Raw genomic sequence first — 95,785 nt, forward strand, 5'->3', positions numbered from 1 at the left:
GTCTTCTAGCACTCAAGTAGCAACTATGTCAGTTGATTGCTGCCATGTTCGCTCATACCAGCAATCATTCACTCTTATTTATGATGCAAAGGCAAAGGCACGTTCAATAGCCGCACTGGTCTGATCAGATTTAATCTGGAGCAAATTTTCCGCCAACAGAACAGCGCCATTGTTGCTATCAAAAAATAGCATTAACATTTTCTCCATTGATCGACGAGACAACTTTAGTCGATTAACGTCACCATGAAGATGTCTGGTAAAGTAGATTTCACTGTAAGCCACAGGATCCCCAAACTCGTCGAGATGAGCCTTTGCAGCCTTTGTGTCTTGCCACTGATAAGGTGCAAAAAAAACATTAAATAGTTTGAAGTGCTTCCAAAACTCATCGTCAGTGTAATAACTATGCTCGATCATCAAAGGCCTCAAAGGTCACATCGCGAATATCTTACCCATACATAAATCTCTTGTTTACGACATAGCCTTGTCCAGCGACAGCATGCGCTCGACATAGCGGGCGATCAGGTCGATTTCCAGGTTGACCTTGCCATCGACCGTCAAGTGTTTCAAGGTCGTCATGGTGATCGTGTGCGGAATCAGGTTGATCGAGAAGCGGCAGCCGTTGACGGCGCCCGCGCCCAGGTCTTCCACTCTGTTGACGGTCAGGGACACGCCATTGACGACGACGGAACCTTTGAAGGCCAGGTATTTCGCCAGTTCGTGCGGCGCCTCAATGACCAGTTCCCACGATTCGCCCACGGCTTCGAACTTGCGCACGATACCCAGGCCGTCGACGTGGCCGGAAACCAGGTGGCCGCCCAAGCGCTCGGCCAGGGTCAGGGCTTTTTCCAGATTCACTTCCGTGGTGGTATCGAGGCCCACGGTGCAATTGAGACTTTCGCGCGAGACATCGACGGCAAAGCCCGTGTCCGATTTTTCCACCACCGTCATGCAGGCGCCATTGATGGCGATCGAGTCACCCAGGGCCACGTCGGCCAGCGGCAAGCCGCCCGCATGGATGTTCAGACGCACGCCTGCGTCGAGGCCGCCGTCGAGTGCTTGCACGGTTTCAATCTTGCCGATGGCGGCAACAATTCCTGTAAACATGAACTAACCCTATAAAAGTGTGAAGTATTAATTGCGCTGGGCGAATCTTGCAAGGATACGCACATCTTCGCCCACTTGCTGAATCTGGTGAAATTGCAAAGTGCGCTGTTGCTTGATATCCGTCAAGGCGGGCAAGGCAAACATGCCTTGCGCGTCGCCCAGCAAGGTGGGCGCCAGGTAGACCAGCAGCTCGTCGACGCAGCCTTCGCGGATCAGCGAGCCGTTCAGTTTGGCGCCGGCCTCGACGTGGACTTCATTGCATTGCCGGCGTCCCAGTTCCAGCATCAGCGCGGCCAGATCGACCTTGCCGTCCCCATTCGGCAGCAGGATGACTTCCGCGCCCAGGGCGCGCAGCTGCGCTTCCTTTTCCGGATTGGCAACGGCCGCCACGATCCACGTGCCGCCGCCCTGCAAGATGCGCGCATCGAGGCTGATGTCGAGCCGGCTGTCGACGACGATGCGGCGCGGCTGGCGCGGCGTCTCGACGGCGCGCACGTTCAGTTGCGGATCGTCCGCCTTGACCGTGCCGATACCCGTCAGGATGGCGCAGGCGCGCGCGCGCCACGCGTGGCCATCGGCGCGCGCTGCGGGCCCCGTGATCCACTGGCTTTGGCCATTGTGCAAGGCCGTCATGCCGTCCAGGCTGGCCGCCGTTTTCAGGCGCACCCACGGCTTGCCGCGCTGCATGCGCGAAAAGAAGCCGATATTCATTTCATAGGCCTCGTCGGCCAGCACATCCGTGGTGACGGCGATGCCGGCCGCTTGCAGCTTGGCCAGCCCCTGCCCCGCCACCAGCGGGTTCGGATCCGTCATGGCGGCCACGACGCGGCCCAGCCCCGCGCGCACGAGCGCATCGGAGCATGGCGGCGTGCGGCCGTGATGGTTGCACGGCTCCAGGGTGACATAGGCGGTGGCGCCGCGCGCGTCGTTGCCGCGCGCCGCCGCATTGGCCAGCGCTTGCACCTCGGCATGATCCTGCCCGGCCGCCTGCGTCACGCCGGCGCCGATCACCTGGCCATCCTTGACGATGACGCAGCCGATGCGGGGATTGGGCGAGGTCGTGTACAAACCGCGCGCCGCCCATTCCAGCGCCAGGCGCATGCCATCGATATCGTTGAGTATTTCCACGGGCTTCTTTGCTTGAAGGTGAGTAATTGATAAGTCGTGCTACGAACTGTCGGCCACGCCGCTGCAATTGGCCGCCTGCTGCTGCGGATCGCACACGCGCACCCTGCCCAGCATATTGATTTTAATATGCCGCACCTGCTTTCCCAAAGCCAGGGACAAGGTACCCCAACGTGCCGCCAGGCTATTGGTCGCGCTGCAACTGCGTCCTGCGCCATTGTAGGCGATATAAAACGGCGCCGTGGCCGACGAAAACACGAACTGGGCCGTGATGCCCTCCGGCAGCGGCCCCTGGCGGAACAGCAATTCGTCATCGCCATCGAACACGAGGTTGGCATTGCGGTCGATGAATATCTGCCAGCCCGTGCGCCAGTCCGCGCCACCGGGCCCGGCCGGCATCAGCAGCACGCGCTGCCCGCGCGCCATCGCCTGCGCCCGCGTCAATTCGATGGCCGTGAACAAGTCCGTGGCCGCCGCGCGCACCTGCTGGCGCGCCAGCACCTGCTGCAAGCTGGGCATGGCAGCGGCCGCCAGCAGCGCGGCAATCGCCAGCACGGCCAGCAATTCGAGCATGGTGTGCCCGAGGGTGCGTACAGTCCACGGTGACCGCTTGCGCATGGCCATGGCCTAGGGCCAGCAATGGCTGGCGGGGCCGCTGCTGCCGCGCTGGCCCGTGCTGCTGAACGACAGGACACCGCAATCGGCATCCTGGAACTGCGCATCAACCTTGGACGTGCCCGGCATGGCGCGCAACAGCACGCATTGCCCGATCGCTAGGCCGGGACAGGCCAGCGCCTCGATTTCATATGCACTACCAGCCGCGCCCCCTTCGCCCGACCACCATGGGAATTGCTGCGACTGCTGCGCCGGCGATGCCGAGGAAAAGGCCAGATAATGATTGTTCTGCGAGTAATAGCGCTCCTGCTGTTGCATCAGGCGCAGCAGGGCCGCCTGTCCCTGCACCCGTTTGGCACGCACGACATGGCTGTGATAAGCGGGCACGGCCAGCGCCAGCAGCAAGCTCATGATCGCCAGCGCGGACAGCAATTCGATCAGGCTGAAGCCCTGCGGGTTGGCAGCAGGAGTTCCACCGTTTGCAGCGAACCAGTTCCGCCTTGCCAGCGTCCCCATGCGACTTCCCCTTTCCAAAAAGCGCCAGCCGAGACGCTGCAGCAGCCTTGCCGGCCTATTTTTTCTTGGCCGCCTCGTGCAATTCGCGCCAGTTCGCCACTTCGCGCCAGCTCAGGCGCCGGGCCGGCAGCGGCGCGCTGACGACCTTGAGCACCGCACCGCTGGCCGCGCCGGGCAAACCAGGCTGCAGCACGGCCAGTTCCTTGCGCCCATCGGCCCGCCCTGTCGCCGTCGCGGCGCCCACTGTGCTGTTCAGTTCCAGTGCCAGCGGCGGCGCGCGCGCCAGGCCATCGAACAAGCGTCCCGTCTGCTCGCCCGCCTGCACGACACCGGCGCCATCGGCGGCAAAGCCGCTCAGCACATCGAGCACGTACAGGCGCGTGGCCGGCCTGGCGCAAGAGTCGCGCCCCGGCAGGACGGTATTGAACAGTACTTTGCCGGCCGCCAGTACGGGGTTGCTGATGCTGCGTTCGCCCGTCTGCGCGGTATCCATAAAATCGAGGTACCAGCCGCGCATGGCGTCGCTGCCCGTATAGCGCAGTTCGGCGCCGTCGACGCGCACGCCACCGGCCGCCGCACCCAGGCTGCGCGGTTCCAGGTCGGCCCGGCTGCGCGTGGGCGAACTTGCCCGCACATCGTCGTGAACGGCGTAAAACGACTGCGACAGGAAGGCGTCGGGCCAGGTATCGGCCGCTTCGACCAGCTTGCCCGTGCCGAACAGCAGCAGATAGCCGCCACCGGGCGCGTACGCCACGCTCAACTGCTGCGTCACGGGCTGGCGCCGGCCCTGGGTATCGCGCGCAACAAAGACGAGTTTGCGTCCCTGTCCGTCCTTCCACGGCGGTCCGCCAGTCATGTCGAGGCGCCAGATATTGCCCTGCAAATCGCCCACATACAGATAAGCCAGCGCGCCATCGCTGCCGGGCACCACGGCCGGCGGACCCAGCGCGTGAGGGACGGCATCGGTGCCCGCATCCGTATCATGGCCGCCATCACCACCGCCGCTGGCCACAGGCACCTTGAGGCGAAAGTAATTACTTCCCAACGTCCATGGCGTGCCGGGCGCCTTGTCCAGCGCCAGCAGGAAGATGGCGGCGGCCACGGCGGGCGCCGTCGTGTCCTTGCCATCGTTGACATGGTTGTTGTAGCCGCTGGCGACGATGGCAAAGTCGCGGTAGGCCGGCGCCCCCTCCTTGCCACCCATGTTGATGCGGGCAAACGCAGGCGGCGCGCGCACATTGCCCATCAGCCTGTCGTCGCGGTCCGTAAACTCCCACAGTGCCCCGTCTTGCGCGAAGCGGGCCGGATCGGTGATGTCGAGCGCAAACACGCCTTGCGCCCCGCCGCCCATGCCCGATACCAGCACCGTCTTCCAATGTCCCAGCGCCAGCACTTCCGCCGTGGCTGCCGCGCCGTCGAGCAGCGGGCCAGGGCTGTAGTGAGTGCTCGCAGCGGCGGGAGCAAGGTGCAGCAGGGCTTGCGGCAGATAGGCAAACACTTCGCTACCCGTGCGCGCATCGAAGGCATGCAGCAAACCGTCGTTGGCGCCCAGGTAGAGCATTTTGCGCCGCGGCAGCAGCGCCTGGCGGTGCAAGCCATAGCCGGCGCCCGGCATGCCCAGCCCGGGCGCGCCCACGTACAGCAGATTGCCGTAGGGTGCCGCGCCCAGGCTGCCTGACCTGCGCCGCAGAAATCCGCCCGGCTGGCCCACCTCGTGCGTGCGCTGGCCCAGCAGGTACGCCAGGCGTACTTCCCCTTGACCATCACCGCCGTCGAATGCGCCGCGCTGTTCAGCATCGAGCCGCTTCCAGGCCAGCGGCATCAGGGCACCCTTGGCGTCGGGCGTATAGACGGGACGCAAGGATGCGGGCGTGCCATCCGGCACGGGCTTCTCTTGTCCGCCAGCGGTCCACGATGGCTTGCCGGGAAGCAGTGCCCCATCGGCGCCCACGGCAAACGCGGTGCGCGACAAGGTCATGCCGCCATCGGCCAGGCGCAGCTGCGTCTGGAACCAGTATGCCTCTTCCGTCCCGCTGGCCAGCGCCATCAGGGCCGGTCCAGCAAGCGTCGCTGGCAAGGCAGCCTTGTCGGCGGCCGCAAAAGCCGCGCGCAGTCCCGCGATCAAGGCGGCCGGATCGCTGCCGGGCAAATAATGGGCTGGCCAGCGGCCGTCCAGGCTCCATTCATCGAACGCGCTGCCCGTTGCGCTCATGAAGGGATTCGCGTCGCCGTTCGCATCGAGAAAACCGCCATATTTGGCCGCCAATAACAAGGGCGTAGCGGCGGGAGTGGCGGCAGATTCGCCCGCCGGATCGCCCTGGCGCAAGTCGCCCGCATAGTGCTCGACCTTGGCAAGGCCGTCGCTCTTGCCAGGACGCAGGGCCTGCACGTGCGACCAGTAGGCAAGGCCTGCCGCATGGTAGCTTGCGCCGCCCGCTCCGTCGGCCAGCCATTCCAGCGCCGCCAGTTCGGGCCGTGGCGCGGGATTGCCTTGCGCGCCGCCGCTTTCCAGGCTGCCCACCGCATGTGTCCAGGCCATCGCATTGAACGGGGGCGGCGCAAAGCCATCGGCGGCGCGGGCGCGGTCGCCGCTTGATGCGGGAGTGTGCGGGGCATTGCCTGGCACGTAACGGTCGTCCGCCATGCCCGCATCGCCGAGACTGACGACGACATGGCGCTGGCAACTGGCCGTTTGCGGGTCGCTCCATTGGGTCACGACCGGCAAGCCGTCATCGATGGCAGGCGGGGCCGTGGCAGGTGGCACGACGGCGCTTGCTTGCCGCCCCTGCAGGTAACGCAGCGATTCGTACAGCAATTCGGCCAGTGGCGCCGCCCTGGCGTACGTGCCGGGATGCCCGGCATTGCCGCGGCCCAGGCCATTGATGTAAGCGGTCACCCCGCCGCCAGGGCCGGAGCTCTGGAACACATACACACCGGTGGCGGGATTCCATTCGGCACCGGCATTGTCTTGCGGCATAAAGTCGGGCGCCGTCCAGCGCTGCGTGCCCACGTGGCCCAATGGCGCGCGCAGCACGCCGCCATACACGGGGCCGGCGCCGGAGCTCACGCCGTTCAAATGGCCAAACACGCCCACGCGCACCCTGCCGCCATGGCGCTGCACGGCGCCGACCGGCTTGTAGTTCTTGCCGTACGCGAGGCATAAATCGTCGCGCAGCGGCCCTTCTTCCACGCCGCAGACGCGCACGCGCGCGAGGAACACGCCGTGCGTGGCAGCAACGCCGGGCGCGTCGCAATTGCCGCCCGGAGACAAGCTGGCGTCGCCGAACAGCAGGCGGTTACGGCAGGAAACGATGGCCAGTTGCGCCAGCGCAAACGGTGTCGCTGCCGCCACGCCTGTCTGCAGAACCTTGCGGGGGAAAAAGACGGGGTGGGCAAAGAAGTCGATGGGACCATCCGCATCGGGCAGATAGGCGCGCTGCAGCACGGTCTTGCGCACTTCGTCGATGACGCGGTCGCCACCCGTCAGCGCATAGCGGACGAGGTCGAGCATGCTGGTACTGGCCCAATTGAGAAAGTTGCCGCTGAAACTGTCGCCGCCGCAGCCGTGCAGCGCATCGGCCGGCTTCAGCACGGAGAAGTAAGCGGTCGCTACGCGCAAATCCGGCAGCATGGCGCCGTCCTTGCTGCGGTACGGATAGCTGTAGCACATGCGCGCATGGAAGTACCCTGCGTACTCGCGCTGCGGTGCATAGTCGCCGCCATGCGCGGCAGCGGCCGCCGCATGCGTAAAGGACAGGTTGAGCAGCAGATTCGGCGGGACCCTGGCGCCGTGCAAACCCGCGTCGGCCCGCGCCAGCACCACAGGAGGTGCGGCCGCGGCAAAGGCGCCGCCGCAAACGAGGAAAAACCAGCCGAGAAATAGCCAGGCAAACGACAAAGCCCTCATGGCCCCGCTCCCGCCGCCTGCTTGCGGTAATAACTTTGCAGCACGACTTGCGTGCTTTCCTGCGCGCCAAAACCAATGGCCGTGATGCGGTACACATAGCTTTCCGTCGCCAGGCCGCCAGCTACCGCCGTGGCCTGCGCGCCGGGCGGGTGAAACGGCAGCAGTTCGATCAGGTAGCGGGGCTGGCGCGACGGCAGGAAACCCTGCCCCGTCTGCATGACGGCGCCCGTGAACTGGCCATAGGGCACGGTGCGGCTGCCAGCGTCGGCGCCATCGAGGTCCGTACTTAACCAGAGTGCCGGCGCGTCCGGCGCGGCGGGCAGGCACAGGCCCAGTGCGCCGCCCTCGCCGCAGCCGTCCGCGAACCCGGCCGCGCTGCCTGGCTCGAAGAGGCTGCTGCGCCCGGGCGCGCCGGGCAAGCCTTCGATATCGTTCTGCGCATCCACCAATGCCTCCTCCGCCGCCTGAAACGCGATCTGCCGGTCGCGCTCGCCCCGTGCAGCTTTTTCGCCCTGCAAGGCCATCTGCGCCGCCGATATGCCCAGCAGCAAGATGATCACCAACAGGCACAGCACATACACGAGGATTGCGCCACCGTGACGTACACGAGGTGCGCACCAAGATTCGTAACAGCGCACGCCCGCGCCAGCCATCGCGCCGCCCGCCTAGGCTGGCCCGTTGCGCAGCATGATGCTCGTCTGCACCAGTTGCCGCAGCCGCGAGCGCGTCGCGGCAGGCAGGGACGCGCGCGCGATGCGCACGCCCGTGTCGCCGGCGCCGTGCGCCTCGGCATACGCCTGGCCGAACAGGTCGAACTGCGCCGGCCCCAGTTCCGCCATCTTGTCCGCCTGGCCCGCCTCGCCATGCAGCAACAAGGCCACGCGCACGCTGGCCACGCGCTTCCAGTGCGTGCGACGGTGAAAATCGCGCTGGCGCGCGGCCGCATCCGCCCCCTCCAGCACCAGCGCCGCATCGTCGGCGTCAAGCGCGCTGGCATTGACATAACGGTTCGCCACGCCGTCGGGCGGCGTATCCGTGTCGAGGCCATACAGCACCTGGAAAGCGTCGACGCCACGGATGATGGCGTCCGCGCCCCAGCCGTTCGCGCCCCGGTATTTGCAGCGCAGCTCGCCATCGCCATCGGCGCCTTGCGCTACATAGAAAATGCTCCAGCCCCGCTGCGCCTGCGTTTGCGCGGCGCCCACGCCAAAGCCCGCGCAGTTGAGCACGGAGCCGTCGCCGCCCTCTTCCTTGCCGGCGCCGTAATAGCGCAGGGCCAGCACGTCGCTGCCATGCAGGGCGCCGGGCAAAGCGCCACTGATGCCCTCGCTGTTCTTGCCCAGGCTGCGCGCGTCGAGTCCGGCGACGTTGGCGCTGTCGAAATCGGCATGGGCGACGGGCGCGGCGCTGCTGTCCCAGTTCACGTACGCCGTCTGGCGCACGGCGCGGGCGATGGTGTCGAGCGCATAGCGGCCGTTGTCGTCGAGGCGCGCGCTGGCGGACTGGTCGCCATAACTGCCGCTGGCCGCCAGCAGCACGCTACTGGCGGCCAGCATCAGCAGCGCGCCCAGCGACAGGGACACCAGCAATTCGACCAGGCTCATGCCACGATGCCGGTGCAGGACAGTATTCATGCGCCGCCTCCGCCCAGCTGGAATGCCAGTCTGGGCAGCGACTCGCCTGCTGCATTCTCGGCGGGCGAGCCATCGGGCAGGCGGGCGCGCCAATCCAACTTGATGACGATGGGTGCGCCCTTGCCGCCGCTGCAGGCCCACTGCAAGCCTTGGGCGGCGGCATCCCACGCGGAAGTGTCACGGCAAATGCGCAGGCGCGCGCCGGGCAAGGCCGCATGCAGCCGCTGCTGCCATTCGGCGATGTCGAATTGCGCCAGTTCGGCCGCGCTGCAGACGGCAACGCCAAAGCAGTCGGGCGCACCGCCGCCCGCTTCCGCGCCGTCCGCCGCCGCGTAGGCCACGTTCAGGTAGGGGTTGCCCGTATCCGGGCCATGCATGAGCACGCTGTTTGCGCGCATGCGCTCGGCCATGCCGGCCGCCAGTTGCACCCCTGCCGACAACAGCGCCGACTCATGGCGCGCGCGCAGGGAGTTCAGTTGCAGGATGCTGGCACCGAGCAGGCCCAGCGCCAACAGCAGCAGCGACACCAGCACCTCGACGAGGCTGCTGCCACCCGCAGGAAACATAGTGCGACCGCCCTTGCCCATGCGCTACTCCCTTCCGCAGACAGAGTCGCAGGAACAGGCGGCCCAGCTACAAGATAGGCGTGCGCAAAAAGCCGGGTCTGCGCTAGCGCAAACAGCACGGCGATAAGGTGAGAAGAACAGCGTTGGTGTTGATCAGGCCGCTTGCCAGGCGAACCTGGGCGTGGTGAGCAAGAAGGCGAGCAAGAAGCCGAAGGTCAGGGCTTGCGCGCCTGCCCCACTTCGGCGATGGCATCCTGGAATTCGGCCAGGTCTTCGAAGTTCTTGTAGACGGAGGCGAAGCGGATGTAGGCGATCTTGTCCAGGCGCTTCAGTTCCTGCATGACGAGTTCGCCGATATAGCCGGAATCGACTTCGCGCAAGCCGCTGGTGAGCAGTTTTTCCTGGATGGACGCGATGGCCGTATCCACGGAGGCGGCCGCGACGGGACGCTTGCGCAAGGCCAGCATCAAACTGCCGCGCAACTTATCCGCAGCGAACTCCGTCCGGCTGCCATTCTTTTTGACGACGGCCGGCATGATAAGTTCAATGCGCTCGTAAGTCGTAAAACGCTTGTCGCATTTGCCGCAGCGGCGGCGGCGCCGAATGGCATCCCCTTCCTCCGATACGCGCGTATCGAGAACCTGGGTGTCGCCGTGCTGGCAAAATGGACATTTCATGGGCTGGCTACAACTTTATAGTAATAATTACGGGAAATCGCCGCTCTTGTACAAAGGGCGCCCGAATCACTCCGGGCGCCCTTGGGCACGAAGGAATGTGTCATACAGAATCTTACTCCGTATGACACATTCTGGACAAATAATTATGCAGCGTACACAGGGTGCGCGTCGGCCAGCACTTTCACGGCCGCTTTCACGCGCTCGATGGTGGCGGCGTCATGCGGATTGTCCAGCACGTCGGCGATCAGGTTGCCCACTTCTTCCGCTTGCGCTTCCTTGAAACCACGCGTCGTCATCGCCGGGCTGCCCAGGCGGATGCCCGAGGTGACGAAAGGTTTTTGCGGGTCGTTCGGGATGCCGTTCTTGTTGCAGGTGATGTGCGCGGAACCGAGGATGGCTTCGGCTTCCTTGCCCGTCAGGTTCTTGGCACGCAGGTCGACCAGCATGACGTGCGATTCGGTGCCGCCGGAAACAATGCGCAGGCCGCGCTTGATCAGGGTTTTCGCCAGCACGTCGGCGTTCTTGATCACTTGCTTCTGGTATTCGACGAATTCAGGGCTCAGCGCTTCCTTGAAGGCAACAGCCTTGCCGGCGATCACGTGCATCAGCGGGCCGCCCTGGATGCCAGGGAAGATGGCCGAGTTGATGGCTTTTTCGTGTTCGGCCTTCATCAGGATGATGCCGCCGCGCGGGCCGCGCAACGATTTGTGCGTGGTCGAGGTGACGAAGTCGGCGAACGGCACCGGGTTCGGGTACAGGCCAGCGGCGATCAGACCGGCGTAGTGGGCCATGTCGACCATGAAATAGGCGCCAACTTCCTTGGCGATCTTGCCGAAGCGTTCGAAGTCGATCTTTTTCGAGAACGCGGACGCGCCGGCGATGATCAGTTTTGGCTTGCGTTCGCGGGCCAGGCGTTCCATCGCCTCGTAGTCAATGTCTTCTTCCGCCGTCAAGCCGTAGGAGACGACGTCAAACCATTTGCCGGACATGTTCAGCGGCATGCCGTGGGTCAGGTGGCCGCCTTCGGCCAGCGACATACCCATGATCAGGTCGCCTGGTTTCAACATGGCGAAGAACACGCCCTGGTTCGCCTGCGAGCCGGAGTTCGGCTGCACATTCGCGCATTCGGCGCCGAACAGCTGTTTCACGCGGTCGATGGCCAGTTGCTCGGCCACGTCGACGTATTCGCAGCCACCGTAGTAGCGCTTGCCTGGGTAGCCTTCGGCGTATTTGTTCGTCAGCTGCGAGCCTTGCGCTTCCATTACGGCTGGCGACGTGTAGTTCTCCGACGCGATCAGTTCGATATGGTCGTGCTGGCGCGTATTCTCTTTTTGAATGACGGCGAACAATTCAGGATCGACGTTGGCGAGGTTGTGATCTTTTGCAAACATGTAAAAACTCCAAGTATGAGGGTGCTTGTACTGGCAGGTTGGATCGAATGAGGGGAGCCGGCGTTAAGTGAATAACAACATTGGACAGGCAGCCTCTTCGTGCTTTTCCATAGTGGCTACCCAGGCGAACGGCTGATGAAAAATCTCACGTTTCCCGGTGGATGCCCACCTTTCGCCGGTTTGCCGATCGCCATTCATGGAGATCGCCCGACTTTTCGCCAGTCACGTGAGACGTAATGGAAGCCAAATTGTAAGTTAAGTGCCCAAATTGAGCAAGGAATGCAACCGTGCGGCTATAATCGCCGCGCGCCACCTCAGCCAGGGTGTGGCCACAAGCTGCCCCGGGGCATGACTGCGGCTTTTAAGCTGGACTTAAACCTGGCCATGGCATGTAAGCGTATGTTACGAAGCTTGCCATTGCACACGCCGGATTTACAATGCTGCGGTGCAACTTATATGCAGCTTTTGCATGGCTTTCCAGCAAGCGCCCACAGTCACAAGAAGAAAAATCGCGTAAAATGTTGCTCAATCTCACTACTGGCGCAATAAACATGCCTTCAGTCTTTACCTGGAACGTACGTGTCTACTATGAAGACACCGACGCCGGCGGCATCGTCTATTACGCTAACTACCTGAAATTCTTCGAACGCGCGCGTACCGAATGGCTGCGCGCCATCGACGTGGGCCAGCAGGAATTGCTGGAGCAGCACGATGCAATGTTCGTTGTCAAAAGCGTCAACGCCGACTATCATGCGCCAGCCAGGCTCGATGACACGGTAAGATTAACCTTAAGTATAGAAAAAATGGGGCGCGCCTCCATCGTTTTCCTGCAACAAGCCTGGTGCGGCGACCGCCTGCTCAACACGGCCCGCGTCAAGATCGGCTGCGTCGATTCGGTACTGCGCCCGCGCGCCGTGCCTGATGCAGTCGCGGCCCGCATGCGCGCCGCCTGAGCCCTACCCGCCACCCCCGGACAATTCACCCAACAGACTGCCAGCCAATGAACGTTACACAAGATCTTTCTTTCCTCGCGCTCATCTCCAATGCCCATTTGATCGTGCAACTGATCATGGCCCTGCTGCTGCTGATTTCCCTGACCAGCTGGACCTACATTTTCCGCAAGATGTTTGCCGTGCGCCAGGCGCGCAAGCAAACCATCGAATTCGAACGCAGCTTCTGGGCTGGCGGCAACCTGCATGCGCTGCACCAGAACGCCAGCGGCAACCGCGACCAGAGCGGCGCGCTGGCCCGCATCTTCGATGCCGGCATGGGCGAATTCATCAAGGGCAAGGCTTCCTACGGTTCGCGTGAAGCGCTGGACGTGGGCGCCGTGCTCGACGGCGCACGCCGCGCCATGCGCGCCGCCTTCCAGCGTGAAATGGACGTGCTCGAATCGCACCTGGCCTTCCTCGCTTCCGTCGGCTCCGTCTCGCCGTACATCGGCCTGCTCGGCACCGTGTGGGGCATCATGAACGCCTTCCGCGGCCTGGCCAACGTGCAGCAAGCCACCCTGGCCGCCGTCGCGCCCGGCATTGCCGAAGCGCTGATCGCCACCGCCATCGGCCTGTTCGCCGCGATTCCCGCCGTCGTCGCCTACAACCGTTTTTCGCATGACATCGACCGCCTGGCGATCCGCTTCGAAAGCTTCGTCGAGGAATTCTCCAACATCTTGCAGCGCCAGTCGCGCTAAGAGGGAGCAGCGTTCATGGGTTCCTCATTCAATAGCGGCGGCATGCGCGGCGGTCGTGGCCGCAAGTTCAAGTCCGAGATCAACGTCGTGCCGTACATCGACGTGATGCTGGTGCTGCTGATCATTTTCATGGTGATGCCGTCGTCGAACAATCCCAGCGTGGTGAACTTGCCCAACGCGGAAAAGTCGGCGAAACCGCCCGATGACTATATTCAGATCGTGCTGAAGCCGAATGGTTCGCTGTCGATCGGCGTCATCGGCAAAGAACAGCTGTCGCCGGAAACGGAACCGAACCGCGACGCCCTGCTGCGCAAGCTGCGCGGTTTGCATGAAAGCAATCCTGACTATCCCGTGATGATCGCGGGCGACAAGGAAAGCAAGTACGACGACGTGATCCAGCTCATTTCGGAAGCGAAAAAGATGGGCATTACCAGAGTCGGCCTGGCCACCAAGTAAGCGCAGCACCCTGTTTCCAGACTTGACCGTTTTTAGATAGACTAGACTTTGCAGAACAAACAATTCGACCATGTACTCGGCAAGCCCTACAGCGTGCCGCGCGAACGCAGCCGCTGGCCCTCGCTGGGCCTGGCGCTGGCGATGCACCTTGGGCTGCTGTTTTTCCTGTGGGTGGGCGTACACTGGCAAAATACGGAACCTGTCGCCGTCGAAGCGGAAGTGTGGGACATGAAGGTGCAGACGGCCGCGCCGCCACCCGAAGTGGCGACGGAACCGGAGCCGACACCAACGCCGCCGCAACCGCAAGTGGAACAGCCGGCCCCGCCGCCACCGCCGCCCGTGGCCGCGCCCGAGCCGAAGGTTGACCTGCGCGAAGCGGAGATCGCCCTGGAACGCAAGAAGGCCAAGCTGAAAGAAGAAAAAGACAAAGCGGCAGCGGAAGAACGCCGCAAGCAGGAATTGAAGGAACGCGAGGAAGAAAAGCGCGAACTGGAAAAACAGAAGCAGAAAGAAAAAGACAAGGCTGAAAAGCTGGAGAAAGAAAAGGCCGACAAGCTGGAGAAAGCCAAGGAAGCCAAAGAGAAAGCGGCGGAAGAAAAAGCCGAGAAAGAACTGTCCGATAAAAAAGCGGCGGCCGAAAAAGCGGCCAAGGCGAAAAAAGCGGCGGCGGAAAAAGCCGCAGCCGACAAATTGCGTGCCGATGACATGAAGCGGATGATGGCGCAGGCAGGCAATGGCACAACGGGCACGGCCGCGAAAGCGACCGCGCCACGCAAGGACAGCGGCTATGTCGCTGCCCTGACGAGCAAGATCAAGAGCAATATCGCGTACAGCGGTAGCACGGACGTGCCGGGCAACCCGCGCGCCGTGTTCAAGATCGAGCAACTGCCAACTGGGGAAATTATTTCGGTCCGAAAGATTAAAAGTAGCGGCCTGCCGGCGTATGACAGCTCGGTGGAAAACGCCATTAATAAATCGTCGCCACTGCCGAAGAAAAAAGACGGCACCGTGGAACGCGAGATTGAACTCATATTCGAGATGAAGGATTTGCCTAAATGATGACCATGAAAAAAATGAGCTATGTCGTGCTCTGCGCCGGCCTGATGCTGGGAGCGTCAAGCGCCCAGGCACAGCTGCGCGTGGAGATTACGGGGATCGGCAGCAACCAGATCCCGGTGGCTGTCGCCAGCTTCGTCAATGAATCGGCGGCGCCGCAATCGCTGTCGGGCATTATCAAGGCCGACCTGGCGCGCAGCGGCGTATTCAAGCTGATCGACGCCGATGCACCCGTATCGGAAACGGCGCCCGTCAGCTACGAGCAGTGGAAATCGCGCGGCGCCGACGCGCTGGCGGCCGGCACCGTGCAAAGCATGGCCGATGGCCGCCTGGACGTGCGCTACAAGCTGTTCGATACCATCAAGGGCGCGCAGATTTCCAGCATGAACAATGCGGCCGCGCCGCAGTTCAACCGCTTGCTGGCGCACAAGATCGCCGATGACATCTATGAGAAGCTGACGGGCGTCAAGGGCGCGTTCGCCACGCGCATCGCCTACGTCACGCAATCGGGCCGCGAATACCGGCTGGAAATCGCCGACGCCGATGGCGAAGGCATCCAGGTCGCCCTGCGCTCGAACGAGCCGATCATTTCGCCGTCATGGTCGCCGGACGGCACCAAGGTCGCGTATGTGTCGTTTGAAAAGAAAAAGCCGATCGTCTACGTACAGAATCTGGTGACGCGCCAGCGCACCATCGTGTCGAATGAAAAAGGCAGCAATTCCGCGCCGAGCTGGAGCCCGGACGGTTCGCGCCTGGCCGTGGCCCTGTCGCGCGACGGCCATACCCAGGTCTACACCGTTAATGCCGACGGCAGCGGCTTGCGCCGCGTCAGCACCAGCAGCGGCATCGATACGGAACCCCAATTCTCGGCCGATGGCCAAAGCATTTACTTCACCAGCGATCGCAGCGGCGGACCACAAATCTACCGCATGTCGAGCAGCGGTGGCGAAGCCAAGCGCGTGACGTTTGGCGGCTCCTACAACATCAGCCCGCGGATTTCGTCCGACGGGAAGACACTTGCTTATATTTCCCGTCGCGACGGCAATTTCCAGCTCTACGCGCTCGACCTGGCTAGTGGCCAGGAACTGCGCCTGTCGGACACCGCCAACGACGAATCACCGAGCTTTTCGCCCAACGGGAAATATATCATGTACGCGACCGAATCCGGACGACGCAAGTCGCTGGCAGTGGTATCGGTGGATGGCCGCGTCAAACAGCGTTTGACTACGCAAGCTGGCAATATCAAGGAGCCCACCTGGGGTCCTTTTATGAAGTAAATGCTGTACAGTTTCACCTTTAACCATGACCCGGAGAATAAAAATGAGTAACTTTAAAAGTTTGGCTTTCATCGCCGCTACCGCAGCTCTGCTGTCCGCCTGCAGCACCCCAGTCAAAGTAGCCGAGACCCCAGTGGTTGAGCGCGCTCCTGAAAAAGTCGTTGCACCAGTTGACACCCGTCAAGTTCAGCCAGTGACGACCGCATCGGTCGATCCACTGGACGATCCAAAAGGCGTGCTGGCTAACCGCAGCATCTACTTCGACTTCGACAAATACGTCGTGCGCGAAGCGGACACCCCAGTCGTGCAAAACCACGCTGGCTACCTGGTGAAAACGCCTAGCCGCAAGATCCTGATCCAAGGTAACACCGATGAACGCGGTGGCGCTGAGTACAACCTGGCCCTGGGCCAGAAACGTGCTGAAGCCGTGCGCAAGTCGATGGCAGCTCTGGGCGTACCAGAAGGCCAAATGGAAGCCGTGTCGCTGGGCAAAGAAAAGCCTAAAGCACAAGGCAGCAACGAAGCAGCATGGGCAGAAAACCGCCGCGCTGACATCGTTTATTGATGTTGACAGGTGAGCGCGGCAGCATTGACGCTTACCTAACTGGCCAGTCATAGGCATAATAATGGGGCGCAGCGCGGTGATTCACCGCCCGGCGCCCCGTTTGCATGTTTGCGTAACCTTAGAAAGCCCGACCCATGATGACATTCTCGAAAGCCGGCGTCGCCGCCGCCTTGATGGCCGCGTTTGCCTACCTGCCCCTGCACGCCAACGCCGCCCTGTTCGATGACGACGAAGCACGCAAGGCCATCCTCGAGCTGCGCGCCAAGGTCGACGCCATGGCGCGTGACCTGAACAGCCGCGTCGACGCCAAGGCGGACAAGACCAGCACCTTGAGCCTGATCAACCAGCACGACCAGACCATGCAAGAGATCGCCCGCCTGCGCGGCCAGATCGAAGTGCTGGGCAACGATCTGGCGAACACGCAAAAGCGCCAGAAGGATTTCTACACCGACATCGACGCGCGCCTGCGCAAGCTCGAACCGCGCCAGGTCACCATCGACGGCCAAGAAGCGGCCGTGGGCGTATCCGAGCAAAGCGCATACGAATCCGCGTTCGGCCTGTTCAAGTCGGGCGACTACAAGGGCGCCGTGACGGCCCTGGACGGCTTCGTCAAGCGCTATCCGGAATCGGCCTATGCGGCCAACGCGCAATACTGGCTCGGTAACGCTTATTACGCCCAGCGCGACTGCAAGAGCGCCATCACGGCCCAGCAGGCCGTGCTGAAGAACTACCCGGACAGCCCGAAGGCGCCCGACGCCATGCTCAACATCGCCAGCTGCTACACGGAGCTGAAAGACAAGCCGAACGCGACCAAGACGCTGAACGCCCTGATCTCGCGCTACCCGGACTCCAGCGCGGCCCAGGCCGCCAAGGAACGGGCCGGCAAAAAGTAAAAGCGGGGAAAAAGTTGCCCGTTAGGTTTGACAGAATCCCGGGTACCCCCTATAATCTTTCTTCTTCGGGTCGTTAGCTCAGCTGGTAGAGCAGCGGACTTTTAATCCGTTGGTCGCAGGTTCGAATCCCGCACGGCCTACCACGAATACGCAGTACTGATCTGCTTGCGAGTTGTTATAGCAAGCATTTTTTTACGGCACAGTGTTACCGAAGTTGTTGTAAAAAGTTTTTGGGTCGTTAGCTCAGCTGGTAGAGCAGCGGACTTTTAATCCGTTGGTCGCAGGTTCGAATCCCGCACGGCCTACCAAATACGTCAGAGAAGCCAACCGTTCGCGGTTGGCTTTTTTGTTTTCAGCAGCATCACTTGCACGCGATGCCATCGCTGACACAAATCAAACGCCTTGTCACCCGCGCTACATCTCTGTCGGACTGTCGTATAATCAGACCATCATGAACGACACCTCATCCTCGACCACGTCCGAAGTTGCGACAACGGAAGCAGCCGAAACATATGACCACTGGTTTCGCGCAAAGGTGCTGACGTCACTCAATGATGATCGCCCCACCGCCTCGCACGAGACAGTCATGGCGCAACTGAGGAAAATCGTCACGCCACAGACTGACGGCCATGCTGCCGATTCAATGGAAGATTGAAGCGCAGGAAGACTTGACCGCGATCCTCACTTACATCGCGCAGCGCAACCAGCCGGCAGCACTGCAGCTTTACAACGACATCGACAACGCCGTTTCCCGACTTCCCTGCCACCCACACCTATACCGATCTGGAAGAGTTTCAGGCACACGTGAACTGGTTGCCCATCCAAACTATGTCGTCGTATATCGTGTTGAAGCAAGTGCGATAGAAATTCTTGCCGTCATGCATACACGGCAACTATATCCCTGAGCAACAATCCTCTCTGCCATACGAAACACCGCTTTTAACGCGGCGCCGGCGGCCAGGCTGGCAGCGGAAGCAGTGGCAGTTCCGCCATTCGTACACGCCCCGCCCCCTGACCTTGCGAGCACCAAAGTTAAGCCACTACACCCGCCGCGCCCGCAGCCACTCCTTCAGCGCATCATTCATGCGCGTTTGCCATCCATCACCGGTGGCCTTGAACGCGTCGAGAATTTCCGCGTCGAAGCGTATGGTCGTGCTGACTTTGCCGCCGCTACCAGCAGGCCTGCCGCGACGACGCGCCATTTCTTGCTGCGCCTCGGGACGGGAAACGGGCTTGTCGCCCACTTGCCAGACGCCCTGCTCAAAAAAACCGTCCGTCAATTCAGGCGCATCGTCGGGGTCAACCCAGGCCTTGCTTGTATTTGTCGATTTCGCGTTCATTTGCCTTCCTCATGCTGATGATTCTGCGCGCCAGGCCACGCGGCGTCCAGACCAATACAATCAGGCGCTCGTCGAGCCAGCCTGCAGTGATAAAGCGGGGTTCTCCATAGTCCTGGCGCTGGTCCGGCAGCGTAATGGTGAGCCCGTCAAACACTTCGTGCGCACGGGCAAAGTCGAGACCACGCTCCCTGAGCGTCTTTTCACGCTTGGCAGCATCAAAAGTGATTCTCATTATTTATTGTAGTAACAAATAATAGAAACAGCCAGCCCTATTTCCGGGCAAGGGCAGCATTAGGACAACTACGTTGTCGCCCCTAACGCGACACCAGCGCCGGCCGCCCGGCCAGATGCACCACCACGCCACCCATCACCCGCCCCAGCGGCACCTCCACCCAGCGGTAAAACGCGGCACCGGCCGCCAGGCTGGCGCCCCAGGCCGTCAGCATGCCCAGCGCCTGCCACTCGGGCTCGAGCGGGACATAGCTGATAAACAGCGCATTCACCAGCAGGCTAACGGGGAAGTGCACGAGGAAGACAGCATATGAAATACGCCCCAGGGCGTTGATGACGTTCCAGGCGCCGCCCTGGGACGGCGTGCGGGCGCGGCCGAACAGGAACAGGGCGCAGGCGGCGATCAGGGCCAGGGCGATGCGGCTGCGGTAGTCGACGGCCAGGGCCAGCAGGACGGGCACGGCGGCCATGGCCATGAGCACGGTCATGGCGCCCGGTTTGCGGGCCGGATCGCTGGCCCACCAGGCCAGCATGCCGAGGCCGTAGCTGCCGAAGAAATACGGCGCCCAGTTGTCCCAGTCCGCGTCGAGATTGAAATACAGCAAGGAAAAAGTGATGCCCACGGTGACGGCCAGCGGCATCAGCCAGTGCCGGCGCCGATGGCCCGCCACGCGGCCGCCCAGCCACAGCAGCGATACCGTCAGCAGGTAGAGCTGGAAATCGATGGCCACGTACCACGCGCCAGCCGACAGCGATTCATAGCCCAGCACGCCATGCAGCAGCAAGGCATGGGCGCTCAGCTGGCCCAGGGTGACGGCGGCCGACATGGAATCGTGCTGCATCCAGATGCTGGCCACGGGCGTAATGATGGCAGCGAGCAAGGTGGCGGCCAGGAAAGGCGGCGCCAGCTTGGCATAGCGGCGCCAGATCGCTTGCAGCGGGGAAGCAATACCGGGACGGCCGGCGGGAGAGAGCGATTTGGCGACGAGAAAGCCGCCGATGACGAGAAACACTTGCACGGCGATACGCGCGCTGCCGCCCAGCCAGCCCAGCAACTCGGGCCACAGCGGCTGCACGTAGTCGGACATGGGTCCGTAAAACGCCAGGTGGTGCAACACGATCAACTGCGCCGCGCCCGCCTTCAAACCATTGATCCAGCCAAACTGCGGACGATGTGCCAGGTCCGCCTGTGATACCACTGCTGCTGCCGTCATTCCCTATCCTTGCCGTGCCAGGTAGTATCGCCAGCCCATCGCGCAACAGGCGCGCGGCTGAGGATTTACCGAAAGGCCGACATCATAGCCGAGCCTGGCAAATGACGGGGCACGGCAGGCGGCTAGACTGCCTGTCCGCCCGCGTCCGGCGCCTCGGGCGCCACTGGCTGCTGCGCCAGGATGGCGTCGAGCAAACCGGGAAAACGGCTCTCGATATCGGCGCGGCGCAGGGTGTTCATGTGCGTCGTGCCCGCGTTTTCCGTGTAGACGAGGCCCGCTTCGCGCAAGACCTTGAAATGGTGGGAGACGGTCGACTTCGGCCGCCCGCCGTCGAGGTCGCCGCAAGCGGCCGCGTCGACTCTGGCCAGGTGGCGCACGATGTCGAGGCGGATGGAATCGCTCAAGGCGTACAGCACTCTTTCAAGGACGAATTCGCTGGCGGGAGGATGTTTGTGTGGGCGCATGAGCAGAATCATACAGCATGCGCTATACTAATTCCATTATTCGAATATTTACGAACTACCGAATCAGTATTTCCATACACCACCATCAACAAAGGCCACCATGTCCGCCCTCTTCCAGCCCTACACCCTCAAAAACGTCACCCTGCGCAACCGCATCGCCGTACCACCCATGTGCCAGTACATGGCCATCGATGGCGTCGCCAACGACTGGCATCTGTCGCATTACGCGGGCATGGCCCGTGGCGGCGCCGGCCTGGTGATCGTCGAAGCGACGGCCGTGGCGCCGGAAGGCCGCATCACGCCCGGTTGCACGGGCATCTGGAACGATGCCCTGGCGCAAGCCTTCGTGCCCGTCGTCAAAGCCATCAAGGCGGCCGGCTCCGTGCCCGGCATCCAGATCGCCCACGCGGGCCGCAAGGCCAGCGCCAACCGCCCATGGGAAGGCGACGACCATATCGCTGACGGCGACGCGCGCGGCTGGCAAACCATCGCCCCGTCCGCCATCGCCTTTGGCGGCGGCCTGCCGAAAGTGCCGCGCGCCATGGACCTCGACGATATCGCCCGCGTGAAACAGAACTTCGTCGACGCGGCCGTGCGCGCCCGCGAAGTGGGCTTCGAATGGCTGGAACTGCACTTCGCCCACGGCTACCTGGCGCAAAGCTTTTTCTCGGCCCACTCGAACCAGCGCGACGATATCTATGGCGGCAGCCTGGAAAACCGCAGCCGCTTCCTGCTGGAAACCTTGAAAGCCGTGCGCGCAGTGTGGCCCGAACACCTGCCGTTGACGATCCGCTTTGGCGTGCTGGAATTCGACGGCCGCGACGAGCAAACCCTGCTTGAATCCATCGGCCTCGTGCGCCAGTTCAAGGATGCCGGCATGGATATGATCAGCGTCAGCATGGGTTTTACCATTCCCGACGTATCGATTCCGTGGGGCCCGGCCTTCATGGGCCCGATTGCCGAGCGCGTCCGCCGCGAAGCGGGCGTTCCCGTCTCGTCCGCCTGGGGCTTCGGCACGCCAGCCATTGCCGAGCGCGTCGTCAAGGAAGAACAGCTCGACGTGGTGATGGTCGGCAAGGCACACCTGGCCAATCCGCACTGGGCATATTTTGCCGCCAAGGAACTCGGCGTGGAACGCGCTTCGTGGACCCTGCCGGCGCCGTACGCGCACTGGCTGGAACGCTACTGATCGTCCTTGACCGTTGCCGGATGCCCCTCCAGGGGCAGTTCCGGCAGGAACAACAGGAAGACCAGTCCCAATAGCAGCAGCACGGCGCCGGCGCCAAACACGCTGGCGATCGCATGGCGGTACACGTCCACCGTCTGCGTCGCCGCCTGCGCACCCAGCGCCGAGACGGCTTCCACGCCGTGCTTGTGCAACTGATGTGCAAGGATGGCGCCGGACGCCGTCACGCCCAGCAAGCCGCCCAGCGAGCGGAAAAAGGCCAGCATGGCCGTACCCACGCCGCGGCGCGCCAGCGGCAAGGCATTTTGCACGGCAATCGTCATGTTCGGCATCACCAGTCCCAGCCCCGTGCCGAGCAAGAAGATGGCCGGCTCAATGACCCAGTAACCGCGCGACGTTTCCATGCCCCAGGCCAGCACGGCAAACGCCAGCAGCGCCACGGCTAATCCCATCACCTGCACCATTTTGTACTTGCCCGAGCGCGACAGCACGCGGCCGTTGAAGATCGACGACGCCACCAGCCCCACCATCATCGGCACCGTCATCACGCCGGACTCCGCCGGACTGGTGCCCATCACCAGCTGGAAAAACAGGGGAAAGAAGACGCTGGCGCCCATCAGGCCCATGAAGGTCACGGCCATCACCAGGCTGGCGATATTGAAGGTGCGGTTCTCGAACAGGTCAGGCGGCAGCACGGGCTCATCCACCCGCCCCACGTGCACGGCCAGCCAGAGGCCCAGCAGCACGGCAATGCCGCCGCACACCTTGATGGCCAGCGCATCCCACGGCCACTCGGTGCCGCCCAGCGCCAGCACCAGCAGGGCCGCCGTGACGGCACCCGTCAGCAATGCCGAGCCAAGATAGTCGATCTGGTGCGCATGCGTGCGCACGGGCTTGCGCATGGCGCGCGCGATGATGACAAAGGCAGCCGCGCCGATGGGCAGGTTGACATAGAAAATCCAGTGCCACGACCAGGCATCCGTGATGACGCCGCCCAGTACGGGACCGAGCACGCTGGTGACGGCATACACGATGGGCACCATGCCTTGCCGCTTGCCCCGCTCGGCCGGCGGCACGATGTCGCCAATGATGATTTGCGCCAGCGGCATGAAGCCGCCCGCACCGAGACCCTGGATGGCGCGGAAGATGATCAGTTCCGTCATGTTCTGCGCCAGCCCGCACAGCACGGAACCGAGCAAAAAGGTCAGCAGGGCCGTGAAGATCATGGGACGGCGGCCGTACTGGTCGGCCAGTTTGCCGTACAGGGGCATGGTGGCCGTCGAGGCCAGCACATACGCCGTCACCACCCACGACAGATGCGCCATGCCGCCCAGGTCATCGACGATGCGCGGCAGGGCCGTGGCGACGATGCTCTGATCCAGCGCACCGAGGCCCAGCACGGCCATCAGGCCCAGGTAGATGGCGCGCACTTCGCGTTCGGTGACGGGCTTGGCCGCGACTTTTTCTGCGCCGGCGGCGTGATCGTGGCCGCTCATGCCTGGCCTATCTCAAGCAGCGGCTGCATGGCCGCTTCCAGTGCATCGATCTGCTGCGGCGTCAGACGGGCGATGCGCTGCGCCAGCGCATCGCGGCGGCGCGCACGCAGGGTTTCGAGGATCGCCAAGCCTTGCGCGGACACCTGTAGCCCCGAGCGGCGCCGGTCTTGCGGATCGGGCGCGCCGCGCTCGACCAGCCCCACCTCTTCCAGCGACTTGACCTGCGCGCTGACGGTCGGCCCGCGCACATTCTGCAGGCGCGCCAGCGCGGCCACGCCGATGCCGGGCTGCTCGTGGATCAGGGCCAGCAGCATGTATTGCATCATCGATACACTACCCTCCAGCTCGCCCCCTTCGCGCTGCATGGAGCGCAGCAGGCGCTTGAACGCCGTACGCAATTCATCGGACAGCGCCAGCGCGCGCTCGGGGATGGGAAGGTCTTCGGTAGTGGGCATGGGAATATATAAGTAGGTAGGCTATCTACCTATATTAATGCACCCCCGAGCGCTGCGCAAGGTTTTTTCCATCCCCGCCCTTCCCAAAACCGCCGCTGGCCGTCATAATAGCCGCCCTTGGGTCGTTAGCTCAGCTGGTAGAGCAGCGGACTTTTAATCCGTTGGTCGCAGGTTCGAATCCCGCACGGCCTACCAAGATTCAGTCGTCATCATGCAAGCATGCTGATACGGCACAGTGTTACCGCAGTTCAGTTGTAAAAGTTTTGGGTCGTTAGCTCAGCTGGTAGAGCAGCGGACTTTTAATCCGTTGGTCGCAGGTTCGAATCCCGCACGGCCTACCAAATACTTCAGAGAAGCCCACGAATTTCGGTTCGTGGGCTTTTTTGTTTTTGGGCGCTCTCTGGTCGCCTCAAAAACCCTCCCGACTCGCACCTAGACCCGCATGGCGCTGTCAAATAAACCACAATCGCAATGCCTTCCTGCTGCAGATGCTCAGTTCAATGGAACCGGTATAAAATCGAGCTTTGGCACAACTGGGAGGTTATATGTCGAAGGACGAAGAAGGCGCGACTGCGAACCGTCAAACTGCTAAAGCTGCGCTCGACAACATTCGCCGCATGCTAAAAGGTGAGGTAGGGTTTCCCGCCCCAGGGGACGCTACAGCTGAGATGATTAAGGCTGCCGTTCCAGTTGTGCAGTCACCTCCTGAAGATCTTCCATTCCATGGCACCTCAGAGCAAGTAATCGCAGGCTTCGAAGATGCGGCGAAAACGACTGATGAGAACATCCAATATTGGAGTGCACTTGAACTGATGAAACTGTTGGGCTATGGAGTCTGGCAAAACTTTGAAGGTGTCATACAGCGTGCATATATCGCCTGTAATCAAAGTGGGTTCACCATCAATGAGCATTTTTCGGAAATACGCGAGAACGTTAAAACTCAAGCAGGAGTGGAGTCGCGAATTCGCGATATCAACGTTACCAGATACGGCGCATATTTGATTGCGCAAAATGCCGACTCCAAGAAGAAACAGGTGGCGTTTGCTCAAACATATTTTGCGGTGCAAACGCGCCGACAAGAATTACAAAGAGATTATGATGAGCAGCTAGTTGAGCAACATCGCCGCCTGTCATTGCGCAGTGACATTGCTGTGCACAATAAGGACTTGGCAGATGCAGCGAAAGACGCTGGTGTAGTTCAGCCAATGGAGTATGCAGCGTTCCAAAACGCTGGCTACCGAGGTCTCTACAACGGACTGGATGCGGCGGGCATCAAAACCACCAAGAGACTCACCGGAAATGCGAAGATTTTAGATCACATGGGCAGCACGGAACTAGCTGCGAATCTTTTTCGTCTTACACAAGCTGAGGAAAAACTACGCCGCGAGGGGATAAAGGGCAAGTCTAACGCCAACGCTGCGCACTACGATGTGGGCCAAAAGGTGCGCAAGGCTATTGCGGACATTGGAGGTACTATGCCCGAGATGTTAGAAGTAGCAGAAGATATCAAGAAAGTTCAGCAACGTTTAGAAAATAAGAAAGCCGTGAAAGAATTAAAATAACATAGGGTCCGGTAGGAACCGGGTCAAGTCCGACATTCGCGGTAGGAACCGGGTCAAGTCCGACATTCGTACACGATTTCAGCCTTGACCATCTCTATCTGCAGCAAGTTGCGCCTTATCAAATACCGATATTGCTCATTCATTGTCATGCCCTTCCCCATACCTCCCCGGCGTCACCCCCATCACCCGCTTGAACATGGCGATGAAGGCGCTGACATTATCGTAGCCCAGGTCCAGCGCAATCGTCGTGACGGGCTGGCCACTAGCCAATAATTCCAGGGCGCGCAGGATGCGGGCGCGCTGGCGCCAGGCCGAGGGGGTAAAGCCGGTCTCCTGAGTAAAACGGCGCGCCAGGGTGCGCGGCGACACGCCGGCCCAGGCGGCCAGCGCTTCCACGCCCCGCTCGTCGGCCAGGTCATCGAGGATGGCGCGCGCCACGCGCAGCAGGCGCGGGTCCGTGGGCAGGGGCAAGCCGAAGGATTCGTGCGGCGAGGAGGCGATTTCATCGAGGATGACGCCCGATATCCGTTCTTGCCGAGCATCGAGCGCGCCATCGTCCCAGGCGCTGGCGCGGTTCACCGCTTCGCGCAGCAGGCCCGAGACGCGCATCACGCAAGGCGCGGCGGGCAAGCTGGCGCAACTGGCTTCGTCCACATACACGCTCCAGCCCGCAAACGGTCCATGCGAACGCAGGCCATGGACGTGATGGGGCGGCATCCACACGCAGTGGCTGGCCGGCACCACCCATTGCCCGCTGTCGGCGGCAACGGAGAGCAAGCCCCGCATTGCGCCGAACAGCTGGCCGCTGGCGTGGCGGTGCGCCGCCGTCACCCGCTGCTGCGGCTGGGTAATGCGCATGGCGCGCAGCGGCAGCGATGGCGACAAGATTGGCGGATTTGACGTATTGAATGACATAAACAATGCAGGCAAGACAATCCAGCCATCATACAGTGGAGTCTCTTACTATTTCAGGAGTTCACCATGCGCGCAGAAGACGTATTGCCGGATCAACAAAACCAGGGCCAGTTCAATGGCGTCACCGTACGCAAGGGAACGGTGGGCGCCTTCCTGGCCAATGCCCGTGTATGGCTGGATGAGTCCAGCGGCGTCGCCGAACGGACCATGGCCGAGCGCGACATTGTCGACGCCTTGCCCGCTCTGCACGCGCTGGGACTGTTCGATATTGTGCAAGTGCGCGATGCGGCGCTGCGCGAACTGGTGGCTGCCCCTGCAGCGTGAGCAGGCTGACTCGTCCACGGCGCGCATTTCCTCTATCATGCTGCTTTGCCCGCCTTCGCACCCGCCATGCCGTTTACCATTGCCACCCCCGTCCACAGCGAACTGATCATCAAGAAAAGCCGTTTCATCGGTTGCGTGCAGCCGATGACGGACCGCGCAAGCGCGCAGCAGGTGGTCAATGACTTGAAGGCGCAGCATCCGGGCGCCTGCCATGTGTGCTGGGCCTTGCTGGCGGGCGGGCAGTCGGCGGCCGTCGATGATGGCGAACCGAGCGGCACCGCCGGGCGGCCCATGCTCGACGTGCTGCGCCACCAGGACCTGGAAGGCGTGCTGGCGACCGTCGTGCGCTACTTTGGCGGGATCAAGCTGGGCGCGGGCGGCCTGGTGCGCGCCTACACGGATAGCGTGGCGCAAGCGCTGCTGCAGGCGGAAAAGACGGCCATCGTGCGCCAGCGCACCCTGCGCTGCACGGTGCCGTATGCGATGGAAGGCATGCTGCGCCGCGAACTCGATGGCGCCGGCGCCACCTTGCTGAACGTGGAGCACGGCGAGCATGTGCTGTTCGACTTCAGCCTGGCGGAAGCGGCGGCTACCACCCTGCTGGCCCACCTGCATGAGGCGGGCAATGGGCGGATAGCCTGGCTGAAAGTGGAAGCCGAAGAGGAAGAATAAAACTTACAAGTTGGGCGGGCGCTTAATCTGCAGCAAGATGAAATGCGTCCACGCCAGCGCCGGCAGCACCATCAGCAACAGCATCAGTCCGGCCGGCATGTCTGGCACGAAACGCACGAAGCAGCCGAGGAAACCGGCGATGGCCAGCCAGAAGCGCCAGTTGAACGCGTATGCCTTGCGCGCCACGGTGGCCAGCGCGATGCGCCAGAATTCCAGCAAGGCCCACACGCCGCCCGTCAGCAGCAGCGCGGCCAGGGCATTGGCGCCGGGGGCGTCGGCCCAGGTACGCACCAGGTTGTACAACAGCACAGGATAGCCGGCCGTGATGGCCAGGGTGGCCGGGCCGGCGGCGATGACAGCTTCAAACAGCTGCCCTTTGGAACGATGATCCACTGATACCCCTCAAGCCACGACGCCCGAATGGGCGGCGATCACTTGCAGCGCGCCGGCCGCATCCTGCGCCCATACGCGCGTAAAACGGAAGTCGCCATGCGTTTCCACGTCGTGATAGCTGCCCGTCAGTTGCATGCGCACGGAGACGACGGCCACGTTGCCGCTGATGCGCACATGGCGCTCGGACGCGCGCAGATCCGTGATGGCCAGCAGGCGCTGCTCGTGCGCGGCCAGGTCCGCATGTTTGCTCAGCAAGTGGCCCAGGTGATTGGTAAACAACAAGTCGTCGGCCAGCAAGACATTCAACGCGGCCACGTCGGAGGCCATCATGGCCAGGCGCAAGCGCTCTTCCGCATCGAGCACTTGTACTTCAGTTAATGCATTCATCTTCTTCCTATCAAATAGTCTGGCGCATATTAGCAAACGGGAAAAGCATGCTTGCACGAAATAGCTAAATTCACAATCAGCCACAAGGCTTATACCTGTGAAGCATATTTATATAGCGTAATATTCGCAGCGGTATTGCGCAAAACGCCACCATAGTACTGTACAGTGCTTGCCCTTCCGCCCCGGGCTGGGGCAACTGTCAGTTGTAGTACTGTTTTATGTGCTCCGTGCAGTCTCGAATAAAACCAAGATAAGGCCCCTTCATGGCAATTAACATCATCCTCAACCTGCTCGTTGCGTTGCTCGTCTTCGCTTTCATGTTCCACCAGCAACGCAAACACGCGACGTTTACCGTGCGCGTCTTCACGGGCCTGGGCCTGGGCGTGCTGCTCGGCGCGGCCGTGCAGTGGCTGTACGGCGCCGGCTCGCCCATCATCGCGGGCACCAACGAATACATCGACATCGTCGGCAGCGGCTACGTCAAACTGCTGCAGATGATTATCATGCCGCTGATCATGGTCTCCATCATCTCCGCCATCCTGAAACTCAAGGACGCAAGTTCGCTGGGCAAGATCAGCGCGCTGACCATCGGCACCCTGCTCATCACCACGACCGTCGCCGCCGCGCTGGGCATTTTGATGGCCAAGCTGTTCGGCCTGACGGCTGTCGGCCTGACGTCGAGCGCGGCTGAAGTGGCGCGCGGCGTGCAGCTGCAAGGCTCGCTGGAAACGGCGAAAGCCCTGTCCCTGCCGAAACTGCTGGTCAGCTTCGTGCCGACCAACCCCTTCCTCGACATGACGGGCGCGCGCAAGACGTCGACCATCGCCGTGGTGGTGTTCTCCATCTTCATCGGCATCTCGGCCACCGGCATCGCCGCGAAAAAGCCGGAAATCTTCGCCTCGTTCGAGAACTTCATGAAAGTGGCGCACGCCATCGTCATGCGCATGGTTACCCTGGTGCTGCGCCTGACGCCGTACGGCGTGTTCGCGCTGATGTTTGAAGTGGTGGCCTCGTCGAGCTACACGGACATCTTGAAATTGATCAACTTCGTCGTCGCCTCGTACAGCGCGCTGATATTGATGTTCCTCGTGCATCTGGCCATCATCGCCGGCGTGGGCCTGAACCCGCTGCGCTTCGTGAAAAAAGTCTTCCCCGTGCTGGCCTTCGCGTTCACGTCGCGCACCAGCGCAGGCTCCATTCCGATGAGCGTGCAGACACAAACCCAGCGCCTGGGCACGCCGGAAGGCATCGCCAACTTCGCCGCCTCGTTCGGTTCGACCATCGGCCAGAACGGTTGCGCCGGCATCTATCCGGCCATGCTGGCCGTCATGATCGCCCCGACAGTCGGCGTCGATCCCTTCACGATCAGCTTCCTGCTGCCACTGCTGGCCATCATCACCATCGGTTCCGTCGGCGTGGCCGGCGTGGGCGGCGGCGCCACGTTTGCCGCCCTGATCGTACTGTCGGCGATGGACTTGCCCGTCGCGCTGGCCGGCTTGCTGATCTCGGTCGAACCGCTGATCGACATGGGCCGTACGGCCCTGAACGTGAGCGGCTCGATCACGGCCGGCACCGTCACCAGCCGGGTCATGGGACAGACCGACCTGGCCGTCTACAACAGCGACGACGCGCCGGACCTGGACGAAGCGGAGCACGCAGCCTAAGAACGTATCCAGCGGCGCGCCGCGCCTTGCCGCTTTCCTCTATATTGATTCACAATAAATGCAGAGGAAGGCGCAAGGCGATGGAACAGAAATGGCCGCAGCAAATCTGGATCGTGCGTCACGGCCAAAGTGCCGGCAACGTGGCGCGCGATGCCGCCGAAGCGGAAAAGCAGTTGTTGATCGCCATCGCCGAGCGCGATGTCGATGTCCCCCTCTCCGAGCTGGGCACGCGCCAGGCGCAAGCCCTGGGCGACTGGTTCGCTACACTTCCCCCTGAACAACAACCGACCGTCGTGCTGTATTCGCCGTACGTGCGGGCGCAGCAGACGGCGCAAGCCGTGCTGGCGCGCATCGATGCGGACAGCTTGAACTCCGTGGTGGCCGACGAGCGCCTGCGCGAAAAGGAATTCGGCATCCTCGACCGGCTGACCGTGCACGGCATCGCCAGCAAATACCCGGAATTGCACGAGCAGCGCCAGCACGTGGGCAAGTTTTATTTCCGTCCACCAGGCGGCGAAAGCTGGTGCGACGTTATCTTGCGCCTGCGCAGCGTGCTCGACACCATCACCCGCGAATACCGGGGCGAACGGGTGCTGATCGTGGGCCACCAGGTCATCGTCAATTGCTTCCGCTACCTGCTGGAACGCTGCGACGAGGAAGCCATCCTGGCCATCGACAAGGCGGCCGACGTGCCCAACTGCGGCGTCACTTCGTACGCCTTCAACCCCGCCCTGGGCAAGCACGGCAAGCTGCAGCTGGACCTGTGCAACTTCGTCGCGCCTTTGGTCGAATCGGGCACACCCGTCACGGCCCAGCCCGACATGCCGGCCGCGCCCAAATCCTAGTTTTTCGGAGGCATGCATGGACACTACCGACATCACCGCTACCCTGCTGCGCTCATGGCCCCTGCCCATGCCCCAGCCCGACGGCGACAAGGAAGTGCGCGGCCATTTGCTGATCGTTGCCGGCTCGGCCGAGATGCCGGGCGCCATCCTGCTGGCCGCCACGGCCGCCCTGCGCGCGGGCGCGGGCAAGCTGACCCTGGCGACGGGTGCATCGGTGGCGGCGCAAGTGGCCGTCGCCATGCCCGAGGCTCGGGTCATCGGCCTGGACGAAACGGCGCTGGGCGGCTTTCGCCATGAAGCGCAACATCAGCTGGCGCCGCTGGCCGGCAAGGTGGATGCCGTGCTCGTCGGGCCAGGCATGTGCGACACGGCCGCCAGCTGCGAACTGATGCGCCATCTGCTGCCCCTGTTTGCGGACAGCCGGCTGATCCTTGACGCCTGCGCCATGCAGGTCGTACGCAAGCCCGCGCACTTCCGTTTTGATCAGCCCGTGCTGCTGACGCCGCACGCGGGCGAACTGGCCCAGCTGATGGGCCTGTCGAAAGACGCCGTGCTGGCCGACCCGCATGCCTGCGCCATGGACGCGGCGCGGCGCTGGAACGCCATCGTCGCCCTGAAAGGCGCGCTGACCGTCCTCGCCATGCCCGATGGCACCAGCTGGACACATGCGGGCGGCAACATCGGCCTGGCCATTTCCGGTTCCGGCGACACCCTGGCCGGCATCATCACGGGCCTGGCCGCGCGCGGCGCGCCGTTGGAACAAGCTTGCGCCTGGGGCATCGCCCTGCATGCGCTGGCGGGCGAACAGCTAGCCCTGCGCTTCGGCATCCTCGGCTACCTGGCGCGCGAAATCCCGGCCGAGATTCCCGCCCTGCTGCGCAATCTGGCGGCATAAAAACAACAGCATAAGCATATCCAGAAAGAATCGTTAGCGCCGGCGCGTGCCTCCCTTAAGCTCATTGCAACTGTTTCCACACGAACACTAATCGAGCCCAAAGGACACCGCCTTGTATCCGCGCAATTCGACCACCACGCCTTCCCTTCCCGCCACGCCGCTGCGCGCCATCGTTCTGGCCTGCGCCATGCTGGGCACCGCGCCCGCCTGGGCCCAGGACGCGCAGACCACCACCGGCGGCGCCGCTGAAACGGCCGGCGCCAGCATCGACCAGGTCACCGTCGTCGGTTCGCGCGCGCGCAACCGCACGGTGTTCGACAGCAGCGTGCCCATCGACCGCTTCGGCGCGCGCGAAGTGAGCAATGCGCTGTCGACGGGCGACGTGGGCGCGGCCCTGCAAAACCTGTCGCCGTCGATCAACTTCCCCCGTATCGAGTCGAGCGGCGCGTCGGACTCGGTGCGCGGCATCCAGTTGCGGGGACTGGCGCCCGACCAGGTGCTGGTGCTGATCAACGGCAAGCGCCGCCACACGAGCGCCGTGCTCGACACGGAAAGCAGCTTCGCCGGCACCGTGCCGGTCGACATCAACGCCATTCCGCCCAACGCCATCGACCACATCGAAATCCTGCGCGACGGCGCCGGCGCCCAGTACGGCAGCGATGCCGTGGCGGGCGTCATCAACATCGTGCTGAAAAAAGCGCGCACAGGCGGCGCCGCTTCCATCAGCTATGGCGCCAACCACACGCATTTCGAGCCGACCGATCAAACCCTGACGGATGGCCAGACCGTCATCGTCAACGCCGACTATGGCGTGCCGCTGGGCGAAGCGGGCTTCTTTCGCTTCGGCGCGGAAACGCGGCGCCGCTCGCCCACGGAACGGGCCGGCCCCAGCGACGCGGGCTGGACGTCCTACAACTTCACGCCAGCCGACCAGGCGCTCGACGGCAAGGTCGTGTTCAAGTCCGGCGACTCGCGCCAGCGCAACAACTATTTGTTCTACAACACCCAGCTCACCCTGGCCAACGGCCTGGACCTGTACTCGTTTGCCACCCTCAACGAACGCAAATCCGACGGCAGCGCCTACTTCCGCTATCCGGGCGACCCGTCGAATGTACTGGCCCTGTATCCGAACGGCTACCGCCCCGTCACCAACGGCGACAAGCGCGACCTCAGCATCGTGGCCGGCGTGCGCGGCAGCGCGGGCGAGTGGAACTGGGACGCCAGCGCGCGCCACGGCAGCGACCGCTTTGACTACGGCGTGAGCCACTCTGTCAACGCCTCGCTGGGCGCGGCCAGCCCCACGCGTTTCAAGCTGGCCGGTTTCGACTTCCGCCAGAACGCCTTGAACATCGATGCCACACGCAGCATCGACATCGGCTTGCCCGCCCCCTTGAGCGTGGCGGTGGGCGCCGAATGGATGCGCGAAACCTACACCAGCTCGGCCGGCGACCCTGCCTCGTACGCGGCCGGCAGCTTCACGGATGCGCCACCGGGCGCGCAGGCGGGACCGGGCCTGCGTCCATCGGACGCCTACGACGGCAGCCGGCAAATCCGCTCCGTGTATGTGGACGTGGAAAGCGACCTCACGCCGCGCCTGCTGGTGGGCGCCGCCGCACGCTATTCCGACTACAGCGACTTCGGCAGCGCCAGCACGGGCAAGTTGTCCACGCGCTATAAAGTAACGAATAATTTCCTCGTGCGCGGCTCGCTGTCGAACAGCTTCCGCGCGCCGGCCCTCGTGCAGACGGGCTTCCGCTTCGCCACACTGAACTTCAACGCCGATGGCACGGCCCTGCAAACGGCGGCATTGCTGCCGGCCAGCGACCCGCTGGCGCGCAGCTTCGGCGCGCAACAGCTGAAACCTGAAAAATCGACCAACGTCTCGCTGGGCCTGGCCTGGAAACCGGCCGCCGCCACCAGCGTGACGGTCGACGCCTACGTGATCCGCATCCGCGACCGCATCACGCGCTCGAGCGACTTGCAAAGCGACGCCGTCACGGCCTACCTGGCTGCGAATGGCCGCAGCGACATCCAGTCCGTGGCCTACCTGGCCAACCTGCTCGACACGCGCACAAAGGGGCTGGACGTGGTGCTGAACCATGACCTGTCGTTCACGTCAGGCAAGCTGAACCTGAACGCGGCGCTGAACCTGAACAAGACCAGCCTCGACAAGGTACGCCAGAGTGCCGCCGCGCTGTCCAATATCGATCCAAGTCTGACCCTGCTGACGGAGACGAGTTTGTTCCGCATCAAACATGCGTCCCCCAACAGCAAATTGATACTCGGCGCCGACTGGCAGGCGGCCGGCTGGGGCGTGCAGGCGCGCGCCACGCGCTTTGGCGAGCTGAAAGATTTTTCGTACGACAGCGATGCGCCCCTGATCGACGGCATCCCCGCACAGCGCTTCGGCGCCGTCTGGTCGCTGGACCTGGAAGGCCAATTGAAACTGAGCAAGCAGCTGACCTTGAGCGTGGGCGGCAACAATATCCTCGACCGCTATCCGCAGCGCGTGCGTGAAACAAATAACGCCACGTATGGCGGCGCCCTGCCCTACAATTTCATCAACCCCATCGGCGTGAACGGCGCGTATTTCTACGCCAAGCTCAGCTACACGTTTTAACGTTACGGAAAGAACCCATGATCATCAAGAAAATTTCCCACCTCGTCGCCGGCGCCTGCCTGAGCACCCTTCTGCTGTCCGCCGCGCAAGCCGCATCTCCGCTGGTGCTGATGACGGACTTCGGCACGGCCGATGGCGCCGTGTCGGCCATGCATGGCGTCGCCTATGGCGTCGATCCCCAGTTGACCATCTCGGACCTGACGCACCAGATTCCCGACTACGACATCTGGCTGGGCGCCTACCGCTTGTATCAGACGGCCAATTACTGGCCGCAAGGCACGGTGTTTGTGTCCGTTATCGACCCGGGCGTGGGGACCAATCGCAAGTCGGTGGTGCTGAAAACCAAGGGTGGACGCTTTTTCGTGGGGCCGGACAATGGCCTGTTCACCCTGATCGCCGAGCGCGACGGCGTGGCCGAACTGCGCGAAATCGATGAAAAGGTCAACCGCCTGGCCGGCTCCGCCGAGTCGTACACCTTCCATGGCCGCGATGTGTACGCGTATGTCGGTGCGCGCCTGGCGTCGGGCGCCATCACGTATGAACAGGTGGGCCCGCAATTGCCGAGTGAATCCGTGGTGAAAATCGCGTATCAAAAGCCTGTGCGCGACGGCAACACCATCCGCGGCATCGTGCCCGTGCTCGACGTCAAGTATGGCAATGTGTGGACGAATATCCCGAAATCGCTGCTCGACGAATTGCAGGTAAAGCTGCACGATCCGCTGCAAGTGCGCATCTTGCACAAGGGTAAGCAAGTGGCCAAGGTGACGGCGCCATTCGAGCACACGTTTGGCGGCGTCGCCAAGGGCAAGCCGCTGGTCTACCTGAACAGCCTGCTCGACGTGGCCGTCGCCATCAGCCAGGGTGACTTTGCTGCCAAGCATCACATCGAATCGGGCGTGGATTGGGAAGTGGAAGTGAGCAAGGCCCCTGCCGCCAAATAAACCACCCGAAAACGGCCAGGGCATCCTGCCCTGGCCGTTTTCGTATCCCATGCGGGTTTGCGCTACATCAAACGCAGCGCTGTCCCCGCCTCCGCCAGCACCCAGCACGGGCAACTCCGGTGAACCTGTGCCATCCCACCTACTCTAATTCTTGCAAGCGATGCCAGCCTTGTTCCAGATACGCAATCTGGCGAGGCATGCGTTTCCACGACAGTCTTTCACTGAAAAGGAATCATCATGACGGCTACACTCCTGACCACCAGCAAGCTCGTCTTCGGCAGCGCCATCGTCTGTGCGCTGCTGGGCGGTTGCAACAAACGCAACGACACCAATACCACCGCTACGCCGGCCACCACCGCGCTGGCGACGCCGCCCGCCACCAGCGGCACATCCGGCACCACGGGCACGACCAATCCGGACACCACCACGCCGGCCACGCCAGGCACCACGCCGGGCATGACACGGGGCACCACCACCAATCCCGATGGCACTACCACGCCCAATAACGGCACGGGAACTGGCACCGGCACAGGAACGACGCCCGGCACGGGAACTGGGACTGGTACGGGAACTGGCACGGGGACCGGGACTGGGACCGGCACCACGCCACCACCGCGCAACAGCTAGCGCGCCCTGGCTGGCTGGCCTGGCAAAAAAAGAGCCTTCCGAGGAAGGCTCTTGAAATACCACGGCACAGCGTAAGCTGCGCCTTGGCCCGGTATTACTTTTGCAGGCTGACCGATGTCGCCTTCGGCGTGCGGCGTCCCATCAGGAACAGCACGGCCTTTTTCAGCATGCGGTAGACGAAGCGCACCAGCAGCAAGGTCAGCACGCATTCGAGCAAGGTCAATATCATGGCCACGGCGACCGGCATGCGCGCGGCGCGGCGGTGGAACTTGGCCACGGCGCCATCGCGGGCGATCTCGATGCTGTCGTAAAAGGTCGGCACGACCAGCAGGGTCAGTATCGTCGACGTGATGGTGCCGCCGATGATGGCGATCGCCAATGGACGATAGAACTCGCCGCCCTCGCCCAGGCCCAGCGCCACGGGGAACATGCCGGCGATCAGCGCAAACGTCGTCATCAGGATGGGGCGCAGACGCATGCGGCCCGCATACATCAATGCGTCTTCGCGGCCATGGCCCTCTTCCTCGCGCTTGCGCGCCGCGTCGAGCAGCAGGATGGCGTTCTTGGCGACCAGGCCCATCAGCATGATGATGCCGATAAAGCTCATCAGGTTGAGGGTGTTGTTCGTGATCACCAGCGCCACTACCACGCCAATCAAACTGAGCGGCAAGGACATCATCACGGCCACCGGCGCCGTGAAGGAACCGAACTGCATCACCAGGATCAAATACATCAGGCCGATACCCATCACCAGCGCGATCAGCATTTCCGTGAACAGCTCTTGCTGGTCCTGGCCGGCGCCGCCCAGCGCCAGGCCGTAGCCGGGCGGGAAGTCGATGGAGTTGGCCAGCTTCATGGCGTCGCTCGTCACTTCGCCATTTGAGCGGCCCTGCGCATTGGCCGACACGGTGATCGTGCGCTTGCCATTCTTGTGCTCGATGCCGGACGGACCCTTGCCCATGGTGATGGTGGCGATCTGGTCGAGCGGCACCATTTGCGACGTGCCCGTCACGCTGATCGGCAGGCGCTCGATGTTTTCCGACGCCACGCGGTCATCGGGATGCAGGCGCACGGCCACGTCGCGCGTTTCGCCCGTCGGATCGACCCAGTCGCCCACTTCCACACCGGCAAACGCCACGCGCAACGATTGCGCCGCGTCATTGACGGAAATGCCCATCGAGTTGGCCAGGCCACGGTTCAGTTCGATCTGCAGTTCGTTCTTCGGATCCTGCTCGGACAAGCCCACGTCGACGGCACCAGGAATGGCGCGCAGCTTGTCCATGTAGGCATTCGTGATTTCCATGAGTTTACGCGAATCCGGGCCCGTGAATTCCACCTGGATCGGCTTTTGCGAACCGTTGCTCAAGTCATCCTGCACCACGTATTCGGCGCCCACCAGGCGCGACATCTTCTCGCGCAACTCGACCGCGATTTCCTTGGCCGAACGCTTGCGGGTATTGCGCTTGCCGATGTCGACATACACGCGTCCGCCACCCGCATTGATGGAGCTGTTGGTATCCTTGGTTTCAGGCAAGGTGCGCGCCAGTACGGCCGCCGCTTCCAGTTTCAGACGCGAATACTCGATGCTGCTCGACGATGGCGTGCGCACATTAATCATCAAGTTGCCCGAATCGGATGCCGGCAAGAAACTCGTGCCGCCATGCGTGGAGTGCAGGACGATGGCGCCCACCAGGCTGCCGAAGGCGATGACGGCCATCCAGCGGCGGTGATGCAGGGCCCAGGCGATCACGCGGCCATAGCGGTCGGCTTGATGGTCGAACCAGTGGTTGAATTTTTCCAGCACGCGGCCAATACCCTTTTTCGGCGCCGAGTGTTCCTCGACCGGGTCGCCCCAGTAGGCCGACAGCATCGGGTCGAGCGTAAACGAGATGCCCAGGCTGACGAGCACCGAGCACGTCACCGTCAAGGCAAACGGACGGAACCATTCGCCGGAGATACCAGGCATGAAGGCCACAGGAATGAAGACGGCGATGATGGAGAAAGTCGTGGCGGCCACGGCCATCCCGATCTCGGCCGTGCCTTCCAGCGCGGCCGTGCGGCGATCCTTGCCCATCTGCATGTGGCGCACGATGTTTTCGCGCACCACGATGGCGTCATCGATCAGCACGCCAATGGCCAGCGACAGGCCCAGCAGAGTCATGAAGTTCAGGGTGAAGCCGCACAGCCACACGGCAATGAAGGCGGCAATCACGGACGTCGGCAGGCTCAGCGCCGTGATCAGGGTCGAACGCCACGAGTTCAGGAAGGCGTAGACGACGAAAATCGTCAGCACGGCGCCCAGCACCAGCGATTCGATCACATTGTTCAAGCTATGCTGGGCGTTTTCGCCGCCGTCGCGCGTCACTTGCAGGATCGTGCCTTTCGGCAAGGTCTTGTTGATTTCCGCCACCATGTCGCGGATCTTGTTGGCCACGCTGACGGTGGAGGCGTCGCGCACGCGGGTGATGGAAATGCCCACGTTGGGCTTGCCGCTGCGCATGCTCAGGCTGTTGACTTCGGCAAAGCCATCCTCGATGGTGGCCACTTGCGCCAGGCGCACGATTTCCTCGCCGCGGCGCTTGATCACCACTTTCTCGAAGTCGCTTGGCGACTCGATGCGGCCGACCAGGCGGATGCTTTTCTCGTCCAGGGTGCCGCGCACCTTGCCCACCGGGGCATTCGTGTTCTGGTTGCGCAAGGCGGTCACGACGTCGCTGACGGACACATTATATTCACGCAATTTTTCCGCCCGCAGCAGCACGGACAGTTCGCGTTTCAGCGAGCCGCCCACGTTGACCAGCGCCACGCCATCGACGGTGCGGAAGCGGTCCGACAGCACGTCTTCGGCCAGGCGCGAAATTTCCGCATGGCTTTGCGCATTCGACGACAGCGCCAGCTGCATGATCGGTTCGGCGGCCGGGTCGATGCGCTGCAGGATAGGCTCGCGCATTTCCGTCGGCAACTTGTAGCGGACGGCGGCAATCGCATTGCGGATATTGTCGGACGCTTCGATCAAATTGGTATTGAAGGAAAACTTCAGGAAGATGCTGGCCGAACCTTCATTCGAATCGCTGTTGACCTCGGTCACGCCGGAAATGCTTTGCAAGGATTTTTCCAGGCGGTTCACCACTTCGCGCTCGACCGTGTCGGGCGATGCGCCCGGGTAAGGAATGCTGACGACGATGAACGGCACTTCGACGTCCGGATTCTGGTTGACGCGCAATTTCTTGAGCGCCAGCAAGCCGACGCACATCATGGCCAGGATCAGGACGATGGTGGCGGTGGGCCGCTTGATACTGAAATCGGAAAGGAACATGGCTTAGTTTCCTTTACCGGCAACGGCGGTGCTGCTGCTGGCCACGGCGGCGGCTGGCACGGCCTTGGCTGCCGTCAATTCCACTTTCTGTCCATCCTTGAAGGTCGAGCCCGGCGTGCGCAGCACGGTGTCGCCGCTGGCCAGACCACTTTGCACTTCCCACTGGCCCGTGCGTACATCGCGCGCGCCGATGCGCAAGTTGACTTTATGCAAAGCCTTGTCCTTGACTTTCCACGTGTACGTGACGTCGCCCGCCTTCACCAGGGCCGAGTCGGGTATCATCAGCGCGCTGACGGTTTCCGTCTCGATGCGCCCTTCCGCATACAGGCCCGCCACGCGCGGCTGTTCCTTGTCGTTGAAATCGACCAGCACGGCCACCTGGCGCGTGACGGTATTGGCGGCAGGATCGACGCGGCGCACCTTGCCCGCGAAATCCTGGCCTGGATAACCATTGATGCGGAACAGCACGGGCTGGCCCACCTTGACGACGCCGATCTTGTCGGCCGACACCAGGCCTTCGAGGCGCATGCTGGTTGGATCGATGACCTTGATCAATTCCTTGCCGATTTGCGCCGTATCGCCATTCGATACCTTGCGCTCGCTCACGATGCCGTCGAACGGCGCGCGCACGAGGGTGCGCTGCAGCTGCTGACGGGCTTGCACGGCGCGGCTTTTCGCGGCGGACAAATCGCTCTGTGCATTGTTGCGGCGAATTTCCGCGTCTTCCAGCGCCTGCGTCGACGTCATGCCCGAGGCGCGCAGGGTTTTCATGCGCTGGAACATGCGTTCGGACTGTTCCAGCACCTGGCTGGCGGCGCGGCTGGCTTCCTCGGCCGAGTTGAGGCTGTCGCGGATGGACGTTTCATCCAGGCGCACCAGCACGTCGCCCCGTTTGACGACTTCACCGTTTTCCTTCAGGACCTGGAGCACCACGGCCGACACTTCAGCGCGCAAGTCCGCGTTGCGCTCAGGCTGCACGGAACCGGTGATGACGGGGCCCGACGCCAGCGCATTGCTCTGGATGGTCAGCAAGTCTTCCGGGGATACCAGCAAATTGACGGCAGCGCTCGCCTGTTCCTTGGCATTCTTGCCGCCCTTGCCGGGGTCTTTGGACTCTTTGCCGCAGGCGGCCAGGGCAGAAGCGATTGCCAGAACAAACAGGGTTTTGCGCAACATGGGTAATTCTCCGGATAGATAGCACCACTACCGTCCGCGCGGCCCGGATAGGGCTGCAAGCGATAGCAGGCATAATTTTTTTATTAAAACCACAAGCGCCAAAGTATCCATGAGCGTGTCCGGGCATGTCAATCGGCGGTTTCCTGTAATGCTTTAATGAATGGATGAAACGTAGTTTTTACGCCCTGAAACGCAAAACCCCGCCTTCAAGCGGGGTTTTGCGTTTCAGGAGAAGCGAACTTAGCGGGCAAACACGGTGTTGATCAGGAAACCGATGGCCACGCCCGTGCACAGGCCGCCGGCGATTTCCACCAGGGTATGACCCATGCGCTCGCGCAAGGTCTTGTGCGCGGCGCTGGCCGCTTCTCCGGCCAGGCGGTTGATGGCGGCCGCCTGCTTGCCCACGTGCTGGCGCAGGCTGTTGGCGTCGATGATGACGATGAAGGCCAAGGTCACCGCCACGCCGAAGGCTGGATGGCCGATACCTTCGCGCAAGGCGATCAAAGTTGCCATGCTGGAAACGACGGCGCTATGGTTGCTGGGAAAGCCGCCGTTGCCGACCAGGCCGAACGCCCATTGCCGCGTGCGGACACTGTTGATCAGGAATTTGATCGGACCGACCAGGATCCAGGCGATCAGGGGCGTGACGAGGTAAGCGATATCCACGGGGTATTCCTTCTTATATATGTAGAGAGTGTGTCAGGGGCTGCTGCAGCCAGACAGGCGCGCCGCAATTATCGCAGATCATCCGCGCCAGCAGAACTGTCTATCGCCAGTCCATAAAAACGCCGCCGGCGGCGGCGATCATATAAAATCATGGCATATACAACAATTGACGTATATCAACACTGAGTGCGGCGCGCACAGCGGCGCGGATAATCAAACGTCTTTCATACTTGCAACGGGGTCCTCATGCGGCATTTCAGAATTTCCTTTTTAGTCACTTTTATCCTGATGGCGGTGTCGGGCTGGTGGGGTTACAGCCATGGCGGCATGGCCGGCATGATCCAGGCGCTGTGGATCACGGGCGTGCTGGGCATCATGGAAGTGTCGCTGTCGTTCGACAATGCCGTGGTGAATGCCTCGGTCTTGCGCCACTGGAATGAATTCTGGCAAAAACTGTTCCTGACGGTCGGTATCCTCGTGGCCGTCTTCGGTATGCGGCTGCTGTTCCCGCTGGTCATCGTTTCCGTCGCCACGGGCCTGGGCCTGGTCGACGTGTGGACCATGGCCACCACGACGCCCGATGTGTATGCCAAGCACCTGACGGACAACCATGCGCAAGTGGCGGCCTTCGGCGGCGCCTTTTTGCTGCTGGTGTTCCTGAACTTCCTGTTTGACGACGAGAAGGAATTGCACTGGCTGGGCTGGGCCGAGGAAAAAGTCAACGCGCTGGGCACCGAAAGCCTGGCCGTGCTGATCACCATGGGCGCCGTGGCCGCCTGCGTGGCCATGGGCCCTGCGGACGAAAAATACAGCGTGCTGGCGTCGGGCATCGTCGGCATCGCCGTCTACATCGGCGTGAACTGGATCAGCGGCTTGCTGGAAGAAGACGAACCGGACTTACAGGATGAGGCGGAAGAAGGCGCGGCGCCAGCCAGAAACGGCAATGGCGACCTCGTGAAAACGGTGGCGCGCGGCAGTATCGGCGGCTTCCTGTACCTGGAAGTGCTGGACGCCTCGTTCAGCTTTGACGGCGTGATCGGCGCGTTCGCCATCACCAACGACGTCGTCATCATCATGCTGGGCCTGGCCATCGGCGCCATGTTCGTGCGCTCGATGACGGTGTTCCTCGTGCACAAAGGCACCCTCGACGAATTCGTCTACCTGGAACACGGCGCCCATTATGCGATCGGCATCCTTGCCTTGATCATGCTGGCATCCGTCAAGTACCATATTCCGGAGTGGTTCACGGGCCTGTCGGGCGTGGCCTTCATCCTGGTCTCGCTGTGGTCATCCCTGCGTTATCGCAAACGGCACGCGGCACAAGCTTGAAATCGGGGGTTCCGCCCCCAATTGAAAGAGTAATGGCACGAGCGCCTGGCGCTCATCCCATGAAGGAATGTTTGCACTTAATTACTAAAGGAGCACCACATGGCAATCAGTTTGCAAAAAGGCGGCAACGTCAACCTGAGCAAGGAAGCACCGAACCTGAAGAAGATCATCGTCGGCCTCGGCTGGGATCCTCGTTCGACGGACGGCGCCACCTTCGACCTTGACGGTAGTGCTTTCCTCCTGAAAAGCGACGGCAAAGTCCGTGGCGACTCTGACTTCATCTTCTACAACAACCTGAAGTCGACCGACGGTTCCGTCGTCCACACGGGCGACAACACGACGGGCGAAGGCGAAGGCGACGATGAGCGCATCGAAATCGACCTGTCGCGCGTGCCGGCAGACATCGACCGCATCAGCATCACCGTCACCATTCACGACGCCGACGCGCGCCGCCAGAATTTCGGCATGGTCTCGAAAGCCTTCATCCGCTGCCTGAACGCGGAAGGCGAAAAAGAAATCGCCCGCTACGACCTGTCCGAAGACAGCTCGACGGAAACGGCGATGATCTTTGGCGAAATCTACCGCTACAACGGCGAATGGAAGTTCAAGGCCATCGGCCAGGGCTTCAACGGCGGCCTGGGCCCTCTGGCCCGCTCGTTCGGCGTCAATGCCTAAACGTTTTATGCGCTAAACATAGCCGCCTGGACGTATTCAGGCGGCTTTTTTTTGGAGATTTATCATGCCAGTATTTAGTGTCACGGGCGACGTCGATCCATTCCTGCACGTCAGCATGAAGCAGGGCGAAACCATCTATTGCGAATCCGATGCGATGGTGATGATGGAAACGGCGCTGGACTTGAAAGGCAAGATGACGGGCGGCCTGGGTAGCGCCATCATGCGCCGCTTCGCGAATGGCGAATCGTTCTTCCAGCAGCACATCGAAGCGGTGCGCGGCAGCGGCGACTGCCTGCTCTCGCCCACCCTGCCGGGCGCCATCGAAGTGGTCGACGTGGGCGCGCGCCAGTACCTGCTCAACGACGGCGCTTTTGTCGCCGCCACCTCGGGCACGGAAATGAAGGTGCGCACGCAAAGCATCGGCAACGCCTTGTTCGCCCAGTCGGGCGGCTTCTTCGTCATGGAGACGGCCGGCACGGGACAAGTGGTGGTGTCGGGCTTCGGCTCCATGTTCCAGCTCGACGTTGAGCCGGGCAAGGACGTCGTGATCGACAATTCCCACGTGGTCTGCTGGGACAACAGCCTGAAATACGAGATTTCCGTGACCACGGGCGGCGGCGCCAGCGGCGGCGGCATCGGCGGCTTCCTCGGCAATATCGTCAATAGCGTGACCAGCGGCGAAGGCATCGTGCTGCGCTTTTCCGGCTCCGGCAAGGTGTTCATCTGCTCGCGCAACCGCGATGCGTTCCTGAAGTGGACGGCGTCGGGCAAAGCCGGCTGACCCCTTCCCTCTAAGGCCAGGTTAAGTCTGGTCGCTTAGACTCCCCGCGCGCGCACCTGCGCGCGGCTTCCCCTATTTCCACCCGGTCCCCGTACATGCAAAGAGTCTGGTTCAACAAAACATTTTCCTCGGTCGGCACGGCCATGCGTTTGATCCGCGAGGCCGACATGGCCGCGACGAACGGCGCGCCCCGCTATCACATCGTGTGCAGCAATACGAACGCGCACGCTGCCGCTTTTTTGGCTGCTCACGAATACGCGGTCGAACCGTCGGGCCTGACGGGCCTCAATTATGTCGAGTGGTGCCTGGAATTTTGCCGCGAGCGCAACATCACGATTTTCTGGCCCGGCAAGGAAGCGGGCCTGATCGGCAGCGCCAGCGCGCGCTTCGCCGCCATCGGTACGCGCGTGCTCAGCGTGGCCAGCGAAGAGACCCTGAATTTGATGCACGACAAGGCGCGCTTCTGCGCCGGCCTCGACCTGCCGATGGCGCGCCCGGCCGACTACCGCGCCGTGACGACCATCGAAGAATACGATGCCGCCTGGGCCGAGCTGTGCCCGCTGCATCGCAAGCTGTGCATCAAGCCGTCCGAATCCGTGTATGCCTTGGGCTTTGCCATTCTCGATGAAGAACGCAGCAGCGCCCAGCTGCTGCTGGCCGGCGCCGCCTACCAGATCAATGCGCAGGAACTGCGCACGGGCCTCGCGCAAATGGCATCGTTCAAGACCCTGCTGCTGATGGAATACCTCGATGGCCACGAATACAGCGCCGACTGCGTGGCCGACCAGGGCACGCTCATTTGCGCCGTGCCGCGCAAGAAGCTAAACGGAGGCGGCAGCGGCCAGCTGATCGAGCTGCGCGCCGACTTGCTGGCGGCCTGCGACAAACTGGCGCGCGACTACCGCTTGAATGGCGTCTTCAACATCCAGTTCCGTGTAGGCGCGCATGGCCTGGCGCTGCTGGAGATCAACCCGCGCATGTCGGGCGGCATCGGCATGGCCTGCGCGGCCGGCCCCAACCTGCCCTACCTGGCGCTGGCCGGTTTCGACCAGGGCTTTGACAAGCTCACCGTGCCCGCCATCGCCGAAGGCATGCGCGTGGGCGAAGCTGCCTACGCCGTGGAGCTGCCATGAACATCGTCAGGCAGCAGATGCCCACGGGCGAGCTGACCCTCAAAGTGGACGAGGCGCGCTTTCCGCTGGACTGGCTGATCGGCTTTGCCGCGCGCGCCAACGCCAAGCGCGGCTTCCTGTTCCTGTCCAAGGTGCTGGGCAAGCACTGGCCCGTCACGCCGCGCGCCATGCAAACCATCCACGACGACCTGGCCGCGCAGATTCCTCCCAGCCTGCCCGGTCCCGTCGTCTTCATCGCCATGGCGGAAACGGCCGTCGGCCTGGGCCAGGGCGTGTTCGAAGCGTGGCTGCGCGCCAATCCTAACGGAAAAGCGCTGTTTTTGCACAGTTCGCGCTACCGCGTGGGCACGGTGCCCTTCTTCGAATTCGAGGAATCGCACAGCCACGCGCCACGCCAGTTTCTGCATTTGTCGGACGCGGCCAGCGCGCTGTTTTCCACGGCCCGCAGCCTGGTGCTGATCGACGATGAAGCGTCGACCGGCAACACCTTCGCCAACCTGGTGCAAGTGTGCCGCGCGCGTTATCCGCAGCTGGAAAAACTGCACCTGGGCGTGATTACCAATTTCATGGGCCAGGCCGCCAACGCGGGCTTGAGTGAGCGTTTCGGCCTGCCCACCAGCATCGGCGCAGCCTTGTCCGGCCAATACGCCTTCCAGGCCGGCGCTGCGCCAGCTCCCGTGGCGGCCAGCGCGCAGCGCTTCGAGGCGAATGCGGAACGGGGCGCCAGCCCGGCGTTCGGCCGCATCGGCGTGGGCCGCGCCTTGACGCCGCCGCAAGGCCTGGCCGTGCAACTGGCGCAGGAAATCGGCGCCGGCGACTCCGTGCTGGTACTGGGCACGGGCGAATTCATGCACCCGTCGTTCCTGCTGGCGCGCGAACTCGAAGCGCTGGGCAAGAACGTCGTGGTGCAGTCGACCACGCGCTCGCCGATCCTGTCGTGGGGTTCCGTCGGCCACATCGTCAACTGCGACGACAACTACGGCGAAGGCATCGCCAATTACCTGTACAACGTGGCGCCTGGCCAGTACCAGCACGTTTTCATCTGCCATGAAACCCCGGCCAGCCCGGCCCTCATGCAACTCGCCGGCCAGTTGAACGGCCGCCTGTTCCACTTTCAGTCAGAGACCAAAATTGAAGAAATTCCTGTTTGTTGATCTGGACGACACACTGTTCCAGACCCCTAAAAAATGCCCGGGCGAGACCGATTTGCAGCCAGCCGCCTATTTGAAAAATGGCGACGCCTGCTCGTTTACGACGGCGCGCCAGCGCGCCTTCTTTGAATTCGCGCAAAGCGGCATGACCCTGATCCCCGCCACGGCCAGGAATGGCGACGCGTTTCGCAGGGTCGACCTGCCGTTTACCAGCTACAGCGTGCTCGATTACGGCGGCATCGTGCTGCAGCCGGGCGGCGCGCTCGATGCGGGCTGGCTGGCCCTGATGCAGAACGACATGCAGACGGCCCTGCCCGGCCTGCGGGACGCCATGCGCATCATCGACGATTTCCAGGTCAGGACGGGCATGCCTTCGCGCGCGCGCCTGATCGAAGACTACAACACGCCGTTCTACATCGTCGTCAAAGACCATGAAGCGCGCGGCGAACGCCTGGCCGACATCGAAGAGCAAGTGCTGCAGCAGTGGATCGCCACCGAAGGTTCGGACTACTTCATCCACCGCAACGGCAACAACCTGGCCGTGCTGCCGAAGACCTTGAACAAGGCGCGCGCCGTCGCCTACCTGCGCGCGGAACTGGAAGCCGAACATGGCCCCATCGTCAGCTTCGGCATGGGCGACAGCCGCTCGGACGCGCGCTTCATGGCCGCCTGCGACTACGCCATCATCCCCAACGGCACCCAGCTGGCGGCACTCACGGTGGCGGCGCTATGACCGACGGCAAGCAGCATTTCAGCGGCAGCTACCGCCAGGAAGACGTGGAGTTTCTGCTCACGCCCATGGCACTCGAACCCATCCTCGACCTGGCCGAAAAAGAGCGTTTGATCCAGTCGGGCCAGCGCCACTACAGCGAAATGCTGTCGCCGGAATCCCTGCCTTCGCCCGCCTACCTGGCGCTGTTCCAGAGCGCGTTCGCGGCCAACCGCCTGCAGATGGCGCGCGACTGCCTGCGCCTGGCCGCCCTGATCGCGGCGCGCCGCACTGGCGCCATCACGCTGGTGTCGCTGGCGCGCGCCGGCACGCCCGTGGGCGTCATCCTGGGCCACTTGCTGCGCCAGGTGTTCCAGCGCGAATGCTGCCATTATTCCGTCTCCATCATCCGCGACCGCGGCATCGACGCGAATGCCTTGAACCACATCCTGGCACAAGGCCATGCGGCCGACTCCATCGTCTTCGTCGACGGCTGGACGGGCAAGGGCGTGATTTCGCGCGAACTGCGCCAGACGGTCAACGACTTCAACGCGGCGCATGGCACGGCGATCGACGGCGGCCTGTTCGTGCTGTCCGACCTGGCCGGCACGGCCGCCTGCGCCGCTTCGGCCAGCGACTACCTGATCCCGTCGAGCATTCTGAACGCCACCGTCTCGGGCCTGGTGAGCCGCTCCGTGCTCAATGATGCCATAGCCCCCGGCGACTTCCACGGCTGCGTGTACTACGCGCAGTTCGAAGCGCACGATCAGTCGCGCGCTTTCGCCGACGGCCTGGTGGCCGACGCCGTGGCGATTGCCGCCAGCAGCGGCATCCCGCTGGCCGAAGCGAGCGATGCGCCAGCCATGGCGGCCCGCTCGCAAGCCTACATGGCCGCCGCGCAGCAGGAATACGGCATCAGCGACATCAATCTGATCAAGCCAGGCATCGGCGAAGCGACGCGCGTGCTGCTGCGCCGCGTGCCCGAGCGCCTGATCGTGCGCGACACGAATGCGCCGGACGTGGCACATTTGCTGCTTCTGGCGCAGGAAAAAGCCATACCCGTCACAGTAGAACCGGCGCTGCCTTACCAGGCGGTCGCCCTTATCAGGAGCGCAGTCGATGGATAACAACTCCCTACACCCACAAAGTGAGCATAAAGCGGCGCTGGGCGCCTCCATGTATGTGCCGACCACGCACAAGGATTTGCTGGCGATCGCCAATGGCGACAAATTCAGCCATTTGCGTTCGGTGATCCTTTGCACCGAAGACGCCATCGCGGAACGCGATCTCAGTTACGCGCTGTTCAATTTATCGCTGGCGCTGCAGAACATGTGCGACGAATCGGATACCTTGCGCTTCGTTCGGGTGCGCAATCTCGACGTGCTGGCGCGCGTGCTGGCCATGCCCGGCGCCGACAAATTGAGCGGCTTCGTGCTGCCGAAATCCACGCGCCACAACTTCAGCGCGTATTTCGAGCTGGTGCGCCATACGCATCATCTGTTGATGCCGACGCTGGAAACGGCGGAAGTGTTCGACGACGAGGAAATGAAGCAGTTCCGCATCATTTTGTCGGCGCCGGAAGTGCGCCGCCGCATCCTGGCCCTGCGCATCGGCGGCAACGATCTGCTGGCTCTGCTGGGACTGCGCCGCCCCACCAGCGGCACCATCTATCAAACGCCGCTGGGCCAGGTCATCGGCCGCCTGGTCACCATCTTCAAGCCGCACGGCTTCCAGCTGACGGCGCCCGTCTTCGAGCACCTGTCGCAAGGCAGCTGGCTGGATGCCGAAGTGGCGCAGGACATGGCGCACGGCATGATCGCCAAGACGGCCATCCACCCGGACCAGGTGCCGCAGATCGAACGCCACTACCAGGTGGCGCAGTCGGACATCGAACTGGCGCTGCGCATCATCGACCCGGACAGCCCGGCCGTGTTCCGCATGCAGGAATCGATGTGCGAAGTGGCGACCCACAGTAGCTGGGCGCTGCGCATCATCGAGCAGGCGCGCCTGTTCGGCATCCGCCATGCGGCCGATGGCGCCGCCGCGCACCATCCGACTACCTCATTGATTCAACTCTCAAGCGACGAAGGGATTGCACGACCATGACGAATTTCACACGCGGACAAAAAGGCAAACTGGCGGACCTGGGCTTGAATGGCCCGTTTGCCGTCACGCTCGATATCGTTTCGGGTTCGATGGAAGTGGACGTCAGCTGCTTCGGCGTCGATGCGGCCGGCAAGCTGTCGGACGACCGCTACATGGTGTTCTTCAACCAGAAAAGCGCGCCGGACAACGCCATCACGGTGGACTTGAACGGCCCCCGCTCCACCTTCCAGGTCGACCTGGCCCGCCTGCCCGCCTCGATCGACAAGCTGGTGTTTACTGCGGCGACGGAACAGGGCAGCATGCGCGCGCTGGGCAACTCCAGCATGGCGCTGGGCCAGGCGGCCACGTTTGCCTTCACGGGCAATGACTTCCAGGACGAGAAAGCCGTCATCATCGGCGAACTGTATCGCCGCGACGGCAGCTGGCGCTTCGGCGCCGTGGGCCAGGGTTTCGCGGGCGGCCTGGCGGCGCTGCTGAAGCACTTTGGCGGCAGCGAGGCGGCTTCGTCGTCCCCGGCGCCAGCGCCGGCTTCCGTGCCTGCGCCAGCGGCTCCGCCTGTGGCGAATAAAATCTCGCTGTCGAAAATCCGTCTGGAAAAGCGCGGCGACAAAATTTCGCTCGACAAGCGCGACAGCGGCGGCTATGGCCGCATCCGGGTCAACCTGAACTGGAACCAGAACGCGTCGCAAGGCCAGGCGCCCGCGTCAAAACTGGACACGGGCTTCCTCGGCAAGCTGTTCAACAAGCCGGCTGGCCGTTCGGGCGGCATCGACCTCGATATCGGCTGCCTGTTCGAAATGAGCGGCGGCGCCAAGAGCGCCGTGCAGGCGCTGGGCAACAGCTGGGGCGCGTATGACCGTCCGCCGTACATCCACCTGGAAGGCGACGACCGCACGGGCAGCATCAGCAGCGGCGAAAACATCTTCATCAACGGCACCCATTTCGACCAGATCAAGCGCGTGCTCGTCTACGCCTTCATCTACGAAGGCGTGCCGAACTGGGCCGCCACGGATGGCGTCGTGACGATCGAGATTCCCGGCCAGCCTACCGTGGAAGTGCGCCTCGACAGCGACAGCCAGCACGCCATGTGCGCCATCGCCATGCTGGAAAACCACGGCGGCAACCTGCAGGTGACAAAATTGGTGGAATACTTCGGCGGCCAAGGTAAAATCACGGCGCACCAGGCCATGGACGAAAGATATAACTTTGGTCTTAACTGGAAAGCCGGCCGCAAGGACTGATCCTTTTACCTAGACAACCCAACCATGACCCCTACGACCAAAAAAGTCACCTTCGCCTTTGCCATCTTCCTCGTGGCCGGCTTCCTGCTGCTGGCAGCCTACACGTGGATGGCCCTCAGCTTCTCGTACTCGGAAGGCGAACGGGCGGGCTACCTGCAAAAGTTCTCCAAGCGGGGCTGGATCTGCAAGACATGGGAAGGTGAATTGCTGCTGACGGCACTGCCAGGCACCATCCCGGAAAAATTCCAGTTCAGCGTGCGCGATGACGAGGTGGCGAAGCAATTGACGGCCGCCGCCGGCAAGCGCATTCTCGTCACCTACAGCCAGCACAAGGGCGTGCCCACGCAATGCTTCGGCGAGACGGAATATTTTGCCGATAAAGTCGTATTGAGCCAGTAATACCGCAAGTCCAGTAACTTCAGAAACATCGCGCCGGCCAGCCTTTCCAGGCCGGCGCCTCCCCCCCCTCAATGTCTTCGTGTGCCGCATTCTGGCTAAACCATTTACAAATGTAATCAAACCGCAAGATGCTTGCGCAATCGCATGATGCGCCGCCAGACGACCGTTAGCGTGTCTTCACCTCTGTCACTGGAAACGTCATGCGCATACAAGCCACCTTCCTGACCCTGCTGGCCGCCTCACTCCCCCTGTCCGCCCAGGCACAGGACCTGTCCGGCATGGCCGGCGCCCTGAAGGTACACTCAACCAGGGAGCGCACCTTTGTCGGCGCCATCAGCTACACGCAGCCCGTGGGCAATTACAATGCGCTGAGCCTGTCATATATCAACGAAGGGCACCCGGACGATCATCACCGCGACGGCATGGCGGGCCAGGTCTGGCTGCGCACGAAAAACGTGGCCCAGGGGCTGATGCTGGGCGCCGGCGTGGGCCGCTATTTTTTCTTCGACACGGCCAGGACGGACGAAGCGCCGCACAATTTCGACAATGTCCACGGCTGGGCTTCCATCGCCAGCCTGCAGGCGCGCTGGCAATTCGACAACCGCTGGTATGCACAAGCACAAATCAACCGCATCCGCCCCAGCGGCAAGGACACCACCACGCATTTGCTGATCGGCGCCGGCTACCGCTATGACGGCGTGCCGGGCGCCAAGCTGCACTTGCAGAACTGGGCGTACGACGACACCTTGACCTTATCGACCGGCCACACCATCGTCAACAGCTTGCGCTCCGAATCCTCGCGCCCGTTCACCCTGGAATACCGGCGCGCCGCGGGAAAATACGTGGACTGGAGCGCCACCCTCATCGACGAGGGCGGCACGGCGCTGGCGCACCGGCGCGGCGCGGCCGCCCAGCTGTGGCTGATCCGCTCGCTCAATGAAAAGGTGGAATTCGGCATGGGCGCCGGGCCCTACGTGGCCTGGGACGGCCGCGACACCCAGGGCCACGACACGCGCCTGACAGGCTTGCTGTCAGCCGTGGCCCGCTACCACGTCAACCGCCACTGGCTGGCGCAAGTGGCGTGGAACCGGGTGGTAACGGATTACCACCGCGATGCGGATGTGTTGCTGGTGGGGGTGGGCAGGAAGTTTTAAACGTTCGAGCCTAGCGCGAACGCCAGACGGCTCCCGCGTCATTCGGCTGCGTCAATCTCTCGATCACTTCGCGCGTCAAACTGGCCGAACTGACTTGTTCGGCTTTCGCGCGGGCGGCGGTCAGGGAGTTGGAAAAGACGGTTTGCGGTTGCTCCAGGCTGGCGCGCAGGGCGGCCAGTTCACGCTCTTGCTGCTGCGCGCGCGCCGTTTCCATCTCCAGCAATTGCTGCTTGGCCTCGGCCATCGCGCGCGTCGTCTCGGCTGCCTTGCGCTGCAGGGCGGCATGGGCCTGGGCGCTGGCCAGCAAGGCTTGCTGCGCGTCGAGCTTTTCGCTGGCGGCCCGCTGCGCGGCCAGCTCCAGCTGCTCGCGCTGGCGCATGGCGTCGAGTGCCTGCTGTTCCATGGCGGCGCGCGTTTCTGCTGCCGCCGTCGCCTGCTTTTCCGCTTCCAGGCGGCCGGCGATGGCTTGCGAGGCGCGTTCTTCGGCGCTGCTGGTCTGGCGCTGCTGCACCAGCTTTTGCGCAATCAGGGCCAGCGACTCGCGTTCGGCCGCGACGAAATCGCGCTCGGACGCCAGCAGCGCATCGGCCGCTTGCGCCTTGTCTTCTTCCACGCGGGCGCGCTCGCTATGCACTTGTCCCAGTTCCACGGCCAGGCGCGCCTGCGCCTGCACGGCTTGCGCGGCAGCGGCCTTTTTTTCACCTTCGACCAGGGACTGGTCCATCAGGATGCGGATGGCGTCCGCTTCCTTTTGCGCCGCTTCCCGCAAAGCCTGTTCGGCCGCGTGCTGGCCGCGCAGCAGTTCCGCTTGCGCGCCTTCGGCGGCGATGCGTTCCTGCGCCGCGTTGAATGCCAGCGCTTCCGCTTCCAGTTTTTCTTTCAGGGCGGCGATGGCGGCTTGTTCCGCGGCCAGGCGTTCCTGCTCCGCCTGCAGCAGCTGCTCTGCCTGGCGGGCTTTTTCCTGCGCCAGTTGCGATGCCTGTTCTTGCGCGGCCAAGGTCGACTTGCCGGCATCGACTTCGGCCTGCTCGGCTGCGTTCTGGCTAGCGGCCAGTTCCGCCGCCTGGCGCGCCAGCTCGGCGCGCTCGTGCGCCAGGCTGGCGGCGCGCTGCTGCTCTTCCAGTTCGCGGGCTGCCGCCACGGCGGCTGCCTGTTCGGCCGCTTCGCGTGCCTTGGTCTGTTCGAGTGCGGCCGTTTCCGCTTCCAGCTTGGCGTGGCCGGCGATTTCCGCATCCTGTTCGGCCGTCACGCGGGCCAGCGCTACGGCGCGCAGCTGGCGGTCTACCTCGATGCGCGCTTCGGTGGCGGCAAGGATGCGCACGTCGGCATCGCGGCGCGCCTGCGCGCTGGCCACGGCGACCATTTCCAGGCGCTCGCGGTGGATGGCCGCGTCGCGCAATTCTTTTTCCGTCTGCAGGCGCAAACGCAGCGATTGGGCCGCATGGCGTTCCGATTCCGCCTGCGCCAGCGCGATGGCTTCGCGTTCCTGTTCCAGGTGCGCCAGCGCGCGCGCTTCTTCCAGGGCGCGCACTTCGGCGGCGGCGCGATTAAACGCCGATTCCAGCGCGATCTGGTCGGCGCGCTCGCGCTGCACCGTCAAGTCCAGCGCTTCGCTTTCCGCTTCGGCCAGCATCTGCGCCGTCTGGCGCGCACCGTGGGCATGGCGCTCGCGTTCGCGCGCCAGCACGGCGACTCTGGCGTCGGCCGAGGCGATGCCCACCATTTCTTCCTTGGCCGCCTGCACGGCGGCGACGCGCTCGACGGCTTGCAGGCGCGCCTGCTCCGTCTGCACCTGCAATTCCTCGGCGGCGCGGGCGGCCTGTTCGGCCAGTTCCGACTGCACGGCCACTTGCTCGCTGGCGCGCAAGCGGCTTTCCTGCTCGGCGCGCGAACGCTGTTCGGCGGCCAGGCGGATTTCATTGTCGGATTCCACGCGTGCGCGCAGTTCGGCCGTCTCCTGCTTGACTGCTTCCAGGCGGGCCACGCTGGCTTGCGCGGCGGCGCGCATGGTGTCGAGGCGTTCGCGGTTGGCGGCAATCGCTTCTTCGGCGGCCTGCGCATTTTGCTGTGCGGCGGCGGCGGCGGCCGCGTCGATGGCGGCGCGGTCCTCGGCCAGCGAGCGCACGCGCGCTTCGGCCAGCGCGCGGCTTTCGGCGGCGCAGGTGGCCTTCGCTTCCGCTTCCACGCGGGCAATCGCCTCGTGGATGGCTTTCAATTCCATTTTCTGGCGTTCGGCAGCGGGCGCCTTGGCATCGGCTTCGGCTGCCGGCTCGGCTTGCGGCTGGGGTGCGGCGATGGCGACCGGGGCCGGCGCTTCCGCCTTGCTTTCCAGGTCCTTGAAATCATGCAGCGAGACCATGCTGTCCTGGTCGAACTCGTCGTCGGCGCAATACGCGACGGTAAGGGAGGCGGCCTGGCGCTGATTTTGCTGTGCTTGCATGATTTCTCGCTTGTTCGGGTGAATTCCGTTGCTTCTAGGAATTTATTACCACCATTATCGAACAGGCATGCACAAATCAGCGCGGCAAGAAGAGCGCCTTTTACCGCCCTTTTCGGGCGTTTAGGTCAAATGGGCCACAAAGGCGCTTCATCCATCAAGGCAACCTGCTCGCGCAATTCCAGGATGCGGTCCTGCCAGTAGCGCTGCGTGTTGAACCACGGGAAGGCGACGGGGAAGGCGGGGTCGTCCCAGCGGCGTGCCAGCCAGGCCGAATAATGGATCAGGCGCAGGGTGCGCAGCGCCTCGACCAGGTAGAGCTGGCGCGGGTCGAAATCGCAAAAGTCTTCGTAGCCGGCCAGGATGTCGCTCATCTGGCGAACCTGGTCGCCCCGCTCGCCCGACAGCATCATCCACAGGTCCTGGATGGCCGGTCCCATGCGGCTATCGTCGAAATCGACGAAATGGGGGCCGGCGTCCGTCCACAGCACGTTGCCGCCATGGCAATCACCATGCGTGCGCAGCATGGCCACGTCGCCCGCGCGGTCATAGCAGCGCTTGACGCCATCGAGCGCCTGCTGCGCCACGCTGGAATATGCGGCCAGCAGTTCGGGCGGCAGGAAATTGCCCTCCAACAAGAACTCGCGCGGTTCGACGCCGAACGTCTGATGGTCGAGCGCCGGACGTTCCTTGTAGGTGGACAGCGCGCCGACGGCGTGGATGCGGCCGATGAAGCGCCCTATCCATTCCAGCGTGGCCGGGTCGTCCAGCTCGGGCGCGCGGCCGCCGTGGCGGGGGAAGACGGCAAAGCGGAAGCCCTGGTACTGGTGCAGGGTGCTGCCGTTGATGGACAGCGCCGGCACCACCTGGATTTCGCGCTCGACCAGCTCGGACACGAACGCGTGCTCTTCCAGGATGGCCGTATCGCTCCAGCGCGCGGGGCGGTAAAACTTGGCCACCAGGGGCGCACTGTCTTCGATGCCCACCTGGTAGACGCGGTTTTCATAGCTGTTCAGGGCCAGCAGACGGCCATCGCCGCGCAGCCCCACGCTGTCGAGGGCGTCGAGCACGCAATCTGGGCTCAGGGCGGAAAAGGGATGGACGGGCCGGTCGTCCTCGTGCGGCTGGTTTTCATTGTGCATAAGCGACATTGTAAGGCGCGCGCGGGCCGCCGGTGCAAACACTTCGGCGGCAAGCCGCAGCAAGGCGTATACTGGCGCCTTACATTCAATCAAAGAGCAAGCCATGCAACTCGAACAGCCATTATCAGAAAAAGAATTCGACGAATTAGACCAATTCCTGTTGTCGGAGCGCTGCTCCGAGGACGCGATGACCATGGATATGCTGCACGGCTATCTGACGGCCGTCGCCATCGGCCCGGAACCGATCATGCCGGCCGAGTGGTTGCCGCGCGTGTGGGGCGAAAACGCCGAAGATGCGCCAAAATTCAAGAACAGCAAGGAAGAAGAGCGCATCGTCAACCTGATCATGCGCTTCATGAACGAAGTGCTGGTGACGTTTGAAGTGGCGCCGAAAGAGTTCGAAGCGCTGTTCGTCGAGCACGACTATGAAGGCCAGACCCTGATCGACGCCGAAGCGTGGTGCTGGGGCTTCTGGGACGGCATGGAACTGCGTCCTGGCTCGTGGAACGAGATCTGGGATTCCGAAGTGGCCGAACTGATGCAGCCGATCTACCTGCTGGGCGCCGACGAAATCAAGGAAGAAGAGCTGAAACTGGTGGAAGACCCGGTCAAGGCGCACAAGCTGGCGCAGGAACTGGAAGCGAACCTGCCGGCCATCCACCGTTTCTGGGTACCGCGCCGCAAAGCACCGGTGCAAACCATGAAGCGCGAAGAGCCGAAAGTGGGCCGCAACGACGACTGCCCTTGCGGCAGCGGCAAGAAGTTCAAGAAATGCTGCGGCGCCGAGCCGGCAGCAGAGTAATACGCATAGACGCAGCTAGTCACGAGAACGCCGGGCACCGTCCCGGCGTTTTGCATTTGCGCGTCCCCGATTGCATCCGCCCCGGCACTTCGCCTATAATTGCGAATAATTCTTATTTGCATTACTGCCGCATGGCAGCCGAACTCCTGGAGGCATCCATGCCGCTGGCCCATCCCCTATCTACTTCAGACACCCCGCTGCAGACGCTGTATGGCGAGCACCACGGCTGGCTGCTAGGCTGGCTACGCAAAAAGCTGAACAACCAGCATCAGGCTGCCGACCTCACGCACGACACCTTCGCGCGCCTGCTGGGCGCGCCCGCACCAGCCAGCCCCGGCGCGCTGGCGCTGCGCTCGCCGCGCGCCTACCTGACCACCATCGCGCGCGGCCTGATGATCGACAGCTTCCGCCGCGCCGACCTGGAACAAGCCTACCTGACCGATCTGGCGGCCCTGCCGCCGGCGCTGCATCCTTCGCCCGAAGAACGGCTGCTGGCGCTGCAGACGCTCGAAGCGGTGGGCCGCATGCTCGACGCCATGACGCCAAAAACCCGCCAGGCCTGGCTGCTGAGCCGTCTCGATGGACTGGCGCATGCCGACATCGCCGCGCAAATGAAAATCTCGGTGCCGCGCGTGCGGCAATACCTGGCCAATGCCGCGCGCCTGGCCTATCACCTGCAATTTGGCGAGACGCGCTGACATGCATGCCCATGCTCCCGTACCAGCCAGTGTGCTGGACCAGGCGATCGCCTGGCAGTTGCTGCTCGGTTCAGGCACGGCCAGCGCAGCGGACCGGCACGGCTTGCAAGCCTGGCTGGAACAGGCGACGGAGCATGCGCGGGTCTGGCGGCAGCTGGGGCAAATCGACCAGCAACTGGCGCCGGCCACCGGTCCGACCACCCGCACGCTGTTGCTCAAGCGCGGCAAACGGCGCCTGGCGCAACCCGCGCGCGTGGCAGCAGCGACAGCGCTCGCGGTCATGCTGGCCGCCGGCATCGGCAGCATCCATCACGTGCAACCGCTGGACCTGCTGGCTGACTACCGTACGGGCACGGGTGAGCGCCGGAGCGTACTGCTGCCCGACGGGAGTGTGCTGCACCTCAATACCGGCAGCGCCGTGGATCTTGCATTCGACAGCCGCGAGCGCGGCGTGATGTTGCGCAGCGGCGAGATCGCCATCGATACCAGCCACAGCGGCAACGACGGCGGGCGTCCCTTCATCGTGCACACGCCGGACGGCAGCCTGCGCGCGCTGGGCACCAGCTTCATCGTGCGCCGCCTCGACGAGGGCGGCACGCGCCTGACGGTGACGCGCTTTTCGGTCGCCGTCCGTCCGACCAGCTGCGCGCCGCAGCCGCAGGTGCCGTGCGCCCAGGAGCGCATCGTGGGCCAGGGCGAAACCGTGCGCCTGCACGACGGCGTGGTCGGCCTGCCCGCCCCGGCCGACGGCAATGCCGACGCCTGGAAAGACGGCATGCTGGTGGTGGAGAACCAGCCGCTGGGCGCCGTGGTGGCCGAAATCGCCCGCTATCACCACGGCTACCTGCACGTGACGCCCGAGGCGGCGCGCCTGCGCGTGAGCGGCGCCCTGCCGCTGGGCAACAGTAACGCTGCCCTGCTGGCACTGAGCGCGGCCGTGCCGGTGGAAGTATCGACCACGGCCCGCTGGTGGAGCACGGTGCGCCTGCGGGATGAAAATAAATAATCATACTGCCCCTCTCACTTTCGCGATCTGGCACGGCAAGGAAGGGAAGCCCCATCTTTTTCCCTTTTTCAGGAGTCGCGCCGTGTCCTTGCCTTTCCCATACCATCCCCTGTTTGCCGCCGTCCTCGTGGCGAGCGGCGCCGCACTGGCGCCCCTGTCCGCCCTGGCGCAACACCGTGACGCCACCCAAGCCGTGCAGGAATACGATATCCCCGCCGGCGCGCTGGCCGCCAGCCTGAATAAAATCGCGCGCCAGGCCGGCGTGGTGCTGACCATAGACGCCACCCTGGCGGCCAAGCGCAGCGCCGCCCCCGTGCGCGGCCGCTACGATGCGGCGCAAGCGCTGCGGCTGGCGCTGGCCGGCAGCGGCCTGGAACTGCTGCGCACCGAGGCGGGCGGCTATACGCTGCGCGCCGCCCCGGCCACGCCTGCCGGTGCGCGCGACGCCGTCATGCCCGAAGTGAGCGTCAGCGGCGCGCAGGACGACGCCCTGCCCGGCGCCTATGCGGGCGGGCAGATCGCGCGCGGTAGCCGCCTGGGCGTGCTGGGTACGCGCGACGTGATGGATACGCCGTTTGCCGCCACCAGTTACACGGAAGAACTGCTGCGCAACCAGCAGGCGCGCAGCCTGGGCGACGTGCTGGCAAACGACCCGTCGATCGCCAGCGGCTGGCCGCGCGACAGCTATATCGACCAGCCCCACGTGCGCGGCTTCAATGTGCTGGCCGAGGACATCAGCTACGGCGGCCTGTTCGGCGTGGCGCCGGCTACCAAGATCCCCATGGAAACGCTGGAAAGGGTGGAAGTGCTGAAAGGCACCTCGGCCTTTTTGGCCGGCATCGCGCCCGGCGGCAGCATCGGCGCCATCATCAACCTGGTGCCCAAGCGCGCCGGCGACGAACCGCTCACGCGCCTGACGGGCAGCTACGACTCGCGCGCACAGTTCGGCGCCCACCTGGACGTGGGCCGCCGCTTCGGCGACAACAGGCAGTTCGGCGTGCGCGCCAATGCCGTGTACCGCGACGGCGAAACGGCGCTGAAGGGTAGTGACAAGACCATGGGCACGGCCAGCCTGGGACTCGACTACCGGGGCGACGCCCTGCGCGCCTCGCTCGATCTCGGCTACGACCACCTCGACATGCGGCGCGGCGGCTGGTGGTACTTCCTCGATTCGAACGGCTTCGACATCCCCAAGCCACCGACGCGCAACACCACGCAGCGATGGAACTACGCCAAGTCGACCACCGAATTCGGCATGGCGAGGATCGAATACGATCTCGCACCCGGGTTGACGGCCTACGCCGCGCTGGGCGCCCAGCATGCACAGCAGGACAAACTGTCGCCAGAACCCATCATCGGCAACAGCGCAGGCGACTTTACCGAATACTTTTCATCGCGCCCTTCGCTGACCAAGTCGCGCTCCGGTGAAGCGGGTTTGCGCGGCGTGCTCAGGACGGGCGCCCTGACGCATGAACTGCACGCGGGCGCCAGCGGCACGTGGCAGAAAATCTACAGCGCGCGCGAATACAACGGCGAACTCAACTCCAATCTGTTTGCGCCCGTGTTCGTCGATGCTCCGGTATTTACCAGTCGCCTGGGCGCGCTGCCCCTGACGTCGCAGAGCACGCTGACCAGCTTTGCCATCGCCGACACCATCACCATCACCATGCTGGACGGCCGCTTGCAACTGATGGGCGGCGCGCGCCACCAGCGCGTCGATGTGGCCAGCTACCGCAACGGCGTAAAAACGGCCTACGACAAGAGCGCGCTGACGCCAGGCGTGGGCATCGTCTTCAAGCCCGTCGCCAACGTGTCGCTGTACGCCAACAGCATGCAGGCACTGAACAAGGGCCCCGTGGCGCCCGATATGGCGAGGAACGCCGGCGAAATCTTCTCCCCCTATAAAAGCCGCCAGCACGAGGCGGGCGTGAAGATCGATACGGGCGACTACCTGACCACCGTCAGCGTCTTCCAGGTCAAGCAGCCCAATGGCCAGCTCGACACCGCCAGCATGGTGTACGGCCTGTTTGGCGAACAGCGCAACCGGGGCCTGGAAGCGTCCATCGTCGGCGAACCCGCCAAGGGCTGGCGCGTGATGGCCGGCGCCATGCTGCTCGACGCCGTGCTGACGGCCACCCCGCAAGGCAAGTCTGACGGCGACAAGGCACCCGGCATCTCCAGGCTGAATGTCAATCTCGGCTCGGAATGGGATGCGCCGTTTGCGCCCGGCCTGACGGTGACGGGCAGGATCACGCATGCGGGCTCGCAGTATGCCGGCTCGGGCAACTTGCAGCAGATCCCCGCCTGGTCCATCCTCGACCTGGGCGCGCGCTACACGCTGCGGCTGCAGGACGTGCGTCCGGTGGTGCTGCGGGCTAACCTGGACAATGTGTTCGACCGCCGCTACTGGGCGTCGGCAGCGGGCGTGGGCGGCGGTTGGCTGAACGTGGGCAGCCCGCGCAGCGCGCGTTTCTCGGCGCAGGTGGATTTCTGAAGCGGCGGCCGGGCGCTATAATCGGCGCATGAAACTCCCCGACCTGAACCTGCTCGTCGCCCTCGACATCCTGCTCGAGGAAGGCAGCGCCGTGGCCGCCGCGCGGCGCATGAACCTGAGCGCGCCGGCCATGAGCCGCACCCTGGCGCGCATCCGCGACGCCATCGGCGACCCCGTCTTCGTGCGCTCCGGGCGCGGCCTGGCGCCGACTCCGCGCGCGCTGGAATTGCGCGAGCAGGTGCGCGGCGTGGTGGAGCAGGCGCACGCCATCTTCACGTCCGGCCGTGAAATCGACTTGCGCACCCTGGAACGCACCTTCAGCCTGTGCGCCAACGACGTGTTTGTCGGCGCCTACGGCGGCAAGCTGCGCGACCTGCTGGCCGTGCACGCGCCGCACACGGTGCTGCGCTTCGTGCCCGAAGGCGATGGCGCCACGGAAAACGACGCCCTGCACGCGGGCCGCGTCGACCTGTACATCAGCGCGCGGCGCGCCTTTGCGCCCGACATCAAGCTGCAGCAGCTGTTTAGCAGCGGCTTTGTCGGCATCGCCCGCAGCGACCACCCGATCTTCGACGGCCCCATCAACCTGGACAGCTTTACCGAGTACGAACATATCAGCGTCTCGCGGCGCGGCCTGGCGCGCGGCCCCTTCGACACCGCCCTGGCCGAGCGTGGCTACACGCGCCGGGTTTCGCTGATCAGCCCCAACTTCCAGTCCGCCATCTTCGCCGTGGCCGATTCGCGCCTGCTGCTGCCGCTGATGCCCACGCCGCTGCTGGCCATCGTCGAGCGCCTGGGCCTGAAGCTGCGCACCTTCGAACTGCCGATTCCCGTCGACAGCGTGGAAGTGTTCCAGGCCTGGCACCCGCGCCTGGACCACGACCATGCGCACCGCTGGCTGCGCCGCATGATCAAGGACTTGTGCATGGGGTCAGACCCTTGCGGGTCTGACCCCGGCATTTGATTGGGGGGAGTTTGATTTGAACTCACCCGCCAGACGCCAAACCCAACGGTAAAGACCGGGGTCAGACCCACAGGGTCCGACCCCACCCATCATTGCGCCAGACGCAATTCAAACTTCCTTAATTATCAATTTTCACAAGATTAACGGCTACCTATACTGCGTGGACTGATCCTCATCCACGGAGTTCCCTGTGTCCGCTGTATCGCTTCCCGGCGCCGCCCCTGCGGCTGCGCCTCCCGCCCCACCTGTTTTCGGCCTGCGCCTGGCCACCGGCCTGACCGGTGTGCTGCTGGCCGTGCTGGTGTCCGGCCTGAATGAAAACATCACCAAGGTCGCGCTGGCCGACATCCGCGGCGCCATGGGCATCGCGCGCGACGACGCCAGCTGGCTCGTCGCCCTGTATGCGGCCGCCTCGGTGTCGGCCATGGCGTTCGCGCCGTGGTGTTCCGTCACCTTCTCGCTGCGCCGGCTGACGGCCACCGCCATCATCGTCTGCATGGCGGCCGGCATGCTATGCCCGTTCGCGCCGAACCTGTCCGTGCTGATGATACTGCGCGTGGTGCAGGGCGCGGCAGGCGGCGCCCTGCCGCCCATGCTGATGACGGTGGCGCTGCGCTTCCTGCCGCCGAACATCAAGCTATATGGCCTGGGCGGCTATGCGCTGAGCGCCACTTTCGGCCCCAGCCTGGGCACGCCGCTGGCCGCCTTCTGGACCGAGTACCTGGGCTGGCAATGGGCCTTCTGGCAAGTCGTCCCGGGCAGCATCGTCGCCCTGCTGATGGTGTCCTGGGGCTTGCCGCAAGACCCGCTGCGCCTCGAACGATTCCGCCAGTTCGACTGGCGCGGCCTGCTGCTTGGCCTGCCCGCCATCAGCATGCTGGTGGTCGGCATGCTGCAGGGCGAGCGCCTGAACTGGTTCCATTCGCCCCTGATCTGCGTGCTGCTGGGCGGCGGCGCCGTGCTGCTGGTGCTGTTCTTCATCAACGAGTGGTCGCATCCGCTGCCGTTCTTCAAGCTGCAACTGCTATCGCGGCGTAACCTCAGCCATGCCCTGCTGACCCTGGGCGGCGTGCTGTTCGTGCTGCTGGCCGTGATCCTGATTCCCTCGTCCTACCTGGCGCAGGTACACGCCTACCGCCCGCTGCAAACGGCGCCCGTGATGCTGATGGTGGCACTGCCGCAATTGATCGCGCTGCCGCTGGTGGCCGCCCTGTGCAATCTGCGCGCCGTCGACTGCCGCTGGGTACTGGCCATCGGCCTGGGCATGCTGGCCGTCTCCTGCGTGCTCGGCGCGCGCATGTCGCCGGACTGGATCCGCACGCATTTCTACCTGCTGCAAGCCGTGCAGATTTTTGCCCAACCGATGGCCGTGATTCCCTTGCTGCTGCTGGCCACCACGGGCCTGGCGCCGCAGGATGGCCCTTTCGCCTCGGCCTGGTTCAACACCATCAAGGGCATGTCGGCCGTCGTCGCCACCGGCGTGCTCGATGCGCTGATCACGCGCCGCAACCATTTTCATTCGACGGTGCTCAGCGAACGCCTGGGCAACCTGCCGGACGCCGTCGATGTGCCAGGGCTGGCACAGCGCATGCACGCGCAAGTCGTCACCCTGACCTCGTCCGACCTGTACCTCACGGTGGCCGCCATCGCGCTGGCCATGATTGTGATCATCCCCATCCTGCCGACGCGCGTCTATCCGCCGCGCGCCGCTTGAATTTTCATTTTTACGAAAGAGCATCCCCATGCAAAAACCCATACTGCGCTCGCGCGCCTTTCTTCTCGGCCTGGCCTTGCTGGCCGGCGCCCTCGCCTTTTGCGCCTGGAAACTGCTGTTCGCCCGTGGCGACGAACAAAGCACGGACGACGCCTTTGTCAGCGCCGACTACACCGTGCTTTCCCCCAAGGTGGGCGGCATCGTGCGCGATGTGCTGGTGGAAGACAACCAGGCTGTCAAGGCGGGTCAGCTGCTGGCGCGCATCGACGACCGCGACTACCAGGCCGCCGCCGCCTCGGCCCGTGCCGAAGTCGCGGGCGCCGAAGCGCAGCTGGCGAATGCCCGCGCCACGGTGCAGCGCCAGCAATCGGTGATCGAACAAGCCAGCACCCTGGTCGACGCCAACCAGGCGGAAGACAAACTGGCGCAGCAGGAGCTGGCCCGTTCAACGCACCTGGCTGGCCAGGGCGCGGGCAGCGTGCAGAACGCGCAGCAGGCGCAATCACGCTTCGATGTGAGCCGCGCGCGCCTGGCGCAAAACCGCGCCGCCCTCGTCTCCACGCGCAAGCAGACGGACATTCTGCAAGCGCAGCAAGGCGCGGCCGAAGCGGCCCTGCTGCGCGCCCGCGCCAGCCTGCAACGGGCCGAACTGGATCTGTCGCATACGCAGCTGCGCGCCCCCATCGACGGCATCGTCGGACGCCGCGCCGTGCGCGTCGGCGCCCTCGTGGCTCCCGGCGCCAGCCTGATGGCCGTAGTGCCATTGAACCGCAGCTTCGTCGTCGCCAACCTGCAGGAAACCCAGCTGACGCACGTGCGCCAGGGCCAGCGCGCCAGCATCGCCGTCGACGCCTATCCGGGCGTGCTCCTGCACGGCACGGTGCACAGTATCGCGCCCGCCACGGGCGTGACGTTTGCCGCCATCGCGCCGGAAAACGCCACCGGCAACTTCACCAAGGTGGTGCAGCGCATCCCCGTGCGGATCGCGCTCGATCCGGGCCAGGATGGCGACCGGGACCGGGGCACCCGCCTGCGCGTGGGCATGTCGGCCGAAGTGCGCATCGATACGGCCATGCGCCGTCAAGCATTGACACAGGTGAGCGCGCGATGAAAGCACTGATCTTTATCACGGCCCTGGGCCTGGCCGGCTGCGGCAGCGTCGGCACCGACTTCCAGCGTCCGCACCATGATCTGGGACAGCAATGGCGCCAGGCGCAGGACGCCCGGTTCGCCGCAAGCCAGGAAGGCGTCATCGAGCAGCGCTGGTGGGACAGCTTTGGCGACGCGACTCTGTCGTCCCTGCTGCGGCGCGCCGCCGGCGCCAATCTCGACGTGCTGGCGGCCGCCAGCCGGCTGGAACAAAGCCGCGCCGCACGGGGCGTGGCCGGCGCCGCGCAAGGCCCGTCGCTGGGCGCGAATGGCAGCTATGGCCGCGCGCGCAACAGCGAGCAGGGTTGGAGCGACCCGTCGCGCAACAACGGCCAGTCCGCCTACAGCCTGTGGCAAAGCAATCTCGACGCGGCCTGGGAGCTGGACTTGTGGGGCCGTGTGCGGCGCGAAGTGGAAGCGGCCGACGCGCAGGTCGACGTGGCCGTGGAAACGCAGCGCGGCGTGCTGCTGGCCGTGCTGGCCGAGACGGCGCGCGACTACATCGAGCTGCGTGGCGCGCAGCAAACCCTGGCCATCACGCAGCAGCTGCTCGATATCGCCCGCCATACCTTGAACCTGACGCGTATCCGCCTGCGCGAAGGCGCGGCGACGCAGCTCGACGAGGCCGAGGCGGCGGCCCATGTGGCCACCATCGAAGCGCGTTTGCCGCCGCTGCAGCAGCGCGAAGCGCACCTGGGCAATGCCCTCGCCCTCTTGCTGGCGCTGCCGCCGCAAGGCTTGCAGGCGGAACTGGCGGCCAGCAAGGAGATCCCTGTTGTGGCCATGCAGGTGCAGCTGGGCGTACCGAGCAGCCTGGCCGAGCGGCGACCCGACATCCGCCGCGCCGAAGCGCAGCTGCACGCGGCCACGGCCGCCATCGGCGTGGCGCAAGGCGATTTTTATCCGCGCATCACGCTCTCGGGCAGTATCGGCCTGCAAGCGATGCAGCTGTCCAACATCGGCTGGGACGCCAAACGCTTCGCCTTCGGCCCCGGCTTCAGCGTGCCCCTGTTCGATGGCGGCCGCCTGCGCGGCAATCTGCAATTGCGCGAGGCGCAGCAGCAGGAAGCGGCCATCGCCTACCGCCAGACCGTGCTGGCCGCCTGGCACGAAGTGGAAGACGCGCTGTCTGGCTACCAGGCGAACCAGCGCCGCCAGGCCAGCCTCGATGAAGCCGTCAAACAGGGACGCCGCGCGCTGGGCAGCGCGGAGCTGCAATACCGCCAGGGCGGCACGGACCTGATCAATGTGCTGCATGTGCAAAACACTTTATTGAACAACGAAGCGGCGCTGGTCGACAGCCGCGCCACCGCGTCGCTGTCGCTGGTCCAGGTCTACAAGGCGCTGGGCGGCGGCTGGCAAGCCTTTTCAAGCACCTCGCAAGAAAGTACCCAATGAAACCGAATCCCGCCCATTTTTCCATCCACGACGTCAGCGACTTTCCCATCGTGCGCTTTCGCCCTGAAACGGCCGTCACCGGCTATGCCCCGCTGTGGGAAAACGACATGGACGCCCTGCTGCGCCACGGTGTACCGTTCGTCATGCTGTTCGAAGAGGAGCGTGACGACGAAGCGCACGTCGACCGCAAGCGGCGCGGCCTGTGGCTCAAGCACAACAAGGTGGCGCTGGCCACCCTTTGCCGGGGCCTGGTGTCCATCGAGGCGGATGCGGAACGGCGCGCGCGCCTGCAGGCGATGGCGGCCGGCGCCATGAAAGCGTTCGGCATTCTGCAGGAAGTGGCGGCTACGCGCGAACAGGCCGAGGCCCTGATGGTGTGGCTGCTGGGCAGCGGCCAGATGGCGCGGCCGCGCGCGGTGGACGTGTGGTAGCAATCTAGGCGGCCCGGCGCACGGCGCTCCGGGCGGGGATGACGCATACATGGCCATCGCTGCTGGTGGCCGTCGTCAGGGCGATGCCGTACAGCGCGGCCAGGGCCGGCACGGCGCCCGCATCGCTGGCGATATCGGCCACCAGCTGGCCCGAACGCACCAGCAGCAGCCGCTCAAAACCCAGCAAGGCGTGGTTGATGTCGTGCAGGATGGCGATGACGGCATGGCCGCGCGCGGCGCAAAACTGCTGCAGGCTGTCGAGCAGATCGAACTGCAGGCCGGGATCGAGTGCCGCCAGCGGTTCGTCGACGAGTATCAAGCCATCTTTGACATCCCACATCTGCGCGAAGATACGCGCCAGCTGCACCCTGGCCTGTTCGCCGCCGGATAAAGTGTCCAGGCGCCGGCCCAGTAGATGCCCGGCGTGCGCCAGGGCGGCGGCGTCCTGCACGATCCGTCCCAATTGCGGGTCGACCAGGCGCGCCACTCTTCCCAGGCCGATCACCAGTTCGCACTGCAATCCGAAGGCCACGTGCGAGCCTTGCGGCAGCACGGCGCGGCACCGCGCCAGGCCGGCCAGCGGCCACTGCGCCAGGGGACGGCCGGCAAGCATCACCTGGCCCGCCTGCGGCTGCAGTTCGCGCGCCATCAGTTTGAGCAGGGTCGACTTGCCCGCGCCGCTGGGGCCGAGGATGGCGACGCGCTCGCCGGGCGCCACCCGCACATTGAAGGGGCCGAAATACTGCTGGCCTAATTGGGTTGTGGCGAAGGAGAGTTCCAGCAGGGGCGTCATGTTCACCTCTAAGCGGTGCCGTGGCGGAAGCGCCGCAACAGCATCAGGAAAAATGGCCCGCCCAGCAAGGCCGTGAAAATACCGACGGGGACTTCCGCAGGAATGGCGACCGTGCGCGCCAGGGTGTCGGCCAACAGCAGCAGCAAGCCGCCGGCCAGCATCGACAGCGGTAGCACACGGCGCTGGTCGGCGCCCAGCCAGGTGCGCACCAGGTGCGGCGCGATCAGGCCGATAAAACCGATGCCGCCGCACCAGGCGACGGCAAAGCCCGTCAGCACGGCCACCAGCACGATGACCTGCGTGCGCAGCCGGCCCACGTCGATGCCCACGTGCTGCGCCTGCGCCTCGCCCAGCGCCAGCGCGTTCAATGAACGCATCAGGAAGCGCGTGGCCCACAGCGCGCCGGTCAGCACTATCAGCAAAGCCGCCACCTGGCGCCAGCTGCCGGCCGACAGCGAACCGAGGGTCCAGAAAGTCAGGGTGCGCAGCTGGTCGTCGCTGGCCAGGTAGATGCACAGGCCCATGACGGCCACCGTGATGGCGTTCAGCGCCACGCCCGTCAACAGCAGGCCGACGATGGAACCGGGGGTGGCCCAACGGGCGACCCGGTCGAGCAGCACGCAAATGAGCATGGCGCCGCCAAACGCGGCCCCCGGCAGCAGCCACACGCGCAGCTCGGGCGCCACGTGCAGGCTGGCGGCGAAAACGATGGTGGCCGCGCCCGCGCAGGCGGCGCCGCTGCTTACGCCCAGCAGCCCGGGATCGGCCAGCGGATTGCGGAACAGCCCTTGCGTCAGGCCGCCGGCCAGCGCCAGCGCGGCGCCGATCAGGGCGGCGAACAGGGCGCGCGGCAAACGGATATGCCACAGCACATACGCGCCGCCGGACAATGCATCGTCGCCCGCTTGAAACGGCGCCAGCCAGTCGGCCAGGGTCACGGGCACGGCGCCCGCCTGCACGGCGATGAGCAGACCGGCAAACAACGCCACAGCCAGCATGCCGCCAGCACCCCAGCGTGGCCAGGACACTGCCGGCGTCATCACGCGCACGTTCATGCAGTCATGGCTTTTGCGAAGGCGGCGTCGAGCTCCATCAGCGCCTGCGGCATGCGCGGGCCAAAGCCCAAGAGCAGCATGGCTTCCAGCGACACGATGCGGTGCTTGCGCCCGGCCGGCGTCTGCGCCAGCCCTGGCAGTTTCAAGATGCCGTCCACGCCGCCCGAGGCCTTCAAGCCCTGGTCCGTGACCAGTACGATGTCGGGCCGCGCGGCGATCACGGCTTCGGGCGTGAGCGGCTTGTAGCCGGCGAATCCACCCTGCCCGCCCATCACGTTGACGGCGCCCGCATACGCCAGCATGGCGTCCGCGCCCGTCTCGCGCCCGCCCACCATCACCTGGTTCGGCGCATGGGCGAGGATGAACAGCACGCGCACGGGTGCATGCTGGCGCTGGCGCACCTTGCCCAGGGCGCCGTCCCACTGCTGCTGCAAGGCTTGCGCCAGGCGCGCGGCGGGGTCGGCACGGCCCGTGATCTGGCCCACCTGTTTGACCCGTTCAATCAAACCTTCGAACTGGTTATTTGCGTTCAGCACCGCCACCGGCACGCCCGCGTCGCGCACCTGGCGCAGCACGGCTTGCGGCCCCGCTTCCTCGGTGGCGATCAGCTGCGTGGGCGCCAGCGACAGCACGCCCTCGGCCGACAGGGTGCGCGCGTAACCGACCTGCGGCAGCTGTTGCGCCACGGCCGGATACAGCGAGGTGGTATCGACGCCCACCAGCTCGCCCTGCGCTTCGAGCGCATAGACGATTTCCGTCAGGGCGCCGCCGACGCTGACGATGCGCCGCGCCTTGATCACCGGCTTGGCCGCGTCGGACACGGCGGCCAGCACCTGCATCGGCGCGGCCAGCGCCAGCGCGCCCGCTCCCATTTTTTTCAGCGCGATGCGGCGCGCCACGCTGGCGGCGATCATGCGGCGCATAGCTCGCCCTCCTGCAGCACGCGCTCGACGACGTTGCGCCATTCGCACAGTTCATGCACGCCCGGCTTGCGTTCGCCGAAGAACATGACGATGGTGTCGCCCTTGGCGTCGAACAGTTCCACCGACGTCACCAGGCCATCGACGGTCGGCTTTTTCACCACCCAGGCGCTGGCGATATGGTCTTCGCGCAAATGCAGGTTGAAGCGCGTGTCGAGGACATTGATCCACGGCCCCATCACGGCGATCTTGTGCACGGGCCCCGAATGGATCTGGATCATGCCTGCATTGCCGACGAAGGCCATGATGGCCACCTTTTCGAGGGCGGCGTTATTGAGCAGGTCGAGCACGCAGGATTTGTCGAGCTGCTGCACGAAGCGCGGCTCGGCCAGGCGCAGGGCTTGCAGGCGCGAGACCGAATATTTTTTCAGCAAAGTGAAAAATTCATGCGTGTCGCGCAAGTCGGCCCAGGCGGCGCGAAAGCCGGCCACGTCGATCTGCGCGTCGGGCAATTCGGCCGGCGGCGCCGCCGGCGCCGTCACGGCGATACCGGCCGCCTGGTCCGCGTCGGCGAAGCGCGTCACCAGCGCATCGTAGGCGGCCACGTCGCTTTGCGGCTTGAGAAAAATCTTGTGCACGGCGTGGCCGGCCGCATCGAAAAATTGCAGGCTGCGCTGCACTTCCTTTTCTCCCATCTCGCGAACGGCAAAGCCATGCGCCCACTGGCGGTAAAACACGCGCAAGTCGATGTCGCCGCCGAGCACCAGGCCCACGTGGTTGGTGTGACTAGCTTTTCGATAGACACCCGTCTTTTCATGCACGCACGAAGCGTTGCGCGTCAGCGCCATGACTTCGCCCAGCGGCTCCAGCGCCTGGACGATGGCGGGCCAGTCGGCCTGCAGGCGCTCGGCGCCCAGCAAGGCGCCATCGGCCAGCGACAGGCCCGCATGCGCGGCGATCAGCTCGCCTTCGGAAATGGCCAGCTCCTCGGCGATGTCGCGGTGGCGGGCTTTCTTTTCGCGGCGCAGGCGGGCAAATTCGCTGGCGACCAGCTCGGTGTTGCAAATAGGGGGCATGCTCGTCACGGTGTCTCCTTTCAAGGCGAACACTGGCTGGCATGGGCTGGCTGGTGGTAGGGAATCTTGAAATCAATTATAAATGAGAATCATTCGCAATCAAGAGTTATTTGTGCGCGGCCAAAAAAAAGCGCCGCAACAGGAAACCCGTCGCGGCGCAAAGGAGACCGATCAATACAACCGATCAGTTCGGGAAAAAAGGTCAGGCGCTCGCTTGCACGGCTGGCATGGAGACCGGCTTGGCAGTGGGACGCTGCGCCAGCAAGACGACGGCGGCCAGCACCATGGCGCCGCCCAGCAATTGCGTGCCGCTCACGGATTCCTTCAGCAAGGTCACGCCAAACGCCATCGTGATGACGGGTTCAAACGTGGAAATGATGGACGCCTTGGCCGCGCCGATCTGCGCCACGCCGGCAAAGAAGGCGGCAATCGCGATGGCCGTCGAGAACAGGGCGATGGCGCTGACGGCCAGCCAGCCCGTCGCCGTGCCCGGCAAGGACACGCCTTGCCACAAGGCAATCGCGCTGTTCGACAGGCCGGCCGTGCCCAGGATCACCACGCAGGCGGCCAATGGGTGAATATTCTCGCGGCTTTTCGACAGGCTGTTGCCAAACAGGATGTACACGGCATACACCCCGGCGGCCATCAATGCCAGCGCGATGCCGATGGGCTGGCCCTGCAGCTTGCCGCCCAGGGTGATGGCCATGCCGGCAATGGCCAGCGCCATCAGTACGAGCATGCGGCGGTCCAGCTTTTCCCAGCCCAGCGCCAGCGCGAGGATCGTCACCAGCACGGGATACACATACAGCAACATGCCGCACAGGCCGCTGCTGGCATACATCAGGGCATTGAAATAGCCTTGCGACTGGGCCGTGTACATCAGGCCCATCAGCATGTAGCCGGCCAGCAGGCGGCCGCGCGGCAAGCGCCAGCCGCCGAGCCACACGAGCGGCAGCAAGAGCATGGCGGCGATAACGAAACGCAAGGCCAGCATGGTCGACGGGTTGACCCCGGACGCATATGCCGCCTTGGCAAACACTGCGGAACTGCCGAAACCGGCGGCCGACAGCAACACCAGCGCAACAGCGCGGCGATCAGACATGACTAAACCTCTTTGAGTACGCCAGGGTAAACCTGCTGCGCGTCGCGCTTTGCGGCCGGCGATGCTCACCGTACTGAAGTACGGTTGCGCTTCTCGGCCACAAATCACTGCCGCTCGCGACGGTTTTCCCAGGCGTTGTAAATATTAATGCCAAGCAAGGCTGGAAGGTGATGCGTACGTGAAATATATGCGTGAATCATATTGCGGGTCACTTCACGCATAGACGGCATCATATTCGCTTGCGCAAAATGAAACAAACCAATATTCTTCACGGATAGGCCGAATATTACTGAGGCTCAATTCTCTTGAGAGTGCCATGTCACGTCCCTTGCCCCCACTCGCCGCCCTGCACGCCTTCGAGGCGGCCGCCCGCCATGAAGGCTTCCAGCGCGCGGGCGAAGAATTGCACGTGTCGGCCGGCGCCATCGGCCACCATGTAAAGCAGCTGGAAGCGTGGCTGGGCATCGTGCTGTTCCAGCGCCTGCCGCGCGGCGTGGTGCTGACCAATGCAGGGCAGCGCTATGCGGCCTCGCTGGGGCCGATCCTCAACCAGCTGGCCGACGTGTCCGAGCAGGCGCGGCGCCAGGGCGACGACAAGGTGGTGACGGTGACGGCCACCAGCTCGCTCGTCTCGCGCTGGCTGATGCCGCGCCTGGGCCGCCTGCGCGACCGCTATCCGCAGATCGAGCTGCGCGTGCTGGCATCGATGCATCCGGTCGACCTGGCGCGCGATGGCGTGGACGTGGCCATACGCCTGGGACCGGGCCGCTATCCGGGCCTGAAAGTCGATTTATTGATGGAAGAATGGTTTTCCGCCGTCTGCAGCCCCGATTTCCGCGCCAACGCCGCCAGCCTGCGCCAGCCCGCCGACCTGCTGCGCTACCCGCTGCTGCATGACGAGCCGGAAGTGCACTTGCCCGGCGAAATCGACTGGACGCGCTGGCTGCACAGCTGCGGCGTGCATTACAGCGGCAATAGCGGCAACAGCGGCGCGCGCTTTTCGCACACCTATCTGTGCCTGGACGCGGCCGCCAGCGGCCAGGGCGTGGCCATCGCCGCCAGCCCCCTGATCGGCGACGATTTACGCTCGGGCCGCCTGGTGCGCGTGTTCGAACACGCCGTGCGCGGCCCCCACTGCTATTATCTGCTGCGCTCGCCCCAGGCGGAAACACGGCCCCTCGTGCATGCCTTCTGCGAATGGCTGATCGCCGAGGCGCGCGCCGACCAGGAAACCGTCTGGCCCACCGTGGAGACCGCATGACTCAGCAGGAATTGGCGCGCAGCGCCGTATATATAGTTCAACATGAATATGAACACGCCACGGTGACGGCGGCCGATGGCCGGCAAGCCAGCGTGGGCGAGTTCTATGGCGATCCTGCCGTGGCCTTGATCGATGGCCATGAACAGTGGTGCGCCGTGGCGGGAGAGGGATTGGTGATTTGCAAGCTGGGGGGAAAATTCGGCCTATGTCAGGCATATTATCGCCAGCCAGGCGCAGTGCGCTGGATCACGGGCTTGCGGCAAACGGGGCCGTTTACGCTGGAATGGCGGGATGAGGAAGGCGTATGGTCCACCCTTGATGTCGAGCCGGTGGATGCGTCGGCTTACGCGCCAGGGCGCTAAGCCGACCTACGCCGACCAACGCCGACCTACGAAAGCGGAGGTAATGCCCCGTAGGTCGGGTTAGCGCGCAGCGCGTAACCCGACAACACCACCAAACCAGCCGGAGCCAGTAGCTCGGCTTAGCGCGCAGCGCGTAAGCCGACAACTTCATCACAACTTGATGAAATGCTCGCGGTAATACTTCAGCTCTTCGACCGATTCCAGAATATCGGCCAGCGCCGTGTGCTTCTGGTGCTTCTTGAAACCGGTGGCGATTTCAGGTTTCCAGCGCTTGCACAGTTCTTTCAGTGTCGACACGTCGACATTGCGATAGTGGAAGAACGCTTCCAGCTTCGGCATGCCGCGCACCATGAAGCGGCGGTCCTGGCCGATGGTGTTGCCGCACATGGGCGACTTGCCTGCCGGTACGTATTTCTTCAGGAAGGCGATCAGCTCCGCTTCCGCCTGGGCTTCCGTCACGGTCGACGCCTTGACCTTGTCGATCAGGCCCGAGCGGCCGTGCGTGCCCTTGTTCCAGGCATCCATCTTGTTCAGGGTTTCATCCGACTGGTGAATCACGAACACGGGGCCTTCGGCCAGCAGGTTCAAGTGCATGTCCGTCACCACTACCGCCACCTCGATGATGCGGTCGGTATCGGGCTCCAGACCCGTCATTTCCATGTCGACCCAGACCAGGTTCATCTCATTTGGACGTGCGGGCACCGCGGGTGCGGGAGTGGATGCGGAGGTGGGTGCAGATAAGTCGGTCGCTTGTGACATAATTCTCTCTTGGCCTAATCAAACTAAATAATCAGCCATTTTCTCACAGGCACAGAATGTATTCACTCGCGTTTTCGATTTTGTTTGTATCCGTCCTCGTTTTGACCCTGGCCGTGCGCTTTTGGCTCGCTTCGCGGCAGATTCGCCACGTGCTGGCGCACCGCGCCGTTGTCCCGCCCGAATTCGCGGAAAAAATCCCGCTGGCCGCGCACCAGAAGGCGGCCGACTACACGGTGGCCAAGACCAAGTTCGGCTTGCTGACCCTGCTGATCAACTATGCCGTGCTGATCGGTTTTACCTTGCTGGGCGGCCTGCAATGGCTGGCGCTGCACCTGAATGAATGGATGGGTCCCGGCTCGCCCATGTTGTATCAGATCGGCCTGATCGCCGCCTTTGCCGCCATTTCCGGCCTGATCGACCTGCCCTTCGACTATTACCGCCAGTTCGTGCTGGAGCAGCGCTTCGGCTTCAACACCATGGCGCGCAAGCTGTTTTTCACGGACATGCTCAAGGGCGTGGGCCTGGGCGCCGTCATCGGCTTGCCGCTGATCTGGGTCGTGCTGACCCTGATGGCCAAGTCGGGCGACCTGTGGTGGCTGTACGCGTGGTTCGTCTGGAGCGGCTTCCAGCTGCTGATGATGGTGCTGTTCCCCACCGTCATCGCCCCGCTGTTCAACAAATTCACGCCGCTGGCCGACGAAGCGCTGAAAAGCCGCATCGAAGGCTTGATGCAGCGCGTGGGCTTTGCCTCGAAAGGCCTGTTCGTCATGGATGGCTCGAAGCGCAGCGCCCACGGCAATGCGTATTTCTCGGGTTTTGGCGCCAACAAGCGCATCGTTTTCTTCGACACCCTGCTGTCGCGCCTGGCGCCGCAGGAAATCGAAGCCGTGCTGGCGCATGAACTGGGCCACTTCAAGCTCAAGCACATCGTCAAGCGCATCGCCATGATGTTCGTCATCTCGCTGGGTTTCCTCGCGCTGCTGGGCTTCCTGAAGACGCAGCCGTGGTTTTACGCGGGCCTGGGCGTCGACCCGGTCGCGCTGGCGCTGACGGGCCAGCCGACGGACGCGCTGGCGCTGCTGCTGTTCATGCTGGCCTTGCCCGTCTTCACTTTCCTGCTGGGACCGCTGACCTCGCTCAGCTCGCGCAAGCACGAATTCGAGGCCGACGCCTTTGCCGCCACGCACACGCAGGCGGACGACCTGGTCTCGGCGCTCGTCAAAATGTATGAAGACAATGCGTCGACCCTGACGCCCGACCCGCTGCACTCGGCCTTTTACGATAGCCACCCGCCGGCCAGCGTGCGCATCCGCCACCTGAAAGGGGCTTCCGCATGAATACGCCATCGACTTCGCAAGACCTGGCCCAACTGTCCTGCGCGCCGCGCCAGCAGGCGCTGGGCGACTCGGACATCGCCACCTTGCACGCCCTGCTGCCGCAGTGGAGCGTGCAAAATGGCAAGCTGTGCCGCGACTTCGGCTTCAAGAATTACTACCAGACCCTGGCGTTCGTGAACGCCCTGGCCTATATGACCCATACGCAAGACCACCATCCGGAGCTCATCATTACTTACAAAACCTGCGCCGTGCGCTACGACACGCACTCGGTCAACCAGGGCGCCGGCGGCCTGTCCGAAAACGACTTCATCTGCGCCGCCAAGGCCGACCTCATCTACCAGAGCAGCCAGGTGACCGCATGAGCGAAGGCAAGTTGACAGGCATCATCATCGCCGCCCACGGCCGCCATTACCTGGCCGACGTGGACGGCGCCAAGCTGCAATGCGTGACGCGCGGCAAGAAAACCAATGTGGCCGTGGGCGACATCGTGCACCTGACGCGCACTTCCAACGACCAGGCCGTCATCGACCGCATCGAGGAACGCAAGACCTTGCTGTACCGCTCGGATCAGTACAAATCGAAATTGCTGGCCGCCAACCTGACGCAGCTGTTCATCGTCGTGGCGACGGAACCGGGCTTTGCCGATGACCTGATCTCGCGCTCGCTGGTGGCGGCCGATGCGGCCGGCATCGCGGCGCGCATCATCCTGAATAAAACGGACGTAACCGCTTCGCTGGAACGTGCCCGCGAACGCCTGCTGCCGTATTCCTCGATGGGCTATCCCGTCGATGAAGTGTCGGCGCGCGCCGAACCCGAGCACGCCGTGGCCACCCTGGCGCCGCTGCTGGCGGGCCAGTCGTCCATCCTCATCGGCCAGTCGGGCATGGGCAAGTCGTCCTTGATCAACCTGCTGGTGCCGGACGCCGACATCGCCGTGCGCGAAATCTCGGCCGCGCTCGACACGGGCAAGCACACGACGACCTTTACGCGCCTGTACAAGCTCGATGAACTGGGCGCGAACAGCTCCATCATCGATTCGCCCGGCTTCCAGGAATTCGGCCTGTACCACTTGTCCGAAGGCATGCTGGAGCGGGCCTTCCGCGAGTTCCAGCCTTACCTGGGCGGCTGCAAGTTCTATAACTGCCGCCACCTGATCGAGCCACAATGCGCCATCCTGCAAGCCTTGTCTGAAGGCAAGATCGCCAAGATGCGCCATACCCTGTATGGCCAGCTGCTGCACGAGTCGGCGCAAACGCTGTATTGAACGCGCCTGGCGCCCGCCATCGGCGCGGGCGTCAAACCGACAAAAACACCAATATTGCAAGCTAAACAGAATTAAATTCTGCTGAACAGCTCGCTTTCCCCCATTCATTCCAAAACCATCCATCGCCCGATTCCGCGTTTCAGCGCCGGATTCCGGCGTTTCATCGCTTTGCGCTGGCATGGCACCCATCCACTTGCTACCTTGGCATTGTCCCCGCCAGCGAACCTGCTGGAGACAACATTGGTCTAACTCCAACCCGCATTTGATCACAAGGTGAAATCATGAAAGCATCGTTCTCGCGTACCCTGGCCCTCGGTAGCGCCGCCCTCGTCCTCGGCCTGTCTTGCCTCAGCGCCAGCGCGCTGGAAATCGGCGAACAGGACAAGGTGCAGATCTCCGGCAAGGTCTACAAACTGGCCCCGCAGGAATTCAGCCAGTATGGCAATCGCTACCAGCTCGACACGGGCGATACCTTGCTCCTGCGCCAGCAAGTCAACCGCTATTTCACGCAAATCAAGGGACAGCCCGAAGTAGAACTGTTCGGCCGCGCACCTGGCGTCTTTGAAACGGCCAGCGGCACCCGCATGGAATTTCGCAACGATGGCGACGTCATCGCCATCACCGGCCTGAACAATATTCCGGGCGCCATCGCCAAGACGGGCGAAACGGCCGGCAGCGTGCACTTCGCCGGCCGCTAAGCAGACACATGGCGACCGGCAGGCAGGCCGTCGCCAGCCTGTCCACGGGGCGTGCATCAGCCGGCAGGGGCTGGTGCACGCCCCGCCTGCTTTGCGCAGTCCGAACGGGTATGTGCAAAAAATACTGTCGAGTCAGCCAAACAACTGCATCCGAATGCAGCTTACAATGCGATCCAATAAGGTGTCACTGGCCGCGGGCCAACACCATCGCCTTGCGGGAGATTTCGGATGGAAATGTTCGCACTCGAACATGACATTGCACAGTGGGAAGACACACTGCGGCCATTGCGCGCCCTGGAGCGCTTGCCCTTGCTGATGCTGCTGGCATGGCATTTGCGCCAGCGCAACTGCGCGCAGGCGCTGCACCATGCGGCCGAAGCGGCGTCCTTGCTGCCCCAGGCACAACTGCCGGACCACGCCCTGGCCATCGCGCAGGCGCGTCTGCAACTGGTGCAGGCGGAAGTATCCTGGCTGCAAGGGGCGCTCGATGCGGCCGAAAGCATGGCCATGGCGGCGCACGCCATCCTGTGCGCGCACGGCGACGGCGCCGCCTGCGCCGATGCGCACTGGCTGCTGTCCTCGATTGCCGTCGACCGGGGCGACCATGCCCGCTGCGATGCCGAACTGCTGGCCGCGGCCGAGCAGGCGCGCAGCGCCGGCGATGCGATGCGCGCCTGCCTGGCCGACGCGGCCACGGCGCGCTGGGCCGTGTTGCGCGATGCGCCGGCCGCCCAAGCCCGCTGGGGTGCCGCCTTCCAGGCCGACGGCGCCAGCGGCAAGCTGCCCGCGCCGCTCGCTGCCTGGGTGCATGACTTCCGCGGCTTGCTGGCGCACACCTCGCGCGACCTGGGCACGGCCGCCGGCCACTACATGCAAAGCTATGAAGCGGCGCTGGAAAGCGGCCAGCTGCGCGGCGCGATCACGGCCGCCATCAATATCGGCGATTGTTTTTCCAGCCTGAACGACAACGAATCGGCCCTCGAATGGATGCAGTGCGCGCTGGATCTGGCCCGTCCCACCGGCTGGCCGCGCAGCATCGGCGCCTGCCAGACGCATACGGCCGAAACCATGCGCAAGCTGGGACGTCTGGCCACGGCCGAAGACTTGCTGCGCCAGGCGCTGCACCTGCTGGCGCCCATGTCGGGCGCGCGCACGTACGCCAACGCCCTGTTCCACCTGGGCGAACTGAGCCTGGACAAGGGCGACTACGACACGGCGCTCGATGCCTTCAGCCGGCTGGCGCAGCGCGCCGAAGCGCTGGGCCAGGCCGATTTTCGCAGCATGGCCCAGCGCGGCAGCGCCCACGCGCTGTCCTACCTGGACCGTCCGGACGAGGCGCTGCAGGCGGCCGAGCGGGCTTGCCAGCTGGCCACCGCGCAAGGCGACGCCATGCACCAGGTGGCGGCGCTGCGCGTCCTGTCGATGCTGCATGCGCGCCATGAGCTGCCGCCGCCCGCGGGCATGCTGGAGCGCAATCCCGCCCTGCATTTCCTGCACCAGGCGCTGCAGGTGGCCGCCTCCATCGACGGCTATTCGCCGCCCGGCGAACTGCTCGATGCGCTGGCGCGCGAATACGCGCATGCGGGCGACTATGCGCGCGCCTACGATATCGCCCTCGATGCGGGCATGGCGCGCGAAAAAAGCCACACCCAGCAGGCGAGCAACCGCGCCACCGCCATGCAGGTCTACCACCAGACGGAACATGCGCGCTCGGAAGGCTATCACCACCGCGAACTGGCCGCCTCCGAAGCGCGCCGCGCCGAAGTGCTGCAGCAGACCAGCGACACCCTGGAACGGCTGTCGGCCATCGGCCAGGAAATCACCACCCACCTCGACGCCAGCGCCGTATTCCAGGTGCTCGACCGCCACGTGCACGCCTTGCTGCCCGTCAACACGTTCGCCGTCTACATGCTTGACGCGGCAGGCACGGCGCTGCGCCGCGCGCACGGCATGGAAGCGGGCCGGCCCCTGTCCGACAACGCCATTCCACTGAACAATCCACGCGCCTACTCCGTGCGCTGCCTGCTGGGCCGGCGCGAAGTGTATATCGACCAGGTGCCGCCGCGCCGCCACGCCTACACGGTGCCCGGCACCCTGCATAACCAGAGCGTGCTGTACGTGCCTTTGACGGTGGGCGAACGCGTGCTGGGCGTGATGACGGTGCAAGCTTGCCATGCCAACGCGTATGGCGAACGCGAGCGGCTGATCTTCCGCACCCTGTGCGCGTATGGCGCCATCGCGCTCGACAACGCCAGCGCCTACCGGCAACTGCAAGATGCCCAGGCGCAACTGGTATCGCAGGAAAAACTGGCCGCCCTCGGCTCCTTGATGGCCGGCGTGGCGCATGAACTCAATACCCCGATCGGCAACAGTTTATTAATCGCCAGCACCATGCAGCAAAAGACGGAAGACGTGGAACGCCTGATGAACGGTCCCGGCCTGCGCCGCTCGGACCTGGCCGCCTTCATCGACGATGCGGGCAAGGCGTCGGCGCTGGTAATGCGCGGCCTGCGCAGCGCGGCCGACCTGGTCAACAGTTTCAAGCAGGTAGCCGTCGACCGCACCACCGAGCAGCGGCGCCGGTTTGACTTGCAACAAGTAAGCAATGAAATCATCGCCACCGTCATGAACCGCATCCGCAGTTCGGGCCACCGCATCGAAGTGGAGATAGCCTTCGGCATCGCCATGGACAGCTATCCGGGTCCGTTTGGCCAGGTGATCACCAATCTGATCAACAATGCCCTGCTGCACGCCTTCGCCCCCGCGCCCAACGATGGCGGCGCCGGCACGGGCTGCATGCGTTTGTCCGCCACGATGGAGGCGGCGCGCGTGCACATCGTCTTCGAGGACAATGGCGGCGGCATCGCCGAACAGCATTTGTCGCGCATCTTCGACCCCTTCTTTACCACCAAGCTGGGCCAGGGTGGCAGCGGCCTGGGTTTGTCGATCAGCTACAACATCGTCACGGCCCTGCTGGGCGGCACCATCCAGGTGGCCAGCAGCCCCGCCGGCACGCGCTTCACCCTCGACTTGCCGCTGGAAGCGCCGCAGCTGGACGGCGCCGCGCCCGCCAGCATCTATTAGCATCTATTAATTCCCACCCTTTGCCCGGGCGCAGGCTTGCCTATACAAGTACGCGTCCGGCCAGTCTTTCCAATCTAAAAGCAAAACCCTTATAATTGAACGGCTGAAGTCCCTGCCATTGCATGATTTACAACTTGGCAAACCGCATCGACCCGTGCGACAAACAGGCACGGGCACCGATCAACACAGCAGCGCGCCGGGCGAGGCAGTCATCAGACGAGATGTTGTACGCTGATGCAACCCGGCGGGAAAGGCACGCCGCCGGCGGCCTGCGCATCTTCAAGTGGTCATTATGTCGACAAAAAAACCGATCAAGCACTACCTCCAGTTCTCCGATTTCACGTTGGAAGAGTATGAATATGTGATCGAACGCGCCCATCTGATCAAGCGCAAGTTCAAGAACTATGAAATCTACCATCCATTGATCGACCGCACCCTGGTGATGGTCTTTGAAAAGAACTCGACCCGCACGCGATTGTCGTTCGAGGCCGGCATGCACCAGTTGGGCGGCGCCGCCATCTACCTGAACACGCGCGATTCCCAGCTGGGCCGCGGCGAGCCGGTGGAAGACGCGGGCCAGGTCATGTCGCGCATGTGCGACATCATCATGGTGCGTACCTTCGGCCAGGAAATCATCGAGCGTTTCGCCGCCAATTCGCGCGTGCCGGTGATCAATGGCCTGACCAATGAACACCATCCTTGCCAGGTCTTTGCCGACATCTTCACCTACATCGAACACCGCGGCTCGATCGCCGGCAAGGTCGTCGCCTGGATCGGCGACGCCAACAACATGCTGTACTCGTGGCTGCAGGCGGCCGAAGTGTTCGGCTTCCACGTCAACGTGTCGACGCCGAAGGGCTACGACATCGACCTGGCGCAAGTCAAGACAGAGCGCTACACCTTCTTCGCCAACCCGTCCGACGCATGCGAAGGCGCGCACCTGGTCAACACGGACGTGTGGACCAGCATGGGTTACGAAGCGGAAAACGCGGCCCGCATCGCCGCCTTCGACGGCTGGATCGTCGATGGCGCGAAGATGTCCCGCGCCGCGCCCGACGCCCTGTTCATGCACTGCCTGCCCGCCCACCGCGGCGAGGAAGTGGCCGCCGAAGTGATCGACGGCCCCCAATCGGTCGTGTGGGACGAGGCGGAAAACCGCTTGCACGTGCAAAAAGCGCTGATTGAATACCTGTTACTCGGTAAAATCCAATAATTCGCCTGGAACTGCAGAACTCCCGGCAGCATCGCAACACATACATCGACAACGACAACTGGAAGCAATATGAGCGACATTAAAAAAGTAGTCCTGGCCTATTCCGGCGGACTCGACACCTCCGTCATCCTGAAGTGGCTGCAAGATAACTACCAGTGCGAAATCGTCACCTTCACGGCCGACCTGGGCCAGGGCGAAGAACTGGAACCGGCGCGCGCCAAGGCCATCAAATTCGGCATCAAGCCGGAAAACATCCATATCGAAGATGTCCGCGAAGAATTCGTGCGCGATTTCGTCTTCCCGATGTTCCGCGCCAACACCGTGTATGAAGGCGAATACCTGCTGGGCACCTCGATCGCCCGTCCTTTGATCGCCAAGCGCCTGATCGAAATCGCCAACGCCACCGGCGCCGACGCCATCTCGCACGGCGCGACCGGCAAGGGCAACGACCAGGTGCGTTTCGAACTGGGCGCCTACGCCCTCAAGCCTGGCGTAAAAATCATCGCGCCATGGCGCGAGTGGGATCTGCTGTCGCGCGAAAAACTGCTGAAGTACGCGGAAGACGCCGGCATCGAAATCGACATGAAGCACAAGAACGGCGGCGCGCCGTACTCGATGGACGCCAACTTGCTGCACATCAGCTTTGAAGGCCGCCACCTGGAAAACCCGAGCGCTGAAGCGGAAGAAACCATGTGGCGCTGGACCGTCAGCCCGGAAAACGCCCCGGACGAAGCGGAATACCTGGACATCGAATACGAAAAAGGCGATATCGTCGCCATCAACGGCGTGCGCATGTCGCCTGCCACCGTATTGGCCGAACTGAACAAAGTGGGCGGCAAGCATGGCGTGGGACGCCTGGACCTGGTGGAAAACCGCTACGTCGGCATGAAGTCGCGCGGCTGCTATGAAACCCCGGGCGGCACCATCATGCTGAAAGCCCACCGCGCCATCGAATCGATCACGCTGGACCGCGAAGTGGCTCACCTGAAAGATGACCTGATGCCGCGCTACGCGTCGATGATCTACAACGGCTACTGGTGGGCGCCCGAGCGCGTCGCCCTGCAAACCCTGATAGACCACACGCAGGAAACCGTGAACGGCTGGGTACGCATCAAGCTGTACAAGGGCAATGTTATCGTCGTTTCGCGCGATTCGAAGACGGATTCGCTGTTCGACATGAACATCGCCACCTTCGACGAAGACGGCGGCGCCTACAACCAGGCCGACGCCGGCGGCTTCATCAAGCTGAACGCCTTGCGCATGCGCATCGCCGCCATCGCCCGCGAAAAGCGTGGCCAGAAGTAATTAGTTGCCGGGAGGCACTATCTCCCGCATCCACCGAAGCCGCCCACGGGCGGCTTTTTCCGTTTACAGCGCACTCTGCCGCGATTTACGCCCCGGCACGCCCCCCATTTTGCTGTCCGCATGGCAAAATGCTACAGTGCAATTGTGCTGACCTTCCCGCTTCCGGAGCCCTCCCATGTTCAAAGACCTGAGTATCAAGAATAAACTGTACCTGGGCTTCGGCTCCATCGTGGCCATCATCCTGATACTGCTGGGCGTGGCCTACAACAGCTTTTCGCGCCTGTCGGAAGCCAATGCCTGGGACCGCCACACGATGGAAGTGCTGGTCGAGATCGACAGGATTCACAATTCCATCCTGCAAATCCAGGTGGAAGCGCGCGGTTTCATCCTCACAGGCAGTGAAACGTCGCTGACACCGGAGACCGATGAAATGGCGGTGCTGAGCCAGCACACGCAAAAAGCCATCGCCATGACGGTCGACAACAAGGTGCAGTCGGAGCGCTTCCGCAAGATCGACGCGCTGACCGCCACCTGGGTCAAGGAGTGGATCGCTCCCCTGATCGAAAAACGCCGCGCGCTGGGCAACGCGCCGGGCGCCACGGAATCGGTGGCGCGCACCATGCCGCCGACCGGCTATCCGGCCGTCGCGCAAGCGAACAAGCTGCTCGACGAAGCGGCGGCCGAGGAAACCCGCTTGCTGGCCGAACGCACGGCCACCTCGACAAAATTGCAGGAAACCATGCTGCTGACCCTGGCGCTGGGCGGCCTGCTGTGCGTGGTGCTGGCGCTGGGCATTTCCTACCTGCTCGGCCGTGCCATCCTCGGCCCGCTGAACAATCTGACGGATGCCGTCGGGCGCATCGCCGGTGGCGAGCAAAGCGCGCGCGCCGCCATCCTCTCGCGCGACGAGCTGGGCAAGGTGACGGAAGAATTCAACCGCATGGCGCAAACCATCCAGGACAACCAGGCCAACGAACTGGCCGCGACGAATAGCTTGCGGGCCAAGGTCGATTCCCTGCTGGAAGTGGTGTCGAAGGCAGCCTCGGGCGACCTGACGGGCAAGGTCGGCATCACGGGCAGCGACGCCATCGGCCAGCTGGGCAACGGCCTGGCGAAGATGTTTGAAAACCTGCGCAGCCTGCTCAACAACGTGCAAAAAGCCGGCATCCAGGTGACGACGTCCGCCACGGAAATCGCCGCCTCGGCACGCCAGCAGGAAGCCACGGGCATCGAGCAAGCACAAACGAGCGTGGAAATTCTCAGCACCACCAAGGAAATCTCGGCCAACACGAGCCAGTTGCTCAAAACCATGGAAGACGCCACCGCCGTGGCCGACTACACGACGAATGCCACTGCCGAAGCGCAAAATAACCTCAAGCGCATGGACTCGACCATGCAGCACATGGTCTCGGCCACCGATTCCATCAACGCCAAGCTGGCGGCATTGTCGGAAAAAGCCAGCAATATCAATAGCGTGCTGATCACCATCACCAAGGTGGCCGACCAGACCAACATCCTGTCGCTGAACGCCGCCATCGAGGCGGAAAAAGCGGGCGAGGCGGGCCGCGGCTTCTCCGTCGTGGCGACGGAAATCCGCCGCCTGGCCGACCAGACCTCCGTTTCCACCTGGGATATCGAGCAAATGCTCAAGGAAATGCAGTCGGCCGTCTCGGCCAGCGTGATGGGCATGGATAAATTCTCGGAAGAAATTCGCCGCAGCGTGGGCGAGGTACGGCAAGTGGCGGAACAATTGTCGTCCGTGATGGACCAGGTGCAAAAACTCACGCCGCAATTCGATGCCGTGCTGCAAGGCATGCAATCGCAAGCGATCGGCGCCTCGCAAATTTCCGACACCATGATGCAGCTCAACGACGCCACCCAGCAGACGGTGGAATCGCTGAAGGCCACCAGCGAAGCGGTGCACCAGCTGCAATATGCGGCGGGTGACCTGCAGTCGAGCGTGTCGACCTTCGCCGTCACCATCTGATCCCATGAAAGTACTGCTCTTTCACATCGGACGCGACCGCTATGGCCTGCCCCTGGCCGGCATCGTGCGCGTCCTGCCGCTGCTGGAGCTGAAACAGTTGCCGCTCACGCCAGACTATGTGGCCGGCCTGATGGACTTGCACGGCACGCCCGTGCCCGTGATCGACCTGTCGCGCCTGGCCGGGCTGCCGGCCGCCGCCGCGCAATTCGACACGCGCATCGTCATCGTCGACTACCGTGCGCCCGGCGGCGCCACGCATGCGCTGGGCTTGATGGCCACGCAGGTGCGCGGCATCGCCGACATCGCTGCGGAAAAGCTTGAGGATAGCGGCGTGGCCACGGCGCCCTTCCTGGGCCAGGTGGCCAGCGACGCCGACGGCATCGTGCAACTGGTCGAACTCGAGCACCTGCTGCCGCCGGACGTGCGCGCGCTGCTGTTTCAAGACGCGGGCGCGGCATGACGGCGCAAGCCCTGCTGCGCCGCGCGACCGGCCTGTCCGTCTCCAAGTCCGTGGCCGAACGGGCCGTCGGCCAGCGCATGGAACAAACGGGCTTTAGCGATAGCGAGGCCTATCTGCAGGCGCTCACGCCGGCCGAAATGACGCAATTGATCGAACTGGTGGTGGTGCCGGAATCATGGCTGTTCCGCGACCCGCAGGCGTTCTACGCCACCGTCGAACTGGTGCAGGAGCGCTGGGCCAGGGGGCGCGCCACGCGCATCCTGTCGATCCCGTGCGCGGGCGGCGAGGAACCGTATTCGATGGCCATGGCGCTGCGCGACGGCGGCGTGCCGAGACAGGCGTTCAGCATCGACGCCTACGACTTGAGCCCCGGCTGCATCGAGCGGGCGCAGGCGGGAATCTATGGCCGCAACGCCTTCCGCGCGCAGGACGTGGCCTTTCGCGAGCGCTATTTCACGCACGTGGCCGATGATTCCTACCGCATCATCGACTCCTTGCGCGAACAGGTGACCTTCAGGCAAGGCAACCTGCTGCAATTCGACACGGCCACCTACAGCCGCCACTACGACGTCATCTTCTGCCGCAACTTGCTGATCTACTTTGACAAGCCGACCACGCGCGCGGCCATCGAGAATCTGTCCGCCCTGCTGGCCGACGACGGCATGCTGCTGGCCGGCTATGCGGAAGTGCCGTCGTTCTGCCAGAACGGCTTTGCGACGCTGCAGTTCCGCCAGGCTTTCGCCCTGAAGAAGGAAACGGCGGCGCCGGCCGGACCGGTGCAGGTGGCGCCACTGCCGGCCTTGCGCACCTTGCGCAGCGTGCCGTCCGCGCCAAGGCGCGCTGCCGCTCCCGTCTCCCCCATTGCACCAGCGGCCTTGCGCACGCGCCCCGTACCTCACCCCTCGCCGGCGCCGACAGCGCAGGCCGATTTGCTGGCCGAGGCGCGCCTGCTGGCCGACCGTGGCCAGCTGCGCGAGGCGGGCGAAAAATGCCACGCCCACCTGGCCCGAACCCCCGAGGCGGCGGAAGCGTATTTCATGCTGGGCATCATCAATGAACTGGCCGGCAAGATGGATCTGGCCGATGATTACTGGCGCCGCTGCATCTACCTGCAGCCCGACCATTACGAAGCGCTGTGCCACCTGTCACTGCTGGCCGAACGCAATGGCAACCACACGGCCGCCGCCACCCTGAAGGCGCGCGCGGCGCGCATCTACCAGCGCCGCCAGGCGTCCAACTAAGGGGCAAGCATGACAAACCTCATCGCCACCGAGTCCCCCGCCACCATCGACGACTGCTGGAACCATATCGGCGTGGTCGGCGACCAGAGCTGCCCCAGGCTGCCGGCCAACGTGCATTGCCGTAACTGCGACGTATATGCGGGCGCCGCCCAGCGCAACCTGCAGCGGCCCGTGGATGAACACTACCGGCGCGACTGGGCCAGCCACTTCCGCCAGATCGATGCGGGCGGCGAAGTGCGCGACAGCTCGGCGCTGGTGTTTCGCATCGGCCGCGAATGGCTGGCGCTGCCCACCCGCGTGTTCGACTCCGTGGCACCGCAAGCCAAGCCGCACGTGCTGCCGCACCGCGGCGGGCGCGGCCTGGCGGGCATCGTCAATATCGGCGGCAAGCTGTATCCGTGCATGTCGCTGGCGCATTTACTGGGCATCGACGAACAGGGCGCGCCGCCGGCCAAGGGCCGCCACACGTTCGCGCGCCTGCTGCTGATGCGCTGGGAAGAGCAAGCCTACGCCCTGCCCGTGGCCGACCTGCACGGCATCGTGCGCTACGCGTCGGGCGCCGTACAAACGCCGGCGGCCACCATCAACAAGGGCCTGTCGCGCTATCTGTCGGGCGTGATCACCGAGGGCGACCTGCGCATCGGCTGCCTCGACACGGCGCTGATCGGCTTTCAACTTGCGAGACTATTACGATGAGCCAGGACCAGCACGGCGACCTGAGTGCCTTTTCCATGCTGGACCTGTTCCGCATGGAGGCGGACAGCCAGACCCAGATTCTCACCGATGGCTTGCTGGCCATGGAGCGCCATGCAGGCGACGCGGCCGCCGTCGAAGCGATGATGCGCGCGGCGCACTCGATCAAGGGCGCCGCCGCCATCGTCGGCCTGCAGGTGGTGGTGCAGCTGGCGCACGGCATGGAAGACAGCTTTGTCGCCGCCCAGCACGGCCGCTTGAAACTCACGCCGGAGCGGGTCGATGTGCTGCTGTCGGGCGTCGACCTGATCGTGCAGCTGTCGCGCCTGGACGACGCGGGCGCCGAAGCGTGGCTGGCCGCGAATGCGGCGCAGATCGACCAGACCCTGAACGCCATCGCCGGCATCGCCGACTTGCCCGAATTGCCGGCCCTGCCCTCGGCCGCGGCGCCCTTGCCGCCGCCGGTGGCTGAAGCGCAGGCTCCCGTGGCCAGCGGCCTGGCGGGAGATGAACCGGAAACTGCCGCCCTGGCGCCGCGTGCGGGTGCCGCCCCGGCCAAGGCGCCGGCGCAAAACTTCGACAAACTGCTGTCGCTGGCCAGCGAATCGCGCATCAATGCGCACCAGATGCACCCGTTCATCGGCGCGCTGCAGCGCTTCAAGCGCAACCAGAGCAGCCTGTTTTCCGCCATCGAGCACCTGCACGAAGCCATTGCCCGCTCGGGCGACGCGGGCCTGATGGAAAAGTCGCTGCTGGCGCTGCAAAAGACGCAGCCCCTGAAGCAGTTCATGCTCGAACACATCGCCGACATCGAAACCTATGAACGGCGCTTGCTGGCCGTCTCGCAAGGCATGGTCGACGAAGTGCTGGCCCTGCGCATGCGCCCTTTCCGCGACGGCATCCACGCGTTCCCGCGCATGGTGCGCGACCTGGCGCGCAGCCTGGGCAAGGAAGTGCAGCTGGAGATCGAAGGCGAAGACACCCTGGTCGACCGCGACATCCTGGCGAAGATCGAAAGCCCGCTGAACCACATGCTGCGCAATGCCATCGACCATGGCATGGAAGGCCCGTACGAGCGCATCGACGCGGGCAAGGAAGCGCTGGGCACGATACGCATGGAAGCGCGCCACCGCGCCGGCATGCTGAGCATCGAGATCAGCGACGACGGGCGCGGCGTCGACCTGGAGAAAATCCGCCAGTCCGTCATCGAGCGCAAGATGGCCAGCCCCGCCATGGCCGCCGCGCTGTCGCCGGGCGAATTGCTGGAGTTTTTGTTCCTGCCCGCCTTCAGCCTGAAGGAAAAGGCGAATCAATTGTCCGGGCGCGGCGTGGGCCTCGACATCGTGCACGAGACGATACGCCAGCAAAACGGCACGGTGCGCCTGGAATCGGAACCGGGGCGGGGCTTTCGCGCCCTGATCACCCTGCCGCTGACGCAATCGATCGTGCGCGCGCTGGTGATCGACATCCAGGGCGAAGCCTACGCCATCCCCATCGTCAAGGTGGAAAGCGTGGTGCGCGTGCCGCAAGCGGCCATCCATACCCTGGAAAACAAGCAGTTCTTCGAACTCAAGGGCGAGCATCTGGGCCTGGTGTCGGCGGCGCAGGTACTGGAGCTGGGCGAAGCGGCCAGCCAGGCCGACGACTTGCCGGTGGTGGTGATCGGGCGCGGCAAGCAAAGCTATGCGTTGGTGGTCGACGCCATCCGCGGCGAACAAAGCCTGGCGGTGCAGGCGATCGACCCGATCTTCGGTAAAATGCGCGACATTTCCGCCGCCGCCCTGCTCGACGACGGCGAACCGGTGCTGATCCTCGACGTGCCCGATTTGCTGCTGTCGATCGACAAGCTGCTGCACGAAGGCGGCCTGCACCAGCTGGCGCAGGCGGGCCACGCGCAGCAGCGCCGCGCCAAGCGCATCCTCGTCGTCGACGATTCGCTGACGGTGCGCGAGATGGAGCGCAAACTGCTGCTGGCGCGCGGCTTCGACGTCGACGTGGCCATCGACGGCATCGACGGCTGGAACGTGGTGCGCAGCGGAGAATACGACCTGGTGATCACCGACGTGGACATGCCGCGCATGGATGGCATCGAACTGGTGTCGCTGATCAAGAAGGACCTGCACCTGCACAAGCTGCCGGTGATGATCGTGTCGTACAAGGACCGTCCGGAAGACCGCGCGCGCGGCCTGTCCGCCGGCGCCGACTATTATCTGACCAAAGGCAGCTTCCACGACGAGACCTTGCTCGACGCGGTGGCCGACCTGATAGGAGATGCCCGCTTATGAGTTGTACTTCATGAAAATTGCCATTGCCAATGATGTCCCCATGGCCGCCGAAGCCCTGCGCCGCGTGGTGGCCAGCACGCAGGAACACCAGGTGCTGTGGATTGCCCGCACGGGGCTCGAAGCCGTGCGCATGTGCGAGGGCAACCGCCCAGACCTGATCCTGATGGACCTGAACATGCCGGAGATGGACGGCGTCGAGGCGACGCGCCTGATCATGGAGCAAAGCCCGTGCGCCATTCTGGTGGTCACGGGCCGCCCGCAAGATAATGTCAACCAGGTCTTCCGCGCGCTGGGCGCCGGTGCGCTCGACGTCACGGCCACGCCCGTGCTGCAGGGACAAGTGGGCGGCGACAGCGAACTGCTGGCCAAGATCAAGACCATCGGCAAGCTGATACGCCACAGCGCCGAAGCACCGCCGCCGCGCCAGACGAACGGCAATGGCGGCGAACGGGGCGAAGGCCAGGTATCGACCCTGGTGGCCATCGGCGCCTCGACGGGCGGGCCGTCGGCCGTGGCCAAGGTGCTGTCCGGCTGGACGGCGCCGCCCGGCTGCGCCATCGTGGTGGTGCAGCACATCGATGAGACCTTCGCCTCGCACTTCGCCAAATGGCTCGATGACCAGCTCAGCATGCCCGTGCGCGTGATCGCCGAAGGCGACGAACTGGTGTCCGGCACGGTACTGATCGCCAAGACCAATGATCACCTGCTGCTAGATCAAAATTATCGTTTGGGTTACGATGCAGCACCACGCGACTATGTTTACCGCCCGTCCGTCGATGTCTTCTTCAACTGCGTGGCGCAGCACTGGCGCGGCGACGCCATCGGGGTATTGCTTACAGGCATGGGGCGCGACGGCGGCGATGGCTTGCTGGCCATGCGCCGCGCCGGCAAGACGACGATCGCGCAAGACCAGGCCAGCAGCGCCGTGTACGGCATGCCGCGCGCGGCGGCCGAACTCGATGCGGCGCAGCAAATCCTGCCTCTGGATAGAATAGGCGCGAGCCTGCGCAGCCGCCTGGGTGCCAAACTCAACAATGGGTGGGAGCCCTCCCCTAACATCTGAAAAGAATGCAATGCCAGAATTCTCCTCCAGCTTCACCCAGCCTGAGCCCGCATTGACCGAATTCAAGGTCAGCGTGCTGCTGGTGGACGACCAGTTGATCATTGCCGAGGCAGTCCGCCGCATGCTCAGCGACCAGCAGGATATCGAATTTCATTACGCGACCGACGCCACCCTGGCGCTGGACACGGCGCTGCGCTTGCAACCGACCGTCATCCTGCAAGACCTGGTGATGCCGGGCATCGACGGCTTCGGCCTGATCCAGCTGTACCGCGAAAACGCGGCGCTGGCGCATGTGCCCGTGATCGTGATGTCGGCCAAGGATGACCCGAAACTGAAGGCGCACAGCTTTGCCGTCGGCGCCAACGATTATGTGGTGAAACTGCCGGATCGCCTGGAGTTGCTGGCGCGCATACGCTACCATTCCAACGCGCACATCAGCCGCTTGCAGCGCGACCAGGCTTTTCGTTTCCTGCGCGAAAGCCAAAAGAACCTGGCGGACGCGAATATTGAATTGCAAAAACTGGCCGCCCTCGATGGCTTGACAGGCATCGCCAACCGCCGCCGCTTCGATGAAACCCTGGAATTCGAATGGCAGCGGGGCCAGCGCGACAAGACGCCGTTGAGCCTGCTGTTCTGCGATATCGACCATTTCAAGAGCTATAACGACCGTTTCGGCCACCTGGCGGGCGACCTGGGCCTGAAAAAAGTCGCCGCCGTACTGACGGAACATTTGAAACGCCCGGCCGACCTGGCCGCCCGTTACGGCGGCGAAGAGTTCGCCCTGATCCTGCCGGAAACGGAAGCGGCCGGCGCACTGCTGATCGCCGAAGCGTGCCGGCGCCATCTGGAAGGCTTGCAGATCGAGAATCCGGCGGCAGATGCGGGCATCGTCACCATCTCGATCGGCGTGGCCACCATCGTGCCGTCGCCGGACTCGACGGTGGAGCAACTGATCAACCGCGCGGACCAGGCCCTGTACGCGGCCAAGCGCGGCGGACGCAACAGCGTGCTGAGCGCCGATGACGTCCAGGACTGATTTTTAACAGCAAGGAAAGTGAAGCATGAGCACACAACTGGACAATGTCAGCGTCGTCAAGAAGTCGAACATTTATTTTGACGGCAAATGCGTCTCGCACAACGTCATCCTGGCCGATGGCACGAAAAAAAGCGTGGGCGTGATTTTCGCGTCATCGTTGCGCTTCAACACGGGCGCGCCGGAAATCATGGAAATCGTCGGCGGCCTGTGCAAGGTACGCCTGGCCGATGCAAGCGAGTGGAACAGCTATGGCGCGGGCACGCAATTCAGTATCCCGGGCAATAGCTATTTTGATATCGAGACCGTCGAAACCGTCGATTACGTCTGCCACTTCGGCTAATCCACGCAGAAAAAACGTCCATGGCTGCGTTGCACTGCCTCGCCGTACTATACGTACTGTCTTCGGCAATGCGCCTTGCCCTGAACATTTTTTCAAGCGCGGATTTACAATTTAAACAAACACAGGCTCGGGCGACAGGCGCACGCCATATTTCGCCTCTACATCATCCTGTATCGCTGCCGCCAGCCGGGTAATGTCCGCGCCACGAGCGCCGCCATTATTCACCAGAACCAGCGCCTGCTTGGGATACACTCCCGCGGGCCCCAGGTTTTTCCCCTTCCAGCCACACTGATCGATCAGCCAGCCGGCCGCCAGCTTTTCCGTGCCATCGGGCTGCGCATGGTGCACGAGCGCAGGGAAACGTTCCAGCAAAGCAAGACATTGCTCCTTCGACACCACCGGATTCTTGAAGAAACTGCCCGCATTGCCGATCACGGCCGGGTCCGGCAATTTTCGCCGGCGGATCGCCATCACCGTGTCGGCCACCTGTTGCGGCGTCGGCTCGGCAAGATTGCGCTCGGCCACGGCCTGCGCCAGCTCCGCATAGCGCAAGTTTGGCTGCCATTCGGCCGGCAAGGCAAACGTGACTTCCAGCACGATCAGCTCGCGTCCGTCCGCCTGCTTGAAGATGCTGTCGCGGTAAGCGAAGCGGCAAGCGTCGCGATCCATGTCGAAGACGATGCCGCTGGCGCTGTGCATGACGCTCACGCTATGCAGATAATCCTTGATTTCAACGCCATACGCGCCAATATTCTGGATAGGCGCCGCGCCCACCGTGCCGGGGATCAAAGACAGGTTTTCCAGCCCGCCGACGCCCTGCGCCAGGGTCCACTGCACGAAATCGTGCCAGTTTTCGCCGGCCGCGGCCGTGACGAGTATGGTCTCGAAATCTGCCTGCGCCAGGCGCATGCCGCGCGTGGCCATGTGCAGCACGGCACCGGGAAAGTCACCGGTCAGGACGATATTGCTGCCGCCGCCCAGAATCAGGCGCGGCATGCTGCTCAGGGCCGGATCTTGCAGCGCGGCCTGCAATTGCGCTTGCGAAGTAATGCGTACGTAAGCAGCCGCGTTGGCCGTGATGCCGAAGGTATTCAGGCGCTGGAGGGAGTAATTGTGTTCGATGGTGAGCTCTGCAGACATGGGATAGCGATTATTTTGTTCGATTATAGAGTGAAACCGACAAAAAACCAGCGCAAGACAAGGGCAGGCCGTCCGTTGTCCGTTAAAATGTCGCATCTTTAACAGGGCCGTCCCATGGCGCGGAATCAGCCGCCAAGGCCCAGCGCACCGAGCGTGCGCTCGCTTTAACAAGAAAAGGAACAGACCATGCCGTCATTTGATGTAGTCTCCGAAGCCGATATGATCGAAGTCAAGAATGCAGTCGAGCAATCCAACAAGGAAATCACGACGCGCTTCGACTTCAAGGGCAGCGACGCCCGCGTCGAACACAAGGAAAACGAATTGACCGCGTTTGCGGACTCGGAATTCCAGCTCAGCCAGGTGCGCGACGTGCTGACCAACAAATTGACCAAACGCAAGGTCGATGTGCGCTTCCTCGACGAAGGCGACATCAAGAAGATCGGCGGCGACAAGGTCAAGCAGATCATCAAGATCAAGAATGGCATTGAATCGGATGATGCCAAGAAAATCGTGCGCGTCATCAAGGACAGCAAGATGAAAGTGCAAGCGAGCATCCAGGGCGAAGCCGTGCGCGTCACGGGCGCCAAGCGCGACGACCTGCAGGCGGCCATGGCCATGCTGCGCAAGGACGTGCCCGACATGCCGCTGGAATTTAATAATTTCCGCGATTAATTTCGATGCTGCGCACGCTCCGGCCTGCGCTTGCGCCGGCATGGCGGCAAGCTGCCTCGGAGCGTCTGCCCGCTTGGGGTAGAATTGAAGCTGCGCACAGCTACATGCGCCCGCGCGCCCGACCGGCAGCGGGCTTGACCGTACATCTGGCTCAGTGATAACCACGGTAGTCTAAGGATAGCAATGAAACGTGTTGATGATTTCCGCCTGCGATTTGGCAAAAAAGAATATGTGCCCATCATGATAGGCGGAATGGGTGTGGATATTTCCACGTCGGAGCTGGCCCTGGAAGCGGCCCGGCTGAACGGTATCGGCCATATTTCCGATGCCATGGTGGAAGACGTGTCGGACCGCCGTTTCGACACCACCTTCGTCAAAGACAAGACGAAACTGTACAAGTTCAACATCAATAACAGCGACAAGGCCGTGGTGCAGTTCGACCTGGGCCGCCTGGCGGAAGCGCAGCGCCTGCATATCGGCCGCACCATGGAAGCAAAAAAAGGCGATGGCTTGATCTTCGTCAATTGCATGGAAAAGCTGACCATGAACGGCCCGCGCGAAACCTTGCGCGTGCGCCTGAACGCGGCGCTGGACGCCGGCATCGACGGCATCACCCTGTCCGCCGGCTTGCACTTCGGCTCGTTCGCCCTGATGGCCGACCATCCACGTTTCCGTGATGCCAAGCTGGGCATCATCGTCTCGTCCGTGCGCGCCTTGCAAATTTTCCTGCGCAAGAACGCCAAGCTGGACCGCTTGCCCGACTTTATCATCGTCGAGGGACCATTGGCCGGCGGCCACCTGGGTTTCGGCATGGACTGGGCCAATTACGACCTGCACACGATCACGGCGGAACTGCTGGCCTACCTGAAGGCCGAACAGCTGGACATCCCGCTGATCGCCGCTGGCGGCATTTTCACGGGCAGCGACGCCGTTTCCTTCCTGGAAGCGGGCGCGGCCGGCGTGCAAGTGGCGACGCGCTTTACCGTCACGAATGAATGCGGCTTGCCAAACAAGGTCAAGCAGGAATACTACAAGGCCTCGGAAGAAGACATCATCGTCAATGGCGTCTCGCCGACCGGCTACCCGATGCGCATGCTGAAGAACACGCCAGCCATCGGCGCTGGCATCCGTCCAGGCTGCGAATCGTATGGCTACCTGCTCGATGCGACGGGCAACTGCGCCTACATCAACTCGTATAACCGCGAAGTGGCGGCCCATCCCGAGCAAAAAACCGTCGTCGTGATGGACAAGACGTGCCTGTGCACGCACATGCGCAACTTCAACTGCTGGACCTGCGGCCATTACACGTATCGCCTGAAGGACACCACGCACAAGCTGGAGAATGGCGAATACCAGATCCTGACGGCCGAACACGTCTTCAAGGATTACCAGTTCAGCGTCGACAACCAGATTGCGCTGCCGGAAAAAGAAATCCTGGCAGCAAGCTAAATCTTGCAAGCCTGAAATAAAAATGGCGCAGCCTGCGAAGGCTGCGCCATTTTTTTATGCGGGGAGCATGTCCCGCAAGGCCCGTTCGATCGCGTCGAACCTGGGCCGTAGCAATATCTCTTCCTGCAGGCAAGCTTCCAGCATGGCCTGCAAGGCGGGCAAAGGCGTCGCACCATGCGCGATCAGCTCGCCCAGCAGCACGCCAAAGGCGCGCGCCTCTATGCCCTGCAGCACCTCCCCTTGCGGCGAGCCCGGCGCAAACATCGACGCCGCGCCAAAGTCGCCCAGCAGGCAGGCGCCATTGTCCGCATGCAGGATGTTGTGCGCATATAAGTCGCCGTGCACGATGCCATGTGCATGCAGCTGGCACACGGCCGAGGCGATGCCATGGGCAATGGCCAACGCTTGCGCAGGATCAAAGCGCACACCATCGGCATACACGTCGCGCGTGCACGATGCCAGGCTCGGCGGCCCCGCCAGGTTGCGGTAGGCGGCGTCGATGAGCGGCATGACGAGTCCCAGCGCCCCTTGCGGGTGCGCAGCGAGCGTCCCGAGGATGGGAATCAGACCAGCGTGTGCACCGGCGCCGACACAGGCGGCCATTTCGCTGCGCGGCAAGCCATCGCTGGTCATCGCGCCCTTGAACACTTTGACGGCGACATCATCGACGCCATCGAGGCGGGCACGGTAAATCACGCCCGATGCACCCTCGCCCAGCTGCTGCGCCAGTTCCAGGCGCTGCCATGCCACGCCCGCAGCCCCCGTACCGGCCAGGGCCGCCAGCTCACGCGCCTCCGTAAAGGGATTGCCCGCATACGCGAGCCAGCTCAGGCTTGGCAAAGACAGCAGGCAGTCGGGCAGCGCCGTGAAACGGTTGGCAGCGATGCGCACCAGTTCCAGCCGGCGGCAATTCGCCAACGTCGCCGGCAAGCTATCGAGGTAATTTCCCGCCAGCATGAGTTTCTGCAGTTGCCCGCACTTGCCCAGCTCATCCGGCATGGACTCGATGCAGTTATCCGTCAAGGTCAGCCAGCGCAACCTGGATGGCAAGGCGGCGGACGGCACGTGGCGAATCCGGTTCGCCTTGAAACCGATCATTTCCAGCGTAGCACAGGAACCGAGCACGGCCGGCAAGGCGGTGAACAGGTTATCCGAACAAAAGATGATGCGCAGCTTGTGCAGGCGCGGCAAATCGTCGGGCAATGTGGACAGCGCATTGCCCGACAGATCGAGGATTTCCAGGCTGTCGGCCAGGTCGAAGATTTCGCGGGGGAAGTCCGTCAAGCCGCAGGACAGCTTTAGACGGCGCAGGCCAGCCAGTTGGCCGGCGCGTAATTGTTCCAGTGTATGCACAGCAGACAAGATATCCCTTTCAAGGTAGCACGCGATCGATGCCATGCATAAATCATTGGACGT

Annotated in this window: 91 protein-coding genes, 4 tRNA genes and 1 riboswitch; of the genes, 62 read left to right on the forward strand and 33 right to left on the reverse strand. The window is 63.6% G+C overall.

The features are described 5' to 3' along the window. Positions 1-78 precede the first annotated feature (78 nt). The 11 genes from HWE17_RS15010 to glyA form a co-directional block, all read right to left on the reverse strand. The gene (locus tag HWE17_RS15010; protein WP_176389295.1) at positions 79-414 is read right to left on the reverse strand and encodes a hypothetical protein; all 336 of its coding nucleotides are present in this window, start codon (positions 412-414) and stop codon (positions 79-81) included. A 54-nt stretch (positions 415-468) separates the two neighbouring features. Further along, positions 469-1,104 (reverse strand): riboflavin synthase, encoded by a 636-nt coding sequence (locus tag HWE17_RS15015; protein WP_176389296.1) that lies wholly within the window; start codon positions 1,102-1,104, stop codon positions 469-471. A 27-nt stretch (positions 1,105-1,131) separates the two neighbouring features. Beyond that, positions 1,132-2,232 carry a bifunctional diaminohydroxyphosphoribosylaminopyrimidine deaminase/5-amino-6-(5-phosphoribosylamino)uracil reductase RibD gene (ribD, locus tag HWE17_RS15020; protein WP_369681741.1) on the reverse strand — a complete coding sequence of 367 codons (1,101 nt, stop codon included), beginning with the start codon at positions 2,230-2,232 and terminating at the stop codon, positions 1,132-1,134. A 39-nt stretch (positions 2,233-2,271) separates the two neighbouring features. Next, on the reverse strand, positions 2,272-2,847 hold the full coding sequence (locus tag HWE17_RS15025; protein ID WP_255206258.1) for a GspH/FimT family protein: 576 nt from the start codon (positions 2,845-2,847) through the stop codon (positions 2,272-2,274). A gap of 9 nt (positions 2,848-2,856) precedes the next feature. Beyond that, positions 2,857-3,360 carry a type IV pilin protein gene (locus HWE17_RS15030; protein WP_176389297.1) on the reverse strand — a complete coding sequence of 168 codons (504 nt, stop codon included), beginning with the start codon at positions 3,358-3,360 and terminating at the stop codon, positions 2,857-2,859. Between the two features lie 55 nt (positions 3,361-3,415). Then, a complete protein-coding gene (locus HWE17_RS15035; protein ID WP_176389298.1) occupies positions 3,416-7,267 on the reverse strand; it encodes a PilC/PilY family type IV pilus protein in 3,852 nt (1,283 codons plus the stop codon). Next, a complete protein-coding gene (locus HWE17_RS15040; RefSeq protein ID WP_176389299.1) occupies positions 7,264-7,920 on the reverse strand; it encodes a PilX N-terminal domain-containing pilus assembly protein in 657 nt (218 codons plus the stop codon). Before HWE17_RS15040 ends, HWE17_RS15035 begins: the two co-directional genes overlap by 4 nt. A 12-nt stretch (positions 7,921-7,932) precedes the next feature. Then, a complete protein-coding gene (locus HWE17_RS15045; protein ID WP_176389300.1) occupies positions 7,933-8,901 on the reverse strand; it encodes a PilW family protein in 969 nt (322 codons plus the stop codon). Further along, positions 8,898-9,467 (reverse strand): type IV pilus modification protein PilV, encoded by a 570-nt coding sequence (gene pilV, locus HWE17_RS15050; protein WP_176389301.1) that lies wholly within the window; start codon positions 9,465-9,467, stop codon positions 8,898-8,900. Before pilV ends, HWE17_RS15045 begins: the two co-directional genes overlap by 4 nt. A gap of 215 nt (positions 9,468-9,682) precedes the next feature. Then, positions 9,683-10,144 (reverse strand): transcriptional regulator NrdR, encoded by a 462-nt coding sequence (nrdR, locus tag HWE17_RS15055; protein ID WP_034759169.1) that lies wholly within the window; start codon positions 10,142-10,144, stop codon positions 9,683-9,685. A 143-nt stretch (positions 10,145-10,287) separates the two neighbouring features. Continuing rightward, positions 10,288-11,535, reverse strand: a complete 1,248-nt coding sequence (gene glyA / locus HWE17_RS15060) for a serine hydroxymethyltransferase (protein ID WP_035826086.1) — start codon at positions 11,533-11,535, stop codon at positions 10,288-10,290. A gap of 111 nt (positions 11,536-11,646) precedes the next feature. Next, a riboswitch (ZMP/ZTP riboswitch) is annotated at positions 11,647-11,771 on the reverse strand. A 315-nt stretch (positions 11,772-12,086) separates the two neighbouring features. Between glyA and ybgC the strand changes: the two genes are divergently transcribed. The 11 genes from ybgC (at position 12,087) to HWE17_RS15115 (ending at position 18,377) form a co-directional block, all read left to right on the forward strand. After that, positions 12,087-12,488, forward strand: a complete 402-nt coding sequence (gene ybgC / locus HWE17_RS15065; protein ID WP_176389302.1) for a tol-pal system-associated acyl-CoA thioesterase — start codon at positions 12,087-12,089, stop codon at positions 12,486-12,488. A 47-nt stretch (positions 12,489-12,535) separates the two neighbouring features. Continuing rightward, positions 12,536-13,225, forward strand: coding sequence for a protein TolQ (tolQ, locus tag HWE17_RS15070; protein ID WP_034759183.1), 690 nt, complete (start codon positions 12,536-12,538; stop codon positions 13,223-13,225). Between the two features lie 15 nt (positions 13,226-13,240). After that, entirely contained in the window at positions 13,241-13,681 is a 441-nt protein-coding gene (locus HWE17_RS15075; protein WP_223278896.1) for an ExbD/TolR family protein, read from the forward strand. 48 nt (positions 13,682-13,729) lie between these two features. After that, on the forward strand, positions 13,730-14,740 hold the full coding sequence (tolA, locus tag HWE17_RS15080; RefSeq protein ID WP_217916790.1) for a cell envelope integrity protein TolA: 1,011 nt from the start codon (positions 13,730-13,732) through the stop codon (positions 14,738-14,740). After that, positions 14,737-16,014, forward strand: a complete 1,278-nt coding sequence (gene tolB, locus HWE17_RS15085) for a Tol-Pal system beta propeller repeat protein TolB (protein WP_176389303.1) — start codon at positions 14,737-14,739, stop codon at positions 16,012-16,014. Before tolA ends, tolB begins: the two co-directional genes overlap by 4 nt. 43 nt (positions 16,015-16,057) lie before the next feature. Then, on the forward strand, positions 16,058-16,579 hold the full coding sequence (gene pal / locus HWE17_RS15090; RefSeq protein WP_034786578.1) for a peptidoglycan-associated lipoprotein Pal: 522 nt from the start codon (positions 16,058-16,060) through the stop codon (positions 16,577-16,579). A gap of 134 nt (positions 16,580-16,713) precedes the next feature. Next, entirely contained in the window at positions 16,714-17,472 is a 759-nt protein-coding gene (gene ybgF / locus HWE17_RS15095) for a tol-pal system protein YbgF (RefSeq protein ID WP_176389304.1), read from the forward strand. A 67-nt stretch (positions 17,473-17,539) separates the two neighbouring features. Further along, positions 17,540-17,615 (forward strand) — tRNA-Lys (locus HWE17_RS15100). Positions 17,616-17,704: 89 nt separating this feature from the next. Next, positions 17,705-17,780: transfer RNA gene (locus HWE17_RS15105), tRNA-Lys, on the forward strand. A gap of 143 nt (positions 17,781-17,923) precedes the next feature. Then, positions 17,924-18,127: a stability determinant gene (locus HWE17_RS15110; protein ID WP_176389305.1), complete on the forward strand. Its 204-nt coding sequence runs from the start codon at positions 17,924-17,926 to the stop codon at positions 18,125-18,127. Then, positions 18,102-18,377 (forward strand): type II toxin-antitoxin system RelE/ParE family toxin, encoded by a 276-nt coding sequence (locus HWE17_RS15115; RefSeq protein ID WP_176389306.1) that lies wholly within the window; start codon positions 18,102-18,104, stop codon positions 18,375-18,377. The genes HWE17_RS15110 and HWE17_RS15115 overlap by 26 nt, the downstream gene beginning before the upstream one ends. Before the next feature lie 135 nt (positions 18,378-18,512). Here HWE17_RS15115 and HWE17_RS15120 read toward each other — a convergent pair whose 3' ends face one another. From HWE17_RS15120 to HWE17_RS15135, 4 genes are all read right to left on the reverse strand, one after another. Then, positions 18,513-18,812 carry a BrnA antitoxin family protein gene (locus HWE17_RS15120; RefSeq protein WP_176389307.1) on the reverse strand — a complete coding sequence of 100 codons (300 nt, stop codon included), beginning with the start codon at positions 18,810-18,812 and terminating at the stop codon, positions 18,513-18,515. Continuing rightward, positions 18,772-19,044 (reverse strand): BrnT family toxin, encoded by a 273-nt coding sequence (locus HWE17_RS15125; RefSeq protein ID WP_176389308.1) that lies wholly within the window; start codon positions 19,042-19,044, stop codon positions 18,772-18,774. Before HWE17_RS15125 ends, HWE17_RS15120 begins: the two co-directional genes overlap by 41 nt. 82 nt (positions 19,045-19,126) lie before the next feature. After that, positions 19,127-20,257 (reverse strand): acyltransferase, encoded by a 1,131-nt coding sequence (locus HWE17_RS15130; protein WP_176389309.1) that lies wholly within the window; start codon positions 20,255-20,257, stop codon positions 19,127-19,129. A gap of 122 nt (positions 20,258-20,379) precedes the next feature. After that, positions 20,380-20,721, reverse strand: coding sequence for a helix-turn-helix transcriptional regulator (locus HWE17_RS15135; RefSeq protein ID WP_176389310.1), 342 nt, complete (start codon positions 20,719-20,721; stop codon positions 20,380-20,382). Positions 20,722-20,821: 100 nt separating this feature from the next. On the opposite strand from HWE17_RS15135, the gene HWE17_RS15140 reads away from it, so the two are divergent. Next, a complete protein-coding gene (locus tag HWE17_RS15140) occupies positions 20,822-21,910 on the forward strand; it encodes an NADH:flavin oxidoreductase/NADH oxidase (RefSeq protein WP_176389311.1) in 1,089 nt (362 codons plus the stop codon). Here the strand turns inward: HWE17_RS15140 and HWE17_RS15145 are convergent. Both HWE17_RS15145 and HWE17_RS15150 read right to left on the reverse strand, forming a co-directional pair. Then, a complete protein-coding gene (locus HWE17_RS15145; RefSeq protein ID WP_255206259.1) occupies positions 21,904-23,403 on the reverse strand; it encodes an MDR family MFS transporter in 1,500 nt (499 codons plus the stop codon). The genes HWE17_RS15140 and HWE17_RS15145 overlap by 7 nt on opposite strands. Beyond that, a complete protein-coding gene (locus tag HWE17_RS15150) occupies positions 23,400-23,858 on the reverse strand; it encodes a MarR family winged helix-turn-helix transcriptional regulator (protein ID WP_176389312.1) in 459 nt (152 codons plus the stop codon). The genes HWE17_RS15145 and HWE17_RS15150 overlap by 4 nt, the downstream gene beginning before the upstream one ends. Positions 23,859-23,977: 119 nt before the next feature. Between HWE17_RS15150 and HWE17_RS15155 the strand changes: the two genes are divergently transcribed. From HWE17_RS15155 to dinD, 3 genes are all read left to right on the forward strand, one after another. Further along, positions 23,978-24,053: transfer RNA gene (locus HWE17_RS15155), tRNA-Lys, on the forward strand. Between the two features lie 70 nt (positions 24,054-24,123). Continuing rightward, positions 24,124-24,199 (forward strand) — tRNA-Lys (locus HWE17_RS15160). Between the two features lie 204 nt (positions 24,200-24,403). Further along, on the forward strand, positions 24,404-25,420 hold the full coding sequence (gene dinD / locus HWE17_RS15165) for a DNA damage-inducible protein D (protein ID WP_255206260.1): 1,017 nt from the start codon (positions 24,404-24,406) through the stop codon (positions 25,418-25,420). Positions 25,421-25,555: 135 nt separating this feature from the next. On the opposite strand, the gene HWE17_RS15170 is transcribed toward dinD, so the two are convergent. Beyond that, entirely contained in the window at positions 25,556-26,278 is a 723-nt protein-coding gene (locus HWE17_RS15170; protein WP_255206264.1) for a helix-turn-helix domain-containing protein, read from the reverse strand. Positions 26,279-26,401: 123 nt separating this feature from the next. On the opposite strand from HWE17_RS15170, the gene HWE17_RS15175 reads away from it, so the two are divergent. Further along, positions 26,402-26,659, forward strand: a complete 258-nt coding sequence (locus HWE17_RS15175) for a hypothetical protein (protein ID WP_176389314.1) — start codon at positions 26,402-26,404, stop codon at positions 26,657-26,659. Positions 26,660-26,725: 66 nt separating this feature from the next. Then, complete coding sequence (locus HWE17_RS15180) at positions 26,726-27,331, forward strand: YigZ family protein (protein WP_176389315.1); 606 nt, start codon at positions 26,726-26,728, stop codon at positions 27,329-27,331. Between the two features lie 3 nt (positions 27,332-27,334). Here the strand turns inward: HWE17_RS15180 and HWE17_RS15185 are convergent, their stop codons facing one another. Further along, the gene (locus tag HWE17_RS15185) at positions 27,335-27,724 is read right to left on the reverse strand and encodes a hypothetical protein (RefSeq protein ID WP_099404059.1); all 390 of its coding nucleotides are present in this window, start codon (positions 27,722-27,724) and stop codon (positions 27,335-27,337) included. 9 nt (positions 27,725-27,733) lie between these two features. After that, the gene (locus HWE17_RS15190; RefSeq protein ID WP_176389316.1) at positions 27,734-28,111 is read right to left on the reverse strand and encodes a nuclear transport factor 2 family protein; all 378 of its coding nucleotides are present in this window, start codon (positions 28,109-28,111) and stop codon (positions 27,734-27,736) included. A gap of 263 nt (positions 28,112-28,374) precedes the next feature. Between HWE17_RS15190 and HWE17_RS15195 the strand changes: the two genes are divergently transcribed. From HWE17_RS15195 to HWE17_RS15220, 6 genes are all read left to right on the forward strand, one after another. Next, positions 28,375-29,775, forward strand: a complete 1,401-nt coding sequence (locus HWE17_RS15195; protein ID WP_077401256.1) for an L-cystine transporter — start codon at positions 28,375-28,377, stop codon at positions 29,773-29,775. An 80-nt stretch (positions 29,776-29,855) separates the two neighbouring features. Next, positions 29,856-30,620, forward strand: a complete 765-nt coding sequence (locus HWE17_RS15200; RefSeq protein ID WP_176389317.1) for a histidine phosphatase family protein — start codon at positions 29,856-29,858, stop codon at positions 30,618-30,620. A 16-nt stretch (positions 30,621-30,636) separates the two neighbouring features. After that, a complete protein-coding gene (locus tag HWE17_RS15205; RefSeq protein ID WP_176389318.1) occupies positions 30,637-31,515 on the forward strand; it encodes an NAD(P)H-hydrate dehydratase in 879 nt (292 codons plus the stop codon). Between the two features lie 112 nt (positions 31,516-31,627). After that, complete coding sequence (locus HWE17_RS15210) at positions 31,628-34,135, forward strand: TonB-dependent siderophore receptor (protein WP_255206261.1); 2,508 nt, start codon at positions 31,628-31,630, stop codon at positions 34,133-34,135. Between the two features lie 17 nt (positions 34,136-34,152). Then, the gene (locus HWE17_RS15215) at positions 34,153-35,076 is read left to right on the forward strand and encodes an S-adenosyl-l-methionine hydroxide adenosyltransferase family protein (RefSeq protein WP_176389319.1); all 924 of its coding nucleotides are present in this window, start codon (positions 34,153-34,155) and stop codon (positions 35,074-35,076) included. A gap of 237 nt (positions 35,077-35,313) precedes the next feature. Further along, positions 35,314-35,703 carry a hypothetical protein gene (locus HWE17_RS15220; RefSeq protein WP_176389320.1) on the forward strand — a complete coding sequence of 130 codons (390 nt, stop codon included), beginning with the start codon at positions 35,314-35,316 and terminating at the stop codon, positions 35,701-35,703. Positions 35,704-35,797: 94 nt separating this feature from the next. Here HWE17_RS15220 and HWE17_RS15225 read toward each other — a convergent pair whose 3' ends face one another. The 3 genes from HWE17_RS15225 to HWE17_RS15235 form a co-directional block, all read right to left on the reverse strand. After that, a complete protein-coding gene (locus tag HWE17_RS15225; RefSeq protein WP_099404066.1) occupies positions 35,798-39,019 on the reverse strand; it encodes an efflux RND transporter permease subunit in 3,222 nt (1,073 codons plus the stop codon). Between the two features lie 3 nt (positions 39,020-39,022). Then, entirely contained in the window at positions 39,023-40,195 is a 1,173-nt protein-coding gene (locus HWE17_RS15230; protein WP_035826047.1) for an efflux RND transporter periplasmic adaptor subunit, read from the reverse strand. 240 nt (positions 40,196-40,435) lie between these two features. After that, complete coding sequence (locus tag HWE17_RS15235; RefSeq protein WP_035826045.1) at positions 40,436-40,861, reverse strand: divergent PAP2 family protein; 426 nt, start codon at positions 40,859-40,861, stop codon at positions 40,436-40,438. 246 nt (positions 40,862-41,107) lie between these two features. On the opposite strand from HWE17_RS15235, the gene HWE17_RS15240 reads away from it, so the two are divergent. The 11 genes from HWE17_RS15240 to HWE17_RS15290 all read left to right on the forward strand — a co-directional run bounded on the left by HWE17_RS15240 (position 41,108) and on the right by HWE17_RS15290 (position 51,539). After that, positions 41,108-42,190, forward strand: coding sequence for a DUF475 domain-containing protein (locus tag HWE17_RS15240; RefSeq protein ID WP_176389321.1), 1,083 nt, complete (start codon positions 41,108-41,110; stop codon positions 42,188-42,190). Between the two features lie 99 nt (positions 42,191-42,289). After that, on the forward strand, positions 42,290-42,865 hold the full coding sequence (locus tag HWE17_RS15245; RefSeq protein WP_034785104.1) for a TerD family protein: 576 nt from the start codon (positions 42,290-42,292) through the stop codon (positions 42,863-42,865). Positions 42,866-42,929: 64 nt separating this feature from the next. Continuing rightward, a complete protein-coding gene (locus HWE17_RS15250) occupies positions 42,930-43,646 on the forward strand; it encodes a TIGR00266 family protein (protein WP_035826041.1) in 717 nt (238 codons plus the stop codon). Between the two features lie 95 nt (positions 43,647-43,741). Then, positions 43,742-44,779: an ATP-grasp domain-containing protein gene (locus HWE17_RS15255; RefSeq protein WP_176389322.1), complete on the forward strand. Its 1,038-nt coding sequence runs from the start codon at positions 43,742-43,744 to the stop codon at positions 44,777-44,779. Continuing rightward, positions 44,776-45,933, forward strand: a complete 1,158-nt coding sequence (locus HWE17_RS15260) for a phosphoribosyltransferase domain-containing protein (RefSeq protein WP_176389323.1) — start codon at positions 44,776-44,778, stop codon at positions 45,931-45,933. Before HWE17_RS15255 ends, HWE17_RS15260 begins: the two co-directional genes overlap by 4 nt. Then, entirely contained in the window at positions 45,911-46,663 is a 753-nt protein-coding gene (locus HWE17_RS15265; protein ID WP_176389324.1) for an HAD family hydrolase, read from the forward strand. Before HWE17_RS15260 ends, HWE17_RS15265 begins: the two co-directional genes overlap by 23 nt. Continuing rightward, positions 46,660-47,766 carry a cysteine protease StiP family protein gene (locus HWE17_RS15270; RefSeq protein ID WP_176389325.1) on the forward strand — a complete coding sequence of 369 codons (1,107 nt, stop codon included), beginning with the start codon at positions 46,660-46,662 and terminating at the stop codon, positions 47,764-47,766. The genes HWE17_RS15265 and HWE17_RS15270 overlap by 4 nt, the downstream gene beginning before the upstream one ends. Then, entirely contained in the window at positions 47,759-48,745 is a 987-nt protein-coding gene (locus HWE17_RS15275; protein ID WP_176389326.1) for an HpcH/HpaI aldolase/citrate lyase family protein, read from the forward strand. Before HWE17_RS15270 ends, HWE17_RS15275 begins: the two co-directional genes overlap by 8 nt. After that, positions 48,742-49,986 carry a TerD family protein gene (locus HWE17_RS15280; RefSeq protein WP_176389327.1) on the forward strand — a complete coding sequence of 415 codons (1,245 nt, stop codon included), beginning with the start codon at positions 48,742-48,744 and terminating at the stop codon, positions 49,984-49,986. Before HWE17_RS15275 ends, HWE17_RS15280 begins: the two co-directional genes overlap by 4 nt. Positions 49,987-50,010: 24 nt before the next feature. Then, the gene (locus tag HWE17_RS15285) at positions 50,011-50,385 is read left to right on the forward strand and encodes a hypothetical protein (RefSeq protein ID WP_035826012.1); all 375 of its coding nucleotides are present in this window, start codon (positions 50,011-50,013) and stop codon (positions 50,383-50,385) included. A gap of 200 nt (positions 50,386-50,585) precedes the next feature. Further along, positions 50,586-51,539 carry a hypothetical protein gene (locus HWE17_RS15290; protein WP_176389328.1) on the forward strand — a complete coding sequence of 318 codons (954 nt, stop codon included), beginning with the start codon at positions 50,586-50,588 and terminating at the stop codon, positions 51,537-51,539. 10 nt (positions 51,540-51,549) lie between these two features. Here the strand turns inward: HWE17_RS15290 and HWE17_RS15295 are convergent, their stop codons facing one another. Next, positions 51,550-53,979: a hypothetical protein gene (locus tag HWE17_RS15295; protein WP_176389329.1), complete on the reverse strand. Its 2,430-nt coding sequence runs from the start codon at positions 53,977-53,979 to the stop codon at positions 51,550-51,552. 125 nt (positions 53,980-54,104) lie between these two features. Further along, complete coding sequence (locus HWE17_RS15300) at positions 54,105-55,118, reverse strand: serine/threonine protein kinase (protein ID WP_099404103.1); 1,014 nt, start codon at positions 55,116-55,118, stop codon at positions 54,105-54,107. A gap of 103 nt (positions 55,119-55,221) precedes the next feature. Here HWE17_RS15300 and HWE17_RS15305 point away from each other — a divergent pair, with 103 nt between their 5' ends. From HWE17_RS15305 to HWE17_RS15345, 9 genes are all read left to right on the forward strand, one after another. Next, on the forward strand, positions 55,222-55,920 hold the full coding sequence (locus tag HWE17_RS15305; protein WP_035825997.1) for a UPF0149 family protein: 699 nt from the start codon (positions 55,222-55,224) through the stop codon (positions 55,918-55,920). A gap of 131 nt (positions 55,921-56,051) precedes the next feature. After that, complete coding sequence (locus HWE17_RS15310) at positions 56,052-56,618, forward strand: sigma-70 family RNA polymerase sigma factor (RefSeq protein WP_255206262.1); 567 nt, start codon at positions 56,052-56,054, stop codon at positions 56,616-56,618. Between the two features lies 1 nt (position 56,619). Beyond that, on the forward strand, positions 56,620-57,624 hold the full coding sequence (locus HWE17_RS15315; protein ID WP_176389330.1) for a FecR domain-containing protein: 1,005 nt from the start codon (positions 56,620-56,622) through the stop codon (positions 57,622-57,624). An 82-nt stretch (positions 57,625-57,706) separates the two neighbouring features. Then, positions 57,707-60,118, forward strand: a complete 2,412-nt coding sequence (locus tag HWE17_RS15320) for a TonB-dependent siderophore receptor (RefSeq protein ID WP_176389331.1) — start codon at positions 57,707-57,709, stop codon at positions 60,116-60,118. Positions 60,119-60,146: 28 nt separating this feature from the next. Then, positions 60,147-61,082, forward strand: a complete 936-nt coding sequence (locus HWE17_RS15325) for a LysR family transcriptional regulator (RefSeq protein WP_035825994.1) — start codon at positions 60,147-60,149, stop codon at positions 61,080-61,082. A gap of 190 nt (positions 61,083-61,272) precedes the next feature. Next, positions 61,273-62,796, forward strand: a complete 1,524-nt coding sequence (locus HWE17_RS15330; RefSeq protein WP_176389332.1) for an MFS transporter — start codon at positions 61,273-61,275, stop codon at positions 62,794-62,796. 28 nt (positions 62,797-62,824) lie between these two features. Beyond that, positions 62,825-63,907 (forward strand): HlyD family secretion protein, encoded by a 1,083-nt coding sequence (locus HWE17_RS15335; RefSeq protein WP_176389333.1) that lies wholly within the window; start codon positions 62,825-62,827, stop codon positions 63,905-63,907. Beyond that, the gene (locus HWE17_RS15340; RefSeq protein WP_176389334.1) at positions 63,904-65,343 is read left to right on the forward strand and encodes an efflux transporter outer membrane subunit; all 1,440 of its coding nucleotides are present in this window, start codon (positions 63,904-63,906) and stop codon (positions 65,341-65,343) included. The genes HWE17_RS15335 and HWE17_RS15340 overlap by 4 nt, the downstream gene beginning before the upstream one ends. Next, positions 65,340-65,774: a hypothetical protein gene (locus HWE17_RS15345; RefSeq protein WP_176389335.1), complete on the forward strand. Its 435-nt coding sequence runs from the start codon at positions 65,340-65,342 to the stop codon at positions 65,772-65,774. Before HWE17_RS15340 ends, HWE17_RS15345 begins: the two co-directional genes overlap by 4 nt. 4 nt (positions 65,775-65,778) lie before the next feature. Here HWE17_RS15345 and HWE17_RS15350 read toward each other — a convergent pair whose 3' ends face one another. The 5 genes from HWE17_RS15350 to HWE17_RS15370 form a co-directional block, all read right to left on the reverse strand. Beyond that, the gene (locus HWE17_RS15350) at positions 65,779-66,567 is read right to left on the reverse strand and encodes an ATP-binding cassette domain-containing protein (RefSeq protein ID WP_176389336.1); all 789 of its coding nucleotides are present in this window, start codon (positions 66,565-66,567) and stop codon (positions 65,779-65,781) included. A gap of 8 nt (positions 66,568-66,575) precedes the next feature. Further along, positions 66,576-67,607 carry an iron ABC transporter permease gene (locus HWE17_RS15355; RefSeq protein WP_255206267.1) on the reverse strand — a complete coding sequence of 344 codons (1,032 nt, stop codon included), beginning with the start codon at positions 67,605-67,607 and terminating at the stop codon, positions 66,576-66,578. A gap of 11 nt (positions 67,608-67,618) precedes the next feature. Continuing rightward, positions 67,619-68,545, reverse strand: a complete 927-nt coding sequence (locus HWE17_RS15360; RefSeq protein WP_176389338.1) for a hemin ABC transporter substrate-binding protein — start codon at positions 68,543-68,545, stop codon at positions 67,619-67,621. Further along, complete coding sequence (locus HWE17_RS15365; protein ID WP_176389355.1) at positions 68,533-69,618, reverse strand: hemin-degrading factor; 1,086 nt, start codon at positions 69,616-69,618, stop codon at positions 68,533-68,535. The genes HWE17_RS15360 and HWE17_RS15365 overlap by 13 nt, the downstream gene beginning before the upstream one ends. A 202-nt stretch (positions 69,619-69,820) precedes the next feature. Continuing rightward, positions 69,821-70,720, reverse strand: coding sequence for a DMT family transporter (locus HWE17_RS15370; protein ID WP_058051029.1), 900 nt, complete (start codon positions 70,718-70,720; stop codon positions 69,821-69,823). Between the two features lie 316 nt (positions 70,721-71,036). Between HWE17_RS15370 and gcvA the strand changes: the two genes are divergently transcribed. Next, positions 71,037-71,981, forward strand: coding sequence for a transcriptional regulator GcvA (gene gcvA, locus HWE17_RS15375; protein ID WP_058051030.1), 945 nt, complete (start codon positions 71,037-71,039; stop codon positions 71,979-71,981). Next, complete coding sequence (locus HWE17_RS15380) at positions 71,978-72,343, forward strand: hypothetical protein (RefSeq protein WP_176389339.1); 366 nt, start codon at positions 71,978-71,980, stop codon at positions 72,341-72,343. The genes gcvA and HWE17_RS15380 overlap by 4 nt, the downstream gene beginning before the upstream one ends. Before the next feature lie 150 nt (positions 72,344-72,493). On the opposite strand, the gene orn is transcribed toward HWE17_RS15380, so the two are convergent. Next, on the reverse strand, positions 72,494-73,102 hold the full coding sequence (gene orn, locus HWE17_RS15385) for an oligoribonuclease (protein ID WP_176389340.1): 609 nt from the start codon (positions 73,100-73,102) through the stop codon (positions 72,494-72,496). A 56-nt stretch (positions 73,103-73,158) separates the two neighbouring features. Between orn and HWE17_RS15390 the strand changes: the two genes are divergently transcribed. From HWE17_RS15390 to HWE17_RS15460, 15 genes are all read left to right on the forward strand, one after another. Next, positions 73,159-74,439: a M48 family metallopeptidase gene (locus HWE17_RS15390; RefSeq protein WP_034785061.1), complete on the forward strand. Its 1,281-nt coding sequence runs from the start codon at positions 73,159-73,161 to the stop codon at positions 74,437-74,439. Continuing rightward, on the forward strand, positions 74,436-74,801 hold the full coding sequence (locus HWE17_RS15395) for a 4a-hydroxytetrahydrobiopterin dehydratase (protein WP_176389341.1): 366 nt from the start codon (positions 74,436-74,438) through the stop codon (positions 74,799-74,801). The genes HWE17_RS15390 and HWE17_RS15395 overlap by 4 nt, the downstream gene beginning before the upstream one ends. Continuing rightward, on the forward strand, positions 74,798-75,703 hold the full coding sequence (gene rsgA / locus HWE17_RS15400) for a ribosome small subunit-dependent GTPase A (protein WP_096234426.1): 906 nt from the start codon (positions 74,798-74,800) through the stop codon (positions 75,701-75,703). Before HWE17_RS15395 ends, rsgA begins: the two co-directional genes overlap by 4 nt. 281 nt (positions 75,704-75,984) lie before the next feature. Beyond that, positions 75,985-76,401, forward strand: coding sequence for a hypothetical protein (locus tag HWE17_RS15405; protein WP_176389342.1), 417 nt, complete (start codon positions 75,985-75,987; stop codon positions 76,399-76,401). 234 nt (positions 76,402-76,635) lie between these two features. Beyond that, positions 76,636-79,485, forward strand: coding sequence for an ATP-binding protein (locus tag HWE17_RS15410; protein WP_255206263.1), 2,850 nt, complete (start codon positions 76,636-76,638; stop codon positions 79,483-79,485). A 292-nt stretch (positions 79,486-79,777) separates the two neighbouring features. Then, positions 79,778-80,698 (forward strand): ornithine carbamoyltransferase, encoded by a 921-nt coding sequence (argF, locus tag HWE17_RS15415; protein ID WP_139090833.1) that lies wholly within the window; start codon positions 79,778-79,780, stop codon positions 80,696-80,698. 69 nt (positions 80,699-80,767) lie between these two features. Next, positions 80,768-82,003, forward strand: coding sequence for an argininosuccinate synthase (locus tag HWE17_RS15420; protein WP_035825961.1), 1,236 nt, complete (start codon positions 80,768-80,770; stop codon positions 82,001-82,003). Positions 82,004-82,178: 175 nt separating this feature from the next. After that, positions 82,179-83,990, forward strand: coding sequence for a methyl-accepting chemotaxis protein (locus HWE17_RS15425; protein WP_035825960.1), 1,812 nt, complete (start codon positions 82,179-82,181; stop codon positions 83,988-83,990). Between the two features lie 4 nt (positions 83,991-83,994). Then, positions 83,995-84,450 carry a chemotaxis protein CheW gene (locus HWE17_RS15430; protein WP_035825958.1) on the forward strand — a complete coding sequence of 152 codons (456 nt, stop codon included), beginning with the start codon at positions 83,995-83,997 and terminating at the stop codon, positions 84,448-84,450. Beyond that, a complete protein-coding gene (locus HWE17_RS15435) occupies positions 84,447-85,691 on the forward strand; it encodes a protein-glutamate O-methyltransferase CheR (protein WP_176389344.1) in 1,245 nt (414 codons plus the stop codon). Before HWE17_RS15430 ends, HWE17_RS15435 begins: the two co-directional genes overlap by 4 nt. Positions 85,692-85,700: 9 nt before the next feature. Continuing rightward, complete coding sequence (locus HWE17_RS15440; protein ID WP_176389345.1) at positions 85,701-86,387, forward strand: chemotaxis protein CheW; 687 nt, start codon at positions 85,701-85,703, stop codon at positions 86,385-86,387. After that, entirely contained in the window at positions 86,384-88,669 is a 2,286-nt protein-coding gene (locus HWE17_RS15445; RefSeq protein ID WP_176389346.1) for a hybrid sensor histidine kinase/response regulator, read from the forward strand. Before HWE17_RS15440 ends, HWE17_RS15445 begins: the two co-directional genes overlap by 4 nt. A gap of 10 nt (positions 88,670-88,679) precedes the next feature. Beyond that, positions 88,680-89,732 (forward strand): chemotaxis-specific protein-glutamate methyltransferase CheB, encoded by a 1,053-nt coding sequence (cheB, locus tag HWE17_RS15450; protein WP_035828838.1) that lies wholly within the window; start codon positions 88,680-88,682, stop codon positions 89,730-89,732. A gap of 10 nt (positions 89,733-89,742) precedes the next feature. Beyond that, complete coding sequence (locus tag HWE17_RS15455) at positions 89,743-90,768, forward strand: diguanylate cyclase (RefSeq protein ID WP_051959481.1); 1,026 nt, start codon at positions 89,743-89,745, stop codon at positions 90,766-90,768. A gap of 25 nt (positions 90,769-90,793) precedes the next feature. After that, the gene (locus HWE17_RS15460) at positions 90,794-91,108 is read left to right on the forward strand and encodes a pyrimidine/purine nucleoside phosphorylase (protein ID WP_035825949.1); all 315 of its coding nucleotides are present in this window, start codon (positions 90,794-90,796) and stop codon (positions 91,106-91,108) included. 111 nt (positions 91,109-91,219) lie between these two features. Here HWE17_RS15460 and murB read toward each other — a convergent pair whose 3' ends face one another. Continuing rightward, positions 91,220-92,248, reverse strand: coding sequence for a UDP-N-acetylmuramate dehydrogenase (gene murB, locus HWE17_RS15465; RefSeq protein WP_099404098.1), 1,029 nt, complete (start codon positions 92,246-92,248; stop codon positions 91,220-91,222). A 186-nt stretch (positions 92,249-92,434) separates the two neighbouring features. On the opposite strand from murB, the gene HWE17_RS15470 reads away from it, so the two are divergent. Together HWE17_RS15470 and HWE17_RS15475 are read left to right on the forward strand one after the other, a co-directional pair. Next, on the forward strand, positions 92,435-92,920 hold the full coding sequence (locus tag HWE17_RS15470) for a YajQ family cyclic di-GMP-binding protein (protein WP_034759416.1): 486 nt from the start codon (positions 92,435-92,437) through the stop codon (positions 92,918-92,920). Between the two features lie 183 nt (positions 92,921-93,103). Then, positions 93,104-94,369: a nitronate monooxygenase gene (locus tag HWE17_RS15475; protein ID WP_035825945.1), complete on the forward strand. Its 1,266-nt coding sequence runs from the start codon at positions 93,104-93,106 to the stop codon at positions 94,367-94,369. 54 nt (positions 94,370-94,423) lie between these two features. Here the strand turns inward: HWE17_RS15475 and HWE17_RS15480 are convergent, their stop codons facing one another. Beyond that, entirely contained in the window at positions 94,424-95,767 is a 1,344-nt protein-coding gene (locus tag HWE17_RS15480; RefSeq protein ID WP_176389347.1) for a leucine-rich repeat-containing protein kinase family protein, read from the reverse strand. Positions 95,768-95,785 lie beyond the last annotated feature (18 nt).

The sequence above is a fragment of the Janthinobacterium sp. BJB401 genome (assembly GCF_013372745.1).
GTDB lineage: Bacteria > Pseudomonadota > Gammaproteobacteria > Burkholderiales > Burkholderiaceae_D > Janthinobacterium > Janthinobacterium rivuli.

Excerpts from the sequence above, each read along its gene's own strand:
- argF (WP_139090833.1), top strand. The coding sequence starts at position 79,778 with ATGTCGACAAAAAAACCGATCAAGCACTACCTCCAGTTCTCCGATTTC.
- HWE17_RS15230 (WP_035826047.1), bottom strand. The coding sequence starts at position 40,195 with ATGTTGCGCAAAACCCTGTTTGTTCTGGCAATCGCTTCTGCCCTGGCC.
- orn (WP_176389340.1), bottom strand. The coding sequence starts at position 73,102 with ATGTCACAAGCGACCGACTTATCTGCACCCACCTCCGCATCCACTCCC.
- gcvA (WP_058051030.1), top strand. The coding sequence starts at position 71,037 with ATGTCACGTCCCTTGCCCCCACTCGCCGCCCTGCACGCCTTCGAGGCG.
- HWE17_RS15115 (WP_176389306.1), top strand. The coding sequence starts at position 18,102 with ATGCTGCCGATTCAATGGAAGATTGAAGCGCAGGAAGACTTGACCGCG.
- HWE17_RS15270 (WP_176389325.1), top strand. The coding sequence starts at position 46,660 with ATGACCGACGGCAAGCAGCATTTCAGCGGCAGCTACCGCCAGGAAGAC.
- HWE17_RS15410 (WP_255206263.1), top strand. The coding sequence starts at position 76,636 with ATGTTCGCACTCGAACATGACATTGCACAGTGGGAAGACACACTGCGG.
- HWE17_RS15240 (WP_176389321.1), top strand. The coding sequence starts at position 41,108 with ATGCGGCATTTCAGAATTTCCTTTTTAGTCACTTTTATCCTGATGGCG.
- glyA (WP_035826086.1), bottom strand. The coding sequence starts at position 11,535 with ATGTTTGCAAAAGATCACAACCTCGCCAACGTCGATCCTGAATTGTTC.
- HWE17_RS15300 (WP_099404103.1), bottom strand. The coding sequence starts at position 55,118 with ATGCACAATGAAAACCAGCCGCACGAGGACGACCGGCCCGTCCATCCC.
- HWE17_RS15305 (WP_035825997.1), top strand. The coding sequence starts at position 55,222 with ATGCAACTCGAACAGCCATTATCAGAAAAAGAATTCGACGAATTAGAC.
- HWE17_RS15180 (WP_176389315.1), top strand. The coding sequence starts at position 26,726 with ATGCCGTTTACCATTGCCACCCCCGTCCACAGCGAACTGATCATCAAG.
- HWE17_RS15110 (WP_176389305.1), top strand. The coding sequence starts at position 17,924 with ATGAACGACACCTCATCCTCGACCACGTCCGAAGTTGCGACAACGGAA.
- HWE17_RS15460 (WP_035825949.1), top strand. The coding sequence starts at position 90,794 with ATGAGCACACAACTGGACAATGTCAGCGTCGTCAAGAAGTCGAACATT.
- HWE17_RS15205 (WP_176389318.1), top strand. The coding sequence starts at position 30,637 with ATGGACACTACCGACATCACCGCTACCCTGCTGCGCTCATGGCCCCTG.
- HWE17_RS15260 (WP_176389323.1), top strand. The coding sequence starts at position 44,776 with ATGAACATCGTCAGGCAGCAGATGCCCACGGGCGAGCTGACCCTCAAA.
- HWE17_RS15030 (WP_176389297.1), bottom strand. The coding sequence starts at position 3,360 with ATGGGGACGCTGGCAAGGCGGAACTGGTTCGCTGCAAACGGTGGAACT.
- tolQ (WP_034759183.1), top strand. The coding sequence starts at position 12,536 with ATGAACGTTACACAAGATCTTTCTTTCCTCGCGCTCATCTCCAATGCC.
- HWE17_RS15145 (WP_255206259.1), bottom strand. The coding sequence starts at position 23,403 with ATGAGCGGCCACGATCACGCCGCCGGCGCAGAAAAAGTCGCGGCCAAG.
- HWE17_RS15200 (WP_176389317.1), top strand. The coding sequence starts at position 29,856 with ATGGAACAGAAATGGCCGCAGCAAATCTGGATCGTGCGTCACGGCCAA.
- HWE17_RS15190 (WP_176389316.1), bottom strand. The coding sequence starts at position 28,111 with ATGAATGCATTAACTGAAGTACAAGTGCTCGATGCGGAAGAGCGCTTG.
- HWE17_RS15075 (WP_223278896.1), top strand. The coding sequence starts at position 13,241 with ATGGGTTCCTCATTCAATAGCGGCGGCATGCGCGGCGGTCGTGGCCGC.
- HWE17_RS15335 (WP_176389333.1), top strand. The coding sequence starts at position 62,825 with ATGCAAAAACCCATACTGCGCTCGCGCGCCTTTCTTCTCGGCCTGGCC.
- HWE17_RS15285 (WP_035826012.1), top strand. The coding sequence starts at position 50,011 with ATGACCCCTACGACCAAAAAAGTCACCTTCGCCTTTGCCATCTTCCTC.
- HWE17_RS15440 (WP_176389345.1), top strand. The coding sequence starts at position 85,701 with ATGACAAACCTCATCGCCACCGAGTCCCCCGCCACCATCGACGACTGC.
- HWE17_RS15025 (WP_255206258.1), bottom strand. The coding sequence starts at position 2,847 with ATGCGCAAGCGGTCACCGTGGACTGTACGCACCCTCGGGCACACCATG.
- pal (WP_034786578.1), top strand. The coding sequence starts at position 16,058 with ATGAGTAACTTTAAAAGTTTGGCTTTCATCGCCGCTACCGCAGCTCTG.
- HWE17_RS15250 (WP_035826041.1), top strand. The coding sequence starts at position 42,930 with ATGCCAGTATTTAGTGTCACGGGCGACGTCGATCCATTCCTGCACGTC.
- HWE17_RS15445 (WP_176389346.1), top strand. The coding sequence starts at position 86,384 with ATGAGCCAGGACCAGCACGGCGACCTGAGTGCCTTTTCCATGCTGGAC.
- HWE17_RS15425 (WP_035825960.1), top strand. The coding sequence starts at position 82,179 with ATGTTCAAAGACCTGAGTATCAAGAATAAACTGTACCTGGGCTTCGGC.
- HWE17_RS15345 (WP_176389335.1), top strand. The coding sequence starts at position 65,340 with ATGAAACCGAATCCCGCCCATTTTTCCATCCACGACGTCAGCGACTTT.
- HWE17_RS15365 (WP_176389355.1), bottom strand. The coding sequence starts at position 69,618 with ATGCCCCCTATTTGCAACACCGAGCTGGTCGCCAGCGAATTTGCCCGC.
- HWE17_RS15035 (WP_176389298.1), bottom strand. The coding sequence starts at position 7,267 with ATGAGGGCTTTGTCGTTTGCCTGGCTATTTCTCGGCTGGTTTTTCCTC.
- HWE17_RS15120 (WP_176389307.1), bottom strand. The coding sequence starts at position 18,812 with ATGAACGCGAAATCGACAAATACAAGCAAGGCCTGGGTTGACCCCGAC.
- tolB (WP_176389303.1), top strand. The coding sequence starts at position 14,737 with ATGATGACCATGAAAAAAATGAGCTATGTCGTGCTCTGCGCCGGCCTG.
- dinD (WP_255206260.1), top strand. The coding sequence starts at position 24,404 with ATGTCGAAGGACGAAGAAGGCGCGACTGCGAACCGTCAAACTGCTAAA.
- HWE17_RS15420 (WP_035825961.1), top strand. The coding sequence starts at position 80,768 with ATGAGCGACATTAAAAAAGTAGTCCTGGCCTATTCCGGCGGACTCGAC.
- HWE17_RS15470 (WP_034759416.1), top strand. The coding sequence starts at position 92,435 with ATGCCGTCATTTGATGTAGTCTCCGAAGCCGATATGATCGAAGTCAAG.
- HWE17_RS15220 (WP_176389320.1), top strand. The coding sequence starts at position 35,314 with ATGACGGCTACACTCCTGACCACCAGCAAGCTCGTCTTCGGCAGCGCC.
- murB (WP_099404098.1), bottom strand. The coding sequence starts at position 92,248 with ATGTCTGCAGAGCTCACCATCGAACACAATTACTCCCTCCAGCGCCTG.
- HWE17_RS15395 (WP_176389341.1), top strand. The coding sequence starts at position 74,436 with ATGAATACGCCATCGACTTCGCAAGACCTGGCCCAACTGTCCTGCGCG.
- HWE17_RS15175 (WP_176389314.1), top strand. The coding sequence starts at position 26,402 with ATGCGCGCAGAAGACGTATTGCCGGATCAACAAAACCAGGGCCAGTTC.
- HWE17_RS15360 (WP_176389338.1), bottom strand. The coding sequence starts at position 68,545 with ATGCGCCGCATGATCGCCGCCAGCGTGGCGCGCCGCATCGCGCTGAAA.
- HWE17_RS15315 (WP_176389330.1), top strand. The coding sequence starts at position 56,620 with ATGCATGCCCATGCTCCCGTACCAGCCAGTGTGCTGGACCAGGCGATC.
- HWE17_RS15310 (WP_255206262.1), top strand. The coding sequence starts at position 56,052 with ATGGCAGCCGAACTCCTGGAGGCATCCATGCCGCTGGCCCATCCCCTA.
- HWE17_RS15225 (WP_099404066.1), bottom strand. The coding sequence starts at position 39,019 with ATGTTCCTTTCCGATTTCAGTATCAAGCGGCCCACCGCCACCATCGTC.
- HWE17_RS15045 (WP_176389300.1), bottom strand. The coding sequence starts at position 8,901 with ATGAATACTGTCCTGCACCGGCATCGTGGCATGAGCCTGGTCGAATTG.
- HWE17_RS15295 (WP_176389329.1), bottom strand. The coding sequence starts at position 53,979 with ATGCAAGCACAGCAAAATCAGCGCCAGGCCGCCTCCCTTACCGTCGCG.
- HWE17_RS15340 (WP_176389334.1), top strand. The coding sequence starts at position 63,904 with ATGAAAGCACTGATCTTTATCACGGCCCTGGGCCTGGCCGGCTGCGGC.
- ybgF (WP_176389304.1), top strand. The coding sequence starts at position 16,714 with ATGATGACATTCTCGAAAGCCGGCGTCGCCGCCGCCTTGATGGCCGCG.
- HWE17_RS15435 (WP_176389344.1), top strand. The coding sequence starts at position 84,447 with ATGACGGCGCAAGCCCTGCTGCGCCGCGCGACCGGCCTGTCCGTCTCC.
- HWE17_RS15455 (WP_051959481.1), top strand. The coding sequence starts at position 89,743 with ATGCCAGAATTCTCCTCCAGCTTCACCCAGCCTGAGCCCGCATTGACC.
- HWE17_RS15280 (WP_176389327.1), top strand. The coding sequence starts at position 48,742 with ATGACGAATTTCACACGCGGACAAAAAGGCAAACTGGCGGACCTGGGC.
- HWE17_RS15170 (WP_255206264.1), bottom strand. The coding sequence starts at position 26,278 with ATGCGCATTACCCAGCCGCAGCAGCGGGTGACGGCGGCGCACCGCCAC.
- ybgC (WP_176389302.1), top strand. The coding sequence starts at position 12,087 with ATGCCTTCAGTCTTTACCTGGAACGTACGTGTCTACTATGAAGACACC.
- HWE17_RS15255 (WP_176389322.1), top strand. The coding sequence starts at position 43,742 with ATGCAAAGAGTCTGGTTCAACAAAACATTTTCCTCGGTCGGCACGGCC.
- nrdR (WP_034759169.1), bottom strand. The coding sequence starts at position 10,144 with ATGAAATGTCCATTTTGCCAGCACGGCGACACCCAGGTTCTCGATACG.
- HWE17_RS15150 (WP_176389312.1), bottom strand. The coding sequence starts at position 23,858 with ATGCCCACTACCGAAGACCTTCCCATCCCCGAGCGCGCGCTGGCGCTG.
- HWE17_RS15475 (WP_035825945.1), top strand. The coding sequence starts at position 93,104 with ATGAAACGTGTTGATGATTTCCGCCTGCGATTTGGCAAAAAAGAATAT.
- pilV (WP_176389301.1), bottom strand. The coding sequence starts at position 9,467 with ATGTTTCCTGCGGGTGGCAGCAGCCTCGTCGAGGTGCTGGTGTCGCTG.
- HWE17_RS15040 (WP_176389299.1), bottom strand. The coding sequence starts at position 7,920 with ATGGCTGGCGCGGGCGTGCGCTGTTACGAATCTTGGTGCGCACCTCGT.
- HWE17_RS15015 (WP_176389296.1), bottom strand. The coding sequence starts at position 1,104 with ATGTTTACAGGAATTGTTGCCGCCATCGGCAAGATTGAAACCGTGCAA.
- HWE17_RS15430 (WP_035825958.1), top strand. The coding sequence starts at position 83,995 with ATGAAAGTACTGCTCTTTCACATCGGACGCGACCGCTATGGCCTGCCC.
- HWE17_RS15290 (WP_176389328.1), top strand. The coding sequence starts at position 50,586 with ATGCGCATACAAGCCACCTTCCTGACCCTGCTGGCCGCCTCACTCCCC.
- HWE17_RS15010 (WP_176389295.1), bottom strand. The coding sequence starts at position 414 with ATGATCGAGCATAGTTATTACACTGACGATGAGTTTTGGAAGCACTTC.
- HWE17_RS15325 (WP_035825994.1), top strand. The coding sequence starts at position 60,147 with ATGAAACTCCCCGACCTGAACCTGCTCGTCGCCCTCGACATCCTGCTC.
- HWE17_RS15380 (WP_176389339.1), top strand. The coding sequence starts at position 71,978 with ATGACTCAGCAGGAATTGGCGCGCAGCGCCGTATATATAGTTCAACAT.
- HWE17_RS15355 (WP_255206267.1), bottom strand. The coding sequence starts at position 67,607 with ATGACGCCGGCAGTGTCCTGGCCACGCTGGGGTGCTGGCGGCATGCTG.
- HWE17_RS15275 (WP_176389326.1), top strand. The coding sequence starts at position 47,759 with ATGGATAACAACTCCCTACACCCACAAAGTGAGCATAAAGCGGCGCTG.
- HWE17_RS15140 (WP_176389311.1), top strand. The coding sequence starts at position 20,822 with ATGTCCGCCCTCTTCCAGCCCTACACCCTCAAAAACGTCACCCTGCGC.
- HWE17_RS15245 (WP_034785104.1), top strand. The coding sequence starts at position 42,290 with ATGGCAATCAGTTTGCAAAAAGGCGGCAACGTCAACCTGAGCAAGGAA.
- HWE17_RS15130 (WP_176389309.1), bottom strand. The coding sequence starts at position 20,257 with ATGACGGCAGCAGCAGTGGTATCACAGGCGGACCTGGCACATCGTCCG.
- cheB (WP_035828838.1), top strand. The coding sequence starts at position 88,680 with ATGAAAATTGCCATTGCCAATGATGTCCCCATGGCCGCCGAAGCCCTG.
- HWE17_RS15480 (WP_176389347.1), bottom strand. The coding sequence starts at position 95,767 with ATGGCATCGATCGCGTGCTACCTTGAAAGGGATATCTTGTCTGCTGTG.
- HWE17_RS15350 (WP_176389336.1), bottom strand. The coding sequence starts at position 66,567 with ATGACGCCCCTGCTGGAACTCTCCTTCGCCACAACCCAATTAGGCCAG.
- HWE17_RS15135 (WP_176389310.1), bottom strand. The coding sequence starts at position 20,721 with ATGCGCCCACACAAACATCCTCCCGCCAGCGAATTCGTCCTTGAAAGA.
- HWE17_RS15405 (WP_176389342.1), top strand. The coding sequence starts at position 75,985 with ATGAAAGCATCGTTCTCGCGTACCCTGGCCCTCGGTAGCGCCGCCCTC.
- HWE17_RS15215 (WP_176389319.1), top strand. The coding sequence starts at position 34,153 with ATGATCATCAAGAAAATTTCCCACCTCGTCGCCGGCGCCTGCCTGAGC.
- HWE17_RS15125 (WP_176389308.1), bottom strand. The coding sequence starts at position 19,044 with ATGAGAATCACTTTTGATGCTGCCAAGCGTGAAAAGACGCTCAGGGAG.
- HWE17_RS15195 (WP_077401256.1), top strand. The coding sequence starts at position 28,375 with ATGGCAATTAACATCATCCTCAACCTGCTCGTTGCGTTGCTCGTCTTC.
- HWE17_RS15370 (WP_058051029.1), bottom strand. The coding sequence starts at position 70,720 with ATGTCTGATCGCCGCGCTGTTGCGCTGGTGTTGCTGTCGGCCGCCGGT.
- HWE17_RS15390 (WP_034785061.1), top strand. The coding sequence starts at position 73,159 with ATGTATTCACTCGCGTTTTCGATTTTGTTTGTATCCGTCCTCGTTTTG.
- rsgA (WP_096234426.1), top strand. The coding sequence starts at position 74,798 with ATGAGCGAAGGCAAGTTGACAGGCATCATCATCGCCGCCCACGGCCGC.